Genomic DNA, 115,343 nt, shown 5'->3' on the forward strand with positions numbered 1-115,343 from the left:
CAGGCTGTCTATGGTACCGGCGATTGGGCTCGCACTTCGAGCCAGCGAGGAATTTGAACGATGCAGAATTCAGAGCAGGGCCGTGCACGCAAGCGGCGCTTTCACGAACGCCTCCACGTCCTCCACGACACTGCCCTGCATCGCAAGCTCAAGGCGCATCTCCCGGCGGCGTTCAACGACCGGTGGACACGCCGTCATTGGATCCATGCCAGCCTGTTCGCGACCATCGGTGCGCTGGTGGCCACGATCGTGCCGGGCTTCTCCAACGCCATCGATACCCCGCTGTCCAGCCATTCCACGCTGGCCTTGCCGCTGCCGCCGCTGGTGCCGAGCCGCAAGCAACTGGCGCCGAGCACCGATTGGGAAATTCTGCAGGTCAAGTCCGGGCAGACGCTGAGCACCTTGTTCGGCGAGTTGGGAATCCCGACCGCGGTGATGTACCAGGTACTGGCGCATCCGGGCACCAAGGAGGCGCTGACCAAGCTGCGTCCGGGCGCCGAGATTGCCTTCGATATGCCGACGCCGGGCGAGCTGCGCGCATTGCGCTTCGACCGCGACGACAGCCACCGCGTGGAGTTGCGCCTGCTGGGCGACAGCGTGCGCGAGAACGTCACCGAGCGGGCGACCACCACGCGCACGGTGGTGGCGAGCGGGGAAATCAGCAGCTCGCTGTACGCCTCGGCCGGCAAGTCGGGGTTGTCGCCGGCAGCGGTGGCGATCATGACCGACGAGATCTTCAAGTACGACATCGACTTCGACAAGGATCTGCAGCCGGGCGATCGCTTCAGCGTGGTGATGGACGAAACCTGGCGCGAGGGCGAGCGGATCAATACCGGCGACATCCTGGCAGCGACCTTTACCACCGGCGGCAAGACCTACACCGGCTTCCGCTTCGAGCGTGCCGGCAAGCCGGCCGAGTATTTCGACATCACCGGCCGGCCGTTGAAGAAGAGCTTCATCCGCATGCCGGTGGCCTACAGCCGCATCAGCTCGACCTTTGGCGCACGCAAGCATCCGGTGCTGGGCACCATGCGCATGCACAAGGGCGTGGACTACGCGGCAGCCTCGGGCACGCCGATCATGGCTGCCGGCGATGCGCGGGTGGTGTTCGTCGGCACCCAGCGCGGCTACGGCAATGTGGTGATCCTGGACCACGGCAGGAACTTCAGCACGCTGTACGGGCATATGTCGCGCTTCGGCAAGATCAAGGCCGGCCAGCGCATCAACCAGGGCACGGTGATCGGCTATGTCGGCATGACCGGCCTGGCGACCGGCCCGCATCTGCATTACGAATTCCGCGTTGCCGGGCAGCAGCGCAACCCGATGTCGGTGACCATGCCGCCGCCCGAGCCCTTGCAGGGTGCCGAGCTGGCCGCCTTCCGCGCGCAGACGGCGCCGGCACTGGCGCGTATCGAAGGCATGGAGAAGTTGATCTATGCCGACGCCGGCAAGCCTGCCAAGGGCAAGCCGCGCGGTTGAGTGACGGCGGCTAACTTCTCAGCCGCCGACCTGGCCATCGCCGGTCGGATGGCTGCGCAGCGGTTCGCGAAGGAGCTGGTAGCTCATGCAACGTTGCGGCCGGCGCCGGATCGCTGCCAGCGTCCAGTGGAAACCATGATGCCGACGCGACAGTCGGCGCTGCCGGTGCAGCGCTGACTGACGAGCGTAGAGCCGATTGGCCTCACCGCGAGGCATGCCGGGGCGGTTGACTCTCCCACCCCGGCTGCACAAGCTGCATGACCACTGTGCAACTGGCCCTGGCATGTCTGCTCCGGAACACCTGGAATCCCCGCTCTACCTGGGCCTGATGTCGGGCACCAGCGCCGACGGCATCGATGCCGCACTGGTGCGCTTTGCCGATGACAGCCATCGCCGCTGCGAACTGGTTGCCGGCACCACCGTGGCCTGGGAGCCGCAACTGCGCGAGACGCTGGTGATGCTGGGCCAGGGCGCCGACGTGATCGCCATCGATGCGCTTGGACACCTGGATGCGCAGGTGGGGCTGGCGTTTGCGGCCGCTGCCAATCAACTGATCCGCGACAGCGGCATCGCGCGTGGGCGCGTTCGCGCGATCGGCTCGCATGGGCAGACCATTCGGCATCGCCCCAAGGCCGATCCGGCCTTTACCTGGCAGATCGGCGATGCCAGCCGGATTGCCGAGCACACCGGCATCACCACGGTGGCCGATTTCCGCCGTCGCGATGTGGCTGCCGGCGGTCAGGGCGCGCCGCTGATGCCGGCCTTTCATCTGGCCATGCTCGGCACGGGCGATGAAGACCGCGCGGTGCTCAATCTGGGCGGCATCGGTAACCTGACGCTGATCCCGCGCGATGGCGCGGTGCTGGGCTTCGATACCGGGCCGGCCAATGCATTGCTGGACAGCTGGTGCCAGCAGCATCGCGGCACGGCGTTCGATGCCGACGGTGCGTTCGCCGCCAGCGGGCGCGTCGATACCCCACTGCTGCAGGCGTTGCTGGCCGACCCTTGGTTTGCGCTGGCGCCGCCCAAGAGCACCGGGCGCGAGCAGTTCCATCTGGACTGGGCGATGCAGGCGATGCGGTCGCTGGGAGACGTGGCGCTGTCTGCGGCCGATGTGCAGGCCACCCTGCTCGAACTGACCGCGGCCAGTGTCGCCGACGCGTTGCTGCAGCTGCAGCCCGATACCCGCCGGGTGCTGGTGTGCGGTGGCGGGGTGCGCAATCCGGTGTTGATGGCACGACTGGCGGCGCGACTGCCGGGTGTGGTGGTGGAATCCAGCGCGCGGCATGGGCTGGATCCGGACTACCTGGAGGCCATGGGGTTTGCATGGCTGGCCGCGGAACTGCTCGCAGGCCGTGCGGCCAATCTGCCGTCGGTGACCGGGGCGGCCGGGCCGCGGTTGCTGGGAGCGATCCATCCGGCGTGACAGGCCTGAGTCAGTGCGAGCGCCCGCATTGGCAGCATCCTCGCGCCGAGCGGATTCGCACGCGAGGCAGCGCTGGCTGACCGTTTGCAGCTACGGACTATTCCCCGCCGGCAGCGCCTTGAGCGCGGCAATCGCTTCGGCCAGGGCATCGACTTCCGGGTGTTGCAGGCCGCCGGTGACTTCGTATTCGCTGGCGAACAGGCCCTGTTCGAGCAGATGCATCACGGTCTGGTGCTGGGTCCAGCCGCGAGCGACGGAGATGCGACGGATCCTGTCCACCAGCAATGGATCGATGTCCCGCAACACCAGATCGGTCATGCCTACTCCCTATTCGCAAGGCCTCCGGCGCGTTGGATGATCATCCCGCAGCGCCGGGTCCACCTGCAACCGTCAAGCTGCGGCAGCGTGCCGACGCTGCTGTAGGATAAGCATCCCGCACAATATCACTACGGGGATCGCAACCAGCGCTGTCCCGACGAAGAACAAGGCATACCCTTCCAGCAGGGTTCGTCCCTGTGACAGTGCCTGGACCGACCAGCCCGAGAAGCCTTTCAGGGCCTTGCCCGGCATGGCATAGAACGAGCTCAGTAAAGCGTACTGAGTTGCGGTATAGCCAAAACTCGTGAGGCTGGACATGTAGGCGATCAGCGCGGTTCCGGCAAAGCCGTTGGCGAAGTTATCGATTGCCATCGCCACTGCAAATTTGCTTGTGTCCGGCCCGACATAGGCCAGCCATGCAAATGCCAGATTCGAACAGGGACCCAATACTGCACCAGCCATCAAGGTCGCAAGCACTCCCCATCGCACGGAGACCAAACCGGCCGCTGCAATGCCGACGAACGTGGCAACCAGACCCACCGAGCCGCGGATGGCACCGACGGTATCCTCGGACAAGCCGAGGTCGACGTAGAACGGGTTGGCCATCGGCCCCATCACGAAATCGGCCATGCGATAGACGCTGATGGCCACCAGGATCAGGATTGCACCACTGCGGTGCTCACGAATGAAGGCGAGAAAGGGCCCGGCGATGGCGTCGAACAGCCCTCGCGGCGTCCATAGCGACGCAGCCTGCGCTTGTACGGCGATGACTTCGCGGGCCGGCTCACCTGCCATCGTTACGGCGATCACACCCAGCACCATCAGCGCCGCCATGACTTCGTAGGACACTTGCCAGCCGACGCGTGCGGCGATGATCAGGATCAGCGCATCGGTGACTAACAGGGCCGAGCGGTAGCCTAGTGCCGACGCAGACGTCAGCAGGCCGAGCTGTTCACTATTGTCGGCACTTTCAATGCGCCATGCGTCGATGACGATGTCCTGGGTAGCGGAGGCAAAGGCAACCATCACCGCCATCACGCCGAACACTACCAAGTGTTCCCAGGCGACGCCCATCACCAGTATCTGGCCACCCTTGGGCTGGACCAGCGCCATGCCGACCAGGCCCGTCGCCACGACCGCCTGCGATAGCAGCATCCAGCCGCGGCGGCGTCCCAATCGGCCCAGCAGCGGCACGTCTGTCTTGTCGACAATCGGTGCCCACAAGAACTTCATGGTGTAAGCCAGGCCCACCCAGGACAGGAAACCGATCGTGTCCAGCTCGATGCCTTGCTTGCGCATCCAGAAGCCGAGCGTGTTGCCAACCAGATACAACGGCAGACCGGAACTGAAGCCCAGCAGCAGCATCGCCAGCACTTTGCGCTGGCGCAGGTTAGTCAGTACTTGCTGCCAGCGCCGACGTGGCTTGATGACCTCACTCACTCCGCGTAATCCACGATGTACGGCGCATGGTCGGAGAAGCGCTGCTCGCGGTAGATGGAGCAGGCCTTCACCTTGTCGCGCAGGCCGGGGGTGACCAGTTGGTAGTCGATGCGCCAACCGACGTTGTTGGTGCGCGCCGCGCCGCGGTTGCTCCACCAGGTGTAGTCCTGGCCCTGGGGATGCAGCACGCGGTAGGTATCGACCCAGCCGCGGCCGCTGGCGGCGTTGGTGTCTTCCAGCGCATCGGCGCACAGGCCGTTGAGCCAGTCGCGCTCGGGTGGCAGGCAGCCGGAATTCTTCTGGTTGGACTTCCAGTTCTTGATGTCCAGCGCCGAGCGCACGATGTTCCAGTCGCCGCACAGCACGTACTGCCGGCCGCTGGCCAGCCACTGCTCCAGGATCGGCCGCAGCCATTCCATCACCTGGAACTTGTAGCCCTGGCGCAACTCGCCCGACGAGCCGGACGGGATATAGAACGAGACCACGCTGAGGTTGCCGAAGCGCGCTTCGACATAGCGGCCTTCTTCGTCGAACTCGGGCCAGCCCAGCGCGGTGCGCACTTCATCGGGCTCGTGCCTGCTGTAGATGGCCACGCCGCTGTAGCCCTTCTTGGTGCTGGCGTCGCGGAACCAGGCCTTGTAGCCGGTGGGCAGGAACTTGGGACCGGCCAGCTGATGCTCCTGGGCCTTGGTCTCCTGCACGCACAGCACGTCGGCGTCCTGGTCGGCGAACCACTCGAAGAAACCCTTGGTGACGGCCGAGCGCAGGCCGTTGGCGTTGAAACTGATGATGCGCATAGGCCGGGAATGGGGAGTCGGGAATAGGGAATCGTAAAGCCTACCCCAGCGCAGCTGCGAAGGCTGCCGAGGCGCGATGCGTTTACCATTCCCGATTCTCCATTCCCCATTCCCGTCAATGACCGACCACCGCACCCGTTTCCTGCAGCTGGCCCTGGGCGCCGATGCCCTGCGCTTTGGCGAGTTCACGCTCAAGTCCGGGCGGCTCAGCCCGTATTTCTTCAATGCCGGGCGCTTCGATTCGGGCGCCAAGACTGCGCAGCTGGCGCAGTGCTATGCCGATGCGATCGATGCGGCCGGGGTGGAGTTCGATCTGTTGTTCGGGCCGGCCTACAAGGGCATCCCGCTGGCGACCGCGCTGGCCTGCGCCTATGCCGGGCGCGGGCGCGACCTGCCGCTGGCGTTCAACCGCAAGGAAGCCAAGGACCATGGCGAGGGCGGCAGCCTGATCGGTGCGCCGCTTGAAGGCCGCAAGGTGCTGATCGTCGACGACGTGATCACCGCCGGCACCGCGATCCGCGAGGCACTGGGCATCATCCGTGCCGCCGGCGGCATTCCGTCCGGGATCGTGGTGGCGCTGGACCGGCAGGAGATCGCCTCCGAGCAGGATCGCCGCTCGGCTGCGCAGGCGGTGGCGGCCGAGGCCGGCATCCCGGTGATCGCGGTGGCCAACCTGGGCGACCTGCTTGCTTTTGCGGCAGGAAACGCCGACCTTGTGGGCTTCCGGGAACCGCTGCTGGCCTATCGTGGCCGCTACGGTACCGACACCACAGGCTGACGGCAGGCGACAGGGGGCTGCGATGATGCCGAGACACACCCGTTTGGCGTTACTCGCCGCCGTTGCGGCAGCCGTGGCCGCCGCGCCTGCCATCGCGCAGGACAAGCCGGCCGCGAAGAAGCTGTATTGCTGGAACCAGAACGGCGCCCGGGTGTGCAGCGATACGCTGCCGCCGGAGGCGGTCAATCAGGCGCGTGACGAATTCAACGCCAAGAGCGGCCTGCGCAGCGCCGAGGTGCAGCGCGCCATGAGCAGCGACGAGCGCGCCGCAGCAGCCGCCAGCGAGCAGCAACGCCAGGCCGACCTGGCCGCCGAGCAGATGCGGCAGCGCACCGACCAGGCGATGTTGATGTCCTACCAGAGCGAGGACGACCTGCGCCGGGTCTTCAACGAGCGCATCGCCATCGTCGACAACAACATCCACACCGCGCGCTTCAACGTGACCAGCCTGCGCGAAGGGCTGGCCAGCATGCTGCGCAGCGCCGGCGACCGCGAACTGGCCGGCCAGGCGGTGGCCGACAAGCTGGCCGCCGACATCCAGCAACGCCATCGCGAGCTGATGGCGCAATTGCGTCTGCAGACCAGCTTCGAGCAGCAACGGGTGGCGCTGGACGGCGAGATCGCCGACATCCTGCAGCGCTACCGGGCGATGAAGGAGCCGCCGGCCGGCGCCGCGCCCACCGGCTGACCGGCGCAGCCGTCATTTCCGCCCGTGCAGCGCACTGCGGCGGGCGGCATTTCCCGATCCGACGCCCTGCCCGCATAATGGCCGGTCTTACTCCCTGCCCACGAGGCTCTCCCGCATGGCCCGGATCATCGCCATTGCCAACCAGAAAGGCGGCGTCGGCAAGACCACGACCGCGGTCAATCTGGCGGCCGGCCTGGCGCGCGCGCCCAAGCGTGTGCTGCTGGTGGATCTGGACTCGCAGGGCAACGCGACCATGGGCAGCGGCATCGACAAGCGCGATGTGGCCGCCTCGACCTGCGACCTGCTGCTGGGCGAAAACACCGCGGCCGAAATCCGCGTCACCGCGCCGGAAGGCTTCGACCTGCTGCCGGGCAACATCGATCTGACCGCGGCCGAGATCCAGCTGATGGATCAGGGCGAGCGCGAGCAGCGGCTCAAGCGCGCCCTGGCGCCGATCCGCGACGAGTACGACTTCATCCTGATCGACTGCCCGCCGGCGCTGTCGCTGCTGACGCTCAATGCCCTGACCGCGGCCGATTCGATCATCGTGCCGATGCAGTGCGAGTACTACGCGCTGGAAGGACTGACCGCGCTGCTGGAAACCATCGAGGCGTTGCGCGCCAACCTCAATCCGGCGCTGGAAATCGAAGGTGTGCTGCGCACGATGTTCGACATCCGCAACAACCTGGCCAATGCGGTGTCGGCCGAGCTGACCGAGCATTTCGGCGACAAGGTGTTCCGCACCATCGTGCCGCGCAACGTGCGCCTGGCCGAGGCGCCCAGCCATGGCCAGAGCATCGTCGGTTACGACCGCACCTCGCGCGGTGGCGTGGCCTACCTGGGGCTGGCCGGCGAAATCGTGCGCCGCCAGAACGACCGCAACAAGGCCTACCGGCCCGTGGAGACCGTCTGATGAACAAGCCGATCCCCGCAAAGAAGCGCGGCCTGGGCCGTGGCCTGGAAGCGCTGCTGGGGCCGAAGGGCGCGGCCGCCGCAGCGGCGCCGAGCGTGGCCAGCGAGGAGGCCTTGCAGCCGGGCGACAGCCTGCGCCGGTTGCCGGTCACCCAGTTGCAGCCAGGCAAGTACCAGCCGCGCAAGGAGATGGACGAGGTCAAGCTGGCCGAGCTGGCGGAGTCGATCAAGGCGCAGGGGGTGATCCAGCCGATCGTGGCGCGCGAGCTGGCACCGGGGCAATTCGAGATCGTGGCCGGTGAACGTCGCTGGCGCGCCTCGCAGCTGGCCGGGCTGAGCGAAGTCCCCGTGGTGGTGCGCGAGCTGGACGACCGCACCGTCATCGCGATGGCGCTGATCGAGAACATCCAGCGCGAAGACCTCAACCCGCTGGAAGAAGCGCAGGCGCTGCAGCGCTTGATCGACGAATTTTCGCTGACCCACGCCGAGGCCGCCGGTGCGGTGGGCCGCTCGCGTGCGTCGGTGTCCAACCTGCTGCGGCTGCTGGAATTGCCGGTGGCGATCCGCGTGCTGCTGGAAACCCGACGCCTGGAAATGGGCCATGCGCGTGCGCTGCTCACCCTGGCGCCGGAGCTGGCCAGCAAGCTGGCGCAGGAAGCGGCCGACCAGGGCTGGTCGGTGCGCGAGGTTGAACACCGTGCGCAGCAGTTCGCCGCCGGCAAGGTGCCCGGCGCATTGCGCAAGGGCAAGCCGGCCGCTGCTGCACCGCAGGCCGATATCGCCTCGCTGGAAACCGAACTGTCCGAATCGCTGGGTACCAAGGTGGTGTTCAACCACGGCCGCGGCGGCAAGGGCAAGCTGGTGATCCACTACACCGACCTGGACACGCTGGACGGCGTGCTCGAACGCCTGCGCCTGCAGCGCAGCTGAGCCTGTGCACCCGCACCAGGAGCATCCCCGGCAATGAATCCCGCCAAGGTCGATCGCAAGCACCTGCTGCATCTGACCGACCTGCCGAACGTGGGGCCGGCCTGCGAAAAGGATCTGCAGCGGATCGGCATCCGGGTTGCCGCGCAACTGCGCGGTCGCGATGCCTACGACATGTATGCGCAGCTGTGTCTGTGCACCGGCGTGCTGCACGACCCCTGCGTGATCGACGTGTTCCTGTCGATCACGCGCTTCATGCAAGGCGAGGCGCCACGGCCCTGGTGGGCGTTCAGCGCCGAACGCAAGGCAACCCTGGCCAGCGAAGCACCGCTCAGTCTGGGGTGAGTGCGCGCATGCGATCAGGTGCGGCCATCAACCGGAGCAACCCATGAGCACTGAAGACGGCCAGATCAGCCCCGGCGGCAGCACGCTGATGCTGCACGCGCAGGAAAAGGCATTCGAGCCGGCACACGGCGGCGACTGCATCGAGCAGATCAGCGCACATATCGAGCAGCACCTGGGGCCGATCTCGGGAGTCCTGCACGAAATCATCTCCGACGCCGTGCATCTGGACGTGCATGTGGTGCCCGCCACCGCGGATGTCCCGTACCTGCGGCTGGTGACCTCGGGCATGAGCGACCGGCCGATGACCCTGCCCGAAGGTGTGGAAGCGCCGCAGTACATGGAGCTGATGCTGAGCCTGCCCGCCGATTGGCCGATGGACCAGCGCGACTTCGAAGACCCGCGCCACTACTGGCCGATCCGCCTGCTCAAGACCCTGGCCCGGCTGCCGCACAAGTTCGAGACCTGGCTGGGCTTCGGCCACACCATTCCCAATGGCCATCCGGCCGAACCCTACGCACCCGGCGTGCGTTTCGACGGCGCCATCGTGCTGCCACCGGTGAGCACGCCCGAGGGATTTGCGCGCCTGTCCATCGATGCCGACAAGACCATCGTGTTCATGACGGTGGTGCCGCTGTATCCGGAGGAGATGGCGCTGAAACTGAAGGACGGCAGCGATGCGCTGCTGGATCGCTTCGATGCCAAGGGGATTGGGGACATCATTGCGCTCGATCGCGTCAACGTCGCCAAAAAGCGCTTCGGGCTGTTCTGAGCGCCGCCTGCCTGCCTGCCCGCTTCCGATATCTCCAGGACCACTGCAATGACCATTCTCGTCACCGGCGCCGCCGGTTTCATCGGGGCCTACACCTGCCGCGCGCTGGCTGCGCGCGGTGAGTCGGTGGTGGGCCTGGACAACTACAACAGCTACTACGACCCGCAGCTCAAGCGCGACCGGGTGGCGGCGCTGTGCCCGGGCATCGACATCCGCACGCTGGACCTGACCGACCGCGACGGCCTGGCCGCGTTGTTCGATCAGATCCGGCCCACGCGCGTGGTGCATCTGGCCGCGCAGGCGGGGGTGCGTTACTCGCTGGAAAACCCGTCCGCCTACGTCGACAGCAACCTGGTCGGCTTCGTCAACATGCTCGAACTGTGCCGGCATCGGGGCGTGCAGCACCTGGTGTATGCCTCGAGCAGTTCGGTGTACGGCGACTCGGCCACCCCGCCGTTTTCCGAAGACCAGCGCGTGGACCAGCCGCGCTCGCTGTATGCGGCGACAAAGGCCGCCAACGAATTGATGGGCTATACCTATGCGCAGCTGTACGGCCTGCGCGCAACCGGGCTGCGGTTCTTCACCGTGTACGGGCCGTGGGGCCGGCCTGACATGGCGCCGCTGATCTTCAGCCGCGCGGTGCTGGCGGGGCGGCCGATCGAGGTGTTCAACCACGGCAGGATGCAGCGCGACTTCACCTTCGTCGACGACATCGTGGCCGGCGTGCTGGGCGCGCTGGACACACCCAGCGGCGAGCCGGTGCCGCACCGGGTCTTCAACCTGGGCAACCACACCCCGGTGGAGCTGGAATACTTCATCGACGTGATTGCCCAGGCCGCCGGGCGCCCGGCCGAGAAGGTCTACCGGCCAATGCAGCCGGGCGACATGATCCGCACCATGGCCGATACGCAGCGCGCGCACGCCGCCTTCGGCTTCGAGCCGGCCACCCCGGTCGAGCACGGCCTGCCGCAGGTGGTGGACTGGTGCCGCAGTTATTTCGGTGAGCGCGCCTAGGGCACAGGTTCGCTTCATGCCTGACTCAGACAGTCAGGGCACAATGCGCGATCTTTTTCGCTCAGCCTTCATCTGGCACCACGAATCCATGAGCCAACCCCAGCTTTCCGTCGTCGTCCCGGTGTTCAACGAGCGCGATAACGTCGCCGCCCTGGTCGGCGAAATCGTCGCCGCCTTGCGCGGGCTGGTGGCGTTCGAGATCGTCTATGTCGACGACCACTCGCGCGACGACACCCTGGCGGTGCTGCAAGGCCTGAAGACCACCACGCCGGAGCTGCGCGTGTTGCATCACGTCACCCAGAGCGGCCAGAGCACGGCGGTGCGCAACGGCGTCAAGGCCGCGCGTGCGAGCTGGATCGCCACGCTCGACGGCGACGGCCAGAACGACCCAGCCGACATTCCCAAGCTGCTGACCGCCCGCGCCAGTGCCGAGCCGCAGGTGAAGCTGTTCGCCGGCTGGCGGGTCAACCGCCAGGATTCGGGGTCCAAGCGCTGGGCCAGCAAGTGGGCCAACGCGATCCGTTCGCGCATGCTGCACGACAACACCCCCGATACCGGCTGCGGCATCAAGCTGTTCGAGCGCGAGGCGTTTCTGGACCTGCCCTATTTCGATCATATGCACCGCTATCTGCCGGCGTTGATGCAGCGCGCCGGCTGGCGCACGGTGAGCGTGCCGGTGCATCACCGCCATCGCACCGCCGGCGTGTCCAAGTACAACAACCTCAATCGCGCGCTGGTCGGCATCCGCGACCTGCGCGGCGTGGCCTGGTTGATCACCCGCAGCAAGCGCACCGTGGTGCAGGAGCGCTGATGGAACTGCATTGGCTGGACCAACCACTGACCTGGCTGTACTGGACCGGGCTGCATGTCACCGGCTGGAAGCTGATCGGCTATGTGGGCGCACTGATGTTCGGCGGCCGCTGGCTGGTGCAATTCGTCGCTTCCAAGCGCGCCGGCAAGCCGGTGATCCCGCGCATGTTCTGGTACATGAGCGTGGTCGGCAGCCTGATGACGCTGAGCTACTTCGTGTTCTCGGCCAAGCAGGATTCGGTGGGGGTGCTGCAGAACCTGTTTCCGGCGTTCACCGCGTTCTACAGCCTGTATCTGGATGTGAAGCATCGCGGCTGGAGGCGGGATCGGGCGGTGCATTGAGTTGGGATTGGGGAGTGGGGATTCGTAAGTGCGGCACTCCCGCTCCACGTTTCCGGGCTTTGAGGCGATGCTGGCTGCGTAGCTGAGCTGGATTGAGCGTGCTGCACTGGCTCTGCTTTCGGTGGATAACGGCAGGGGCTCGCTAGCTGGGGTCAACGCGTTTTTTCGTACGTCGCGATGCGCTGGTTACCGACCTGGAATGAGGCGCGTGGCCGATGCCGCGGCTGTTTGCTCATCGGCATGCTGTGCCTATGTCCAGCGCGCTCCTCCATCGTCCGTTGTCCGGGTCGGCGCCGCTTGCGGCGCATTGGCACCTGCGGCTGTACACGCATCAGCAGGTGCCGTTGTTTGCCGACTGGCGTTGCGCGCGGGCGGCCGCGGCCAGCCTTGCGGCGGCCGGTCATTGGCAGGGTGCGCAGTTGCTGTGCTGGGTGCTGCTGCCGGACAGTTGGTGCGCGCTGTTGCAGGCGCCGGGCAAGGCTGCGCTGCTGCAACTGGCTGCGGTCGCACGTCAGGCGGCTGCCGAGGCGGTCAATCGCGCGCGCGGCCGTGGCGGGACGGTGTGGCAGCCGCAGATGCAGGCGTCGGCGCTTGCGCCGACTGAGGACCATCGACAGTTCGCGCGCGCGCTGGTGGCGTTGCCATTACGCGCAGGGCTGGCCGCGCGGATCGGTGGGTATCCGTACTGGGATGCGGTCTGGCTGTTGCATGACCACGCTGCACACGGCGCCGCGATTGCAGCGCCAGATGATCGCGCACGCATGCCGGGTCCGGGACGCAGGTGACCGTGATCGCGTGCAGTCGTCTGGCTTGAGCCGGAAAGACCGACCCGCGTCTTCGCCTGTCAGCCTTGCGGGATATCTGTGCGAGCGATGTCTGCTCGATCAACATTTGACGTCCAGCGGCACCTGCTCGATCAACGTCTGACGTCGAGCGGCGTCTGTTCGGTCGACGTCTGAGGTCGACCGCCTACGCCTGTCGGAGCGGGCTGCGCGCTGCGGTGATGGCCTGCATCTGCCTGCGCCGAGCACGGTGTGATCGGCAGCTGTGGCGACGCGACCTGCCCTGGCGGTAAGCCGGCAGGGCAGTCGCCCGGGACGCACCGGTCGATCAGAATTCCAGCGGATGGTCCGGCAGCAGGGCCTGCAACTGGCTGCGGAACAACCCGCGAATCCGCTGCAGTGCGTCTTCGGTGTCGGCCTCGAAGCGCAGCACCAGGATCGGCGTGGTGTTGGAGGCACGCACCAGGCCCCAGCCGTCGGCGAAGTCCGCACGCAGCCCGTCGATCGTCGACAGCCGCGCCGATTCGAACGGCGATTCCTCGCCAGCCTGGGCACGCTCGACAATGCGCGCGACCAGCGCGTGCGCATCGCCGTCCACCGGCACCTTGATTTCCGGGGTGGACACGCTTTCGGGCAGGGCGTCCAACACCTCCGACGGGGTTTCCTCGCGCTGGGCCAGGATTTCCAGCAGGCGTGCGGCCGCATAGATGCCGTCGTCGAAGCCGTACCAGCGCTCCTTGAAGAAGAAGTGCCCGCTCATCTCGCCGGCCAGTTCGGCGTCGGTCTCGCGCATCTTGGCCTTGATCAACGAATGCCCGGTCTTCCACATCAACGGGCTGCCGCCGTTGCGCAGCACGTGATCGGACAACTTGCCGGTGCACTTGACGTCGTAGATCACCAGCGCGCCGGGATTGCGCTGCAGCACATCGGCGGCGAACAGCATCAGCAGACGGTCCGGGAACACCATGGCACCCTGCTTGGTGACCACGCCCAGACGATCGGCATCGCCATCGAAGGCCACGCCGATATCGGCATCGAAGCGCTGCACCATCTTGACCAGGTCGTCGAGGTTGTGCGGCTCGCTCGGATCGGGATGATGATTGGGGAAGGTGCCGTCGATCTCGCAATACAGCGGGATGACCTCGGCGCCGATCGCTTCCAGCAGGCGCGGTGCGATATCGCCGGCCACGCCGTTGCCGGCATCCACCACCACCTTGATCGGGCGGTCCAGCTGCACGTCGTCGGCAATGCGCTGGATGTAGGCGTCGCTGATGTCGCGCTGTTCCAGCTCGCCAGGCGTTGCCGCGGTGTGCAGGCGGCCTTCGTTGATGCGCTGGTGCAGTTCGGCGATCGCCGCTCCGGACAGGGTCTCGCCGCCGATCACGATCTTGAAGCCGTTGTAGTCGGGCGGATTGTGGCTGCCGGTGACCGCCACGCAGCTGCCGGCGCGCAGTTCGTAGGCGCCGAAATACACCACTGGAGTGGGCGCCAGGCCGATGTCGATCACCTGGCAGCCGGCGCGGCGCAGGCCGTCGATCAGGCCATTGGCGAGCTCCGGGCCCGATAGCCGCCCATCGCGGCCGACCACCACCTCGCGTAGGCCCTGCGCCTGCATCACGCTGCCGATGGCCTGGCCGATCAACGCGGCGACGCCGGGATTGAGATCCTTGCCGACCACGCCGCGGATGTCGTAAGCGCGGAACATCTCGGTGGCGACCTGCACGGCCGGCACCAGCGCCGGCGGCGCGGGCGGCGCATCTGCCTCCAGCGCGCGCGCCTGGCTGGCGAGGCTGGCGTCGTGCTGCAGGCTCTGGCTGAAGGTGGGTTCGTCGGCGGTCGGCTCGCCGGCCACGCGGCGACGCGGCAAGGCGACGCGGCCACGGCTGGCCAGCACCAACAGCACGGCGATGACGAGCAGCAGCGCGGCCACGATCGCACAGCCCACGGCGCCCAGACCCAGCGGGCCGTCATCGCGCTGCGGCACCGCGGCGGCCACGCGCAGGCCGCTGTTACCCAGGGGCCTGGCCAGGGTTTCGGCAGCATCGGCCAGCACCAGATCGCCCTGCTGGGCGACGTTGTAGCTGCCCTGGCGCAAGGCCAGGTACGCACTGCCGGGCGCTACGATCGCATCCAGCGGGCCGGTCAGACGTAACAACGGCAGCCGCGCGTACGCCACCGCCGGCTGCGCGCCCAGGCGCACCGCTGCCGCCACGCCGAGACGGACCTGCTTGGCATCGCGCACCACGTGCACCTGCGCACGCTCGGCCACCAGTGCCGACTCGAGCAGGCTCAGCCGCGCGTAGCCGAAGTCCTTGGGATTGTCGTAGGCGGCAGCGAGGTCGCCGGACAGGACCTGCACATCCTCGGCGCCCTTGAAGCGCTCGCGGATGCTCGAAGCGGCCGCCAGCGCGTCGCCATTGGCCAACGCGGCGATGACCTGTGGCTGCTTGAGCACGGCGTCGAGCTGGCTGGCCTGCTGGGCCATGGCCCGGCTGATGTCCTGTACGGCGCGGTCGCGCGCCTGTTCCAGCTCCTGCGCAACCGCATCCTGGCGCCATTGCGCATAGCTGCTCCAGCCGAACCAGGCAGCCAGCAGCACCAACACCCCCCCCAACACCGGACCACTCGTACGCACGCTGGACATCGACTGCCTGCGCTCGTTCGCCTTGCTCATGTGACGTCCCCCGTCAGCGCACGCCGGTGTGGCCGAATCCACCCGCTCCCCGCGCGCTGTCGACGAAAGTATCCACCACTTGCAAGCCCACGCGCACGATCGGAAGGATCACCAGCTGTGCGATGCGGTCGCCCGGCTCAATGGTGAAGGCCTCACGGCCGCGATTCCAGGTGCTGATCAGCAGCGGCCCCTGGTAATCGGCATCGATGAGCCCGGTGCCGTTGCCGAGCACGATGCCGTGGCGATGGCCCAGGCCCGAGCGCGGCAGGATCACCGCGCACAGCTGCGGGTCGGCCAGATGGATGGCGATGCCGCTGGGAATCAGCGCCGCATCGCCCGGTTCCAGCGTCATCGGCGCTTCCAGCGCGGCGCGCAGGTCCATGCCGGCGCTGGCGTCGGTGGCGTAGGCCGGCAGCGGCCACAGATCGCCAAAGCGCGGGTCGAGCAGCTTCACCTGCAGGGACTGGGTCGGGGTGCTCATGCCTGCAATCTCTCCGCGATCAGGGCCAACAGCTGGTCGGCCAATTCGGTCTTGCTGCTGCTGGGGAAGGCGCGCTCGCCGCCCTGCCAGTAGGCGGTGGCGGCGTTGTTGTCGCTTTCGAAGCCGCCGCCCTCGATCCCCACCTGGTTGGCGATGATCAGGTCCAGCCGCTTGGCGGCCAGCTTGCCACGCGCGTAATGCTCCACGTCGTGCGTTTCGGCGGCAAAGCCGACCACCAGCTTCAGCGCGCCGGTCTGCGCGGCGACCTCGGCCAGGATGTCCGGGGTGCGCACCAGTTCCAGGGTCAGCGTCTCGCCGGTCTTCTTGATCTTCTGCGCGACCACCCGCTTGGGGGTGTAGTCGGCCACTGCGGCGGCGCCGATGTAGATGTCGGCGGGGAACGCGCCCAGCACCGCATCGCGCATCTGCGCAGCCGAACGCACGTCGATCCGCCGCACCCCGGCCGGGGTGGTCTGGTGCACCGGGCCGCTGACCAGTACCACGTCGGCGCCCTGGCTGGCGGCGGCAGCGGCCAGGGCATAGCCCATCTTGCCGCTGCTGCGGTTGCCCACGTAGCGCACCGGGTCCAGGTCCTCGAAGGTGGGGCCGGCGCTGATCACGATGCGCAGGCCGTCCAGTTGCGCGCTGCTGGGCACGAACGCCGGGGCGGCAGCAGCCTTGGAGGCGAGCGGCGCGGCGCTGCCGGCACCGCCGGCCAGGGCGGCGATGATCGCCGCCGGCTCGGCCAGCCGGCCGGGGCCGGACTCGCCTTCGGCCAGCGGGCCGTCCTCGGGACCGACCACGCGCACGCCGCGCGCGGACAGGGTCGCCACGTTCGCCTGCGTGGCCGGGTGCAGCCACATGCGGTGGTTCATTGCCGGGGCAACGGTCAGCGGCGCGGTGGTGGCCAGGCACAGCGTGCTGACCAGATCGTCGGCCAGGCCGTGCGCCAGCCGCGCCAGCAGGTCGGCGGTAGCCGGGGCGACGATCACCTGATCGGCCCAGCGCGCCAGTTCGATATGTCCCATCGCCTGCTCGGCGGCGCTGTCCCATAACGTGGTGCGGGTGGGCTGCCCGGACAGTGCCTGGAAGCTGAGCGGGGTGACGAATTGTTGCGCGCCGCTGGTCATGGCGACCTGCACCTGCGCACCGGCGTCGCGCAGGCGACGGACCAGTTCGAGCGATTTGTAAGCGGCAATGCCTCCGCCGACGCACAGCAGCAAGCGCTGTCCGTCCAGGGGGCGGGCCTGAGTGGAGCCGATCACGTCGGAGTCGTCCTACGGTTACAAGGACAACTAGATTAGCCGATGCCCCCGTCCGGCCTGATAGGCGTGAGCGATGAGCACCGGCAATCTCGCCATATGCACATTCACGACTGGCCCACCCACGAACGCCCGCGCGAGAAACTGCTGGCGCGCGGGGCGCCTGCCCTGTCCGATGCCGAGCTGCTGGCGATCTTTGTCGGCTCCGGCCTGCGCGGCCAGGACGCTGTCCAGACCGGACGCAATCTGCTGCTGCGCCACGGCCCGCTGCGCGTGCTGCTGGATCACACGGCGCCCGCCCTGGCGCGCCTGCCCGGCCTGGGTCCGGCCTCAGCCTGCAAGCTCAGTGCGGCGCTGGAACTGGCGCACCGCCACCTGCTGAGCGCACTGGAACGCGGCGACGCGCTCAGCGACCCGCCCAGCGTCGGCCGCTACTTTTCGCAGCGGCTGCGTGCGCGCCCCTACGAGGTGTTCGCGGTGCTGTACCTGGACACCCGCCATCACGCCATCGCCTTCGAGGAAGTGTTCACCGGCACCATCGACGGGGCCGACATCCACACGCGCGAAGTGGTGCGGCGGGCGCTACTGCACAATGCCGCGGCGGTGATCGTCGGGCACAACCACCCTTCAGGCAATCCGGAGCCGTCCGAGGCCGACCGCGCGGTCACCCGGCGCCTGCTGGATGCATTTGAGCTGGTGGATATCCGCCTGCTGGACCACTTCGTGATCGGTGACGGGCGTCCGGTCTCTCTGGCCGAGCGCGGCTGGCTGGGATGAGCGCGCGGCGGTGACCTGAACCGTCGGCCCGACCCCGGGGCGCGCGGTCGGGTAAAATCGATGGTTTCGTTCCAAGCAGATCCCACGTGAAAGCCCAACTCCGCGCACTGATCGGCCAAGGCATTGAAGCCTTGCGCGCCAACGGCACCCTGCCTGCCGACACCCTGCCGCCGGATTTTGTGGTCGAGCGGCCCAAGACGCGCGAGCACGGCGACTTCGCCACCAATGCCGCGATGCTGCTGGCCAAGCCGGCGCGCAGCAACCCGCGCGCGCTGGCCCAGGCGCTGGTCGCCGCATTGCCGGCCAGCGACGACGTGGCCAAGGTGGAGATCGCCGGCCCGGGCTTCATCAACTTCCATCTCGCCCCCACCGCCTACCAGCGCGAAGTGGCACATGTGCTCAAGCAGGGCCACGACTACGGCCGCGGGCTGGCCGGCAACGGCCGCTCGGTGGGCGTGGAATACGTCTCGGCCAACCCGACCGGCCCGCTGCACGTCGGCCACGGCCGCGCCGCGGCGATCGGCGACAGCCTGGCACGCGTGCTCGATGCCAACGGCTGGAACGTCAAGCGCGAGTTCTACTACAACGATGCCGGCGTGCAGATCGAGAACCTGGCCCTGTCGGTGCAGGCGCGCGCGCAGGGGCTCACCCCCGACAGCGACGGCTGGCCGGAGAACGGCTACCGCGGCGACTACATCGCCGATGTGGCCACCGCCTACCTGGCCGGCGACACCGTCGACCTGGAAGGCCACCTGGTCACCGGCGGCAAGGACCCTGCCGACTTCGACGCGATCCGCCGCTTCGCCGTGGCCTACCTGCGTAACGAGCAGAACCACGACCTGGCCGCGTTCCGCGTCGATTTCGATATCTATTTCCTGGAAAGCTCGCTGTACAAGGATGGCAAGGTCGAAGAAGCGGTGCAGAAGCTGATCGCCTCCGGCCATACCTACGAGGAAGGCGGTGCGTTGTGGTTGAAGTCCACCGACTTCGGCGACGACAAGGACCGGGTGATGCGCAAGTCCGACGGCACCTACACCTACTTCGTGCCGGACGTGGCCTACCACCTGACCAAGTGGCAGCGCGGCTACGAGCGCGCGATCACCGAGCTGGGGGCCGATCACCACGGCTCGCTGACGCGCGTGCGCGCCGGCCTGCAGGCGCTGGAACTGGGCATCCCGCAAGGCTGGCCGGAGTACGTGCTGCACCAGATGGTCACGGTGATGCGCGGCGGCGAGGAAGTGAAACTGTCCAAGCGTGCCGGCAGCTACGTCACCCTGCGCGATCTGATCGAGGAAACCAGCGCCGATGCGGTGCGCTGGTTCCTGATCGCGCGCAAGCCCGACTCGCAGCTCACCTTCGACATCGACCTGGCCCGTCAGCAGAGCAACGACAACCCGGTGTTCTACGTGCAGTACGCGCATGCCCGCGTCTGCAGCGTGCTGCGGCAGGCGCAGGAGAAGGGCTACAAGTACGAGCAGGCGCACGGACTGGCCGAGCTGGCGCGCCTGGACGACGAGCATTCGCTCAACGTCATGGTCGAGCTGTCGCGCTATGCGGAGGTGGTGGAAATCGCCGGGCAGACGCTGGAGCCGTACCAGATCGCGCAATACCTGCGTGAATTGGCGCACGCCTTCCACACGTGGTATCACAACACCAAACTGCTGGTGGACGATGCCGCAGAGCGCGACGCCAAGCTCACCCTCGCCGTCGCCACGCAACAGGTGCTCGCCAACGGCCTGGAACTGCTTGGCGTCAGCGCCCCAGAAAAGATGTAAGCCGGGCCGCATGGCCCGCAACGACGTGATTCGGAGAAGTGGTAGATGGCAGCACGACGCGGTAAGAGTCAGGCGCGACGCAACACCAGCAATGGCACCCCCGGTTGGGTGTGGTTGGTGGCGGGCGCTGCGATTGCGGCAGTAATCTTTCTGGCCGCGCCCAACCTGTTCAAGAAGGACGGCGACGGCTTCCTGCGCGTAGGCCCGCGCGCCAACCCCGACGCACAGCCCGAGCCGGTGGCCGATGCCGACGTGGATACGCCGGCCGAGCTGCCCAAGCCCAGCGCCCAACCGCTCAAGCCGCAGGCCAAGCCGGGCGATGCGCAGACCCAGTACGACTTCTATACCTTGCTGCCCGGCAAGGAAGTGCAGATGTCCGATGCCGAACTGGCGGCCAGTGCACGCGCCGAGGAAGCCGCGCGCGCGCGCGCGGCGCTGGAAGGCAAGGCGGTCGCGCCTGCACCGGGTACGAGTGTGGCGGCAGCCACGCCGGCCGCCAGCGTGCCGGTCCCGTTGACCGAAACGGCCGCCAGCGCGCCGAAGCCATTGGCCGAGACCGCCCCGGCACGCCCGGCCGCCACCCCGGCCCCGGCCAGCACTGCGGCAATGAGCACGCCGGCTGCAACCGCTGCGCCGAAGCCGGCAGCGACGGCAGCAGTTGCCACCCCGGCAGCTGCCTCTGCAGTGACCGACAACACCCGCTACATCCTGCAGGCCGGCTCGTTCGGCGCCTCCGGCGATGCCGAATCGACCAAGGCCAAGCTGGCGATGATGGGCCTGGCCGCACGCGTGGAGTCGGCCGACATCAGCGGCAAGACCGTCTACCGCGTGCGCATGGGGCCGTACGGCAGCGCCAGCGAACTGGCAGAAGCCAAGCAGAAACTGACCGGTAGCGGCTTGCCCGCCATTGCGATCAAGGCGCAGTAGCCGCCGTGCTGCAGCGCACCGCCGGCCTGTGGTTGTGGTGGGGACTGATCGGCGCGGCGCACGCCACCGAGCAGATTCCCGACCGCATCCGGATCGACGGGCAGGACGCGGTGCTGCTGGCCGAGCCATTGGCGCCGGTGCTGGACGACCAAGCCACCTGGCAACGGTTCGTGGCGCATGCGCGGCCGGCGCTGGGCAGTTGCAGTGCAAACTGGCGCGGCTACCAGGCCGATTGGCGCGTGGAGCAGACGAAGGTGCTGCTGGATCGCATCGTCATCGGTGCCTGCGACACCGCGCCGCCGGCGTTACCGCTCGAGGTGTTGTTCCCCGGACGAACCGCCCCGGTCGCCGCGGACTGGATCGATGGCGAGCTGGTGATCGCCCTGCCAACCGCCGTGAGCACCGGCGACACCGCACCCGGCACCGCAGAAGCACCGTATCTGCTCCTGCAGGTGCAACACGGCCGCGTAGTGACGCGCGAGCCGCTCAGTGAGGCCGAGCTGCGCGCGCGCCGTGCCCAGGCCCACGCACCCGGCGCTGCCACCACCCCCTGATCCCTTTGCCTGACCCCCTCGTTCGCAGGAGTTATCCCCCATGTCCAAGACTGTTCTGATCACCGGTGCCACCTCCGGATTCGGCAGCGCCGCCGTGCGCCGTTTTGCCGCCGCCGGCTGGAAGATCATCGCCACCGGCCGCCGCGCCGAGCGCCTGGATGCGTTGGCGGCCGAGCTGCCTGCCGGCCAGGTGCACACCGCAGCCTTCGACATGCGCGATGCGCAGGCCTTGTCGGCAGCGATCGACGCATTGCCGGCCGAGTTTGCCGACATCGATGTGCTGGTCAACAACGCCGGGCTGGCGCTGGGCACCGCGCCTGCACAACAGGCCGACCTGACCCAGTGGCAGCAGATGATCGACACCAATGTGACCGCGCTGGTCACCCTCACCCACCGCCTGCTGCCGGCGCTGATCGCACGCCGCGGCGCCATCATCAACATCGCCTCGGTCGCGGCGACCTACCCCTACACCGGCGGCAACGTGTACGGCGGCACCAAGGCGTTCGTGCAGCAGTTTTCGCTGGGCCTGCGCGCGGACCTGCACGGCACCGGCGTACGCGTGACCTCGATCGAACCGGGCATGGCCGAAACCGAATTCACCCTGGTGCGCACCGGCGGCAACCAGGCCGCCTCCGACACGCTGTACCGCGGCGCCACCCCGATGACCGCCGAGGACATCGCCGAGCAGATCTTCTACGTCGCCAGCCTGCCGGCGCATCTGAACATCAATCGGCTGGAAATCATGCCGGTCACGCAGTCGTTCGCCGGTTTCCAGGTGGCGCGCGACGCGCAGTGACGATGGCCTGCAACGCCAGTGCCTCGGTCGCGCCGCGATCCGATGGCGTGGCGGTCGGCGCGCGAGCAGATCGCGCCGCATCCAAGCTGGGTGCGGCGCGGCAACCGGCGCACCGCCAGGGCTGATGACAACGCCGGGCATTGCGCGGCGTTTTGCTTTGCCCGGTCAGCCGCGATCGGCGGCAGCCAACGGCTGCGCGCCTGGCCGCAGCACCCTGTCGCGCAGTTGCAGGAACGGGCGCTCCACCGCGTAGTGCAACAGCGCGCCGCCCAGCACCTCCACCAAGCCATACACCGCAAATGCCAGCACGCCCCGCCCCTCCAGCGCCGGGCCGAACCAGTCCTGGGTGAGATGGAAGACGGCTTTGTGGGTCAGATACAGGCTGTAGGAGATGGCCGCCAGCCATGCCGCGCCCGGCACGCGCAAACCGCCAAGTACACCGCTGCTGGCGGTGCCGGCGAGCACCAGCAAGGCCAGCCCCAGCGACAGCACCGGCCAGCCCACCGCATTGCCGAGCAGGCCGGTGCGCTCGCGGAACAGCCACATTGCCAGCGCCAGAATCGCCACGCCGGCACACAGAATGGCGTTGCCGTGCTGCTGCAGCCGTTGCCACGTCATGGGACGAAACACCTTCAGCACCGCCAGCACGACACCGGCCAGCAGACCATCCAGACGATTCCAGGTCGGGTAGTAGATGTCTTCGATAAACCAGTTGCGCTGCAGACCGACGCCAGCGCTGTCCAGGGCGGTGTTGTGCCACCAGATGCCGGCACGCAGCGCGATGCCTGCAACCACGACCAGCACGCAGAGCAAGCCAAAGCGTGTAGCCGAGGGCCGACGCAGCAGCAGCGTCGCCAGCAACGGAAACACCAGATAGAAATGTTCTTCCACGCACAACGACCAGGCGTGCGAGAACGCGGCGTCACGGCCGTAGTCGACGAACAGGTTCAGGGTGAAGGTGACGAACATCCACCACGGCGCCAGCCCGGGCGACTCGCGAAAATCCGGCCACGCCATGTAGATCACCAGCACCAGCAAGAACGCCGGCAGGATGCGAAACGCGCGGCGCAGATAGAACTCCTTGAAGTCCAGGCGTTGCCCGCGCGCCAGCGGCCTCAGCACCTGCGTGCCGATCAGAAAGCCGCTCAGGACGAAGAACAGGTCCACGCCCATCCAGCCGTAGCGCGACAACCACGCCCAGTCCGGCCCCAGACCGCCGACCACGAAGGAATGGAACAGCATCACCCAGACAATGGCGAGGCCACGCAGCAGATCGAGAGCGGGGTAGCGCATGCGGGCGATGCAAAGCGAGGGAGCCCGATTGTGCCGCATCCTACCGATGCGACGATGCCGGCGCTGGCCGCATTCGCCAGCTCGGATCAGCAATGCAGACGCTGTTTCCACCTCACTCCGTCATGCAGGCATGGTCCGGCCGACCACCTATCGGCGACAGCAACACGCCAGCGCCACGCCCGTGCAGCAGCCAAGGGGCTTCGGTGAGGCCAGCCGCATTGCCGCAGCCAATCCAATGTTGACGCTGTGGCTCCCCACAGCGTCATCCATCACGCATCGGCCTGTGTCACGCGACGGCCTGCTGCTCGATCCGCACGGCCGGCGCCACCGACAGCGCCGGTTGCAGCAATCCCCAGGCTTCCAACTGCTCCACCGCACGGCCGATTCCGTCCTCCTCGCGGATGCGCTGCCCCAGCGCGCGCGCCGCTGCGCGCATGCTCGGCGCGCTGGCCTGGCCGATGGCATCGGCCAGGGTCTCCGGCTGCAGCCCGACCCGTGCAAGCGCCGGCGGGGCGACTCCGCGTTGGGCCAGGCAGTGCGCCCAGAACGGCTGGTCATAGCCGAACGGCAGCACCACCGACGGAATCCCCGCAGCCAGCGCCGCACCGGTGGTGCCGGCACCACCGTGATGCACTGCCACCGACACCCGCGGAAACAGCCAATCGTGCGGTGCCTGCTCCAGCTGGAAGAAGCGCTGGGCATCGTCGGATGCATCTTCCGCGGCCGCCAGCCCGCCCCAGCCGCTGGCCAGCAGCGCGCGTTGACCGGTCAGACGCACCGCCGCCTTGACGATGGCGGTGAGCTGGGCCGCATCGCTGCTGATCATGCTGCCGAAACCGATATACAGCGGCGGCGGGCCGGCCTGCAGAAACGCCTGCAGCGCGGCCGGTGGCTGCCACTGCGGCTGCGGCAACTGCCAGAAACCGCTGACCTGGGCCCGGTCCGGCCAGTCCGGCGGGCGTGGGCACAGATGCTCGCTGTAGCCATACACCACGCGCTGCGCACTGCGATCGGGGCCACTCCACGGATATGCCGGCAGCCCCAAGGCCGGGCGCACGATGCCGTTGAGCGCCGGGCGCATCAGCTGCCAGCCGGCAAAGCGCACCGCGTGATGCAGCGCCACGCTCACCAGCCCGGGCAGGCGCACGGTGGGCATCACCATCAACGGCACATGCCGAGAGGCGGTCAGCGGCTGCAATTGCGTGAACACCACCGGCAGGCCGTAGGCCTGGCCCAGGCTATGCGCCAGCAGGCTGGCGCTGCCGACGCCGAGAATCAGGCCGGCATCGGCACAGGCCGCGCGGCCCTGCTCGGCCCAGTCGCGCGCCCACTCCAGCAGCTGCGCACGCAAGGTGCCCCAGATGCCGCGCCAGCCACCGCGCATCTCGGCGACATCCGGATGGCCCTGCAGCAGTTTCTGGTGGTCACCGCTGAGCGGGAAGAAGTCCAGCCCATTGGCGCGGATCAGCGCTTCGAAGTTGGCGCTGGTCAGCACCCGCACCGGGTAACCGCGCGCCTGCAAGCCACGGCCCAGCGCGATGATCGGGCGTACATCGCCATGCGTACCCAGGGTGGCGATCAGCACCGGGCGCTGGCGTCCCGCGTTGAAGGAGGACTCAGGCATATTCGGCCACCCCGTCGCTGGCGGTGGCGATGCTGCCATCGCGTTGTGCGGCTTTCGTGGTGGCCGCGTGCAGCAGTGCGCTGAGCGTGGCCGAATGTGTGGACGACAGCATCGAGTGGTGGTCGCTGTCGAGCACATGCAACTGCAGGTTGCGCACATACGGGCGCCAGGCCTGCGGCCGGTAATCCACCCACACCGTATCGTCGCCGCCGGAGGTCATGCGCACGCTCGCTTCGACGAACACCACATCCTGGTCCAGCGGCTTGGGACGGTGACGCCGCGCCAGATGCAGGTGGTGCTGGGTCATGCCGCCCATGTCGTCCAGCAACGTGGGGCGTTGCTCGAGCAGCTGGCGCACTGCGGGCAGGTCGTTCAAGCCGTAGTGATCGCACAGCAGGCTGGCCAGTTCGGCCACCGTGGTGGGCATCGGCTGGCCGGGTGCCAGATGCAGGCCCAGCGCATGCACCGATGCACGCACGTTTTCCGATTCCGGCAGCGACGCGGCCTGCTCCAGGTGCGGGTAGCTGTCGAGCATTGCCAGCAATTCGACTTCTTCGCCCAGCGCATGCAGTTCGGCAGTGATGGCATGCGCGATCAAGCCGCCCAGCGACCAGCCGATCAATCGGTACGGCCCCTGTGGCTGCACCGTGCGCAGCCGCGCCAAGTAATCGCGCGCGATCGCCTCGATGCTTTCCGGGCGATGCTGCGGGTCGCTCAAGCCCGGCGACTGCAAGGCATACACCGGCCACTGCGGATCCAGCTGACCGAGCAAGGTGAGATACGACCAGCCCAGGCCGACCACCGGGTGGATGCAGAACAGCGGCGGCGTACCCGGGGTGCCCGCACGCAGCGGCAACAGCACGCCGAGCGGATCGTTAGGGATCTGCGCGTTGCGCTTGATCACCTCGGCCAGGCCGGCGATCGTCGGCGCATGGAACAGGGTACCCAGCGGCAGTTCGACACCGAACGTCTGCGGGAAGCGTGCAGCCATTTCCGCCGCGCGCAGCGAGTCGCCGCCGAGCTCGAAAAAGTTGTCTTCGACGCCTACCACTTCGATGCCCAGTACATCCTGCAGCATCGCTGCCAGCTGCTGTTCGAGCGCATCGCGCGGCGCCACATGCGCGCGCTGCGGCAGCGCACCTGGCGAGGGCAAGGCGCGGCGATCCAGCTTGCCATTGGGTGTCAGCGGCAGTGCCTGCAATGGCACCCACAAGGTGGGAATCATCGACGCCGGCAGGCGCTGCTGCAGATGGGCGCGCAACAGCTCGGGTGATGGCGTCGCGCCATGCTTGCCCACCACATACGCCAGCAACTGCAGTGTGTCGTGGTCGCCATCGCGATGACCGACCACCACCGCCTGCGCCACCTGCGAGTGGAGCAGCAAGGCGTTTTCGATTTCGGCCGGCTCCACGCGATGGCCGCGGATCTTCAGTTGCGCATCGGCGCGCCCGATGAATTCCAGCATGCCGTCGCGGCGCTGACGCACGCGGTCGCCGGTGCGGTACATGTTGCTGCCGTCGTCGGCGAACGGGTCGCGCACAAAGCGCTCGCTGGTCAGCTGGCGCTTGCCGCGATAGCCCTTGGCCACGCCCGCGCCACCGATGTACAACTCGCCGATCGCGCCGGTCGGCAGCGGTTGCCGCTGCGCATCGAGCACATAGACGCGGGTATTGAGCAGCGGCCTGCCGATCGGCGGGGCGGCAGCGTCGGTGAGCTGCAACGGCATGATGGTCGACCAGATCGTGGTTTCGGTCGGCCCGTACAACTGGGTCAGGCGCCCGACCCGGCTCAGCAACTGGGTCGCCAGTTCCGGCACCAGGGCTTCGCCGCCGACCAGGGCGTGGATACGGTCCAGCGCCAGATCCTGATTGGCCAGCAGGATGCGCCACAGCGACGGGGTCGCCTGCACCATGCTGATCTGCTCCTGCGCGATCAGCCGCGACAGGCTGCGTGGATCGTGGGTGATGCCGGCCGGTGCGATGACCACGCGCGCACCCACCAGCAACGGCAGATACAGCTCCAGCCCGGCGATATCGAAGGTGATGGTGGTGACCGCCAGCACGCGGTCGCGCGGACGCAACGCAAGCTCATGCTCCATCGCATGCAGGAAATTGAACAGGTTGCGATGGCTGATTTCCACACCCTTGGGCGCGCCGGTCGAGCCGGAGGTGTACAGCACATAGGCCGTACCGTCCGGCGTGGCCAGCGGCGCGATCGCCGCCGGCAACACCGCCGGGCGCGGATCCAGCCAGACCATGCCGCCGAGCAGATAGCGCTCGCACAACGCCGGCTCGCAGACCAGCGCGATGGCACCGGAATCGTTGAGCATCTGCCGGTTGCGTGCGGCCGGGCTTTCCGGGTCCAGCGGCAGATACGCCGCCCCGCTCCACATCACCGCCAGCAGGGCCACCAGCAATTGCTCGCTGCGCGGCAGCGCGATGGCGACCACGTCGCCAGGGCGGACACCATCGGCCACCCATTGCGCGGCGATGCGCGAGGCCAGTTCGCACAGCGTGGCGTAGTCCAGGGTGCGGTTGTCGTATTGCACCACCACTGCCGCCGGCATCAGCTCGGCACGCTGCAGCATGCCGTGCAGCAGCGTGGCCGGTTCCGGCAGCGCTGCGGCGGTGGCGTTCCAGGTCTGCAACAGGCGGCGGCGTTCCGCATCGCCCAGCACATCGATCTGGCCCAGCGCGCATTCCGGATCGGCCAGCACCGCATCGGCCAGATGGGTCAGCCGGCGGCAGTGCTCGGCCAGCTCGTCGCTGTCGTACAGCGCCGGATTGGCATCCAGATCGAAGCGCAACGCGGCACCGTCGCCGCGCTCGTAGCAGAAGATGGTCAGATCGTCGGCCGGGCCGTTGGACAGGTTATGCGGCATCGCATAGGCCTGGCCAAAGCGCAGTGCGTAATCGAAGGCTTCGATGTTCACTGCCAGGCGTGCGAACTTCTGATCGATCCCGAACATGCCCAGATCGCGGCGCACGTCCTCGAAGCGGTATTGCTGGTGGCGCAGCGCATGCCTGACCACCGAGGACACCTGTGCGAACAGCGCATGCACCGGCTGCTGCGGATCCATTTTCAGGCGCAGCGAAATCACATTGGCCACCAGGCCTGCGGTCTGCCGGTAGCGCGCATTGATGCGGCCGGTCACCGGCATGGCCAGCACCAGATCCTCGGCGCCGGTGCAACGGTAGTAATACGCGGCGATCAGCGAAATCAGCATCTGCGGCAGGCTGGCGCCATAGTCCTTGCCGAGTGCGCGCAGCCGCACCACCTGCTGCGGCGAGAACTGTCCGGTGCCACGCAACAAGCCGGTCGACAGGTGATTGCCCGGACGCGCCAGGGTCGCCGGCGGCGGCAGATCGGCCAGCTGCTGCATCCAGTAACTGCGATCGCGCTGAAAACGATCGGACTCGCGATACTGCTGTTCCAGCTCGATCAGCGACAGCGCGCTACCGTATTGCGCAGGCTCCGGCTCGATGTTTTCTGCGTAGGCGTTATACAGCACCGCCATGCGCTGCATCATGATCGAGGCGCAATAGCCATCCATCACCAGATGGCTGACGCATTGCACCCACATATGGTGGTCTTCGCCAAGGCGAAACACCGCGCAATGCCATAACGGCCCGTTCTGCAGATCTTCCGGCTTGCGGATTTCTTCGTCGACCCAATGCTCGGCGGCGTTGCGCGGGGAAGGATCTTCGCTGACGTTGAAATACGGAATCGCGGCGGTGTATTCGGGCAGGACCACCTGATGCGGCACGCCGTCGTGCTCGGCGATGCATAGCCGCAGCGTGTCGAATTCGCGCGTCAGCTGCATGCTGGCGCGGATCAGCAGCTGCGGATCCAGCGGGCCGAACATTTCCAGGGCTTCGGACAACATCAAGGTGTTGTCGGTATGCAACTTGCTGGCCACCCACAGGCCGCGTTGCGCTTTGGTCAGAGGAAACACCGGAGAGTCGTCAGTGTGCATTGCGTGCATCCTTCTTGTGTGGCGCGCAGTCGCCCGGTGCGCCATGTCCGCAATGCGGTCAGTGGGACGCCGGATCAGCACCTGGCCTTGAGAACGTGAGGTAAGAGACACCGACGACCGCCAACGCATGCCGGCGATATACGATGGAAACGCACAATGGGAACGCACCACGAAGCGACGTGCAGCGTCGCTACCACGACGTGCAACGACATTGCTAAAAGCACTTGTTTCCCGACAAGTTAAACAAACACTAACAACTAGCCACCGCGATAAACCGTGCAAAAATCACGAAATCCGCGTCGCCTGCGAAAATTTTTTGCCGAAGTGTGATTTCAACTAATGTTCTGGATGCATACGCCCACAGCGCGCGTTTTGCGGCGGTTGCGCGCTACCGAACCGACGGCCACACATCGCACCGCAGCCGGTGAAGGCTTTTTTTCCGGGAATTTTGCATGGCCTGCGCCGCGCCCATGGCCGCATGCACTAAGACCATTATGTGCAACGGCGTTGACGTTATTGCATTACCAGCGCAACCACTTCGCAAAATACAGTGATTTTTTGCAACTCCGTCTGCAACCGTGCGGTCACGCCACGGTTACTTGATTGTCATTGCCATGCTGAGGCAATCACGTATGCACAGCTGTTGCTGGTGATTGCCTGGCCCTGGCTGGGCCGATGGCGTTGATCGTGGCACGCCGTCGTTGCAGGCAATGCGTTACCGGGCTCGGCCAGGGCGCGCAGAAGCCATGGCGTCCGGCAATGGCGCCGAGTTCGGACCCTGAGCCCCGCCGCATGACGGCCGCGCAGCGATGCTGCGGGCCGTCGCGTCAATGCAGTGCGCGCCAGGGTGAAAACAGCATGGCGCGCCACGGCCCCCGCAGCGCGCAGTGCCTCAGCCCAACGGTTCGTCGGACAGATAGGTGTAACCGGTCAACCCTGCTTCCAGCGCATCGCTCAATTCCTGTGCGCGCTCGGGCGACAGCTGCGCGGCGGCGATGCGCTCGGCATAGGTCGCACGCAGCGTGTCCAGCTGATAGCCCACGTAGTCCAGCATCACATCGGTGGTATCGCCGCGGCGCTGCTGCGCGATGCGATAGCCATCGCCGTCCACGGCCACTTCCACAGCATCGGTATCGCCGAACAGGTTATGGATATCGCCCAGGATTTCCTGGTAGGCACCGACCAGGAAGAAGCCGATGCGATAACTCTCGCCCGGATTCAGCGTGTGCAGCGGCATCGAGCTGTCCAGGCTTTCGTTCTCGACGTAGGTCTTGACCATGCCGTCCGAGTCGCAGGTCATGTCGGCGATGATGCCGCGCCGCTGCGGCGCTTCGTTCAAGCGCTCGATCGGCACGATCGGGAACACCTGGTCGATCGCCCACACATCCGGAATCGACTCGAACACGCTGAAGTTGACGAAGTACTTGTCCACCAGCCGCTCGTTGAGCTCGTCCAGCACCGGGCGATGGCTCTTCTCGTCGAAGCTCAGGCGTGCACGCACGCCATGCGCAATCGCATAGAACAGGTCGTCGATACGCGCGCGGTGGGTCAGGTCGATCTGGCCCAGTGCATACGCACTCAAGCCTTCGGCATGGAAGTGCTGCGCCTCCTGGAACAGTTCCACCGCCGGGCGCACATCGAGCTCGTCATGGATCTCGCGCAGGTGGCGGATCGCTGCCGGCTCGTCGTCGTGCGCGTCCGGCACGCGGCCTTCCGGCGCCTGCTCCACTTCGGACACGTTGGCGATCAGCACCGCATGGTGGGCGGTCATCGCGCGGCCGCATTCGGTGACGATGCGCGGCGGGGTCAGGCCGTGCTCTTCGCAGGCGCTGGCCAGCGGCTGCACGATGTTGCTGGCGTAAGAATGCAGGCCGTAGTTGATCGAGCAATAGCTGCGCGAGCGCGTGCCTTCGTAATCGATGCCCAGGCCGCCGCCGACGTCCACATGGCTGATCCTGGCGCCCAGCCGCGACAGCTCCACGAAGTAGCGCGTGGCTTCGCGCATGCCGTTGGCGATGTCGCGCACATTGGAGATCTGCGAGCCCATGTGGAAATGCAGCAGCTGCAGGCTGTCGGCGTACTCGGTGTCGCGCAGGGTCTTCCACAGGTCCAGCACCTGCCGTGGCGACAGCCCGAACTTGGCCTTGTCGCCACCGCTGTTCTGCCACTTGCCCGCGCCAAGCGAGGCCAGGCGCATGCGCACGCCCAGACCCGGCTTGACGTCCAGCGCGCGCGCCTCCTCCAGCACCAGCTTCAGCTCGGAGGGCTTTTCGATGACGATGAAGGTCTGCAGGCCGAGCTTGCGGCCGATCAGCGCCAGGCGGATGTATTCGCGGTCCTTGTAGCCGTTGCAGACGATCAGCCCGCCCGGACGCGACAGCGCCAGCACCGCCATCAGCTCCGGCTTGCTGCCCGCCTCCAGGCCGAAGCCGTCGCCGTGGTGGCTGGCCAGCGTGCCGGCCACGCCGCGATGCTGGTTGACCTTGATCGGGTAGACGGCCGTGTAGCCGCCGGCGTAGTCCCATTCGGATTGCGCCTGCGCGAACGCCGCCTGCAGCTTGCCCAGGCGCTGGCCCAGGATGTCCGGGAAACGCACCAGCAGCGGCAGCTTGGCGCCAGCTGCGCGTGCGGCGTCCACCACCTCGGGCAACGACACCGACGGACCGTCGCTGGTCGGCGTGACCACCACATGTCCGGCGTCGTTCACATCGAAATACCCGTCGGCCCAATGCGGGATCGAATAGGTCTTGCGGGCTTGGTCGAGGGACCAATCGCTCATTTCGCTGACTCGGCTGGGGCAAAAAGGGCGTGAAGTGTAACGCCTGGCACGCGCAGGGTCCGTTACAATCCGCGCCGACTTCACGCCCTGCTCCTGATTGGAGCGGGGTTGGCGGGGGTTCGGGATGGCCGCCAGCAGCTTGCCTGTGCGCGGCTGCGCCCGACCCTCATCCGGCGCTTCGCGCCACCTTCTCCCAAGTGGGAGAAGGAACAGCCCCATCTTTCAGGACCTTGCATGAGCGCCAACGACAACTGGTACATCGAACACTTCCAGCCGACCGGCTCGGCGATCGGCTTCCGCATCAGCGGCAAGCTGGACGAGGTGCAGTCCCCGTTCCAGAAGATCGAGATCTACCAGACCACCGACTGGGGCAAGCTGATGCTGATCGACGGCGCGGTGATGCTGACCAGCCGCGACAATTTCTTCTATCACGAGATGATCAGCCACCCGGCGCTGTTCACCCACGCCGCGCCCAAGCGCGTGGTGATCATCGGCGGCGGCGACTGCGGCACCCTGCGCGAGGTGCTCAAGCACCCGGGCGTGGAAAGCGCCACCCAGTGCGACATCGACGAGCAGGTCACCCGCATGTCGGAGAAGTATTTTCCCGAGCTGTGCGATTCCAACCACGATGCGCGTGCCGAGCTGCTGTTCGACGACGGCGTGGCCTACATGGCCAACTGCCCGGCCGGCAGCGTGGACATCGTGATCGTCGACTCCACCGACCCGGTCGGTCCGGCCGAGGGCCTGTTCAACAAGGCCTTCTACGAGAGCTGCTTCAAGGCATTGAAGGACGACGGCATCCTGGTGCAGCAGTCCGAATCGCCGCTGGCGCTGCTGGAGCTGATCAAGGAAATGCGTACCGAAATGGGCAAGGCCGGCTTCCAGTCGTTCAAGACCCTGCCCTTCCCGCAGCCGTGCTACCCGACCGGCTGGTGGAGCGTGACCATGGCCAGCAAGCAGGCCAACGCCGACTTCGCCTTCCGCCTGGACGCTGCGCAGGCCAAGGGCTTTGAGACGCTGTACTACACCGCGCACCTGCATACCGGCGTGCTGGTCGCACCGCCGTTCGTGGCCAAGGCGCTGGGCGAGTAAGCGCGGCTCACGCACCGTAGCGCGCCGCCAGCGGATGCGGGCGGCGCGCCAGTAATCACGGCCAGGCCGGGCCGTGACCAGGCAACCGTGCCGAGCGCCCTACAACCGCGCCAGCACCTCGGCCTTCTTGGCGTCGAACTCTTCCTGGGTCACTAGCCCCGCATCCAGCAGCTGCTTGAGCTTGCTCAGCACCTGGATCGGATCGTCCGCGGCCGCTGCCGTGCTCTGCGGTGACGAGGACGCGCTGCCCTGCGCGGTGGGTGCGTGCACCACCACGCCACCTGCCGATGCGCGCAACTTGTCGAACTCCAGCTGCTGGCGCTTTTCGTAGGCCGATTCCTCCACCTGCTGCGCATAGGCGTAGACCCGCCGGGCCTGCTTCTTGGGCAGGCTGTCGATGGACAGGTAGCCGCCTTGCGTGGTGCGGCACATGATCGTCGCTCCCAGCATCTGCTCGCTCATGTGCACGTCGAGCACCTCGCGCCAGGGGACATCGCGAAACGTCATCCCGAACAGCGTGGGGTGCACCACGATGAATCTGCGAGTGGTCAGCACCACCGCGGCCGGCGACAGGTTCACCACCATTTTCTTCTGCACTGCGATGTACTCGACCTGCTCGTCCCGCGTCAGCAGCTCGTTCACCTTGGGCAGGATCTTGCCCACGGCCACCGGATCCTGCTCATCGGTCAGGAATTGCGTAAAGACCTCCATACCTTCCTCGTCGTGATCGCCTGCGCCGCAGCGTTGTCTTGTATGACACCACATCCGTGCCTTCGTGGTCCCGATCAGCGTTCCGACCAAGCGTGCGCAGTACCGGATCACTGAGCGCTTCATACAGCCCCAACGGCAACAAGGCGGATGTCGCCATCCGCCTTGCTGTGTGCACAACGCTGTTTTTAACGCCGACTCAGAAGCGGATTTCGGCGCCGACGCTCAGCACTTCGGCACGATTGATGGTGATGTCTTCGTAGTCGTCGTAGTACTCGTCGGCGTACAGGTAGTTGGTATAGAGGGCGCTCAGACTGAAATGCTTGCCGATATCCACACCGAGGCCCGCACCCAGATATGCGCCGTAGACACGCTCGGTGTAATCCTCGCCTTTTGCCTCGCCGCCCCAATAGCCCGCGCGTACCAAGGCGAACACGGGGGTATTGCCGAAGTTGAAGCGCGCCGTTGCACCGATGCTGCCGAAGTCCACTGTCGGAATGACGACAAAGCCATCCGCATCCTTCGAACCGTCGACCTTTCCGGTGGCCACTTCAATGCCCACCAGCGTGACCGGACCAGCACGCCAGCGGTAACCGACGTTGAAACCTGCCATGTCCTGCTTGTTGCCCTCGAACACCTTGGCGTCGCCGGCCTGCGCGCCCAAGAACATGCCGCTCTTGAGGCGCGGCTCTTGTTCGCGTGGTGCAGGCGCAACGTAGGCAGGCGCCGGTGCGGGCGGTGCCGCCACTGCAGGCGTCTGTGCCGTCACCGTGGTGAATCCGCCGGTTTCGCCGGCTGCACTGGCTTGCACTGCCGTCTGTCCTGCGGAGGTACCGTCCTGCGACGGGCCGGACGGTGGCGCTGCCGGTGCGGTGGCCCCCTGGGTGCCAGCCTGCTGCTTTTGCTGTTGCCGATAGGTGTCCCAGCCACGCGACAACGACTGTGCGGCCGCGTCGGAAACGCAGCCCAGCGCCGTGCAGGCCAACAGCCATGTTGCGGTCCTTTTCATTGCATTCCCCAATGAGTCGTCCTCCATCGTCCCCGCATCCATGCGCACGCAGGCATGACCTGGCGGCGTCCGGAAGTGGCGCAGTTGCTGTCCCATTCGGGGGCTTTCCCAGCATCACCGGATCGTGCGCGTACTCGGCTTCAGGCATCGTCCGCGTGGACGTGCCGGTACTGACGTGTGATGCAGCCCCCTGACCGCAGCCGGCACAGTGAATCGAGTCTCAGCAGCTGTCAAGAAGGGCTGTGATCGCTGACCATCGGTGCGCACAGTGCGCGGCCAGCTGCCCCGAGAAGCGCTGCTGCCGACGGGTACGGCGTGCGCTGCGCTCCACGCACGCACGCCCGCTGCAGGCAGCGCGTCGTATGGACATATCGACAAGATTGACCGCAGCTGACGCGGCAAGCTATTGATTCTTCGAGCCGTTCCACTCCCGGAACATTTCATTTGTTAAACAAATGTAATTTCAGCACTCGCAAGTTCTAAAATTCACCGGACCGATCCCCCGCGATCATCGTGAACCTGCCAGACGCGTGATTCCTCCGCGCCGCCAAGGTCCGGAGACTTGCCATGCATTACCAGCCGCTGGACACCTCCAGCCTGCAAATCGTCACGCCCGTGCTGCTCAAGCAGGGCACCCGGCTGCTCGAGCCCAACGTCTATCGCACGCATCTGGATGGGCAGCTGGCGGTGGTCAAGGACTACAGCCGCTACCGCCGTACGCTGCTGGCGCCGATCGCGCGGCTGATGGTGCGGCACGAGGCCAAGATGCTGGCCCGCCTGCACGGCTGGCGGCACGCGCCGGCCCTGCTCGGCACGCTGGGCGGGCTGGCGTTGGGCATGGAGTTCATCCCCGGCGACACCCTCAGCGCCAGTGCGGTGGTCGGCCAGGAAGTGTTCCAACAATTGCAGCAGGCGCTGCGCCGCCTGCACGCCGTCGGCATCACCCACAATGATCTGCACGGCACCAATGTGGTGATCAGTGCCGGCGTGCCGGTGCTGATCGATTTCACCTCGGCCTGGCGCTTCCCGCGCTGGTTGCGGCGCGGCACGCTGGCGCGGCAACTGCAGCGCAGCGACCTGGCCAATTTCCAGAAGATGCGCCAGCGCCTGGCCGGGATCGCGCCGACCGCCGACGAGGCCGCACGCAGCGCCGAGCCGCGCTGGGTACGCACCATCCGCGGCAGCTGGAAGCGGCTGTATCGGCACCTGAAGCGCGACGCGCAGCCAACCAGTGCCGACTGAAACCCGCTGACCGGCAGGCCACGGCCACCCGCCGCCAATGCAGCGCGCGCCGGGCGCGATGCCTGGCCGGTGACGTGCAACAGCGCCCTGCATTCAGCACCGGCGTTGGCACCTGCGCAACAACGCATATCGATCTGCGTCCCGCGTGCTGATCCGGTGACGCGGGCCACTCCCACCGGGCTGCAAGCCTGGCCATCCCGATGCCACGCCAACAGTGCGCCGATCTTCCTGGCGAGCAAGCGCCAGGCGGTGCGCAACGGCGCGGGAGGAATCGCCGGGGACAGGGGTATACGCCGACGCAGCGCACCGGCGGCGCCCTCCAGGCGGCTAGCCGGTCGTCCGGTCGCCGCCCCGGCTCCTCACTGCGCGCTTGCCGCTTTGGCTGTCGACGGCGCGCGGTAGGCGATCAACTGCGGTGCGTCGGCGACGAAGCGGTCCAGCACGCCATCGGCGATCTTGACCGGGCCACCGAAGCGCGTGGCGCCGGGGATCGAGGGGATCGCCGCGGCTTCGGCGGCGATCCGCTTGGCATCGGCAAACGCAACTGCTGCCTGCGCGTCACCGCGATTGGCGGCATCCAGCCCGGCTGCGGTCTGCTGCAGCGCGCGGCCCCAGCCTTCCATCGCCTCCAGCCAGGGGCGCGATTGTTCCGCAAAGCCCTTGTCGGCTACGCCTGCGCGAATGCTCTGCGGCGCGGCCGCGAACGCGTCGGCCGTACGCGCCAGCTCGGCGATGGCCTGGCTGCGCGCTGCCGCATCGCCGAGCGCGATCGCCTCGCGCACATGGTCGAGCACCGCCTTCAGGCGCGGCGCCTGTTCCTGCCACGGCTGGCTGCCGAAGGTCGGCGCCAGATGCTGGGTATCGAAGAAGGTCAGCAGCGCGGCGGTCACCTGCGCGTCGCCACCGGCCAGGTCGCGCGCGGCCGCATGCCAGGTGCGCTGGGCGTCGTAGCCGGTGTCGTTCCAGGCGAAGGCGGTCAGCCCCATCACCGCCACCCGGCTGGGCACTTCCTGATTCATCGGGTTGGAGACGATGCCGGACAACTCCGCCGACAGGCCGGCCTCGCGCCGCGCGTACGGCGCCATCAGCAGGCGCCCGGCCGAGGTTTCGAAATCGTTGACCGGGTAGTTGTCCCACAGCAGCGTCTTGCGGCCGAACGCCTTGGTGGCCGCGCGTGCATCGGGAATGGAAATGGCCGGCGGCACCACGTCGGTGCCGGTCCACTGCACCACGATCTTCGGGTCCAGATGCTTGCGCAGCGCTTCCTTGTACGGGCTTTCCTTGGCGTCGTAATACTCGGTCGGCACCATGATCAGCTCCGAGGCTGCATCGTGGCGGGCGACCAGATCGGCCTGCACCAGGTTGAGCAGATGCGACTGCGCGATACCGGCCGCCTGCGCGCCGGACGCGCCGAAGGTGGTCTTGTCGCGCTCGCAGTTCCATTTGGTGTATTCGATATCGTCCAGCGCCACGTAGAAGCTGCGGACGCCCAGCGCACGGAAGGCATCGAACTTGCGCAGCAGCGCCTTGGCATCGGCCGGATCGGAGAAGCACACCGTCGGCCCCGGCGAGATCGCATAGACGAAGTCGACATGGTTGCGCCTGGCGGTGGCCGCCAGCTTGCCCAGTGCCTTCAGCGTCGCGGCCGGATACGCCTCGCGCCAGCGATCGCGCGCGTACGGGTCGTCCTTGGGGCTGTAGATGAAGGTATTGGCCTTGCTGCGGGCGAGAAACGCGATGTGCTTGCTGCGGTCGGCCATCGACCATGGCGCGCCGTAGAAGCCTTCGATGGTGCCGCGGATCGGCATCGCCGGATGATCCTGGATCGCCAGGGTCGGAATGGCCGGGCGCTCGACCAGCTGGCGCAGCGTCTGCGCCGCATGGAACAGCCCGTCTTTGTCATGACCAGCCAGCGTGATCAGGCTGCCGGTGCCGAGCGCCACGCTGGCAAGCGTATAGCCCTCCTTGTGGGTGTCCTGCACCGCCTTGCTGCGGGTCAGCGCATCGCGCACCACTGCCGCCTCGCCGGTGCCGAGCACGATGTGCGGGCGGTCGAGCGTGGCCGGCAGACGCGCCGCGGTGGCGATCTTGGTGACGCCGGCCGTACCGAGGATGCGGCGTACCAGCGCGACCGATTCCGGATCCGAATCCGGCGCCGCCACCAGCACCACTGACTGACCCAGCGTGACGGTGCCGCCCTGCAGCGTGATCGAGACCGGGGCGGGGAAGATCGCCGGCTGGGTGACCGGCTCTGCCAGCGCGGGGACTGTTGCCGCTGCCAGGCCTGCTGCCAGCCAGAGCGAGAGCGGGCGCAAGCCCGACTTCCTATCGCGTCGCTTCATCCCCGAACTCCGGTATTGAAATGGTATTAGGCCCTAGAGTAGGCAAGTCGTCGCGTGGCGACAAGCGGGCCCGACCTCACGACATTTCCTCAGGGAAGAACGGCAGGCTACGTGACGGCACAACGCTGAGGCCGCTGCTGGCCTCAGGCGCCGGATCTGATCTGCGGTATTGAAATGGTATGAGCACACGCGTGGGCGTGGTACCGCTCGGGTCATGTCGCGGGCCAACTGCCCCGGATGAGGTTGCGCCCGGGGCACCGTCTCGCAAACGCGTCGGCCATCGATGCCAGATGTCGCCTGCCCACGGCGAACAGTGACCCACGACGCAGTGGCGGACGCCGTGGCGCTGCGTCGCGGCAATCGGCCGATGACGGGTGCGGTATCTCAGCAATCGGCTAATCGCCTGAGTACCAACGGCGCGGCAGCGGCCAAAGGCGCTGCCCGCTGACGCCTTACAGCGCGTCGCTGTCCAGCTCGCCGGTGCGGATGCGCACCACGCTGCCCAGGTCGTAGACGAACACCTTGCCGTCGCCGATCTTGCCGGTCCCGGCCGCGGTTACGATGGCTTCGACCACGCGCTCGGCCTGGTCGTCGGTCACCGCCACTTCGATCTTCACCTTGGGCAGGAAATCGACCACGTATTCGGCACCGCGATACAGCTCGGTGTGCCCCTTCTGGCGCCCGAAGCCCTTGACCTCGGTGACCGTGATGCCTGCCACCCCGCAGCCGGCGAGCGCTTCGCGCACATCGTCGAGCTTGAACGGTTTGACGATGGCCATGATCATTTTCATCGGTGCAGATCCAGCGGCATGACAGGGCGCGCAGCATACCGTGGACGGCCGTAACACTCACCCGGCAGCGTGCGCCCGTCACCGCGGCCGACAGTCGAATGGGACTATCCTTACCGCCTGCCGACTGCCTTGCCGATGTCCCGCGTGTCCCGGCCTGCACTAGGCTTCCTACGGACCTGCGGAGAACACCCATGATCGATTTCAACCAGCTCGACGACCTCGCCCGCCGCCTCAGCGACCTGGTGCCGCCGGGCCTGCGCCAATCGCGCGAAGAACTGCAGAGCACCTTCAAGGGCGCGCTGCAGGCCGGCCTGGGCAAGCTGGACCTGGTCACCCGCGAAGAGTTCGACGTGCAGCGCGCGGTGCTGCTGCGCACGCGCGAAAAACTCGAGGCGCTGGAGCAGGCCGTGGCCGCGCTGGAAGCCCGCGCACCCGCGACGCCGCCCACAGCGCCACCTGCCGCTCCCTGACCGGGGCCGTCCACCATGAGTCTGGCGCTGGTGCACAGCCGTGCCCGCGTGGGGGTGCATGCACCTGAGGTCCGGGTGGAAGTGCATCTCTCCGGCGGGCTTCCCTCCACCCAGATCGTGGGCCTGCCCGAGGCTGCGGTACGCGAATCGCGCGAACGCGTGCGTGCGGCGCTGCTGTGCGCACAATTCGAATTTCCCGCCCGGCGCATCACCATCAACCTGGCCCCGGCCGACTTGCCGAAGGAAGGCGGCCGCTTCGACCTGCCGATCGCCCTCGGCATCCTGGCCGCCAGCGGGCAGATCGATCGTCAAACCCTGGCCGACTACGAGTTTCTCGGCGAGCTGGCGCTGACCGGCGAATTGCGCGGCGTCGATGGCGTGCTGCCGGCCGCCCTGGCTGCCGCGCAGGCCGGGCGACGGCTGATCGTGCCGCTAGTCAATGGTGCCGAAGCGGCTGTCGCCGGGCACGTCGAGGCCTTCACCGCGCGTACGCTGCTGGAAGTCTGCGCCGCGCTCAACGGCAGCCAACGGGCGCCCGCTGCCGAGGTGGTGATTCCGGCGCTCGGCGCGCGCGCGCTGCCCGACATGGCCGATGTGCGCGGCCAGCCGCACGCGCGTCGCGCGCTGGAGATCGCCGCTGCCGGTGGTCACCATTTATTGCTGGTCGGCAGCCCTGGCTGCGGCAAGACCCTGCTCGCCTCGCGCCTGCCCGGCCTGTTGCCGGAATCCAGCGAGGCCGAGGCACTGGAAACCGCTGCCATTACCTCGGTCAGCGGCCGCGGGCTGGATCTTGCGCGCTGGCGGCAGCGGCCCTACCGGGCCCCGCACCATACCGCCAGCGCGGTCGCATTGGTCGGGGGCGGCTGTCACGAATCACGATTGACGCGACTGAGTCATGAAAAAAGCGACTGGGTTTGACAAAGGCATCGCGGGTCCGATCCTGCTGCGCCAAGGCTAAAGGTGGAGGGCAACGCGGCATTTGCATTCTGAATCCGCAACAAGGCCGCGCTCGGCAGCGGTGGCGCTCTCCGACTCGGCGATCGGAGGGCTGCAAGCGACACCGAAGCCGGGCAGGAATGCGGGTGATCGCTAACGCCCATGCAGAAGCTTGCACTGGTTGCTTAGTTCCACTTTTGGTGACAGCTATAGATAGGGGGATCATCCTTGTAGTACGTGATACGACGGGACGCGCCAAACCACTGGCACAGCTTAGTCAGTGGAACGACGGTACCTTCGGCTTTCAGGCCATGATGGACCGAGAGCTTCAGCTCTCGCCCTTTCCCAGCAGAGACGCCAGCTTTGTCGGGGCGCGGATCCAGCATCGCCTCGCCATAGGTTTCCTGCAAATCCTTCACCTGCCGCTCGTACTGCTCACGAACGTCCTCGGGTTATGCCCGCAAGACGTTCTCCATGCCTCGCTTGACATCCTCAACCCGGCTTTCGATCTCGGTCGGGATCAGGTCGAACTGGGTGCTGGAAGGAGCAACCGTCGTCTTGCTTTGGATGACCTCAAGAACCAGCGCCGACCTACGCCGCGCGGTCCAACGCTTGATCTCTTCGTCCATCATTTCGCTCACCGGTATCCCCTTCGGGAAAATTAACACCTGAGCAGGAAATCAGTGGGTCACTACACTGACGGCAACGCGTAGGCAGATTCACACCATCTCTCTTGAGGGCGGGGCGTATCTCCCGTCAGGCTCGCTGTGAACCGGTCCTGCTGGTCAGGAAAGCTTGGAGTGCCTGCCATGCCTGAACCCGATGCACCCGAATAGTGCAGACCCCGAACCGCTGCCAAGAACGCATCCCTTGGAAGCAACAAATCGATGATCTATATTCCTCGGTTGTTGTCAGCAGGCCAATTTGGCCAAGGAAGCAAGATGGCGTCCGTGGGGGAGGTGCTGGAATCGATCAGAGATAAAGTCCAGAAGACAAAGTTGTCTCAGGCGCAGCAGCAACTCGAGTCGCTCATCATAGATTTGGGTCCGACTGAGGCAGAAAAGTGGCTCCCGAACATTGAGTCGACAATTGCTCTCTTCTTCAAGAAGCGCAGGAAGGAGCTCAATGCGACGTTGGATGGAGTGCGCCAGAAGGGTCGAACTGGTGATAAGCCAGCGGACGGAACCCACGAAGCAACGGCTCAGGATCTTGCCCAATTCCTTTCGCAGTTGCAGGAGGAGTTGGATGAACTATCTGAGCTTCATATATTTCAATGGCCGACATACTATCGAGATTGGGTAGGCACCACGGTCGAAAGACTTATTGATATGCCTTCTGCTATTAGGCACAAGGCCCTAGATGCTTTCCAAGACCGCGTCCGGAGCCATTCGAACCACATTTTCGAGAAAGGCTTCAGATTTAAGGTCCATGAGCAAGGACGTTCGGAAGAGGCTGCGCAGGCGACAGCTTTGTCCGGTGTCCAACGGTTCGCAGACCTCGCGATTGAGTACTACTCCGGTGGCACCATCAAGGAGAATAAGCCTGATCGCCGTGCAGCACTGCGAAAAGTCACATCAAGCCTTTTGACCGGAATTTTGTCCGGCTTTATTAAATGCCAGTTTCAGTCCAAGACGGGCGCACAGCTGCTCGCATCTAGTCGTGTGCGCTGGTTTCACTATTTGACATTTATTGACGCGAGTGGAATTTCGCGTCTAGCGAGCGACATGGGAGATGGCTCCATATCGACAACCTTGAAGCGGCTCATCCGCCCCCTGGCTTGTGCGTTGGACAAGTGCGCACAGATGGAGACCGCATCTGCGCCCTTGCCTCAACTGAGTCAGTATTTTCATGAGAAAAAGCGGCTGGAAGTGCTTGCGGTATCATCGAATGCAGCAAGAAACGGCGGAAAAGCAGAGATCTTCGCGCTTCTAGACGCTGAGAATCCCCCTCTGTTGGATCTCCGGGAGGCGGAGGCTCGTGAGACATCCCTCGTCATCTGTAATTTAAAGCCTGACGTGGCAAGGTCAACGCAGGCAGAAAGACTTCAGGATAGAGTCGTTGACACGAGCGAGAGCAACCAAAGCGCATCTCAGTTTGAACAGAGGGCGTGCGCAATCCTATCAGGAGCATTTAGCAAGTTATCACGACCCCATGCCGATGCTGTGCTTGAGCACAACTTTGCGCGGACGTTTCCTCTAAATAATCCTTTTCAATCCAGGTACTTTCATGTTGTTCGGAAGTCTGTCCGCAGTCTTTTGCAGGAGATTGAAGGCAGGAACGGCGTGCGCCTTTGGTGTAGCGCGCGTAGAAGCGGGAAGACGACAGCGTGCAACGACCTTAGTGGCTCACTAGCGTCGTCGGAGACCGTCTTTCAGACATGTGAGGTTCTCAAGGACGCAGATGTCTCCGGCAGGCTATATGGGTCCCTGCTGTACCACCTGGATAGCAAAACACCGATCCCTCGCACGTTCCTGGCAGACGCCATCGATGAGGTTCGTCAGGGTTCGGCCCCAGCGAGCAGGATCGTTCTAGTTATTGACGAGTACGAAACCTTGTTCGGCCGTTTACAGGGAGCTGTCAACTACAACGCCGATCTCAAGTACACCATTGCATTTCCGCTCCTGGATCAGCTTGTGGCTTTTGCCAAGGAAAACATGGTGGTTCTTGTGGGGCAGCAACCCAACGCTCACTTTGTTTTCATGGATCAGAACAAGCTAAGTGCATATGTCACGCAAGATTCGTTCCCCCTCTTCGATCATCAAACGAAGTCAACCGTCGGTGAGTTCGTTGACCTTCTTACAAAAGTTCTGTCCGAAAGGTTTGACTTCACTGCAAGCTTTGCTGATGGACTGTTTGAGGAGACGCGGGGACATCCTTACCTTACGGTGAACATGTTGGTTTCCTTGGTCGAGTGGCTCATTCGAACGCAAGTAAAGATAGCGGAAATCCGCTTTGATAGCAGACTACTGGCCAGGTATTTCACTGAAGAGCTGACATCAGAAAGGATCTCGTTGAATACGGAGTATCAGTTTTTTCTAGAAGCCGCAGCGGACGCTATGAGTGAACAAGGCAGGAGGTCAAACCCTTGGCTTTGGTCCATCTACAGGGCAATGCGCATGTTTGTCCGAGATTTCGGAGCGCAAGGATCCTGTGCTGCCGCGGATTTTTCTGAGCGCTACAACAAGCTTGGCCTTGATAGGCAGGGCGTGACTGCTCTCGACCTTTTGCGAACGGGAGACGATGCGAACTTCTTCCAAGTTGATGTGCATGGGTTTGTACGCGTCGGGATTCCTGTTCTTGCCAGGATCGCTGCAGCTGCTACTCCGAGGACAAATTGAATCATGAACCTGACTACAGTCGTATCATCTATTCTGGATGAGATGAAGCGGTATACAACGTTCCAGGTCGCAGTCTTCTGGCTTGACGAACAGGGCGATAGAGATCGCATGTGCAGCGACCTGACAGCGCTATTCATAGGATCCCGTGTTGTCCCCCATGTGCTCCGTAAGCCTCTATTCTCCGATCCGAACAGCTGGGCCGCTGATGCGATGTCGGTGATCGATGGACTGAAGGAGAAGGTGCAGGCGGCGAGTGAAGGCTGCGATCGAGATGCTCCGCTTGGGCTGGTCATTATTGCGCGCACTAAGTTGCGTGTTGCTCAGACCTCATCTCCTGCTACCGCTCCAAGTTGGTTGTCCGCGTACGGCGGGCGCGAGATCATGGTTGTGGCAAGGGACGTTCATTCGATTGGATGCTGTTCGCTGGAGGCCCCGGAGGCTGCAGTTGATGCGGTGAAGTCGTCGCTATACGAGTTGGAACTAGGGTTGCTCAAAGTCGCCAAGTATTTAGCTTCGCGGGAAAAGCATCATGGACAGAAGCTATGGGGAGAAGTTCTCAAGGAGAGATCGAAGCTAGATCGGAAGGCGCAGTTTTTTGATACATGGGCCGAAGGCGTGGGCACAGTGAGCGACGCACCTAGCTATAGACCAAGTCTCAAATTCGGGTGGTCTATTGTCTCGGCGATGTGGGACACATTTCTTAGAAGTTCGCCGAGCCAATTGCTCACCCGGTCTGAAGCGTTCGTTGAGTTCTTTGAAATTGAGGCGGACTGGATGCCTGCTCAACCGCTGCCATCGGCCCTGCTTCCAATTCTCTTCCGCGGATCGGAAGACCGTGAAAGAGGTGCAAACCTCGTCGCGGGGAGAAACCTGGTGCTTACCGTTGGATTGGCGTGCCAGTTGGTCACCGCAGCGGCTCACGCAGACCAATACGGAAAGGTTAATGCCGTCGCCCTTGAGGCAATCTCGAAGGACCTCCGCATGGTTCTATCCGCGGTGGAGCAGCGAACGGCTTGGCTAGCTCAGGCCGCCTTAGAGATGCAAGCCGAGGAACCTCGCCTGCCCGCTTAGGTGAGCCCTTAGACGAAGAAGGGATTGAGGAGAAAGTGCTGGCTACACTTGAGTTGGAAAGTGCCACTGTTGAGGACGTCAAGAGGCAGCTCGCATAGCTTCATCAGCACTCAGACGCTGCGCTGACTATAGGTGAGTTCCGCCACATACGGCGGAGACCACCCTTTGTGTTGCTCAACGGTGTCTGTCTTTTGGAAAGTAACACCTGAGCAAGAAATCAGTGGGTCATTACAATCGGTCAGGCTATCAACTCGACCTTGAACTCATCCTCATCCAGACTTCTTGTCAGCGCAGTAAGCTAAGGATTCCCTATTCTTGGAGTCAGCAGCGATGACCCTACCTGACGAACGTACGCGCAATGTCTTGCAAGCGGGCGCGTTCCTGAAAGAGCTTGCTGGTAACAAGGCTGTGCCCGAGGAGGTACGGCAAGAGGCCAATCGTTTGCTACGTCACTATCCGACACTCAGCGACATCGAGGTCATCGCCCAACGCGAAGAAGAGCTCTATCAGCTCGCTCCGTCAGTCCTACGCCGGCCTTATCTGACCTCCACTATTGAAGATGATTGGTTTCATGGCTACCCAAAAGGGCCGCACAAGGACTGAGCAGTAGCTCCTCAAAAGCCAACTGACCTCATCCTCGCGCTAGAACTCGCAGAACAGCGAACTCAGCCATCGGGACATCGCCGATCTAGAAGCGCGTCCGCGATGTCCCTTCGCTGACTGGGCAAGGGATGGTGTAGGCGCTGCTACATCGTGCGCTGTTGCGGGAGCTGCATGTGCCGCTTCTCAGCAGGCAAGAGAGAGCGCAGGAAATCGTGCCACTGGATGTTCTCGGCCTCACACCGCGCCTCAACCTGCTCAACAATCCAAGGCGAGTAGACCAGCACTGGTGCATTGCCTTCTGCGATGTCATCGACCGCTGCGCCGACGAGCCAGCCAAGTGCGGCTATCTCGTCATCAGTGCCGACGATAGGATCATCGTCCACTACGACTGTCCACAAATTTGCATCGTCACCTTCAACATACGCAAGAAGAGCTCCATCTTCCCCAATGAGTTCAACAATGATGTTGCGCTCGGCATCAAAAGCGGCCATCCAATCTTCAATCTTACTGGGGCCTGTGAGTGATCGCGCCTGCGCTGCTTCAGCTCTCTTGCGACGCTCCTTGAGCTTCGCTTTTCGTGCCGCATCCGATTTCTTTGCCATTGTTGCTCCTAGCGTAAAGCGTGGTGCAGATGCCTGCTTTCGATCCAATCAGCTACCTATCCCGGTTACGACATTATCGGCCCCTTCCTGCTCGGGTCATTCTGGGACTGATCACGTGCTTGCGCTAGCTCCTGCAGTCGCGTTTGTTCCTGCTGATCGCGTGCCTGATTTGCTGCCAGGTACTGTTGCTCGGGAGCCGCAGCCAGTGCCTCGCTAGTGGGCATATGCGCCCGGTTGGCGGCAGGATCCGGGGAGGCGCCTTGGCCTGCGCGTATCACGAACATGTTCACGCCGCCCGGAAGCTTGTCCGTCGGTAGGTTCAGCGCAACGTCGACCTTGTCACCGGGCTTGAATCCCCCCTCCACAGCCATTCTGTACGCGCTGGCAACCATGCGATCGCTATACTCATCCCACGGTTTGTTTGCGCTTTCGTCAAGCCTTGCGATGGATGAGCGTAGTTGCTCCACCAGCGCAGCGTCTTGCGGTTTTGGGCCAACCGCGCTCGGGCGATTCACGGATGGCTGCTCGTCTTCACGAGGATCGTGCGATGCAATAGAGTGCGCACCCATCTGCATTCCCGGTGCGGCGACCTGTTCTGTTTGTCCCGTGGACGCTGCGCGCCCCTGCGCATGATCGTCGTCCAGCGAAGACGAATGTCTCGGCGCTGCCTGCGGCGACGGCGCGCTGGGCAATGGGGTTTGCGTGGGCGGCGCGGCAGGCTGCTGTGTTTGAGGCGACTGCGTAGAGGGACTGGGTTGGGGGACGTTGGCAGGCATAGCCTGCTGCCGTTCTGCCTGCAATATCTCTGCTGCCGTCGTGGTCGCCCTGACCTCCATGCGGTCGTCGTTCTGGCCCACTACCGTGGCGATTGAGCCATCCTTCTGCAGCTGCAGGAAGAAGGGCATCTGCTTGCCCGTATCGCGCGCATGGTCTTGTGCAACTGCCGCCGTGGCGGCATCAATCTGCGCGTCAGTGCGCGTAATGCCAGCGCGGGCGTACATCCCGGCCACCTGGCTGTGCAAGTCGCTCTGCGTCGGCGTGGGATTGCTGCGGGCGACCTCCGCCATCGATGCCATGTCTTGCAGGCCGGCCTGCTGACTCTGCCAGGTACGGTTCAATTCCTCGCGCGTGTTGCCGGTTGCTGGATTGGTGCCATAGAACGTGCCGGGCGTGGTCCATTCGCCGCTGGCGTCGCGGGTGTAGGAGTTACCGTCAGAAGCCTGCAACGGCTGCGGTCGCATGCGCGCGTTCGTGATGGCCTGCGGCACTGGTTCTTGATTGGCGAACTCATTCCAGCCGAACTGGTTGTACGCGATCTGGTAGCGGGCCGCTATTGCTTCCGGCGTGTTGGCGGCGTTCTGCGCGATGATCGTCTGCGACTGGCTCTCCAGTGCGGTCGCACGCTCGGTGCTAATCGGGGCATTGCGTGTGATCGGTATCTTGCCGTCGATATTTTCCCTGATTTCGAGCTGCCACTGCCCGGTCTGCACATCGCGCACGTAGTCGCGGCCCGTTTCAAACGGTTCGCGCGGCGGATGCGTTTCGGCCTTGGCATCCAGGCGGTATGGATCCTGCGGCTTTGGTGGATTTGCCAGCCCGAGCGAATACGAGTCGTTCGCCGCGCAGTAATTCAGTTCGTCGGCAAGGCGGCCAGCGGCAACAAGCCGCGTTTCCTGAAAACCGCCGTTTGGCATCGGTGCGCTCACCGTGCGCGTCCAGGTGCCTTGAGGATCTTCCGGGTTGCGCGTCCACTCGTTGCCGCTGCGGTCTGGCTGTGTGTAGATCCGGTTGATGTCCTGCTTCTCGGCCCAACGTTCGCCAAGGTAGGCGCCCGCCACGCCGCCAGCCAAGCCAGTCGCCAGAGCGCCAGGCCCCGTCCACGACCCTGTGACGGCTCCGTAGCCTGCACCAAGCAGAAAGCCGCCTGCGATGCCGCCCGCATTGCGCCCAACGAAATGCGTGGCTGCCGACTCGGCGCCAGTGTCGTTGCCCTGCGTGCTTAGCTCGACAACGCGATGGCCGGTCACAGCGAAGTCGTAGGCCATCAGCGCTACGCCGGCCGCACCCGCGACACGAGCACCAGAGAGCCCGCGCGCTCCGGCAGCCTCTGCTGCAAGCCCTTCGCTTGCCACGATGCCGCCCTCGCCTGGGGCGCCGGGAAGCCGCGGTCCGGCGGGTGGCCGTGCGAGAACCGGGGGCATCTCCTGGGCAAAGGCGAGGCGTAGACGCGTTTCCACTGGTTCGGTGAGTGGCAATCGACCGGCTTGATTGGCATCGGCAATCGCTGTGCCGAGAGACTGCCGTCCGCCCCATCGATCACTGAGCGCGGAGACTCCGGGCTGATCGATCGCGTCCAGTGCAAGTTTGACGTTGCCTTCTGACTGGGTAACGGCGGCCCATCGCGCCTCTGCTGCTGACATCTTGCCGAGTTCGGCAATCTGCGTAGCATGGTTCCGCTGGTAGCCTTCGATGTCGCCGAAGAACGTTCGAATTTTTGCGTTGGCTTGCTCCGGCGTCATGCCTTGAGGCGTGTTACTTACAAGATCGCCGTTAACCAACCCGACCTTCAGCGTCTCGGTTAAACCATTGACTCTTGCCGCCATGCGCTGCGCTGCCGCTTCGTCACCACGCAGTGTCGCACGGCCATCCGGCGAGACCTGCAAGTCCCTAAGCGCAGTTCTGAGTTCATCTGTATATGCTCCGAGCGGCCCGCCAGGGTGTGGCGACAATCCCATCTTCGCAGCCAGCGCCTGATCAGCCGGCAAGTTAAGCATGTTGCTGGGGCCGTGGAGATCGAACAAACCGCTCTTTGAGAGCGACTGAAGTAATCGACTTTGTTTAAAAGCCGCTTGTTCGACAACGTGATGTCCTTGGAACGCCGGTATGTCAGCCATTGGCGAAATCCCACTTAAAGATCCGTTTTTAAGGATTGGCGAGTTATAGGTCTGCGGCGTCGCGCAAACGCACGCCATTCAAATTCGCAGCGTTCAATGCATCAAACAAGACGCGGTCGCAAATTGGTTCAACCCCAATACGCTCCTGTCGGAATATATGTGCACCAGCTACGACTTCCTCGTTAAAAATGAGACTGGCGCCCCCGGCCACACTGTAAAACTTGAGGTCTTCACCAGTTTGATGGTCATGCTCGTACTTGATTTTGACCCGCGACGCGTCCTCATTGAGTGCGTCGAGCGAGCGAATCACGTCGCACAAAAAGTACTGTGGGCCAGGCGAGCCATCCGCTAGCGTAAATTCGCACGAAGCAAATGCAAAACCGGAAGGATCAACGGATTCGAACACGTGCTTCAATGCCGCTGAAACTATCCAGATGCCTGCAATCTCCTCGAGATCTCTCGGCATCCCGCCTAATTCTGGCACATGAATCAAGTGTGGCCTCTCCGGATACTGGCTAGCTTCGCCGTTTGGAGGGTCCATCGTATTCATACCCGGATTTAGAAGTTTATCTTCGTTAGCGATCTCTATGCCTGGCCCTTGCCCATTGCCCCATAAACTAGGCTCAATGACAAAAAATTTATTTTTATGAGAAACACTTGCGATAGTAACAGGAACTACAGCTTGCTGATTCATAGAGTATTCCGTCATTTTTGCGTAGGCATTCAAAAATATCAGATTAGACTTAACTTACAAATACAGTATCGCGCAACCAAGTAGAGTACCGGCGTGGGACAACAGTACAGCCATTTTGAGTTGCGCAGAGCGTGCCGTGCTGCAGATCGAGATTAGCAACGATGCAATGGCCCCGCTAGATTTTGGTCTATTCCAAGTACATCTCCTGGAACGCCATGAACTCTCTCCTTCACAGCGGCGTCCATCCCCTCCTGAGTAATGCCATGTGGTTCCCGCGCATCTGGCCCTACCGGTGCTGCGCAACTCAAACGACCTGAGCACAATGGTTCAGTAACGGCGCCCACCTTTACCGGCGATGAAGCCATTGCCCGGCTGATGACCGGGTCGAGCAAGCGCGCAACGATTGCATGCCATATCCGCCCAAAGCCTGATTGGCTGGTCGGACGACGAGCGCCCGACCAGCCGCGCCTCACGCACTTCTCGGCACGCGGTTGCAGATCACGGTCAATTGCCAATCATGAGCCCACATCCGAGCTATGGTCACCACTGCCTCCAGCTTCGCCTGCAATTTGACTACGATCCATGCGACAATGCGTCTATTCCAGTAATATAATTTTATTTAACCTTATAAATCAATAGCTTGATGGAGTTTTGGGCGAAATGAGAGAAGAGCAGTCAGACTTAGCCCAGCTGGTTCGCTTGGCATTGGCGGAGCAGAATGAGGACGTGCGCCTGTTCACTGCGCGGCTGGTGCGCAAGTACCGCGGGACGGCGCCCGACTTGGCCGAGCAGCTCGAACTGTTTCTAAAATCGAAGCCGGCGCGCAACGCATCTCCTATGCGCAAGCTATCGTCTCAACCATCGGGCACCCAGACCCTGCCAGTAGACGACGAATCCCGCCTTTCACTTCTAAAGGTATTTAAGGACGAGCGAACAAGGGACGCGCCGCTGTTGTCCAGCGATGTCGAGGACACCCTGGGGCAACTCATTGCCGAGCGATTGCAGAGCGAACGCCTGAAGGCCATGGGACTAACGCCGACCAGATCGGCCATCTTTGTTGGGCCTCCCGGGGTCGGCAAGACGCTTACGGCCCGCTGGCTAGCGTCCCAGTTGAAAGTGCCGCTGTATGTGCTCGACTTGACCGCGGTGATGAGCAGTCTGCTAGGGAAGAGCGGCGCTAACCTGCGCGCCGCTATTGATTTCGCCAAGAGGGAGCCCTGCGTGCTTCTGCTGGACGAGATTGACGCCATCGCCAAACGGCGCAGCGACGATACCGACGTGGGCGAACTCAAGCGCTTGGTCACGGTTATCCTGCAAGAAGTCGATGAATGGCCCGCCAGCAGTGTATTGCTGGCAGCCACCAACCATCCGGAACTGATCGATCCAGCGCTGTGGCGTCGCTTCGATTTAGTGATCCAGTTCAAGACGCCGGATGGGCAAGCGGTGAAAGATGCCGTCAAGCGTTTTTTGGGGCCTGACTACGCGCTTTTTGCGCGTTGGATAGACATCCTCGTGTTTGCATTCGCCGGGCACTCGTTCAGCGACATCGAACGGGACGTGCAACGCTTCCGGCGTGCCGTAGCGCTGGGCACTACCACTGACGCTGATCTGGTCGAAGCCTTCGTAAAGGCGCGCGCTTTGGCGCTGGATAGGCAGGGCCGCATCGATTTGGCAGTGATGCTGGCCAAGCAGACCCGCTTGTCCCAGCACACCATCTCCGACATCACCGGGGTGAGCCGGGACACTATCCGCAAATACACCAATGAGACGTCTGCGGTAAGAAAGGCCGCACCACGGAGAAAGGCTAACGCATGAGCCAAACCAATTTCCTAATCGGTCGTGGTGAGCTGCTGACTCATGACATCGTCGGACCGAAGCGCATGCCAGGCAAGGCCGAGGTTTACACCTTCGCACAGGCGCGGGAGCGAATGGTTCCTCAGTTCCACAGTGCTACAAAGGCACTGGACGAACTACCTGCTGATGCTTGCCCAGGCGATTTTGCGGTAGCCAGGCTGATGATGAATCCCAGTTTCATCGCTCGTTCCTACTTCCCGATGGGCTTCTTGCGTAGCACCGGCTTGGAGTCCATCGGGAGTCGTTCCGTCAAGGTCAAACCGCAGGCCTGGAGCCGCAAGGGGCAGCCGCATGAGACCACGACGACCGAACTATTCGTCGCCGGCAAGCGCCAGTCTTTCCGCAACCTTTCACGATGGACGGGAACCGTCGAGGCAGAGTCTGACGAGGGCGAAGATCTGGCCCACATCGAACAGTTCGCCGTCTTTGATCCAGCAGAGCGGATCGCCAGTCTCGGCGGCCCGAAAGATCGTTTTTTTGAGGTCGGCCTGCATCTATTGCCGGACGAAGACCCCGGGCTGATCCAGAAGGCCTTCGTGAAGTTCGCCAAACGGCAGGAGGTGAAGGTTCACAGCGAAGTCGATTTCGTCGCTGGCAACCTTTGGTTCGTGCCGGTCGAAGGCAAACCGCGCGACATCGAGCGCCTAGCTAACTTCACCTTCGTGCGGGTTATCCGTCCCGTGCCTAAGCTGCGCGGCATCCGTCCCTTGCAACGCAGCGGTGGGCCCTCAGTGGGATGCAGCCTCCCCACCGAACAGGCCCTTTCATCAGAACCTCGTGTTGCCATCCTGGACGGTGGCCTGCCCAAGCACCATCCCATAGGTCCCTGGCTGCGCTCATACCGCAAGCTAGATGAAGACGCCCACGATGATCCGGACGGTCCGGAGCATGGCTTGGGCGTGACCTCGGCCGTACTGTTCGGTCCGATCAAGCCCAACGGTAAGGCCGGCAGGCCTTTCTCCCCGGTGGACCACCTGCGCGTGCTTGACCAAGAGGCGGGCGGCGAAGATCCGCTGGAGTTATATCGCACGCTCGGACTCATTGAGCAGGTTCTGCTATCGCGCTCCTACGAATTTATCAACCTGAGCCTAGGTCCTGATCTCGAAGTGGAGGACCGTGAAGTCCACGCTTGGACGTCGGTCATCGACGAGTTGCTGAGCGACGGCGACACCCTCATGACCGTGGCAGTAGGCAATAACGGAGAGCGGGACCGCGAGCTCGGCTACAACCGCGTGCAGGTTCCATCGGATTGCGTTAATGCGCTCGCGGTCGGCGCGGCCGACGATACTGATGCTGGATGGGCACGCGCGCCCTACAGTGCGATCGGGCCGGGCCGCAGCCCTGGCGTTATCAAGCCAGACCTGATGGCGTTCGGTGGCAACCCAGCAACCAAATACTTTCACGTATTAGCACCAAACACTAAGCCGGTGTTGACGCCACAGCTGGGTACTAGCTTCGCTGCGCCGTATCTGCTGCGCAGCGCGATCGGCATCCGGGCGATCTTGGGCGGTGACCTGACGCCACTCGCTATCAAGGCGCTTCTGGTCCACGCAGCTGATTCCGGTGAGCATGATTTAGTCGAAGTAGGCTGGGGCAAGATCCCCGAGGACACGCTCGACATCATCACCTGTCCGGACGGCATAGCCCGGGTTGTGTACCAGGGCGAGCTCAAGCCCAGCAAATACCTACGCGCCACCCTCCCGCTGCCGAAGGACGGGCTGTTGGGGAATGTGCGCCTGAGGGCCACGTTCTGCTACGCCTCACCCACTGATCCGCAGGATGCCGCGGCCTATACCAAGGCTGGGCTCGAAGTCGTCTTTCGGCCCAATGACGAGAAGATCAAGGACGGCAAAAGCAATGCGGACACCAAGGGATTCTTCGACTTGAAGAAGTTTGCCACCGAGCAGGAGCGACGCTCGGATCAGGGCAAATGGGAGACCGTGCTGCATGGGGCCAAGACTTTCCGTGGCTCCACCCTCAAGAATCCAGTGTTCGACATTCACTACAACGCACGCGACGGCGGTGGCCGGGCCACCAATCGTGCCGAAAAGATCCGCTATGCATTGATCCTCTCGGTCGAGGCACCGAAGCACGTCGATCTCTACAATGAGATCCTGCGCGCCTATGCCAAGACTCTCGTGCCGATTCAGCCACAGGTGTCCTTGCCGATTCGCATTCGATGACGGTGTAGGGGCGAGTGTATGTATAGAGCGGATTGACGGAAAAGGAAAAACCGATGCCGGAACCTTTAAAGAGCAAAGACAAAAATGGGGTGCCATTTGCACGACCACCTGAAATCGAAGCCTGGTTGGTAAAGCTAGAGTCGGTCGATGCCGCCGTCCGCCTGAAGGCCTTCGCAGTCGGGGCAAGGAAGAGCACTGACTATGTGCCGTCGGAAGTTCTGACGTATTTTTTGCGGCAGGCCTATTCAACTGGCGCCGAGGATGAATTTAGGCAGTTGTTCGGACTGCTCATGAAACGAGCAGGTCAGTCCCTGTTTGCAAAGGTCTCAGACTCCCAAATGGACGGGGCGCAAGACATTCGAGAAGAGATATTGGGCCGATTTGCCGAGCGAATCGCCAAGGACTGCAACGGCCGATTCGCCATGTTGGACTTCTTCGAGGCACGGTTTGACATGGCGTTCGCTCGATTCCGAAGGTCTGTCCTAAGGCAGATCGGTCCTTCGACTGTCCTCACCGAACCGCTGTCCGTGGACGGAGACGCGGGTCAGGAGATTTCTCGGGAGGTCGAGGAAGCGGCAGCCAAGTTCATGGGGGGGGATCCGAAAAAAATTGACGATCCCGCTTTCCGGTTGGAGTTGGACAACGCGATTGACGAGTTACCAGACGATCAAAGACGGGTCGTGGGTTTGCTAAGGCAAGGCTTCCAGATCGACTCTAAGGACCCGAACATCATGACTATCGCGAAGATGCTCCAGTGCGATGAGAGAACCGTGCGCAATCGCCGCGACAGAGCATACAAAACCCTCAAGTCTGTGCTGCAGGAGGACGCATGAGTACGCCGAAGCCTTTCGCTACGGACGAGGAATCCGTGCTGATGGCGTTCTCCATGGAGTCTAGCCATGGGCGGGAGACGCTTGAACGCTACATCAGAGAGTATCCTCAGCATACGGCAGCGCTGATCGACTGTTCGATCGATCTGACTCATGAGCCGCCGGCAGGCGATGCTCAGGCGCCTGAGTTGCCGGATAGTTCGGTGGACAAGGCCTGGCACCGGTTCGAGCGGGCTGTCCAGCAGCCCTACACCGAGGCAGCGAATCCTTTCGCCAAGCTCGATAGGAGCAGCTTCAAGTCGCTCGCACGTAGCTTGGACGTCAGCAATCTCTTTTTGATGCGTGTGCGCGATCGGGCCATCCTTGCTGCCACGATTCCTGCCCAATTTGTCGAAAAACTCGCATCGGAGTTGGGTGCCACCGTCCAAGCTGTGGGCGCGTACCTGCAGGGTCCACCGCGCATGGTTTCCGGACAAGTTTTTCGGTCAGATGTGAAGCCCAGTGTGGGCGAACAAATTACGTTCGACCAAGCCGCCCAAACTTCACAGCTCACGCCGGAACAGCAGGCCACGCTGAAGTCCTTTTCGGACTGAGCAATGGACGCCACCGAGGCCGCCCGGCAAGAGGCAGAACGCCTACACCGCGAGAATGCCGCGGCAGGTGGTGATCCAACTCGTCCTCTGACGTTTGCGCTTCTAGCAGCAACATGTCGCGGCTTGGATGTATACCCACTGCAGGCGGGAGATTCGCAACTCAAGGGGGGCAAAGCCACTTTCGACAGTCAGGCTGGAGGCATCCTCTATGAGGACCTTGGATCGGACTTCGATCGTGCCTTCTTGATTGCGCATGAACTCGGCCATGTGGTGCTGGAAGGCAGCATGCTGGACATGGTGACTGTGGATGTTGAGCCCGAACGTTCGATGGAGGACGCGCCAGTCGGCATCGACCGCGTCCTTGACTATGGGGCACGTGAGCGACGTGAAATCAAGATGGATCTCTTCGCGCGAGAGTTCCTGCTGCCACGCACTATGCTGCGCGGACTACATATCACCGAAGGGCTGACATCGGACGCGATTGCAAAGCGCTTCGGCGCACCTCTCGCGGTGGTGCAGCAACAGTTGCTGGATACGTTGCTGGTTCCACCAGCCGAAGAACTGCAACCTGTAGGCACTGGTGCCGCTGTTACACCGCTCGCCCCGGATCCCAGTCAGATTCGGGCCGCCGCACATCGTGGTTTGGCGTTTCAGCTACAGGCAGGACCGGGCACTGGCAAAACGCGAACGCTTGTTCGCCGCATCGAAGGACTACTTGCGGACGGTGTCGACCCCACGACGATTCTGGTCCTCACCTTCTCTAACAAAGCGGCCAATGAACTATGCGAGAGAATCGCGGCAAGCAACCCTGTCGCAGCAGCAGCCATGTGGATCGGAACGTTCCACGCGTTCGGGCTCGACATCATTCGCCGGTTTCATGACCAACTGGGACTTAACCCGAACCCGCGGCTGATCGATAGGACGGAGGCTATTGAACTTCTGGAGGACGAGTTTCCGCGTCTAGATCTGAAGCATTATCGCAATCTCTGGGATCCCGCCCTGAACTTGAGCGACATGCTGAGCGCGATCTCACGCGCCAAGGATGAGGTCATTGATTCCGTAGGTTATCGCGCCCTTGCGCAGTCCATGATGACCAGCGCAGGAGCCAACCAGGACGCTGTAGTTCGCGCCCAGAAATGCCTGGAGGTCGCTACACTCTTCGAAGCATACGAACGATTGCTGACTAGGCAGCAGTCGTTAGACTTTGGCGATCTGGTTGCGCTCCCGGTCCGACTGGTCGAAAGTAGAGCCGAGGTGAGGGGCGCCCTGCATGCTCGGCATGAGCATGTGCTGGTAGATGAATATCAAGATGTCAACCGCGCCTCGGTTCGGCTGCTGAAGGCTATCGTCGGTGAAGGCCGCAATTTGTGGGTTGTCGGCGATGCGCGCCAGTCTATCTATCGATTCCGCGGTGCCTCTGCAACGAACATCGCGCGCTTTGCGATCGACTTCCCTGGCGCTCAGGCCGCCCAACTGAGCGTCAATTATCGCTCTGACGAGCACATCATCGACGTGTTCACCGAGTTCGCGCGTGGCATGCAAGCATCCGTAGGTGCTTTACCGCTTAAATTGAAGGCAGCCCGCGGTGCCAATGGAGAACGGGTAGAGTTTCACATCGCCGAGTCAGCTGGCGATGAAGTGTCCACCCTCGCTGCTTCGATAAAAACTTTACGCGCGCAAGGCATTGCCTATGGTGATCAGGTGGTCTTGTGCGCGTCCAATGCGCGTCTTAATACCATTGCCCAAGGCCTTGAGGCCAGAGGCGTGCCGGCGCTGCACTTGGGCAGCCTGTTCGAGAGGCCAGAAATCAAGGATCTTCTGGTCTTGTTGTCACTGGCAGCCGACCCACGGGCGACCGCGTTGGTGCGAGTGGCAGCCATGGCTCGGTACCAGATGCCCTTGCAGGACGTCATCCGGGTCATCGAGCACCTGCGAGCAGCTGACCCAGCTCCTCTGGCATGGCTGACAATGCACGCCGAGGTTAAACATCTCGCAGAAGGCACTCGTCAGAAGCTTTCTTGTCTGTCCGCACTTTTTGCGGGTGTGAGCCCATCGACTAACCCCTGGCCTTTGCTTGTCGACTGGGTCATCGATCGTCTCGGACTCGCGAAGACACTTTATTTGGCTGGTGATCCACAAAGCCGCATGCAAGGTCTGGCCATATGGCAGTTCTTGAACTTCTGTCGCCAGCAACCAGTAGGGCAAGGTGTGCCGGTCCTTCGTTTGCTTGATCGTGTCCGGCGGTTGGTACTGCTCGCTGAGGATCGTGGATTGAACCAACTGCCCCACAGCGCCGAAAGTATCGACGCAGTGCGCTTGATGACAATCCACGGAAGCAAGGGGCTCGAGTTCGACGTTGTTCATCTGCCAGGCATGGTGACGTCCGGCCTGCCGCGCAACAACGTACCGCCCCGCTGTCTTCCACCGGACGGCCTGATCCACGGTTTGGAGAGTCTGACGGGCATTGAGGCGGTAAAGGCTGGTCACGACGAAGAGGAGGAGTGCTTGTTCTTCGTCGCGTTGTCGCGTGCACGCGACAGGCTGCAGCTGTATACATACACGAAGCAGGCCGATGGGCGTGCGCGCAGCCTGTCCAAGTTCGTCGCCCCGATTGACAGACTACTTGTTCGCACAGTTCAGGTGCCGTCGCTTCCTAGCCCGACATTGGCAAGCCCGGCTCTTTCCGTCACATGGCAAGGGCGCCCTCAATGGACCGATGTGCAGGTCAATCTCTTCGAGCGTTGCCCTCGCCGCTTTTTGTACACGCACGTACTGAGACTCGGTGGTCGGCGGACTGAGACAGCGTTTATGAAGATGCATAACGTAGTGGGTGAGGTGTTTAATTGGCTGAAATACGAACACGAGACGAGCACCCCCTCCGCCGATGAACTGTCAGGACATTTTGAGATGGTTTGGCGCTCCAAAGGACCAACGGAGCACGGTTATGCGGCGGATTACCACCGAATCGGGAAACGTCTTGTCGACTTTCTCATCGAGAGCCGAAGCCATGGAATACCGGCATCAGCACCTCCAATCTCACTGGGTTGGGCGGAGGGCGAGATCCTGGTCAGCCCCGATGGTGTAGCTCACGGAGACGGCGGGCGCATCATGGTGCGCCGCGTCAAGACTGGGAAGCAGCGCTCAAACGCATTCGATGACATCGAGTACACGATTCTTCATCTTGCTGCGGTCAAGGCGTATGGCTCGCGGGCGCAGGTTGAGGTGACCTATCTGACCAGCGAAACAATCCAACCGATGGAAATATCACTGCGCAAGCTCGAGTCCAGGCGCGAGAAGCTGCAGGCATTTCTTCAGGCCATACAGGCGGGGCAATTCCCCCCCAAGCCTGAGGCACGCACCTGCCCAAGCTGCCCGAGCTTCTTCCTCTGCGGCGACTTGCCGGGAGGGGCTTGGGTGCAAGAAAAAATTTGACCTGCCTTTCCGGTTTGGCGCCGGGCTGCGATTGACTGAGTGAGGGGCTAGAGAGTCTGCAATCCCGCAGACAAAACCCCACAAAGGGCAATCAAATGCAAAACCAAACCAACAGCGGTGATGACCGCTCTGATGTGGAAGATGTTGCTGCGGCGATCCGTGAAGGCCGCAGCCTTCGCCCGGCGGCGCTCTACCGGATCGTCGTCCTGGACGAACAGCTCCATGAACGTCATATCGATCTCGCCGATCCGGTCCCGACTGCACGCCAGATCCTCCAAGCCGCAGGCTTGCGCCCGGCCGAAGGCTATAGCGTCTACGCGATCTTGACTTCCGGCGAGTTCGAGGACCTGCGTCTGGACGAAACCTACGATCTGCGCGGTCGCGCCGCCGAGCGCTTCGTGATTTTTCAGACTGATCGCGCGTTCAAGTTCACGATCGACGACCGCCAGTTGGAGTGGGGCAAGCCCAGCATCAGTGGCCGCGTTCTCAAAGCGTTGGCTGACGTCCCGCCGGAGACCTACGACGTCTACCTCGAAGTTCGCGGTGGCGGTCAGGACATCCTGATCCGCGACGGCGATCTGATCGATCTGGGGAAGCCGGGTATCGAGCGTTTCATCACGCTGATCCGCGACACCACGGAAGGTCTGTTCGCGCTCCCCGAAGCGGACGAGCATTATCTGAAGAACCACGGCGTGGTCTTCGAGACGGTGAGCGACGGTACGCACACGGGCGTCATATTCAAACAGCTGCCGCTGTCCACCGGGAAATTCAATCACGCTGCGGCCGACGTTCTCGTTCTCCTTCCGCCTGGCTATCCCGATGTGGCGCCGGACATGTTCTATTGCGACCCCTGGTTGACACTGCAAAGTATGGGGCGGTACCCGACCTGCGCCGACCAGCCTCATGCATTCCAGGGCCGCAACTGGCAGCGCTGGTCACGTCACAACACGGCGTGGCGCCCGGGTATCGACGGCCTGCACACCATGCTCAAGCGCATCGAGCATGCCCTGGCGGAGGCTAAGTGATGTCGCCGGCTGCTCTGGACATAGTTCTGCTAGAGCCGCACGAGGCGGCCCTGCGATCTCTCCTGCACAGCGAGAACGGGGCCGAAGCATCCGCCTACGTGCTGTTTGGCAAAGCTGAGATTTCGGCAGACCCCTGGTCGGGCCTACCTCGCACCAGGCTGATCTCGCATGAGGTCATCCCGGTTGCGGCCGATGAGATGGTCTCGGCATCGCCAGTCCATGTCACATGGTCCACCCGGGGCTTCATGCGTGTTCTTGGCGTTGCGAAGGAGCGCCGCTTGGTTGCAGGCCTCGTGCACACGCATCCGAACGCAGCGGCGTTCTTCTCCGAGCAGGATGACCGAAACGAGGCGGAACTTGCCCGGACGACGTTCAACAAGGGCGTTTCCGGCTTGGCTAGCATGGTGTTTGGTCGCGATGACGGTATGGCGGGCAGGCTCTGGATAGCACCCGGCGAGACGGTTACGGCATCGTCCATCTCGCTGGTAGGTAGCCAGATCAAGATCGCGCGCGCAGAAGTCGCGGCTGACGAAGATCAGTTCCTGGCGCGGCAGGCTGCTTTCTTCGGCCGAGGGTTCAATCCGGTCGTGCGCGGGCTGCGGGTCGGCGTCATAGGAAGCGGGGGCACAGGCAGTGCTGTCGCGATGCTGTTGGCGCGACTGGGCGTCGGCTTTCTGGGACTGATGGACAAAGACACCATCGATGTCACCAACCTCAACCGCGTGCATGGCTCGCACGCCGCAGATGTGGCGGCCGGCCTGGCCAAGGTGGACATCCTTGCGCGCGAGATTGGCGCGGCGGGTCTCGGCACCCAGGTCGTCACGAAGAAGGAGTGGGTGGGCCACCCTGATCTGCGCGACCTATTGCGCTCCTGCGATGTGCTTTTCGGTTGTACTGACGACCATCAGGGGCGGTTGACGCTCAACCGCTTGTCGCACTACTACGGTATTCCGCTGATCGATGTCGGTCTGCGCATGCGTGCGGCACGCAGTGGTGCGGACTACGACATGACAGGGCGCGTATCGACAATTCGACCCGGCAACCCTTGCCTCATGTGTCTTGGAGTGGTCGATCCGCGCCGCGCTGCAGCCGAAGGGCTCCAGCGCAACGATCCCGCCGAGTTTGAGCGACGAAAGGCGGAAGCCTACGTGGATGGCGGGGGAGACCCCGCGCCAGCTGTGGTCACGTTCACCACGGCCATCGCCTGCGCAGCAGTCGATGAGCTCATTCAGGGCCTGACCAGCTTTCGCGGCCCAGGAGGAATGACACACAACAGGATTCGCCGCTTCGACCGCGTAGAGGATCGCGCCATGACCTGTCGACCCCTACCTTCTTGTCCGGTTTGTGACAGCCAAGCGAGCTGGGGGCGTGGCGATGTCAACCCATTTCTTGGTGTGATCGGATAACCATGAAGCGACTTATCGCGCACGTACTGCGTCGCCTTGGGTGGATGCATTACGACCTGCTCGTTTTACCCATCGCGCAGCATCCAGGAAAAGTTTCCGTACCACCGGGAGAGCTTTGGCTGGTCATGGACAGTGGCGCCAAGAAATGGGCATGCTTGACCTGCCCGGGCGGTTGCGGCGTGCAGATCTCGCTTTCGCTTAACCCAAACCGACGGCCCCGATGGTCGCTCGAAACAGACTTCTGGGGGCGACCAACCATGTCGCCGTCCATCCATCAGCATCGGGCATGTTCCTGTCACTTCTGGGTAAAGAAGGGTCTGATCGAGTGGTGCCGGTAGACACCCTCCCGGCGCCACACTTGGGCCGTACGCTATCGACGCCGCCGCCGAGCCCTTGTCAACCTCCAAGAGAATCCAGCAGCCTTTGGATTGATTTGCAGGGGGTTGTGCTTATCTTTTGGTTTTTGCACCATCGCGGGAAATCCCAAATTACTCTGCCGCTTAGACCTCATCGCATCAATTGGCCTTCATGGGTCGCTGCGTGTACCAAGCGCCGTTTGGTGTGTGGCATTGCAGAGAGTCTCGAGCCGAGCTTAAGTTAACAATCGGAGCGCCGATAAGGAGGCGTTGCTACGTATCGATTGGCGCACGATGGACTTCACGCACTACCCCAGCGACTCGCGGTTGTATTTCATCCGGTGGATCGATCGCTACAAAAAGCCGCATAAGGCTTCGACATCGACGTCGGTGTGCTGCTATTTGGTGCCGCTACCCGATGACATCAAAGATCCTGCCAAAGCCACGCCGGATCAGATCGCCAAGCTGTTTGGCTATTCGGACCAGGTTCCATTCGTGGCAATGGTCCTGGTCGGCGCCCTTCCTTCGATTCGCATTGGATACGTCTACCGTGACCGGAAGCGTGTGGGCGTGCTTCCCTGCCAAGAGCTATCACTGGGAGATGCCTTATCCAATGGAGAGGCGTCCGGCAAATATGGTCGCAACATCCAGCTAGACACGGTGATCGGCAAGGACGGGGATTTCCCCATCAAGGCGGTGCCGACCAGCCAACTTCACCTCGACCACAGCGTTCGCTTCCGTAGTGGAGTCTTGATTGCAGAGGACTCTGCCAGCGGAGTCGAGTTCCTGATCCCGCGCAGCCTGATCTTCAGGACCTTCTATGCTCACTCTACCTATCTGGCGTCCGTGTTTACCACCGGCATCTGGCGAGAGGTGGTCGGCAAGGTCCTGCTCTTGGGCAAGGAATTCGCAGGCAACTGGACACAAGAACTGGCAGACCCCCGTCAATTTCACCTCGTAATGCAACGAGGGATGCGTAAGGCAGATGCTACATCTGTCGCGCTGCTGCACTTCTACCCGTACGGCAAGGCGGCGGCCAACGCGCTATATGCACCGATGCTCAAGGCGCAGAACGATGCCGGATTTGGCGGTGACTGCTCGTGGTACTCCACTGCCCAGATCCCCATGGACCCAGATCTTGGCCCCTACTGCGGTAGGGTGATGGGGTACTACCTGACACCCCATAAGAGCCGTCGACCGCGCAGAACGTTCCTTGTCACCTCTATGCTCGGGCTTTCGCTACCGCATGACTTCCCGGCACTGGGCGACATTTTGGTCAACGATGGCAACCGCCACGGCGACCTCGAACATACCGATGAAGCTCACCCCTATGGGGGGGCGCCGGATCGTGGCCGCAAACGCCCGAATGGAATGCAGGACGACGATGGTCATAACGCCTCCACAGTGCACCAAGCGTTCGACGAGCCTAGCGACACGTTTGAGTGGATCAATCCGCCGCCTCGCTTCGATCTCGTCAAGAACCACACTACGGTTTACACGGCGCCAAGGGTGCCCGGACCGAACACCAGCACCGAGGAAGGTTCATTCGGCGATCGCGATGGTGCCAAGGATTCAAATAGCGCACTTGATGCTCGGCTGAAGAGTCGTGCATCCGAGCACAACTTCAACGCACTCTTGAGGGCGCTGAGGCAGGTCAGGGAGGCAGGCACCATTTTTGACTTCAGCCAGGTGTATCCACAGGATTCGACCCAGCGCGTCCCGATTGGAGCCTGTGTCTGCTGGAACTTCCTGGACGAAACACAAAGGGCAGTCAGCTACGACAGGCTAGTGCGTAAAGGGTGGGCATTCCTTCATCGGGAGGGCAAGCGTTCCGGAGGCCAGGAGCGCGGCGCGCTGGTAGTAGATGTGACATTGTTGGATGGTAGAACTGGCTTTTGGATCGAAATCCAGACCCGGCACGGTGCCATGTCACCGCTTTTGATCGACGATGGATCAGACGCCGCCGCCCAGATCTCCAGGGCGCTGAACATTATCTTCAGTGCCAAGGGAAGCAACCTCGATGACCATTTCCGCGCTGCATCCGTGAAGGCATACTGCTTCACTCACCGCTATGTTTCACAGGATAAGGACGAGGACGAGAACAAGGACCGCAGGGATGAGTGGGATACGGACTGGCTGATAGCGTTCTTCAAGTCTGTATCACTCGGTAAGCAAGGAACTGGCGCGGCTGTGAAATAGGCCGGATTGTTCGCGTGTCTCCTATCATTAAAGGAGAAGCCTTGCCAGCCAGGCAAGAGGGCTTATGCGGATCCACCCCGTCGTTGCAGCCAAGTCGCGATCAGGTCGGCAATCCCCTCCGGAATTTCAACCAGCCCATTACGGGTCTGCAGATGATGGGCACCGTGACTGCCCAGCACTTCCTTGGACAGCTCGCGGGTGTTGAAGCCATACGTTAGCGCTACAATCTCCTCAAGGTCCTGGATGGTCGCCTCAGATGCATCCCCGATCGTGCCTAGAAGCTTCTCCAGACGAGCAGCATCCGTCCTTAGAGCGGGAGCCGAAATCATCTTTGGAGGCAAGGTGACAGGCCAGCCGAGAGACTTCTGGACGAAACTTACCCAAGGTCCGAGGTTGGTCCGAGCGCCAGGCTTGAATGCTAAGAATTCCACCAACTCCTGCTGCGAGAACGGGCCACTGATTTCAAACTGCCGACAGAATGCCTCGGCAACGCCTACGTACTGAGCCACCGTGCGCGCAGGCTTGCCCGCCAGCTCAGCATGGTAGGACGCCAGATAGGTGTGCCACGGAGTGCCCGTAGCTGCGGCCAGCTTGTCCTCAATTAGGACACGGCTCTGCGCTTCTGCGCGGACCTTGCCATCGATGACAAAGCCAAACTGCTGCTGCAGAAACATCCCAGCATTCAAGTTTGCACGGAGCACCTTGGAGCCGAATGACCTCACCAAATCATCGCCAGTAAGCGGCTCACGAAGGTCTTTCGCACGGTCCAGGATCAGAAAAAAATCCACTGCTTTCGCGACATTCTCTGGTAGCTGTGGTGTGCGGACACCCCGGTTGGCACTCCAATCGGCAAAGTTCTTATAGAGGCGCGCGATCCAAGGCTTTTCGAAAAGCGGCAAGCGCAGCTCCACCTCGCGTGTCAGGCGCGACATAATCAGGCAGTCATCGCATCGGGACTGGCCGCCACCTGCAACTGCGCTCCCACAGCTTGGGCAGGCATGGGAAGCCGCTGTTGCACCTGAGCAGGACTTGCAATAGCCACGCCCATCGACTGTGGCCGCAACTTTCCTGTACTTCCTACACCTACCACAGGTGCTATGGGTACCGTTGGTAAAACACCTTGGGCACGCTCTCACGCCTTCTTCTAGATGGGAGGCACGTGAGAGATGACGGCTCATCTCTCCACATACATCGCAGGGTTCGGGAGCGCGGAAGTATGGAACGCAGCTTGGACAGACTGCCATGCTCAGTGTTCCAGAACCCGCACTTTCTCCTATCCCGGTGACTTCGACATTGAAGATGAGAGCTGCACGAGGCGTGAGGCGGCCACATCGGCCACACAACCGTTTTTGCCTGAGACATCTACCGCAAGGCGGTACCGACGGCTCAGACCTGTGATAACGCGTCGATCCACTACATTCCGGGCACACGCCTTTGGCGAATTCGGTGCCGTAGCATCGCTGGCAATAGTCGGACCCTTTGTGAACTCGATGTGCCTTCGTGATCGGAAGGTAACACCCGTCGCAGATGCGACGGCCGTAAGCGTCAGTGCTCATCAAAAGGCTTAATTAACTTGAGCAGCGTTTTCGCTCGCAGCGAGCGCCATCCGGCCTTCCGCCACTGTTGCGCCTCAGCCGCAATCCGCAAGGCTCCTCGACCCACGTTACCCTCTCCCCTGATGCGTCCAGGCGGCAGTTGACCTATCTCATGTGTCAGCCAGTCCGGACACTGCTTCCGGAAGCTGCGCTGCGTCAGATGATACTGCTCGGCCGCCGTGTGTAGTGATCGCGGCCATATCTGGCACAGCGCCTCCAGCAAGCGAAGGTCGGCATCACGTTGCTCAACTCGGCGCATTTCCAACCTTCCCCGAAAATTCCGCTGACCGCTATTCTCAGGGACACGAGCAACGCCAAAGCCGGAAAGCAGTGCATCCATCCCTCGCAAGTAGTCCCGGCCAGTGCAACGCGCTACCGGCCAGTCCAGGGTGATCGGAGCCAGTATGCATGCCCTGTACAGCTCTCTCTGCAGGGGAGATGCAACCGCAGCCACACACTCTCCAGAGGTCAGGGGGCGGTTGCATCTTGAACATAAGCGCAGGTCGTACTGCTGGCGATGAGGCTCCAAGGTACCGCCGCATGAAGGGCAGGCATCGCGCATCATCACGTGGTGCTTGGGACACACCGTCCAGAAGGCCAGGCGCCATTGGCGGGTAAATAGCGAACTCTCATCGAGACAGACGGGGCAGAAGCAAAGCCCGTGACGTCGCCGGGACCGATGATAGACACCGATAGAATTGACCCAATGATGGATTCCCTGCCGGCGAGGGCTCGCCGTCTCTGTGTAACTCAGACTCATCAGCGTCATGCCCATAATCCGGGGCAAGGGCTCGCCGATCGCTACAGCTAGGGCATTCAAAGTGCGCGATCGGGCATTGATGTCCACATCCCGCGTCCAGATGGCATGTCCGGGGCAGACCAGCGAGGTTAGGCTCTGGGCGCTCATGCCACGACCGATGGCGGCGCGGGACAGATACGAACTCAGAAGTTCGTCGTGCACCAGCGGTGGCCACCCCATGCGCATAGTCAGGTCGAGGCGACAACGCCCTCGTAGTTCTGGCGCAGGCGCTCCTGGGTGTCCAGGATAGTAGTTGGCGTAATGCACTCCTGACCCGAGCGGATCGCCGTAACCGCGGCCTCCTTGATCAGATAGACCGTGCCCCCAATGGCGACACCGCCTGCCTTGAAGAGCAACTGGGCCAGCTCGCTGCCAGCCAAGTTCGATGCCGCAGGCAGAGGCAGGAGCTTTTCGTATGTCTTCAAGAACGACAGGTAAGCCACGTCCAAGCTCCAGCGGGTCAAAGCCAATGGCTTGAAGCGTGATCGCATCTGCGCATCGAAGGAAAGAGAGTTGATAGCAGATTCGGTACCAGCGGCGACAATGCTCAAATTCAGGTCGTTGCTGAGCTTGCGCAGGCCGGCCAGGACGTCCGAGGCCCCCTTTCTTGCGTTTACGATATTGTTGAACTCGTCGATCAATAGCACCCGTGCTTTGACATATCTCAGGGCCCCAAGCACTTGAGCGTATTTGGCGTGGGCAGGGTCGCTGCGACGGTGCGTAATAGCGCAGGACTGCAGGATCTCCGTCCAAATCTGGGATAGATCCGGTGTTGCTGGCATGCCTATCGCGATCACGGGCGCATTGGGGCTGCCGTCCTCGCGGATGGTGATTGGATGCCGCTGCTGGAACTGACGCAGGACGGCCGTCTTTCCGTTATCGCCCCGACCCACGATTAATCGGCAGGGCGGTCGCTGGGTCGTCGGGTAAGCAATGATCTGATCGAGGTCGTCAATTACTCCCCTGGCAACCGGATAGGCGATCCACCGATCGCTGCGGGCGAACTCGATGCGCGCGACCTCCGAGTCCTCCATTCGCTCAGCGACTTGGGGCAGGAGGTGTGGATAAACACCCATCAGTTCAGCTCTCCTACTTCAAACACTTCCAGTTCCTGGTCGAAGATGCTGAGAACCGGCTCGGCGGTACGCTCGTTCGTCGGCACATGTGCGGCCTCAAACGACGGGACCGGCATGGGCTTTGCCTTGGGGCGTGTTGCTGCTTGGCGTCGGGCCGCCTTGGTGGACTCGGTCGAGGCGTTGATCCGCTCACGATTTCGCTGAATGCTGCTGAAGATCCGATGCTCGTCCACTTCCCCCTTGTTCGCCGCTCGAACCGCCTTCGTCATTTCTCTCAGCTCAGCCGCAGACACAGGGGGATGAGAGAGATCTCGATAGGGAATCGGTGTATATCGATCCGCCTTGGGGTCAAGAAAGTAGATCTGACTGACGTCGCGCGGGTCCCGCGCAAAGATAAATTTCTGCTTCACGTTCGAATCATCGGGCATGGTTGCACCGATGTATGGGTCCAGAACAGGATCGTAGTAGAAGACGTTCTCAAGTCGAACGCCCGAACGCTGGATGGTGATCTCGAAATACGGTAGGAAATCCATTCGGATCCGCTCAGGATCGCCAACGATCGGCATTGCGCCGATGCCGGGCCGCTCCGACGTGCCTACGATACCCTGCTGCCAGATACGCGTCGGGGAGGCATCCTTAAGCTGGCTGTGACTGCGCTGGTGATAGTTGTTGACGATGAATTCCACCAGGTACGCCTCGACCTCCTTCATCGTGCAAACAGCCTCCTTCTCGGAGTCATATCCCTTGCGCTGCTGGATGTTGGAGAACGTGGCACCTGGCACCTTTTTGAGCTCGGTCGCCACTACACCCATGTACCGTTCGATATGTGCCCCGTAGTGGGGCTTCTTCACCGGCCGCCACTGCATGTCAATGCGGTTGGCCTGACAGCCGCGGGTGACCGCTTTGCATTTGAACTCCCTGGCGTTGTCAGCGTGCAACGTGCCAATCTGACCCCATACTGGCCAATTGCCTTCCACGCCGAGCGCCGCCAAATATTCACCTTTCGGAGTCATGGCGTGAGAGATACACATAGCCACTGACGTCGCTGACGGCTTATCCAGTGTGACGTAGAGGCCCACGATCATCCGGCTATAGACGTCAATTGCCAGCGTTAGCCAGGGTCGACCAATTGGCTTACGGTGGACCTCGTCCAGGACGATGACATCGAGCGGGGTGTGGTCGATCTGGACCACGGCCAACGGGAAGTCAGCACCCGGGAATGACCCGCGAATGGGCTCGTACACATCCCGGGCTTTGTCCTTGAAGCCGCGCCGGCGCAGGGTCATTGCTGGCGACAACTCTTTCAAGCGACGGCGAATAGTGCTGGGGGCCGGGGCCGTGATCTTGGCACGCTTGCAGCGCTGGAGAACTTCGTCCACCACTTCTTTAGGCGAGTGTCTCTGCTTCTTGAGATACATGTCCTCCACCACCGAGCTGATCACCAGCTCTTGGTCAGCGGCCAAATGCTTTTGGCCTTTGGCTGCACCACGCTTGCGCGGGACAAGGGCCGCAACATGGCCGGCATCATGATAGGCCGCGAGCCACTTGTAATAGGTAGCCACGTGGACGCCGGCGGCAGTGGCAAGCTTTTCGACCTCAGTACGACTCCTGATCGGATGCTCGATCATCGGCCGTAGCGCTTCGAATCGCTTCTGGGCGACCGACCATTCTTCTTTGGAATACTGATGGATTGGAAAGCCCGAAGCCCCGCTGGCATCTTCGGCAGAGACGATCATGGACAACGTCTCAATCCTCAGCCTTGCGCTGGCTCCTGTCTCCATATCCTCAGCCAGCACGCTGTCGATAGACAGCATATGGGTCACTCGGTACTTGCGGGGGCCCACGAAGACCTGAGCACCAGGCTCTACCTTGAAGAAGTTAGTCAGTGACACCGGTCAACCCCTCAGCCGGATGGAGGTGGCCATGGTGAGAGGCTTGTCTAAGTCGGCTTCGATTTCACCACTAGCCACTAACTGCCACAGCGCAGGAATGGCCTGCGCCTGCTCATCGGCAGGCCAATACGCGGCGGCGAGCAGTGCTTGAGGAGTAGTTGGCCCCAGCACTGTGGCCGTGTATTTCAGCTGCGCCTGCCTGACCAGGAGCGGAGCCATGGCTCTGTATCGACGCAGGAAGGTGGCATTAGCCAGCAGAGGCGTGCGGATATGCCGCTCTGTGACGATACGGAACTGCCAACCCTGAGCTCGGCAATGCTTTATCGCCGCCTTGAAGCGGGGTCGCAGGAGTTGCCAATCTGCGCGCAGGGTCTCCAACGGCTTGACCTCATACACCACGGTCTTGGCCGTTCCATCTAGCAAAAACTCAGCCAGGACGTCTGGGGTGTAACGCGTGCGCCGCCCCTCAGCCTCGTAGTAGATCGTGAAGGGCTGCTCTCGCAACGCGGTGACGCTGGGATCGAAATCAAGCAATCGCAGCCAGTCCCGCTCCAGCGAAGATTCGAAGCCTGCAACCTCGCCACCGCCCAAAGTGACCTTGCCAGTCAGGGCGCGCCGGCTATTTTTCAGCGCCCGGACGGGCGCAGCGGAACTCAGTCGCATCATATATAGCCATTTGCAACGCAGTCGCGTTATTAGTGAAATTTAGTCGCACCATTCAAGCGCTAGAATCACCCAAGATCTAAGACCTGTAAAGGGAGAAGTCGCGTCTTTTCTGACAAATGACAGCGGCACGCATCCGCGCCCGGGCGAGATCTCGCTGGCCCACAACGGCGTGCTGTTTCTGGACGAATTGCCCGAATGGCAACGGCAGACGCTGGAAGTGTTGCGCGAGCCCCTGGAATCGGGCCTGGTAACGATCTCGCGCGCCGCGCGCAGCGTGGATTTCCCCGCACGCTTCCAGCTGGTTGCTGCCATGAATCCATGCCCGTGCACACGTAACATGCCGTGCTAAGATCGTCAATGTAACGACAATAGAGTGGACATATGGCGTCCTTGGAACTAGTGAAGCTAGCCAGCCTCCTCCCGGCGATCACTGATGAAAAGGTATCTTGGCCGTCCACGGATGGGCACTCAGCCACACCGGTACCGCTCCTCTTTTGGAGTGATGGCACGCCTTGGCGCGAGGCGAATTTGTGGATCGCGCAAAAAGCTGTCGGCACAAAATTTGCGACGTTGAACTCCCTCATGTCGCATCTTCTGGCATTCGCGAAATGGTTAGAACGAACGGGTGTGACTTGGTGTCATTTCCCAGCACTCGAAAGCGAGCGATGTCTATATAGGTTTCGTGGGGCACTCAAGACGGCCCTGGATTACGGCGAAATATCGCCCCACACGGCGTCCAATCGAATGCGTGCGATAGTCCAGTTTTATAGCTGGGTTTCGATGGTAGGCCTTTTGTCGCCCGATTGGCCGATGTGGAAGGAGCGAAGTCTTGGTATTCGGCTTCCCGACAAATTTGGCTTTGAGCGCACACTGATGACGCGCACGACGAATCTAGCAATATCCTCAAAGCGGGCTGTCGGGGAAAAGCTAGAAGATGGGCTCTACCCGGTTACCAAGAGCACCGAGCGTGAGATCCTGCGATTCGTTAAAAAGAACGGATCGATCGAGCTCTTCCACATCCTGAGCATCGGGTTCAGAACCGGTATGCGTCTAGGGACAATTGCCGATCTAAAGGTTGCGTCACTTCAACGTGCAACTGCTGATCCGCTAATGGCAGGATTCTTCCGAGTGCAAGTCGGCCCGCAGGCTCATCCACCGGTCGCCACTAAGAATGGTGTGAATGGCGCCATCCGTATTCACGAAGAAGATCGTGACGCTCTATTGAGTTATGCAGCATCCTCGCGTCGTCTGAAGCGACAAGCGCGCACTGCTTTGAAGGACCGGAATCTCGTTTTCCTCACAGTGGCTGGCCGCCCGTATGCAGGGACCGATCAAAACAACTATCGAGCAGTAGAGATGGAGCTTTCTCGGCTCAGAAGGCTTGCCCTCCAACTTGGTAACGGATGCCTGGTCGACTTTCGCTTTCACAGATCTAGAGCATCGTTCGGATCAAACGTCGCACGCCTTCTTCTCTCGAGGTTGCCCACAGACTCCGCACTACAACTTCTACAGGAGCTTATGCTTCACTCTGAAATCGCAACGACATTGATGTACGTGAAGTTCGCGGAGCGCAGCATCGCTCTTGAAGACGCCTCTGATGCTTTCACGAAAGAATTTCTAAAACTGGCAGATCGGAATGAGCAACACGATCCCTGACTTAACTTTTCCATCGCTACCATATGGAACGAATCAAGTCCCCCTAGATCTTCGACATCATCTATACAGAGGAATCTCCGAGCAGCACTCGGATAAAGCACGCGTAGCAATTGAAATGGATACCTGCGGAAAGCCTGATCTAAATAGGCTTCCCCTACTTACCGCGCTCCACGATGCAATCAGATCCCGCATAGCTCTCGGCCAGCCTATCGTCTCGACACGAAATACGTGTAAATGCTTGCGTTACTTCTTTGCATGGTGTGACGCCAACGATAGAGATGCGACAAAAGAGTCTGCGGCTCAGGATTTCTACGCTTGGGCTGAGTACCTACTAACGCGGACTCGCGCCAATCCCCCTCCAAAAATGGGAACCTCTAACAAGCCGCACGCTCTTAGACGAGGCTCGCATCGGAAAGAGGTGATTAGAGCCAGTACGGCGGACGATATTGCAAGATCCGTGTCTTCGGTTATATCTGAAGCGCTAGGCATGACGCGACCACTCATTAGGTACACCCGCTTACCAGAAGCGGCACGAGCGCAGAGAAAGCCATATAGCGATTCGGACAAGCTTTCTTCTGATTCCGCATCATCGTTTGGGAGCACCTTACTCAGAATATGCGATGAGCTCACGCTCAGTAAAGCGCTGGGGTCTTTGCCCGTGCGCATTGAGCTACGCGACGGAACTGTGCTCTTGGAGTGGTGCAAGCTTAGACCGCCAGAGGATGTCCTCGCATTGAGTGGGCACCGAGCCGTCGGAGACAGAAATGCCGTTCTGAAAACACGCAAAGCTTGGGAGAATGATAGAAGCATCCGAACCAGGTACCCGGTAGTCAATCTTAGGATTGAGTGCGAATTACTAGTTTTCCTGTCGCAGACCGGAATGAACCTAGCTCAGGCACACCGCCTCAAGCGCCGTAAGTTCGCATATCAGACGCAAGGCGATCAGATCATTGTTACGACAAGCTATAAAGGACGTCGGGGCGGCACTGTAAAGTTCCAGATTTTTCGAGAGTATCGCAAAATTATCAAAAGATACCTCTTATGGATTGAGAATTTTGTCCCGGCCGATGAGGATGATCGTCTCTTCCCATTCTATTACCCATCAGCTGTTCCTGCACCGGACTGTCCACCAAACTTTAGTTCAACTCGGATCAAGTTCGAACGCCTGGGCATCGAGTGGGTGGGTCCTCGCAAGCTTAGGAATCACCGGGTTAATTGGATTAAGGGCTACACTGGAAGCGATGCGGTCGCTGCGGAGAGCGCCCAACACACGAATCAGACGCTCCAAACCATCTACGCAAAACCGAATCACGCAACGGCCGCGCAAGAGATCGCGCGCTATCACCGTTCTAGCCAAGTTTGGCAAGAGCCGCCTGCACCTGGCCGTTGCATTAGCAATGGAGCTACTCCAGCCACAGCTCCCGACAGTCCCGAGGCGGTCTCCGCCCCTGACTGCGTGAGCCCATCCGGATGTTTGTTCTGCATCTACCACCGTGATGTCAGTAGCCAGGACTACGTGTGGTCCCTTGTGTCCTACCGCCGTCTCAAGGTGCTCGAAATGGCAAGCTATACACTACCCGCAAATGGCACAGCTCTTGTTCCTGCGGACGTGATTGTCAGCCGAGTCACGGCGAAGCTAGACGCTATCTCGGGCTCAAGTGCCATCCGCTCGACATGGGTTACGGAAGCCTTGTCGCGACTCAAAGAAGGCAACTATCACCCTAGTTGGTCCGCTTCAATCAAACTCATGGAGATCTAGCTTGGAAACGTGCATGCAAAGCAGTTTCTTCTTGAAATTTCTGAGCCCTGGAATCGACGATAACGCACCCAACTTTCGACTACGCGAATGGCCACCCACTGCGGAGCAGCCTGTTACACTTGACTCCGACGGGTTTGTTCTAAACAGGTATTCCGATTCAACGTGGGATATTTCTCACCACTGCAATCGGGCTTATCGACTGCATTTCCGAGACGCTGCGCATCTGCGCGTTCAGAAGGTTAGCCCTGAGAACGGCGCATTGTTTAGGCTTTGCTTGGCATGGTGGTGGTGGGGGCCACATGCGGTTTCCAGAGCCAGGGAGCTAGAAGCACGATTTCGTGCTCTGCGCCCAATCTTTGAGCTATGCACCCAACATAGAATAAGCGCAGATCGATTCCACAGATTCCCGAAGCTTATCGCGCTCTATAAGGCAGCGTTGAAGCCATCACAGGCGGCCACCGCTGTTCGCTTGTTGCATGACGTTTTCGAAGCACGCAACGACCTTGGCTTCATTCTGGCGACGCGGGAGCAAATTGCCGAGCTCATCGTTGAAATTCCGACGCACGTGAAGGTGCAAACCCCATATGTTCCTCCGCGCATATGGCAGTTGCTAGCCATCAGAACCAACGAGATCATCGAAGAATTCCATGAACACTCGGATGAGTTCTCCAAAGTTTTTCTAGCCAACGTGCATGCTAGGATTTCAAACGGCGCCGCCGCGTCTACGCCAATTAATGAGTACTCCGGCGTCGTCAGGGCAATGCGCCGTTGGTTGAACGACCATTGCGACGGCCGCTTTCCGGTCAACACAATTTCCGCATATGCAAGCCTTGTTTCACTGTGCTGCCATGTGCAGATCGTCCTCTACTCCCTCATGCGGGTAGAGGAAGCATGGTGCTTGCCATTGGACTGCTTCATCACTGAAAAAGATAGCACTGGGGAGTTGGTATTCTCAGTGCGGGGCGACTCCACCAAGACGGTTCTCGACGGCGATGCCAGGTGGATCGTTGCCGAGTCTGTAGGTAGCGCGGTGTCTGCTGCGCAGAAGATCGCGCGGCTTCGCCTCAAAGCAGGCCAAGCAACGGGCGTGCTCGGACCAGATGCTGACGCTGCGGATGCCCCGCTGTTTCCGCGATCGTACGAGCCGTGGAGTACCGGCTCCGGACGATCACTGGCTCCATTCCTAAAGATTCGACACGCCGCTCAGGAATTAAATAGAGAACTGCGACGCTATAATATATTCACAGATAATGAGCTAATGATAACGGACGAAGATTTTGAAATAAGCCGCTTGATGAACCCAATGATCAACCCTGAGATTTTCGCTGTCGGAAAGAGATGGCCGCTTGCGTGGCATCAACTGCGTCGTACAGGCGCTGTCAACATGCATGCGTCCGGCCTTGTGAGTGACGCGAGCATTCAATATGAGCTCAAGCATACCCATGCTGCAATGTCTCGATACTATGGCCGCGGACATCACCTGCTAAGCGGAAATCTTAATTACAAGACCAAGCAAGATTACTTGCGAACCATGTATGAGATGCTCGCACGCGGGTTTGCAAGCCTTAGGAATGACACTTATGTAAGTCCATATGGTAGTGAGCACAAAAGGCGCATCCTCAGCATGACGTCAGCACGCGAGCATACCCAATTGCTCAAAGAGGCGAAGAAGGGGACCATTGCCTACCGAGAGCATTTGCTCGGCGGATGCACCAACCCTTTGCCTTGCGATAAAGGCGGCTTTGAGAGCGTCGCCGCCTGCGGAAGCGAAGGAAGCCCCTGCGAATGGCTCCTCTACGACAAAAGAAGACTCCCCCGTTACCGGGAGTTGTTGGGTGACATAGAGTCACGAGTGAGGAATGCGACGCCAGGCGAGCCACTTCACAATGCGCTTACTGTGCAAGAACGCGCCGTGCGCGCCGCGATTAAGATATGCGAGGACCAAGATGCCGCGTAAGCCAAGTGCAGAGAACAGCTTTAGAGAAGCATTTGAACGATTGAAGACTAATACTCCCCAACGCTTACCCAAGGGCACTGTTCCGCTCGAAGCAAACGTAGCACGCGAGGCAGGAGTTAGCCCATCTGCCCTCAAGAAGCAGCGTTTCCCTTCGCTGGTTGCAGAAATTCAGCAGTGGAACAAGGAGCGCGAAATTGATACGTCATTGAGGCCCAGAGTATCTGAAATTGAGGGCCGGCAGATGAGCAGATCTCTTCGTGAAAAAATAAAGGCGCTGACTAGCCAACGAGATGCCGCGTTATCGCTTTTGGTCAGCGCGGACAGCAGAATACTGGCACTTACTTTGGAGTGTGAGCGATTGCGCGCAGTTGAAAACAGCTCACCCGTAGCCTCTTTCAATGATAAACGGAAGATACGAAACTGAAGACTGATACATCCAGGGTTCTTTAGACATCTAAAGTGCATGGAAAATCGCTGATTCGAAGGCATCCATGAGCAGCCAGCGATATTTAGATGAATTCAAGATCGAAGCGATCCGGCGAGTGACCGATCGCGGCTTTAAGCGGCAGAGGTCTACGAGCGACTGGTTATCACTACGCACAGTCTATACATCTGGCCGCGCCAGTTCTGAAAGCCCGGCGTGGTGCTTGCAGCGCGACGAGCTGGATTAGATCGCCGAGGTTCTGCGGCGGGGCTGAGTGTGCGCAGCCGCCAACCTACTTGATCGACAGTTCGACGTAACTGAGCCGTATACGACCTGGGCGAGAGTTTTCACTTTGATCCTCAAGCTTGCAGTCTAAATGTACCTGGCTCTTGCGATCGATCGGTTTTCCCGACAAGTCGTCGGCTGGGTATGGCCAACCCACAGAGCGCTCGGCCTAGATCCTAATTGTACTGCGCGATTTTTGGCCCCTTTCATCGTGAGTCAGGCGGTCTCGGCCGCAGCATGGCTTGGGTGAGGTGCGACGTCCCCCCAATTTTGAGTAGCACCTCAGTTTGGAGTCCAATTCCCTACCCCAAGGAGATTGGACGTGAAGAAGCGTTTTTCCGAAGAGCAGATGATCGGCTTCCTGCGCGAAGCCGAAGCGGGCATAGCGATCAAGGACTTATGCCGGCGCCATGGCTTCAGCGAGGCCTCGTACTATCTGTGGCGCAGCAAGTTCGGCGGCATGAGCGTGCCCGACGCCAAGCGGCTCAAGGACCTTGAGGCCGAGAACGCGCGGCTAAAGAAGTTGCTGGCCGAGCAGTTGTTCGAGAACGACCTGATCAAGGATGCGTTGCGAAAAAGTGGTGAGCGCACCGGCGCGTCGTGCGCTGGTGTGCGAGTGGATCGGGCGTGGTGCCAGCGAGCGTCGTGCCTTGGCGGCGATCGGCATGAGCGCCAGCGCGCTGCGCTATTGCCCACGCCAAGACCGCAATGGCGAACTGCGCGAGCGCATTCTTGCGTTGGCGCATCGCCATCGCCGCTACGGCGTGGGGATGATCTATCTCAAACTGCGACAGGAAGGACGCCTGGTGAACTACAAGCGCGTGGAGCAGTTGTATCGCGAGCAGCAGCTACAAGTCCGGCGCCGCAAGCGCAAGAAGGTACCGGTTGGCGAGCGTCAGCCGCTGCTGCGGCCAGCGCAGGCCAACCAGGTGTGGTCGATGGACTTCGTGTTCGACCGCTCCGCCGAAGGGCGGGTGATCAAGTGTCTGGTGATCGTGGACGACGCAACGCACGAAGCGGTCGCCATCGACGTGGAGCGAGCCATCTCCGGCCATGGCGTGACACGCGTGCTGGACCGGCTGGTACACAGTCGCGGCTTGCCGCAGGTGATCCGTACCGACAACGGCAAGGAGTTTTGCGGAAAAGCAATGGTCGCTTGGGCGCATGCCCGTGGCGTGCAGTTACGGCTTATCCAACCCGGCAAGCCGAACCAGAACGCCTACGTCGAATCCTTCAACGGCCGGCCACGCGACGAATGCCTCAACGAGCACTGGTTCCCGACGTTGCTGCACACGCGCACCGAGATCGAACGCTGGCGACGCGGATACAAACGAGGACCGACCCAAGAAAGCAATTGGCGGGATGACGCCAGCTGCCTACGCCCAACATCTTGCCAACACCGATATCATCAACCCCGGACTCTAAACCCAACCGCTACTCAGGGCGGGGGACGTCAGTTCTTTTTCCCCGCATGCGCTGCTGACGGAGCGGAGCCTGCGGTGACACCGATTCGGCCTGCGTCATTTGAGCCGCCTGCGTTGAGTGCAAAGAGGCGGTATGCCAAGACAGTTGCCATAACAACTCGCCCGCTACCTAAGCGCTCAAGCCGGATCTCACGCATCTAGCGATTGCTTTGTCAAGCAGTCGCTAGAGAAGCGGACGTGAGTTATCCACAGATCTTTGCATGGCGCTTCGCGATTGTTTATGTAAAGTGACGGCATATCTAAAGAGTTGATCAACGTGGGACTTTCCTACCACCCTAAACCCGGCGAGATCTTCATGTGTGAGTTCCCGTCCGAGTACTTGCACGGGGAGATGATCAAGAAGCGACCGGTCATCATCCTTAACAACAAGATCGATGGCAGGCCGAAGCTTGTGAACATTGTGCCGATCAGCATGACTGCTCCGGCCCCCGTCTGCGCTCACCATGTAGACATCAATCGCATGTACCTGCCAAAGGGTTTGCGTGATAAGGCAGGGGATCGTTGGGCTAAATGCGACATGGTCTACACTATGTCCATCGAGCGCCTTGAGCTGGTGCGTGGCCATAAAGGCCAAAACTCCAAGCGAACATCTGATAAAGGAGCGCTGCCGCCGGCAGTGCTGCTCGCGGTCCGTGTCGCGGCAGCCAAGTGCCTGGGAGTTCATGCCGCCTCTTTCACAAAAATGAATGAAGGGGCCGATAAGCTTGTACCGGCGAGGCAGGAATTGGCGGCCGTTCCAGTAGAGGGGATGCCTGAATCGGCGGCTAATTCCGCAATGGCAACTGGTCGGGGTCAGCATGCATTTGCTTGACACCTACTTATTGGTACCGTAACTTTGCTTCTGTCGGGAACAGTCGACTCCCAAGACTGCATGTGATTCCTCGGTACCTAGAGTACCTATAGGCGCTAGCTGCAGCAGGCGGGATGGGCAATGACAAGTCCTCCGTAAGCCTTAGAATTTGCCCTCGGTAGCTTGCTACCGGGGGCTTTGTCTTTACGAGGGGGACGGGTGGCGCAAATGTATGCGCCAAGCTCTGCGCGACCTGTCCATGAGCCGCGTATCAAGCATCCTAGGGAATTGAACTGATACGCCCAGGGTTCCGAAGGCACTCAAGACCCTCGTTGCGCATAGCGCCGTTCGAACTCTACAGGCGATAGGTCGCCAGTTGAACCATGACGGCGTTGTAGGTTGTAGAACATTTCGATGTAGTCGAACACCTCGGCGCGTGCGGCATCCTTGGTGGGGTAGATCCGCCGCCTGATCCGCTCGCGTTTGAGCAGGCCGAAGAAGCTCTCACCGTCAGCTACGCTTGGCTGGCCACAACGTTGTTCGACACCATCAAGCAGGTTCAGGACAAGGCCACGCGCTGGCTATGGACGTACAACCATGAGCGCCCCAACATGGCGCTCGGCGGTATCACCCCAGCAATGAAATTGGCGATGGCCGCGTAGCTCCACTTTTGGCGAACGCTAAAAGCGGGGGGATTACCCCTGGGCGTATCAACCCGCACTTCATTTTTTAAAGGTCCTCCCATGTGCGCGTGAACGGGAGCGCGGCGCGTGATCGCGATCCGATGCGGAAATCGCCATGACATCAAGTTAGGGGCCCTTGCCGAGACCCTGGCGGACGTCAGCTATTGGCCGACAGCGGACGCTTAGCTGCAGTGGTGCAGGACGGGGGTTAACGTACATCGGGCTGTTGCCGGAAGGCTGGCGCGCAGTGCCTATCTGTATGACGCATTCCTGACCGCCGTGCTGCTGGTGACGGGATTGGGTCGAGCGGACGTGGACCGTTCCACTGCACGGAACTTGTTCGTGTTGTTTCCCGAATAGTTCTCCCACTTCTCGTGCAAGCGCGCCAAGTCCTGAACGGTCTTGGCGTGGTCGTTGAGGGTGTAGTCAGTCATCTTCGTTCGGGCAGGCTACGGGGCAAGGAGCATGCCCGAATCGAGCCCACCGGCCAGCCGTCGGCGGGTGGCGCCGCGGATTCCTCGATGGCAGCATTTGACTGTCGACAGGGAGGGTGAGCGTGGCAAAAGCGAAGGAACAGGCAAGCAGGCCGGATGCGCACTTGGAAGCGATCGTGTTGCAAGCCCAAGCAATCACGGAGGCTTGGGCCAAACGGCACGAGTTTTGGGAGGACTCCACTCACAAGAATCCCTTGGCGCACTACGACACGGAACCTGGGGAAGGCGTATCGATCCTGACGCTGTGCTCTGATGGCATGCCGGCACGATGCCTCAACGAGGGAACCCGAGAGGCCGATGAGCTAGGGGAAGAGTTGGCCCAGATAGGTCTCTACCTCGAGCTGGACGATGCAGTCACTGCCAACTACTACCTCATTGACCACGAGTCAGCGCTGCAGAAGCAGTTCGATCAATGGGCACAATGGCAGTGGACTTGCCGCCTGATCGAAGCAGACACGGCAGACGTCTCGGGGGACATCTACCGACACTTTGCGGAACACCCGGAAGATCTTTACCGGCTTCCTCACCGCGACTTCGAAGTACTGATCAGCAGCGTATTCACTGCACGGGGTTGGAAAACACAGATCGGCCCCGGCACGGCAGATGAAGGCGTGGATGTCCGGATGTGGCTTCAGTCTCCGCTGGGCGATGCACTGACCTTGGTCCAAGCCCGGCGATACGCAAAGCACCGGCTGATTGGCTTGGAGGCCGTGGCCGCATTGGAGGCGCACAGCCTGCGTGAAGAGGCGTCTGGGCTGTTTGTAACGACCTCCCGCTATCGGCGAGTGGCCCAGCGCTTTGCCAGTCGAAACAAGAAGCTCTTGCTGGCAGATTCGTCGGACGTCGCGACCTGGTGCCACGAGGCGTCTGTTACTGTGCAGAGCGCGAAGGCAAAGGCACTGGCCCTTGAGTCGGTTGATCGCCTGCTGGCAGAGGTAAGGGCGGCGGGCACGCACCCGGCCCTGGTGTACTGCCTCAAGCGCTATCCGTCCTTCTGTCTGGTGCTGCGGGAGACTCCGACCGGTGCGCTGCTTATGCCCATTCCAACTGAAGCGACGTCGAGCGACGGGCAGGCCGGATACGTGTTGCCCGTGTTGGATGGGCGCCTGAACTACCAAACGCCAGACCGGGGGGTGTTCCGCGCCATTCGCACGGAGCGAGATGGCGACGTGAGCTACTGGGGAGGGGGAGATCTATACAGTCCTTGGGGAGGGAAAGCCTTGGGCTTCGACTTCTGGGACTGATGGCGTGGGCGCCATCGTTAGTCGATGCAGTGCCGCCGGTCTTAGCCGCATGAAGCCTTAAGGCGGCCTTGATATTAAGGCTCGAAGAAGCGTCGGAGGTAACCTAGCGATGTCAGCTTCTGGCCTGAAGCAGCCGTGAAATTCAAGAGGAGCGAGGGGCGACAGCGTACGGCCCGTGGCGGACGAAACTCTGGCGATGTCGACGACTACTGGCCCTGAGTCGCTAACGCCAACGGCATGCTGCGTCCGGCTCCCAAGGCCTCGAATCTTCGTAGAGCACCTAAAGGGTCTCCTTACTTGTTAAGGACCGACAAGTTTGGACCGACGTCAGGGCGGTGCTTGCCTCCTTGGCCGTTGGCGAGGGCCAATGAGCCACGGACGTCAGCTCTGCCCCTAGGCCACTGCAACCATAGGTTTGTCGCCACCCGCAACCATAGGTTGAGCCATTTTTTCGCCTCATTCGCGCAACTATGGTTGCCGAGCACTCCTAGGTTCTCCCATCGAACCGGCAAGAACCAGCTCCACTAAGCAATGCGTACTCAGGCCCGTTATGGGAGAGAACCTCTGATTGCCCCCATTCTTCTTCGTCTTTGGGCGTTGATTTGATGCTGGTGACGGGCTGGGCTTTTATCCGGTCTTCCCACTCAGGGGGTACCTATGCCATGCCCGGCAGGAGGGGCCGCAATCTTAGCGGTTGCGTCCTTGAAGCCTTTCGCTTCAAGATCGGCACGAAGGATCTTCAAAGCTGTCGCCGGAACACCCAGCCACAGCAGATCCCTTGCTCGGGTCACAGCCACGTATCCAATTCGCCCATCCTCAGTGGAACCCCCGTCTAGGAGTGCAGATACATGCGCCTTCGTTGCCATGTAGAGGACGGCATCCAGGCTTTCGCCTTTGACTTGGTGCACGGTGCTAATTCTGACCCGCAGGGGTTGATCTGCACCTAGGTCCGGCGGGCTCATTAGCGGCGAACTGGATAAACTCTTCTTTGAGAGCCGACTGCCGAGCTTGGACGAGGTGTGATTGAGTCCATGAGCCGTGCTCAGATTCGTCATCAGGACCCTGACACGTTGCAACAATGTCGGCTGCCAATCGCTTACGGCGGGTAGCGACGCACTAGGCAGACCTGCTACCGAATCTCTGGTGAAAGCCCAAATAGCGCGACGAAGCGCTCGTTCTTCTGGGTACCTGGCTGGCTGAGTTAGGCGAGCAACGATGCCCTTGGGTGCGTTGTCGGTCAAACCTATGATGGCAGTTGCCACGAGTCTGAATGCTGTTGAGTAGTCAGAGTGGATATCGCGCACCATCGCCGCTTGGGCAAGCATCTTCGTCGTTCCAACACCAGGGGCACCCTCACTCCCGGCCAGCTCGTTGGCCCACTTTCGTGCACGGCAGAGCACGGCGGAACGTCCAGGGTCCAAGCCAGCAGACATCAGTGTCGCCTGGAAGGCCGCCAGGACATTCTGCGTACTGGTAGTCGTGTACGGAACGAAGTAGGCTCCGTGGAGCGTAAGTGGCGCGTGCCTATCCGGTTCGTCCGTACGCGCTGAGATTGCATTGGCTAGATCGAGTACGGCCGGTACGGACCGATAGTTGCGTGTCAGGGCTGCCGGAGCAACACCGGGTTTGCTGTGGTAGCTGGACAGGAACGAGCCGGTGGCACCCATGAACTCGTAGATGCCCTGATTGGGATCGCCAATGAGGGAGATTTGAGAGCCTGCTTGGCTGAGCCTTTCAATGATCAACTGGTGCAGGATCCCGATATCCTGCGCTTCATCAATGAGGATGTGGGGATAGCGACGCGCGAGTACGCGCAGGATCTCGGGTTGTTCGCGGAGGGTGAGGTCGGCCCAGTAGCGCGCCAGCTCGTGGGTGTAAGCCCCCAGTTTTCCCAAGGCTGCGGCAGCCTTGGGGCCATTGTTGATTCTCGTCAGCATGCCGGAGTTCTGGTAGAAGAAGTCCGTTCCAGCCCCTGAAGGGCCTATAACAACGCGATGGATATGCGCTTGGGGCACCGGGTAGTTACCGGTTCTCGGCGATTCCACCCAAAAGCGATAGTCCTTTCCTAGCAGGAACGACTCGCTTCCTGATAGCAAGAACGGGGTCGTGGTACATCCCATTGTCCGATGGGCGTGAGGTCGCAGAATGTTTGTCGTAATGAACCCGTCCAGTGTGTCGATCTCAACGCGCTGGTGGGACGGGATCTTGAGCGATCCCACGGCAAGTGCTTGGTACTCGCGCCTGAAGGTCTCGACTGCGATGTTCGAGAAGGACAGGAGCGCAACCCGGCCCCGGTGATCACCGAGGCATCGACGTATGTGAGCGAGTCTTCGTACAGCCGTGAATGTCTTACCACTTCCCGCACAAGCGATGACCGACATCGGCTGCAATGGTGCCGTGATGATCGCACCCTGTTCTAATGAAGGAGTATCCGTGCTCATTCGTCCTCGCCCTTCTTCGGGCCAGGCTGGCAAGCGTGTTCGACTGCAGACTTGATGTACCCGGGGACAATGAAATCTTCGGCTTTCGCTTTAGCGATAAGGTGCGCCAAAGCTTGTGCAAAGCGCCCCTTCTGGACGTTTCCGTTCTTCCTCTCGAACATTCCGCTGAATAGTACGCGAGCCTTCTCTGTCTCTCCCGTAGCGGCGTCGACCTTCTTCGCCAGGCTTGCAGATATCTTCGGGTGAAGCTCGCTAAGCGCCGCAAGCATCATCTTGCGGTTGCAGGCGTATAAGGCCAAGTCATACTCAAGCGTCTTCAGCCCATGGAAGACCTTGAGATATGAATCTTCGAACTTGATCATACTCAGGGTGTTTGCAGACAGCTGCACCTTGTCACCAATCGAAGGGTAGACAGGAGCCGCCTTCTTCTTTCCACCAGAGGCGTCATCTGTCGACGCAAGGTCGTCCGCTACTACGCTACCGTCACTCCCCGCCTCTTCATCCTCTTCGCTCGGACCCGTTGGGTCCGCATCGGTAAGCACGGAGACCGGAATCTTCAGAGCATTCTCTCCGAACAGTGGAATGAACGAGTCGAAGTTGAGGCCTTCAACGCTGATGAGGCTGACACCATGCTTGCGTAGATCGTGGCCGCACTTCTCTGCGAGCACACTGACAAGAACCAACTCCGCAGCGCCTTCAACCAGGATGGCGCGGCGTGCAAAAAAGAGCTCAGCCCGAGTTACGTCCAAATAGCGCTCAAGCTTTTCGCGCTTTCCGACAGCAAACTTGATGTCTCGCGGAAAGAACGTCTCCACCTTGATGCCGGTGTCGACTAGGCAAGTCAAACTGTCGAGATTGGCGATGCTGGCAAAGTTGGGTGAGTGGCTGGTAACGAACAGTTGGACAGGCTTCTCCTTGTCCACTGCCTTGATGGTCTCAAAGTAGCCCAAGAGCACAGCCTGCAATTGGGGATGTAGATGTGCCTCGGGCTCCTCAATGATCAGGCCTCGATAGCTGGCTTGTGGGTTCTTGGTCAGCTCGCTGAGCACGACCGCCATGAAGATTAGATTGTTGAATCCGAGCCCGTTCTGCTCAAGCTCGAACAGATCAACGGTAAGAGAGAGGCGCGAAGCCAGGCGTTGAAAATCACTGACGCTAACCCCGAGCTCAAGCAGCTGAGAAAGCTGCGGACCCAGCATCTCCGAGTGCCGGGTGGTTATCGCCTTGTGGGTGCTCACAATTGGCGCCTTCTTTTTGAGCTCATCATCCAGGAGCTTTAGTGCCCCATTGATCTCGATCTTGCCATCGTCATCAACGAGAAGCTGAAACAGTCGCGACAGCTGGCTCATGCGGCCGGGCCTAAGGGCTTGAGATGCGTCGCGTAGGGGTTGAAGATAGACCCCTCGAAGATTCTCCATCATGTCCGCTGTCAAGCCGACATCGTCATTGTCTCCACACCAGCGCTTCGCTCTGAGTCGCCCTGTCTTGTCTGCCTCGGAGAAGCTGATGGTGATATGCGCCTCCATCTGCCCGTCTTTGGCAGGCTTCAGGGCACTCATGAAGTCAGCCTCATCGTCGGGGCACAAGCCTCGGAATATGTACTTGAAAACGATACTTCCGCTAGGCGATCCTGTCTTCGGCCGATGGATATCGTCCGAGTCCAACCGCGGGTAAGGTTCGTCATGCCCGGCAAGGAGCGACCTCAACGCATCGACAATGGCGGTCTTCCCCGCGTTGTTTGCACCGACCAGGACGTTCAGTCCACTCTGGAAGTGCAGGACTGCGTTGTTCATTTTGCGGAAGTTCGTGATGGTCAGCTCTGCCAAATACACGCTGATATCTCCTTGTGCCCATGGCGGCGTAGCCGCCCTCCTTTTCCTAGCTGCAGCATGATGATGGCCGGCTGGCAGCCATATCTACCTGCGGCGATTCTACTCAATTCAGTAGAACTAGACGTATCACTCGTCTTCGTGCGCGCATCGCGTTGAGTTTCTGCGGGGCCTCATAACACGTAAGGGGCAGCGCCAGACCCGTAAACAGCTCCCCGTACTGAAGGAGCAAGCCGAGTAATCGACCCGCCGCCCTCATCCCGTGGCTTCCTGACAGGCGTCGCAACACCGTGCTATGGCGCAGCGTGGATCCTTCCCGTCGCGCTCATCGCTGCCGCAAGCAATTAAGCCGCTTACGGCCCCCGATCCCGATGGCCTGGTCGATCCATCCTCACGCTTTGAAGCGGAGATTGAGCTTCTCAGCGACTTGGATTGGCTCAACAATAGCCTCCAAGTAAGGCCGTGTTCGTAGCACTTAACCAGGAACTCTCTCAACCTATAGATTCTTGCTGGGTCCATTCCACCCAGCCTGGTTCTGTGGAATTCCCACGTCGAGTTCACCAGGGCTCGGTCAAAGTCATTCCCTTGGCGTCTGAATTCTGCAGCCAAGCGACGCTGGCCTCTTCTGAACATTATCACTTCGAGCGCACCAAGAATGTCGCGCATGCTTCTGAAATCAACGTTCATCGGAAGGCAGACAGCAGAGGAATACTGGATGAAGGTGAGGCTCTCCTTCTTCAAGCACTCGTCATTATTAAACTGAATTCGCAGGATCAGGACGTCCTTCTCAGTTTGATGATTACGCGAGTTCCAGAAGCTGTGCATCGATCCGATTTGTGAGTCATCAATCAGCAGACCCTTCTCGCCGGTCAATGCATCAATGATCGGCTTGGTGATGTTGTCGATGTCGCCGATCTTGTCGGTTTCCTGTCGTTGGGTTGCGTGCAGGTACCAAAGCAGCTCAAGGTTAACCTGCCCTGCGCAAATCCAATTGAAGTCCTGTAGAGATCTTCTAATATTCGAGCAGAGCTCGTCGCGAGCCGATTTCTGGGACTGCGCGCTCACGATTCGATCAAATTCGAGCCGAATCTTAACCTCGGCCGAGGCTAGCTCCTCAATCTTGTAGATGCTGGATGAATCGCAGTTCTCGGTGACAAGCTCTACTCTAACCATGGCGATCTATCGCGAAAGAATGGGTGTCTGGTGTTCTGGGTGACGCCACATCTCCGGCGCGCTCGGATGATGGCGACTCGGCATTCCTCGCCAACATAGAGAGGGGTATCCCCAAGGCGGTGTCGGGAGGGGCAATAATTGGAGATGCTTACGGCTCGCCAACAGCAAGTTCAACGCTGGCTGCCGTCGGGCAGCCAGCTAGCCGAGCTGGCTATTGACCTGAGTGTGCCTGGCCATTCCACATCCGGCACCTCGCACAGCCCGAACAGGCTGAAATACCTCCGAACGCCAGTGAGTCCAACTTCTGCACAGCTGGGCACGCGCTATCCCTCATGGAACCGGTGGCGCTGCATAACGGCATTCAAGTCGTTAAATAGCTCTTCGGTCATACCTAGCTCGCTCAGATAGCGACCGAGATGGCAGACATAGAAGGTGTAGCTGCCTTTCTCGCTCAACGGTATATAGAGGATTCCCGCTCGTCTAATGTGCTGTGAGTACTCATCAAAGTGCGGATGCACGATTCTAAAATTTTCTGGATCATTCGGATAAGCGACAGGCAAGTAACCCTTAATGGGAGGATCAACATGAACCTCTCTGTTGCTCTTGTACTCATTACAGTCAGGACAGCAGACGCACAGGTTGAGAGGCTCAAACATGTATCCGAGGTACATCGCCTTAGGGGCGATGTGTTCGACGGGAGAGCCCATGGCCGATCTAATCGACAGAAGGTTGAGGCAGTAAGCGCACGCTAAGCGCTGTACGCGTCGGTAATGGTCTCTGACTTCGACGCGGACTGGCTCAAGAGTTGCGTCGGACCACATCGTGTGGTCGTATGCGGGATGAGCACGCGTGGTGGCAATTCTATTGAGCGCATCCGCGCTAAAGACAACAGGTTCGTCAATCAAGACCGCCCCTCCTTGAGAAGCGCCGAGAGTGAGTCGATCAACGCTATTAGCTTGTCGCTAGGGTCAAGCTTCGAGCGCACATCGAACAGCCAGTCGATCTCACTCTTCATTTGGGGCGTAAATGGGCGGCCGACGCGCACTTGGGCGATGAGATTGAAGCATACCCTGGAGATGTACTCGTTCATCATGCCGGGTGCGTCAAAGAGCTCCGCCAGTTGGAAGTCTGCGGAGCGGCGTTGAAACTGCGACGCAGGATAGAGCTTCCTTTTGCGTAGGTGACAGATGAAGGATCCGGGGCCACTAAGCCTAGAGATGATCTGAGGCGAGTGCGTGGCAATCACAAACTGGCAACCGCTGTAATGCGAAAATGCGGACTGCAGGAGCGCCATGAAGCGCTCCTGCCACTCCGGGTGGAGACTGATTTCGGGCTCGTCTATCAGTATCAGAGAGTGGTCTTGAATGTGCCCTGCGACGCCGAGCATCAACACAAGCAAGCACTGCTCACCAGAGCTTGCTCGCTTAAGGCTGAAAGACTGTCGTCCATACTTCTCCACCTCGACGTCCATCAGCCGAAGCAAGTTCTCTTCGAACAACCTCAGAATTGCGCCAAGATGGCTGGACTCTATCACCGTGCCGCCAAGAGTCGCGACGCTACTTCGGAAATCAACTGTGAGGCGCAACGCGCCAGGCGCATCCATAAGGGAAGAGGCGATGTCGAGGTCCCTCAGTACTGCTTGCAAGCTGTCGGTCGCCTCAAGGATGGATGCGACGCGGGTATCGAAGCTGTACCTGTAAGCGCCAGACGTGAAGGAGGATCTGTCACCCCTGTGACGACTTGAGGTCTCATTCTCGCGCGAGCGTTCAAACTGCGGCTTTAAGACAAAGTTGAACACTGGAGAGAACTTCAATGAATCCAGAACCTCCAGTAGGTTCAAGCTAGGTGGAGTTTCGGACAGTTTCGATAGCAACCCGCGAGCCGCGGAAGACAGCAACGATACAGCGGAAGAAGCGCCGTACATACCCTCACCGCGCATTCCAACATAGCGGTAGTTCTTCTGTGCTTTCGCAAGTCGCCTTGGCGGGGCAGGAAATTTGTCGAACGGACTTGTTGATGCTGCAATGACCACAGGAAAGACCGGAGCGTCAATGCGCCGAGCAGCCATTAGGTTGTAGTCGCTGATCCGTACCCGAGCAATGTCCGACAGCAGCCGGCTTTTCCCAACGCCGTTCTCCCCCACAACAACCGTATATGTGTTGTCTCTTACACCGACTTCAGCTTCGTCGACCAGACGAACCAAGACACCGTCGTGGTAGATCTCGATCACTCGTTCCATGGGACCCTCCCTGTCTATCGGGGGAATGTTGGCAGATGTTGGATGGCTATCCAAGATCGAGGTCCCTCCACTCCGGGCGCGACATTGCGGAGATGGGATCAAGTCAGATGAGTGTACGTCCGTCTTCGACCGGAGCCCGTATGGTCATAGACGTATAGTTGGTCCTCGAACACCACCTATCGGGACCCGGTCGTTTCAAGCTGCGAAACACTAAGGATGCACTGCGTTGAAAGTGAGCCTTTCTCCAGTTGGCACGCGGCGAGCGATATGTATGACTACCGCTTGATCGGAGTCAGCCCCTACAACCCCGGCCATGGCTTCATGGAATCTGGCGCTTACCAGGCAGTCGCCCGGCCCCGCGCAGGCATCGTCGCATCTCGGTCGGCTACTCCGAGAAAGGTTGACTGGGTAGGCGGAGGTTGACGGCGGAGGCATAAGCCATACCGTGGGGCAAAGATCTCGGACGCTTTACGTACATCCCCTACTAGGAGGGCATAATGTAATGGGGAAAGAAAATCTCGACCACCTGCCAATCTAGTCGACGGGGAGAATGAAGTGTCTGCAAAAGGAGGACTGCTGAAGTGGATCGGAGCCTTTATAGCTTTCGACATGGCGTTGCTGACATATGTATTGACCCCCGATTGGCGATGGGGTGCCGCCCAGCCGAAAATGATCATCGGTGGGCTGACGACAGTGCTGTCGCCCCCGATGCTGTACATGATGACGTCAGTGCTGTCACCGGACCTGAAGGCGGCGCTCGTTTTCTGGAAAGCTAGGTATCACTTGCCTGGCTATTCGGCATTCTCGAGGCACCTGAAAGAGGATTCGAGAATAGACGCCGACGCAGTCGCGGCACGACGGGGGCCCCTTCCGTCGGACCCGGATGCCCAACAACGCCTTTGGTACAAGATCTACCGCGACCATCGTAAAGATGAGGCGGTCGTTGATGCCAATCGTCGCTATCTCACTTTCCGGGATCTGGCAGTAGTCTCACTCATGGTGACCGTAGCGGCTCCCATCACGCTCACTGTTTTTGATCTCGGCTTCGTCCGCGGTCCCGTTGCGGCAGTCTTCTGTCTTCAGTACCTTGGCGCTAGTGTTGTGGCCCGCGTAGCCGGTGTACGTCTGGTTCAAACTGTTCTGGCCATTGAGGGAACTCAGCCAGGTTCCGCTGCTCCTGGCTCAGCATGATCGCCCCTCCATCTACCGCTCCGGACGCACAATGGTGGGGAGGTAGGCTGCCAGTTCAGCCCGATTGGCGAGGACGATCTGCTGCGATCTAGCGGATTCGTTCTCTTGCTCCTTAAGACCCAAGCGTGCCAACAGGTAATAGCCCATTGCCTGTCTGCACCTCAACTTCAATCTTCCGCCTGACATGCCGTAGTCGAGTTCAATAACTCGCCGCGCGCCCTCAGAGAGCGTGGGGTTCGGGGCTATCTCGACATCGATCATGCGGTTCCATTGTTCGTCGCTACCGATCGCGGCTTGAGCGTTTCCAGATGGCTTCGCCATCAAGATTCGGGCGAAGAGGAAGTCACGGTAGTCCTTGCGCAGGTGACAGTAGGCTCGGATGTGCCATCGAAACCCGTCGTACGCTAATGCTAAGGGAGAGACACACCTTACATCAGGCTCTGCACGTGCCATGGTCTGGTAGGTGATCTCCAGAGCCTTAGCGGACTGAATTGCAACCAAGGTCTCCCGCAGGAGACCGACATCGACCCGGCGGGTCGGGAAGCTCACGATCTCCGAGGGCGGCGGATTGCCTAAGAAGCTCAGATCGGGGCTCAGCAAGCCAGTGGTGATGGCATGCAGCTCTGCCAGATATCGGGCGCTCGATCCTTCGGTGAAGACTGGCGTATAGGTCGGCATTGCAACGTACGCGCGTTCCTTGGCGTCGTACTTCGCGTTCTGGGGCGCGCGTGCAGCGTATTCAGCAAAATCCAGCGTTGCCTGAGGGGGCGAGATTTTGAAGAACTCCACGAGGTCGGAACGATTGACCTTTCCCGCCCACAAGAGTCGGGAGTCAATGAACTCTAGCCGGCGGGCCTGCCCCCAACGTTCTTTGCGGCCAGAAATGGCTTTCAAGTCATTGAATTTACCAGGCATTGTTGAAATTCCGTCTCTTACCACTATTTTTTATGACCTCGTAGTTTTTAGTAGTATAGTACGTCCAACGGCCACCGGGGTGGTCAACACGATGAGGCACAACTCGAATGAGCAACATCACGTTCTTCCCAGTCGACTGCGGTGACATGACCCTGATCCGTCTCGCAGATGCTGCGGTCAGTTCTATCCTGATTGACGTTAACATCCGCGCTGCGGCGGACGATGCTGACGACACTTCGGTACGTGATGTGGCTTCGGATCTGCGGGTTAGGCTGCAGCGGGATGGACTTGGCCGGCCCTATGTCGACGTCTTCATGTTGAGTCACCCCGACAAGGACCACTGTCTCGGCCTGGCCCGTCATTTCTACCTGGGTCCGATCGAGGACTATCCTGATGACAAGAAAGCTGACAAGGACAAGCGGATCGTCATACGGGAAATCTGGTCGTCTCCGTTGGTCTTCCGCCGGCGTTCAAAGGAGCATGTTCTCTGCGACGACGCCTTGGCCTTTAATCGCGAGGCAAAGCGGCGGGTAAAGCAGTACCGCCATGGTCTAGGGAACAAGGACGGTGAGCGCGTACTTCTGATGGGTGAGGACGTTGACGGCAAGACGGACGATCTCGCCCCGATCGTCATCAAGCCTGGTAGTACCTTCAGCCGCATTAATGGAGCTAATAGCTCCTACTTTGAGGCAACGCTGCTCGCGCCCATCCTCTGCGAGGACCCGGATATTGTTGAGGAACTGAAGAAGAACAATTCCAGCATCGTCATCAACTTCGCCTTGGAATCCGTCGAGGCCGGACGCCCCCGCTGCAAGTTCCTGTCTGGCGGTGATGCGGAGGTTTACGTATGGGAGCTTCTCTGGGCTGAGTATGGGAAGAGCGGTGAGCTGCAGTACGACCTTCTCCAGGCACCGCACCATTGCTCGTGGCATTCACTTTCATGGGATAGCTGGTCAGAAAAAGGCGAGAAGGCCCAAGTGTCAGCTAAAGCGCGAGCTGCCCTAGGCCAGGCGAAGACAGGTGCCGTGATTGTGGCTAGCTCGAAGCGGATACTGGATGACAAAAATGATCCGCCATGCATTCGCGCTAAGAGGGAATACGAGAGCATCCTGGCTGCTGTAGGTGGAAAATTCATGTGCACCGGAGAGTATCCGCAATACTGGGAGCAGGCTCCGCTGGATCTGCAGGTCTCATTCGGCGCAGTCCGAGTTAGGAAGGCAGGCTCAGGCTCTTCTACGGTCGCGGCACTCGCTGCCGCGCCGCGCGCAGGCAGCCCTCGGTGACTTCTGATTTTCTCGACTGGGGGGACAGCATCCCCACAAATGAGGCTGTTCCATTCCGTGATGGCCGCATGCAAGCCCTCCTCAGGGCCTGCAATGCACATGCGGATATCAATGTTGTCGAGCTAAGACGCATTGAAGACCCATTTATTGCAGAGATCATAGTGGCCGATGTTGGTGATGGTGCAGTGTCCCCTGGGAACGATGCAGGTATTCACCGCATCGAACGAATGGCACTTCTTTACCGCACTGGTGCTCGATTCCCATTCGAAGCTCGCCCCCTCAGGAAGACCTTCCCGAAAGCGCTGCATCAGTACGCTACGGGCAACGAAGGGCCGCCGTCGCTCTGCATCATGGAGGGAGACTGGGAGCTTGCGGAACACAGGTTCACACCAGAAGCGCTACTCGAGACCCTTCTAGCCTGGTTGGAGAAGACGGCAGATGGCACGATTCATGAGGCCGACCGCGGCTTGGAACCCGTCTTCTACAGCCTTGGGCAGTGCCTAATGCTTCCGCCGGACTTCGCGGAGGCTTTGAGCGATCCTTCTAAGGAGCTTGCTCTGATGGACGCTTGGGAATGGGAACGCGGGGTGACATATCGCACGCGCATTGTCGCGTCCGCGTCTTCGGCACGAGCGCCTCATCGCATACTCATCATGGATGCCGCCCCAATCGCGCACCTGCCACTCTCTTCGCCGCCATCAACGCTTGGCAGTCTTGAAGAGCTGCTTGCAGCAAAGGGAAGCTCGCTGATGCCGGGACTGGCTAAATCGCTTCAAGAGGCTTTCCGGCGATGCTGCAATGCCAACGTCCAGCCGGGGCAGGGACGAATCATCTTGATCGTTCGTCTTCCGCGCCTAAGAGACGGTGAAGTTGTGAGCATCGACTCGATGGGCTTCAGAATCGATTGTGACCTGGTCGCGCTAGGGCTAAAAATACAGGCACTTGGCCGGTACGGAGAGAACGATGCAGTCCAGCCAGTCCTTATACTTGGAGAAGGACCAAGGTGGCCAGAGAAGGGTTGGCAAGATATCGAGGTACTGCATATCGACGTCAGCCGCAGTCTTGATCGAGACGAGGCGAAGCGATGGTCGGGAATTGAAGACGGTGAGTTCCGCGGCGTAATTGCAGGCGTGGGCGCCCTGGGAAGTGCCTTAATCGATATATGGTCCCGCTCCGCATGGGGCCACTGGGACTACATTGATCCCGACGTTCTGGCTCAGCACAACGTCGTCCGGCATGTCGGCACCCAAGATCAGGTTGGGCTACCAAAAGTCGAAGTTGCCAAACGCCACGCGCGGCGGACGCTCGGGTTTGCCGACCCAGACGTGAAAGCGTTGCAGAATCGAGCTTCGGACCTTGATACAGAGCCGGTACGCGCGTGCTTGAAACGGGGCGATCTCCTCATCGATGCATCAACAACCATCCAGGTAACTAGGGCTTGGTCTGGAGCTGACCTACCTCGAGGTATGGCGGCCTTTTTGACGCCGTCGGGAGATGGCTGCGTGCTTATTGCTGAGGACAGCGCGCAGGAAATCAGAGGCGCCTCGCTTGAGGCCCAGTACTACAGGGCGATAATCCAGCAAGATTGGGGAGCTGTGCATCTCGAAGCAAAGGGTCGCCCACTTCGAAGTGGGGCGGGCTGTCGCGATGTCTCTGTCGTCCTGGGCTACGACCAGGTGCTGCGAAGTGCATCATTGCTTGCAAGGCAGATCAGGAATAGGTCAATGCTTTCCGGTGCAAGTATCGACGTATGGGAGTCTTCGAGCGACGGCAGCATTCTTCACATTGAGGTAGCGGCCAGACGAACCTTTTCGAAAAAGGTCGGAGACTGGGAGATTCTCTGGGACGAAGGTCTCTGCGAACAACTCCTGGGGGAACGAGCCAGCTCGCTTCCACTCGAAACCGGAGGAATCCTTCTGGGCGTCGTCGATTTCAAGCTCAATACGATCCATCTCGTGGACGGCCGTTCCGCGCCAAGAGACAGTGTTTCAACTGAGGCGGACTTCCAGTGCGGTAGCTGCGGCGTGCAGGAAGACATCACTGAGGCCCAGCGACGAACAACCGGTATGGTCCTTTGGATAGGTGCTTGGCACTCGCACCCCAAGGGCGTGAACGCAGTTCCCAGTATCCAAGATCAGGACCTTCTGTCACATCTCTGCACAAGGCTGGGTGCGCACGGATTACCCGCGGTGATGCTCATCGCGGGCGAGAACGGCATCGACGTATTCTTGCAGATGAAAGGGAGTTAGATGGTTTCACACGCGGACTATTTCCCAGATCTACTATCGCTCACTCCCATTCGGGCCGTCTGCGTGACCCAGCTTGCACCAAGCACAGCCATCTCTGAGGTCAAGCAGGGGCGCAAAAACAGAGGCCTCGCATGCGAGGCCTCTGGTCATCGGCGCTTGAGTGGAGGCTCTGACCTCCGTCCCCCAACCATGGTGGGTGAAGTGGCCTGGACGACGGAGAAATATTGTCATGACAAGACCGGAAGCACCATCAGCCGTGAACTCGTCGCGGTGTAAGAAAACACCGCAGGGATCCTCACAGCATTCAGCGACATTCCGAGAGTGCCGCCTATATTTTAGAGAGTTCTAGCCGTAACGGCAGCAGCGCAAAGCCCTGAGTCGCTGGCCTCGCAATAACAAACAGCCTCTCACGTTAGGCCGTCAGCAACTTATACCTACTCTAAGCCGACATCCCTCGCGGTAAACTGATCGGCCCTCCAGTTAGGCGTTGAATTGGTAAAAGCGCCGCGTGGGAGCCTGCCAACTAACCTTCTTTTGGGAACAGCAGCCTGGTGGAAGCAGCTACACTCATGTCCAAAGCACGCGTGAGCAGAACAAACTCCAAGATATCCAGACGACGCGCGCCGGCTTCGATCGCCGACAGGCGTTGTTGTGGCCAGCTCAACCGCCGGGCAACATCACTCTGTGAAAGCCTCAATCGCTCACGGCGTGCACGCAGCTGGTAGATCAGCTCACGGTATTGCCCGTCATAGATCGTCTTAGTTGCCATGGTCGCGATTGCTGAATGCGACCAGCAATCTATGCGCCACCCACTGATTACATGAAAATCATGTAGCAACCACCCCCTTCCCCTGATACGCTAAGAGCCGGATACCGCAGAGGTATGCGTGGCTCATGTCCAGACTCAACCGACTCTTTTAACTTCTCGCACCGCGCTGTTGCGTGCTTCCGAGCGTGTCGGATTGATGGGCACTGCTGCTTGGTGCGCCTTGCACCTCGCCACCCAACAGCCAAACCCAATCACGTCCCGCCCTTGCTTAACTGAGCAGTTGCTTCAATTCCTAGAGCAGGCTGGCATCCTGATACGCTGTAAGTCGCCATCTAATGCAACCCACCGGGCCCTCTACGAGCCTGTTGCTTGGCGCTACTGTGACATCGATCTGCCAAGCACAGAAATCCAAGCAGTTCTTGATGATGCATTACAACTTCGCTTAGCCGAGGACGATGGAATAATTCGCAATGCCCTCTGGCGGTTGCTAGCCGACGGGGATAGCGAGGCGTATCTTATTCGTCTCTTACAGCGCTACCGACTGGACAGCGGCGACGTCCAAACGCTCATATCGTCGGTCCGAGCAGAATGGGCACCATATTCTGTAGGTAGACGCCGCTACCTTGCGTGGTTGAGCGTGCGCCACGCTGCCGCCACGTTTTCCCAAGGGCACTTTGGTACAGACGCGACATACGCCGCCCTACAAACCCATCTAAGACGCCGAGGACGTTGGCTCGCGGCTAGGCAGTCCCACCGAGACCTTGCTGATGACGAGTACAGCTTCCTACCTGACGCCCATTGGCGCCGCCCAATACTGCTGGAACTTTTCCTGACAAGAATCGCGCCAGTTGGGGAGAAATTTTGGACGCTCCCCCCTCCCCAAACAAGCTAAAGGATAAGCAGCTACCGCGATTACCGCGATCTCGCCTTGAACACAGGCCTTTTGATCTAAACCTCTTCCCCCTAGGATTCCCAATGACGACAGCCGAAGAAAGTACGCGCAATCTCTTTCAAGCCGGCGCCTTCTTGGTTGAGCTCGCGCTCGATGAGCGTTTGCCTATTGAGGTGCGCCGCGAGGCGGCACGCCTAACAAGGCACTACCCCACACCAGGGTGTTCTATTGCCGTTGCTTCATCGGTCATCGGACACTTTCTGCCGCAGCCTGAGTCCGCTTGGTGTGAAGGCTATCGGCACGGGCCGTTGACCATGGGGCTCAGCGATAGAATTTCCAGGCTTTATCACACACTAGGGACCAGCCAACTCAGAGCCGATCCAATTCAGCCCGATGTACAACACGAGACAAATAGCCACTCACATAAATTGGTCAATGCTCCGGACGTACGGCTAAGACAACCCGAAGAGCTCGCGGACTTACCCCATGCTCCCCAAACGAACAAGAAATTACGCAAAATCCAAAGGTCCGAACGCGACACCTCGGAAAAATAGGTCCTTCGGTACCGGCGAGCATTTCTAATTCGTCCATCATTAAACTTGGGGTATGGACAGATCCGCCGCCCAAAATTGCCTTACGCCCGTAGGCGATTTGAGAATAGTCCATTAGGGAGCTTACGTGTGCACGTCCGGATGGGCCGGCGATGGTAGCGGGCGTTGCCGCTGCAGCAGCGACAGCATCCGCCGCTATCGCAGCCGCATCTCCGGCCCGTTGCTGGACCGGATCGACCTGCATGTCGAAGTGCCGCGACTGCCTCCGCAGGCCTTGCGTAGCGGCGAGCCCGGCGAAGACAGCGCCAGCATGCGTGCCCGCGTGGTCGCCGCACGCCAACGGCAACTCGCGCGTGCCGGCGCACCCAACGCTCACCTGGATCAGGCACAGACTGATGACCACTGCCGCCTGGAAGGCGACGATCAGGTGCTGCTGGAACGCGCCATCGAACACTTGCAGCTCTCCGCACGCTCGATGCATCGCATCCTGCGCGTGGCCCGCACCATTGCCGATCTCGACGGCAGTGCGGCCATTGCCACCCGGCATCTGACCGAGGCCATCGGTTACCGCAAACTGGATCGCGCCATCGGCACGGCGAGCGCGGCGTAGCAGCGCCGATCCAAACGTCTCAACGTGGTGGCAGTGGTCCACCGTACGACGATGCCGCGCAGTTTCATTAGGACGCTAAGGAATTCCAGACGGCAATGCGATCGATCGCTGTCTCCATCGAAGGGTTATCTGCTGCCGGTTCGTCGGCAGGGCGCGTGCGCGTGCTTCCATCCGGCGGCACAGCATTCGCCGATACGTCCACACGCTCTCTCCAGCGTCGCAACATCCATTTCATGGCGATGCACGTACAACGTCCGCCTTCCCATTGCGCAGAGGCCGCCATGAGCCGACTTCCCGACCTAGTCACCGTCCCGTCCCTGGATCTGAATCGTTATCTGGGCACCTGGTACGAAATCGCACGGCTGCCGATTCGCTTCGAGGATGCCGATTGCACCGATGTGTCGGCGCACTATTCGTTGCAGGACGATGGCACGGTGCGGGTGCAGAACCGCTGCCTGACCGCCGAGGGCGAGCTGGAAGAAGCGATCGGGCAGGCGCGCGCCATCGACGACAGCAATGCACGACTGGAGGTCACCTTCCTGCCCGAAGGCCTGCGCTGGATTCCGTTCACCAAAGGCGATTACTGGGTGATGCGCATCGATGCGGACTACACCGCCGCGCTGGTCGGCGGACCCGACCGCAAGTACCTGTGGCTGCTGGCAAGGCTGCCGCAACTGGACGAAAACACCACCCAGGCCTATCTGGCGCATGCGCGCGAGCAGGGCTTCGATCTGGCCCCGCTGATCCACACCCCGCACACCGGGCGACTGACCGAGCAGCCACTTCCCTGACAGCGACGCCAAGCCGACAAAGCAGCCTTCAACGTTTCTCGCCTGGGCACGCTTCCTCGGCCAGCGAATGGCTTGTGTTTTTGGGGATTGGGGTTGCGGATAGCTCGACCGTAGAGCCAGGCCAACTCTAGAGCGGCTGATCTGCGGCCTGGCTGCAGGGCCCTTGCCCGCCCACATGGTTGGTCGGATCACTGCATGTGCCCCCGGCTTCCCATCCCAAGCCGCGCAGCACACAGGTGTTCAACACGCAACCGACAAATGTCTCGTCTGCCCGCCGCAAGCTCAGCAACACGCTTTCGAGAAAGCGGCCGACCAACTCGCTAGTGCGGGACCCCCGCCGGTTGCGGGACCCTTGGCGGAATCAATGCCGCCAAGGAGCCTATACGGACGGATTCACGGCGTGTCCCGCAAGCGGTGAGGGCGCCGCACCCTCGACCTACCCCCCTCGCCTATCTGATATTGGACGACTGGCGACCGGACTGCAGCCCGACTCAACCGTCGAGCGCACCCAGATCCTTGGCCGCAGCCTGCGCGCCTTCCAGGCTGTCGAAGGCGACGCCGGTGTCGCCGACCACGTACTTGGTCAGCTCGCCATCGCGGGTGGTTTCCTGCATCTTGAAGATCGGCACCGCATCGGTGCCGCCGACGCGTTCTTTCTGCGTTGTCATGGTGATTCCTCCAGGGAGAGTGCCTTGCACGGGGCCGGGTGGCGCCGTGGCTCCCGCTTGGGAGCACAGACACTTCGACCCTAGCGCGCCGCCTGGTGCAGGCGCGTGAATCCGTTGACGAGGCCGATTGCCACACCTGCCGGCATCGTCGTTTGCAGAAAATCACGTCTGCTTCGCTCCGCGGACGCGCGCAACCCGCGCGTCTGTCGTACATTCGCGACGTGCAGCCTCATCAGTCCACCGTCACTGTCTCCAGCGTCCTCGCGCGGCACGTCCGCGTGCGGCACCGGCATGCTGCGCCAGTGGCGGGGCGATACGCGTCAGCGTCGCTCTGCACGGGCTGTCGTGCGTGAGCACCCCTCCACGCAGATGTGGGTGGTGAGGTGAAGCGTCAACGCATCATCAGTCTGACCGTGCTGCTGGTATTGCTGGGCGCAATGCTTCCGATCAGCCTGTCCTACTATCTGGCATGGCGGCTGGCGCTGGACCGCGAGGAGAGCAAACTCGCGCAGCTCGCGGCGCTGTCGATCCGGCGCACCGACACTGCCTTCGACGAGGCCCATGGCGCGCTCCTGAGTATGGGCGCATCGCAGCTGCCGCCCTGCTCGCAGTCGCATCTGGCGCAGATGCGCGCACTGGTACTGGCCAGTCACTACATCGTCGAACTCGGCTACATGCAGCAGGGCCGGTTGCGCTGTACCTCATGGGGGCCATCGCCGCAGGCGGTTGCGCACACCGCTGCCGACTTCGTGGTCAAGCGTGGCATTGCGGTCACCACGCGGCTGCGTCCGCTGGCCAATCCGCAACACCCGCTGATGGCCCTGCAACTGCGCGACTACAACGTCCTGATCAATCCGACCACGCTGACCGACATCAATCTGCCGCCCGGCCTGCAGTTGGCGATCGGCACACCGGACGGACAGATACTGAGCAGTACCGGCACTGCCGCCGAGCGGCTGCTGATCGCAGCGCCGACCGACGCCTCCGGCACCGGCGCAGATGCCCAGGTGTTGTCAGGCCGCGACCGCCGCGGCGACTGGGCCGCGGTCGTCACCGAGCCGGCGGCCTATCTACGGGGGCCGCTGGCAGCCGCACGGCTGCAGGTGGTGCCGGTCGGCATTGCGCTGGCGCTGCTGTTGGTCAGCCTGGTGATCTGGGTGTCGCGGCGGCGGTTGTCGCCGCTGGCACGGCTGGAAATCGCCGTCCAGCGCAACGAGTTCGTCGTGCATTACCAGCCGATCATCGCGCTCGACACCGGCGCCTGCGTCGGTGCCGAGGCGCTGGTACGCTGGCAGCAACCCGATGGCGTGCTGATCCCGCCCGATGCCTTTATCCCGCTGGCAGAAGAAAGCGGCTTGATCCTGCCGATCACCGACCTGGTGGTGGCCGAAGTCATCCGCGACCTCGGCCCCACCCTGGCGGCTGACCCCTCCCTGCACGTGGCCATCAATGTCTCTGCCGAGGACATCAAGAGCGGCCGTGTGCAGACCGTGCTTGCCCAGGCGCTGCATGGCACTAGTGTGGACAGCGGGCAGTTGTGGGTGGAGGCGACCGAACGCAGCCTGATGGACATCGAAGCGGCACGCACCACCATCACCCATTTGCGCGGTGCCGGCCACACGGTGTCGATCGACGACTTCGGCACCGGGTACTCGAGCCTGCAGTACCTGCAGGGATTGCCGCTGGATGCGCTGAAGATCGACAAGTCGTTCGTGGATACCATCGGCACCCATTCGGCCACCAGCGCGGTGACCTCGCACATCATCGACATGGCCAAGACGCTGCAGTTACGCACCATTGCCGAAGGCGTGGAACGGCAGGAGCAGCTGGACTATCTGCGCGCGCACGGCGTGGATCTGGCGCAGGGCTGGCTGTTCTCGCGCGCGCTGCCGGCTACCGGCTTCATCGCCTACCACGCACTAATGCGTGGCGCTGCGCACTGACCGGCGCCGGGACGGCGCCCTGCACTGACCTGGACCGTCAGGACGCGTAAGTCGACCAACAGCCACGGCGATCCAGGCACCACGATAAACGTTGTGCGCGCACGGCATGCTCGAATCGCAGCGCAGGTACTGATCTCGCCCGCACGCAAGCTCAAATTGCCCGAACGCGTGTTGCCCGAGCTGGCGCTACCGCTTTGCGTTCACCCCTGCCGCAAGCACCGATGCCGAGCACCCGGCAAGGCGCAATCTCGTGTGGCGATCCGGCAGGGACTGACTGCACCCAAAAAAAAGGGCCGCCAATGGCGGCCCTTTCGATCAGGCGCTCTGCAAGGCGCCTTCGCGTTGGCGGCGTACCGGCTTGGGCCGGCTCGGGAACGCGTGCCGCACGATCCGCCACATCACCTGGCCGAACTGACGCGGCAGCGAGCCGGTGTTGTAGTGCTGGCCGTAGCGCGCACAGACCTGCTTCACCTCGACCGCAATCTGCGCGTGGCGATTGGCCGGCAGGTCCGGGTAGAAGTGATGCTCGATCTGGTGGCTCAGATTGCCCGACAGCACGTTCATCAGCTTGCCGCCGGTGAGGTTCGAGGAACCCCGCAGCTGACGCAGATACCAGTGGCCGCGCGACTCGTTGCGGATCGACTCCTTCGGGAACACTTCCGCATCGGCGGTGAAGTGGCCGCAGAAGATGATCACGAAGGTCCAGATGCTGCGCAGCACGTTGGCGGCCAGGTTGCCCAGCAGCACGGTCAGGAAGAACGGGCCGGCCAGCAGCGGGAACACGATGTAGTCCTTGAGCATCTGGCGGCCCATCTTGCGGCCGACCGGCAGGAACGAGGCGCGCAATTCGGCCGCCTTCATCTTGCCGGCGAACCAGCGGCCCAGGCGCAGGTCCTGGATGGCCACGCCCCATTCGAACAGCAGCGCAAAGAACACCGCCACGAACGGCTGCAGCAGGTAGAACGGGCGCCAGCGCTGTTCGGGGAAGATGCGCAGCAGGCCGTAGCCGATGTCGTCGTCCATGCCGCGCACGTTGGTATAGGTGTGGTGCTTGAAGTTGTGCGTCTTGCGCCAGTTGTCGCCGGTGGCAACGATGTCCCACTCGTAGGTGTTGCCGTTGAGCTGCGGGTCGCCCATCCAGTCGTACTGGCCGTGCATGACGTTGTGGCCCAGCTCCATGTTCTCCAGGATCTTGGACAGGGTCAGCAGCACCACGCCGGCGATCCAGGCCGGGATCAGCACGCTGTGCACGAACGCGCCCAGGAACAGCAGCGCGCGACCGGCCACGCCGGTCCAGCGCACCGCCGCCACGATGCGGCGGATGTAACGCGCATCGGCGGCGCCGACCTGGCTCTGCACGCGGGCGCGGATGGCATCGAGCTCGTCGCCGAAGGACTGCAGTTCGGCAGCGGACAGGGCGCGGTTATGGACTCGGCTCATGAAGATTCCTTACAGATCCAGGATCAGGTCAGTGCTCGGGGCACTGATGCACAGGCGGACCTGTGCGGTGGGTTCGTTGCTGCGCTCACCGGTCAACAGGTGGCGCGTGGTGCCGGACTGGCGCGCGCAGGCGCAGCTGTTGCAGATGCCCATGCGGCAGCCGTACTTCGGGCGCAGGCCTTGCGCTTCCAGTCCTTCCAGCAGCGACTGGCCGCGCGGCAGGCTGAGCGTACGGCCACTGCGTGACAGCTGGACCTGCACGTCACCGGTTTCGCCGTCTTCCAGCGTCGGCACACTGAAGGCTTCGGCCTGGAACGCGGCCACGCGGCCCTGCAGGCGCGCACGCGCCGCCTGCACGAAACCGCCCGGCCCGCAGACCATGACGTGACGGCTGGAGAGATCGGCGATCTGCTGCAACGGATAGGTATCGATGCGCGCCGCCGGCGTGGCGCCTTCGCGGGTGGTCAGCAGCCGTACGCGCAAGCGCGGATGGGCGGCGGCCATCGCCTCGAATTCGTCGACAAAGCAGGCTTCGTCGCGCTGGCGCACCCAGTACAGCAGGTCCACGTCCATCGGCATGCCGGCCTGCGCGGCGGCCTGCAGCAGCGCGCGCATCGGGGTGATGCCCGAGCCGGCCGCCAGCAGCAACAGCGGCGTCGGGGTGGTCGGCAGCAGCATGTCGCCGAAGGCCGGATCCAGCGACACCACCGTCCCGATCGGCGCAGCACCGGCCAGGTAGCGGCTGACCAGCCCGCCCTCGATCGCCTTGACGGTGATCGCCAGGCGGCCATCGGCCAGCACGGTCGGGCTATAGCTGCGCAGCAGGCGGCGGCCGTCGATCTCCACGCCCAGGCTGACGTGCTGGCCGGCCTGCAGGCCCTGCCAGTGGCCATTGGGCCGCAGCACCAGGGTCACCGCGTCGCGGCTGGCGGCCGTGCGCGCGACCAGGCGGGCCATCGGCCGTTCCAGCGTCCACAGCGGGTTGAGCCGGGTCGCCCAGAAGTCGAACAGCTGCGGCGACACCAGCCGGCGCGCCAGACGCGTCGGCAATGGGGACTTGGACTTGGGAGGAGATGCCAGGTTCATGGATTGCACTATACGCATGCATGCACATCCGTGTATACAGTTGTATATCGATCAGAGGAGCTATGATTCAGGCCCACGCCTAGCTGCTGCCTCATGACCTCCATCGCCCTGCCTTCCCAAGACGCGCCGCCGTCACGCAAGCCGGCGATTTCACGCGAGGACCTGATCGCCGCGGCGCTGTCGCTGATCGGACCGCATCGCAGCCTGTCCACGCTGAGCCTGCGCGAGGTGGCACGCGAAGCCGGCATCGCGCCGAACAGCTTCTACCGCCAGTTCCGCGACATGGACGAGCTGGCGGTGGCCTTGATCGATCTGGCCGGGCGTTCGTTGCGCACCATCATCGGCCAGGCCCGCCAGCGCGCCACCTCCACCGACCGCAGCGTCATCCGCGTGTCGGTCGAAGCCTTCATGGAGCAGCTGCGCGCCGACGACAAGTTGCTGCATGTGCTGCTGCGCGAGGGCGCAGTGGGCTCGGATGCATTCAAGCAGGCAGTGGAGCGCGAGCTCAGCTATTTCGAAGACGAGCTGCGGGTGGACCTGATCCGCCTGGCCGCCGCCGACAACGCCAAGCTGCATGCACCGGCGCTGGTGTCCAAGGCGATCACCCGGCTGGTGTTTGCGATGGGCGCGGTGGCGATGGACTCGCCGCCGGAAAAAGATCCCGAATTGATCGAACAGATCTCGCAGATGTTGCGCATGATCTTGACCGGCGCACGTACCTTGGGCACGCACGGCGGGTGAGCGTGGTTTGACGTTGGAAGCGGCGTGCCTGCCCTGCTTTCATCGATGACGCTTGATCGTTGAGCGCTGCAGCCCGGCTGGCTGCGGATGGATTGCATCGCACGTCTGCACTGCCATCGCGTCAATGACCTTGTGGTCATGCTGGCGTCGTCCACCTGCGTTGCCGCGTCGAGCATCGTTCAAGCGCCCGTGCATCGACATGGCCGCAGGTACTGCGTTTCGCACAGCCAGCCAGAAATAGCGATCGCTGAAACATCTGTAGTGCCTGCGTTCGAAGGCATTTCGATGACCTGCAGGGCAATACGGCCGCATCTTCTGAAGGCCACCGCTTTGTGGAAATACGCTTGGCGTTATCGGCTGACGTCTTGGTACAGATGATCCGTACACACCAGCCACGTAAGGCCATTCGATAAATCAATACACCTGCAGTGCAAGCTTGCTTGAGCGCGATATTGCAGGCTGGCGCCAGCGACCTCATCCATACCAACAGATGCACAGTTCAGTCTTGTCGCGACGGCACTCACGTCCAAGCACACGCGTTTCACTCCTCGCTGGCCAAGGTGGGCGCCACGTTCGCGATCTGCTCGACAGACGCACCTACAGCCACCCCGGAGACGACATGAGCAACCACGATACCCCTCTCGACAAGCAGGAACGCAAGGCCGAAGCGCAGGATTTGAATCGTGATCCGATCTCCGGCGCACCCGGTTCGCATCCGGTAGGCGTGGGTGTGGGCGGCGTTGCAGGCGGCGCTGCCGCAGGCGCGCTGGCCGGTACGGTGTTCGGCCCGCTGGGCACCCTGATCGGCGCTGCGGTGGGCGTGGTGGCCGGCGCTGCAGCCGGCAAGGGCGTGGCCGAGCGCCTGGACCCGACAGTGGAAACCGAATACTGGCGCCAGGAATATCAGAACCGTCCTTACTACAAGGAAGGCACCGATTACGATCGCGATTACGCCACCGTGTACGGCTTCGGCCTGCAGGCGCGCGAAACGCGCCCAACCAGCACCTGGGAAGAAACCGAAGCGACCCTGGCCGGCGAGTGGCCGCGCAATCGCGGGGAATCGCGACTGGAATGGGAAGAAGCGCGCCTTGCTGCGCGTGATGCATGGGAGCGCGCCGATCGCACCCATAGCGTCTATCGCGAGGGCGACACGCATTACGAAGGCCGCTTCGACAGCGCGAGCTATCGCGATGCCGAGTATTCCTATGACGATTATCGTCCGGCCTATCGTTATGGCATGCAGGCGCGTCAGCAACACGCCGGCCGCCAGTGGGACGACCATCTGGAACGCGACCTGGGCGACGGCTGGGACCGGTTCAAGTCCAACTCGCGCCTGAGCTGGGAAAAGGCCAAGCACGCAGTGCGCGAAGCCTTCGATTCCGAGCATCACGGTGATGCGGCACGTCGCAACCCGACCGACCCGCGCGTCTAAGCTCATACGGCCCGGCGCCGAGCCAGGTTGAACTCTTGGAAGAAGATCGGGCCCCACGGGCCCGTTCTTCTTTGTGGAAAGCACTGCCATGCACGAGGCGTTCTAGCGAACGCGCGAATCAGCTGGAACTGTTCTCCACCGCACGGATATCGCCACGGAATTCGTTCGTGCCCTGCCCCGGCGAGGAGAGCGCATCGCTCTGCTGCTTGAGCCTGTGCTTGCGCGCGGCCACCACTTCCTTGGCCAGGGCGATGCGCCGGCCGACCACCATCTCGGTCAACCAGTCGATCAACGTGCGCGTGTATTCCTGCTGGTGTTCCTTGACGCTCAATGCGTGATCGGCACCAGCAATCACGCGCGCGCTCAGCGAGCGCGCATTGACGAAGGCATTGGCGTAGTTGCGCAACACCGGATGCGGCACGATCACATCGTGTTGCGCCTCCACCAACAGCACATCGCCTTTGTAATCGGCACAGGCGGCCAGGGCGATATTGTCGTCGGGGGTCAGCACGCGTTGCCGGTAGTCCATCAACTCCGGATCGGCGTTGAGGCTCACCTTGGGGTGATCCCAGTGCTCGTCCTTGTAGAGCGCGGGCGAGCGCAACGCCAGCCATTCCACCGGGCGTTCGCGCGTCAGCAATGCCGACAGGTAGCCGCCGTAACTGAGCCCGACCACGGCGATTGACTGCGGATCGACGTACGGCAAGCCAGCGAGCTGATCGTAGGCGGCCTTGATGTCGTCCAGGTTCTGCGCGCGTGTCACGCTCTGGCGCATCGATGCATAGCCTTCGTGACCGCGCAGATCGAAGGTCATGCAGATGCAGCCCAGGCCGACCACTTCGCGCGCACGCACCAGGCTGTGATGCTGGCTGCCGCCCCAACCATGGACGAACAACACGGCGGGAATGCCGGTGGGCGTCAGCAAGGTGCCGCTGAGTTCGTCCTGGTCGACCGGGATCTGGATGCTGGAAAGTTTGGCTTCCATTATGCGGTGGATACCCTCCTGTATTTGAAGCGCGGACCCGGCCCGGCGCGCTCTGCGCGGTAGTAGATCTGCGCATCCGCGGGCGGTTCGCCCTGATAGATCTCATGCGTGGATGCGTGCACCCACTGCAAGCTGGCGTCATCCTGGAAGCTGGAGATCGCGGCAAGCTCGGCCGGTGTCGCGCCGCCGACGCGCCAGGATTGCTCCAGCACACCACAGACCGGACCGGCCTGCCCATCGTCGCCGCTGACCACGTCGTAGTTGCGCCGCGAGATGTGCAACCCAGGATAGGCGGCGGTGATGAATCGATCGTATCTGCAGGCCTGCTCGACCACCCGCTGTTGCAGCAACGGTAGCGCGGTCATGGCCAGTGCCTCGAGCGATCCGCGATACACATGCAGCGACGAGCCGCCGTAGACCTCTTCATCCTGCATGTTGCGCACACTGCATTGCGTGCCGTAATAGGCAATCTGGACACCGGCAAGGCAGAGCTCGCCCACGCTATGCGTCACGGGCTGCAGGATGTTGCGCTCCAGCACCGCGCCATGCGTGCGCAAATAATGCTCCGGCAGGCTGTCCAGCACCTGCGCGAGGTGCGCTGCACCGGCGATACGCCATTGGCCGTTGCCACCCACGCCGGTCGGCAGCTTCAGTCGCACACCGCCATCCGGAAGCAGGAGCTCCAATGCACGCAGGGCATCGATGCGCGAAAACACCGTATAGCCCGCCAATGTTGCCGGGATCAGCGCGGTGGCCAGTGCCTTGTTCCATCCGGTGATGCTGGCTGCATGGTCGGCAATGAGCGGGTGGCCGATTACCTTGGTCGCCAAGAAGGCATGCGGCACGATGCCGCCCAGCAAATCCGCCGCGTCATCGATACCGAGTCCATGCGCCTGTTCCGAGGTCAAGGTCTCATCGGGCACATGAAACACGGTCTCAGCCACAGCATGCTTGAAGTAACCGGCGTGCCCTGCGCCGCGCACGCCCAGCAAGCGTGCGATTTCGCCGCAGACCCAGGCATGCGTGGCGCGCTCGTGACCGCACTCGGGCACCGGACGCGTGACATGCCCCACGACCTGGCAGTACTGCTTGTGCGCCATCACGTCTCCCCTCGCAGTGTCGAGCCGCGTGCCGTTGCTGGCTTGTTCAAACAGTTGAGACGCACACAGACATTGATGCAGCGCTACGCGATGCCCGGGAGAATCGGCTTATTTCAGCGTCAGATAGAACGCAAATACGATCGCAAGGACGACGATCAAGCTGATGGCGACACGTCCCCCTCGTAGCTCCACCAAGGCATGCCACCACACACGTGCTTCGGAGGTACCGCTGGCGGCTGGCGGCTTACGGCTGCTTTCGCTGTCCTGCATCCTGAGTACTCTCATCTCCCTAAAGTCATCCCACATCCTAAGCATCAGACGTTACACAAGTGTGGAACGATTCAGAATCTTCCGTAAATTGCGGCATTGCGCAGGTGTTTTCTCGCTCATCAACGCAGCTACCAGCCGATGCGCGATGGCAAGCCTCACACCTCGATGGCCGACATTTCAGCCAATGCAATCGATTGCTGGCTGTTGCTCAGCACGACGCCATCGCCTCGACCGCAACTGCACGTCATGCGCGGCATGGCCTGCATACGCAGCGTGTAGAGGCGCAAATGCAAGCTGACCAGTTAAGCACGCAGCGCGGCAATGCGTTGAATAGTCGGGTTCGATGATCATTCGTTGACACAGCCGCAGTTACCCTGCATGTCAAGTTTGTTTAACCCGGACCACGCGAAGTCATGAGCAGAGACCCATCCGTCATCGATGTACAAGCCGAAATCGCGCATTGGCAGGCGCGGCACGCGCAGGGCAACCTGGGTGCCGGCAAGTTCAGCGAATTGTCCCCGGTGGTCAAGATGGCCTGCGATATCTATCTGCAGGCGCCGCGTTCGAGCGATCAGGAACGTCTGCGCCTGTTTCGCGACCGCCTGGAACATCACTTCATTTCATCCAGCACCCAGTCCAATTACGAGCAATTGGCCACCGACTGCTGGCAGCGGCTGGGTGCACGCAATAGTTGAGCAGTATGTGTTGAGCAAGACCGTTACTCACTGGAGAGCATCATGAAAACCCCGTATCAAGTGCAGCAGGAGCTAGAGCGATTGGAGCGGTTGGTTCCGCACATCGTCAGCGACCAGGGCGACCGCGCGGAGGACATCCTAGGCTTCCATGTCGCCAGCTTGTTGGGCAGTGCCCCGGCTAGCGAACACGCTTTGATTCGCGAGCGCACCGCACGCATGGCGCGCGTGTGCCGCACCGCACAGGACAGCGTGCGTCCGCCAGCCAGACCGTTGGGCCTTGGCGCAGCCGCCCAGGCGCAGCTGGCCTGACCGGCAGGCGCCGATCCACGCATCACCGGAGCCGCGTAGCGGCTCCTTTGCATTTCACCGTCGGCAGTATTGGCCGCATTCTTTTAGGACCTCCATGAAATCCCTTCTTGTCGCGACATCGCTCCTTGCCGTGCTCTCCCTGACCGCCTGCGATCGCCCCGGCGGCGATGCCTCGCGGACTGCGCCGGCAGTATCGCCCGAACCGACTGCCGCACCGGTCAGCGGCACCGGCGCTGCCGAACTGGCCAAGGGCGATCCCGCCGTGCTCGGTGTGCTGGCGGCGCTGGATGAAAACGAGATCGCGCTGGCCAAGCAGGCCATCTCCCAGGATCTGGGCGGTGCGACCGACACCTTCGCCAAGCAGTTGCTGCACGACCACGAAGCCAACCTGGAAAAGAGCAAGGCACTGGGTGCCACCGACAGCCCGCGCGCCGATGCAATGCGCGCCAAGGGCAAGGCAGCGGTGGACGCACTGGCAAAGACAGCGACCCTGCCCGATGGCAAGGACGCCTACCGCAATGCCTTCCTGCGCACGATGGTCAGCGACCACGGCGACACCATCAAGATCATCGACGCCGAACTGCTGCCCGCCGCCGAAAGCGCGCCGGTCAAGCAGCATCTGGAAGAAAGCCGGCGCGTGGTGTCGGCGCACTTCGAGCGTGCCCACGCGGTGTCCTCCTCGCGCTGAGCCCGTTGCAGCGTCTGCAAGCACCCAACGCGCCGGCCTGTCCGGCGCGTTGGCGTTTGGGCCTTGCTGGTCTTTACTGGTGGACGCGCGCTGCGCCCGGCCGCCGTCCTGGTGTCGCACACGGCCATCGCAGCGAGTGCAGCAGCGACTTCACTTTGCAGCAGGCAGCGCTGGCCTATCGTGCCGCATCGATTCGGCGCAGGAATGTCCCATGCAGTTGCTCATCACCGGCGGCACCGGGTTCATCGGCCAGGCCTTGTGTCTGGCACTGGTGCAGGCCGGGCACCAGGTCAGCGTGCTGACCCGCGACCTACGGCGCGCGGCGCGTCTCCTGCCCGGCGTGACCGTGGTGGACACGCTGGACGGCGTGCAGGCCGATGCGGTCATCAATCTGGCGGGCGAGCCGCTGGCGGCCGGCCGCTGGACCGATGCGCGCAAGCAGCGCTTCCGCGCCTCGCGCCTGGGCATCACCGGCCAGCTGCATGCCTGGATCGCGCAGCAGCCGGCCGAACGGCGCCCGGCGGTGCTGATTTCCGGCTCGGCGGTAGGCTATTACGGCGAGCGGGGCGACAGCGTCCTGACCGAGGCGGACCACGCCGGCAACGATTTCTCTGCGCAGCTGTGCCGCGACTGGGAAGCCGAAGCGGCAAAGATCGGCGCACTCGGCCCGCGCGTGAGCTGGGTGCGCACCGGCATCGTGCTCGACCGCGACGGCGGCGCCCTGGCCCGCATGCTGCCGGCGTTCCGCTTCGGCGGCGGCGGCCCGTTCGGCGATGGCCGCCACTGGATGAGCTGGATCCACCGCGCCGACATGGTGGCCTTGCTGCTGTGGTTGCTGGAACACGGCCAGCCCGGCGCCTACAACGCCACCGCGCCGACCCCGGTTACCAATGCCGAGTTCGCGCGCACCCTGGCCCACGTGCTGCATCGCCCGGCGCTGCTGGCGCTGCCGGCCAGCCTGCTGCGGCTGGGCTTTGGCGAGATGGCCGAGCTGCTGCTGGTCAGCCAGCGCGTGCTGCCGCAACGCGCGCTGGATGCCGGCTTCCGCTTTCAGTACGTCCACCTGGAAGCGGCGTTGCGCGCCATCCTGCAGCGCTAGCGCCTGCGCGGGGGCCCTGGGCCTTGCGCGGTAGGCAGGGCTGCCGGCCGCCTGTAACGGCCCGGCGGGCCATGCACTAATATTTGCCTAACGACCATCTCCGACAGTGCTGCCGATCTCGGACTGGCCCTGGGCCCGGCGGAACACCTATGCACCTGCTGCTTGTCGAAGACGACACCATGCTGGCCAACGCGATCTGCGATGGCGTCCGCCAGCAGTCCTGGACCATCGACCACGTCGGCAGCGCCAATGCCGCCAAGACCGTGCTGGTGGACCACCGCTACACCGCGGTGCTGCTGGATATCGGACTGCCGGGCGAGTCCGGGCTGACGGTGATCCGCTTCATGCGCGGCCATTACGACGCCACGCCGGTGATCGCACTGACCGCGCGCGGCCAGCTCACCGACCGCATCCGCGGCCTGGATGCCGGTGCCGACGACTATCTGGTCAAACCGTTCCAGTTCGACGAGCTGATGGCTCGGCTGCGTGCGATCACCCGGCGCAGCCAGGGACGCGTGGTGCCGCTGCTCACGCAGGGCGATGTCTGCGTGGACCCGAGCAGCCGCAAGGTCACCCGCGACGGCAAGTGGGTGGCGCTGAGCGCGCACGAATACCGCCTGCTGCTGGCGCTGATGGAACGCGCCGGGCGCGTGGTCACCAAGGATCAACTGGAAGAAGGCGTCTACGGCGGTCCGTCTGAAGGCGGCAGCAACATGATTGCGGTGTACGTGCACCAGCTGCGCCGCAAGCTGGGCGACGAGCTGATCTCCACGGTGTATGGCCAGGGCTACATGGTCGGCAAGGCACCGGAATGAAATCGCTGCAGGCACGCATGCTGGCGGCGCTGGCCGCAATCGTGTTGTTGAGCTGGTCCACCTCGTTGTGGATCCTGGTCGCCCTGGTCACCCAGGGCCATCACAGCGTGTTCGAGCAGGAGCTCAACATGTTCGGCGACCAGTTGATCAGCGCCCTGCCCGATGCGCTGGAGCACCGCTTCGATACGCAACCGGAGCCACCGGCCGCGGTCGATACGCACACCCCGATCGGCAATGTGTCCTCGCGCATGAGCTTCAAGCAGACCTTGATTGCGATGGTGCTCAACACCTTGCAACTGGGGGTATTGGGCGTGCTGGTGTGGTGGGCGGTCCGCACCTCGCTCGCACCGCTGCGCGCCATCTCCAGCGCCATCGCGCAACGCACCGGGCTGGAGACCGAGCCAGTGCCGCTGGCGCAGGTGCCGGACGAGATTCGCCCGCTGATCGGCTCCTTCAATTCGCTGCTGGCCCGCGTGGAAAAGACCGTGCAGGCCGAGCGCGATTTCGTGGCAGACGCCGCGCACGAACTGCGCACCCCGCTGTCTGCACTGCATGCCTACGCCGAGGTCGCGCTGCGCGCACCCACGCTGGAGGCCAAGGACGCGGCGCTGCAGCAGCTGCTGGAAACCGCGCGCCGCAGCAATCGGCTGGCCGAGCAATTGCTGGATCTGGCACGGCTGGATGCAGGCATCAGTTCGGCGGCGTACCAGCAGGTGGACATGGGCGAGCTGATCTCGCATGTGCTGGACGAATTCAGCGTGCAGGCCGAGGCCCGCCACATCAATCTGCAGGTGGAAGCATCGCCGTGCCTGCTGCGTTGCGATGTGGATGCGGTTGGCATCCTGATCCGCAATCTGGTCGACAACGCCATCCGCTATGGCCGGCCTCATGGCATGGTGGAAGTGAGTTGCGGCTACTGCCTGCGCGCCGATGCGCTGCATCCGTTCGTGCAGGTCAGCGATGACGGCCCCGGCGTGCCGGAGAGTGCCCACGCGTCCATCTTCGAACGCTTCTACCGGGTTGCCGGCAGCCAGGTACAGGGCAGCGGGATCGGGCTGTCGCTGGTGGCCGGCATCGCGCGCCTGCACGAAGCCAGCATCGAAACCTGCGAAGGCCACGAGGGCCGCGGCCTGTGCGTGCGCGTGGTGTTCGCCAGCGAGGGCGTGCGCCGCACCGGCTGAACGCAGGCGGCGCGTGGCGATCGCCCAGCGCCCAACCCAATAAGTTTCCAACACCCGCTGCCTACAGTGCACTACCGCACGCATCCAGGATGCATGGTGATGTTTCACTCGATCCGTTCCACCCCGCTCTCTCCCGCCGCCATCGCACTGCTGGCACCGCATACGGCTGCCAACGACAGCGTTGCCCCTGCCCCGGTCGCCGACGTTCTCCTGCTGGACTTTCGCTGCGGCCGCACCGGCACGCGCAATCGCGACATCTGGAGCGAACTGCCGGATATCCGCAGCGCGCGTCAGGCGCGCCGGCTGCAGCAGTGGGCCAAGAGCGGGGTGTTGTTCACTGCCGCCGCCGTGGTGTTTGCGCTGGCGGTGGCCAGCTATCTGATGCATTGAGCGCGCGGCCCCGTTCGCGCGTGCTTGCCCCTATCTGCTTCCTCTCCAGGTATCTGCCCATGTCGTCGCATTCCCTTGTCCGCTGCTGCGCGCTGCTGGTTGTCGGCGTGACGCTGGTCGGTTGTGCCAGTACGCGCCCGATGCCGTACAGCCAGCTGCCGTCTTCAAGCTATCTGCGCCCGCACGATGGCAGCCGTGGCGACCGCATGCCATACGCCTATCAGGGCGAGGTGGATTGGACGCGCTACCGCGCCGCACTGGTCGAGCCGGTCAGCATCTATCGCGGTCCGGACGCGCAATTCGAAGACGTGCCCGAGCAGGACAAACGCATGCTCGCCGATTACATGCAACAGGAGTTCGGCAATGCGATCGGGCAGCGTTGGCAGCGCACGACGGTGGCCGATCGCGACACCTTGCGCGTGCGCATCAGCCTGACCGGTGCCAAGCCCAGCAAGCGGGTGCTGGGCACCTTCATGAAGGTGGATCTGGGCGGCGGTTCCTATAACGCGGTGCAGGCCGCACGCGGCAAGGAAGGCGCGTTTTCCGGCTCGGTCAGCTACGCGGTGGAAATCTTCGACGCGCAGAGCAACCGCCTGCTCGCCGCCTATGTCGAAAAACAGTATCCGAGCGCAATGAACATCAAGGCCAGCCTGGGCGCCTACGACGCCGCCAAGGCCGGTATTCGCAAGGGCGCCGAGCAGTTGGTCAAGGGAATGGAGTAGCTGGGATTCGGGATTCGGGATTCGGGAATCGGGAATCGGATTAGCGGAAGCGATGGCTTCCAGTTTCCTTCTCCCATCGGGAGGAGGTGCTCCGCAGGGGCGGATGAGGGTACGGGCGAAGCCTCGCGACGACATGCGGCTTCGTCGGTTTCACGCTACCGCCGCTGCACACCCAACCCATTCTTGCAGCGCAGGCGCTCAAGGACGCGCGCCCATGGCGTGCAAGCCGTACCTTCTCGCTCCGTGAGGAGCGTGGCTTGATGTCCCGCATCTGGCGAGCGGTGCGGACAGATGCCCATCCGGTTCAAATGTCAGATCCAGTCACTTGCCCGATCACATGAGCGCAGCAAGCAAGGGACCGCCTCGTTAACGATCACACCACAAAAAAGGCCGGCGCTGTACAGACAGCGCCGGCCTTTGTCGGTCTGCACGGCCAACGCATCGTCAGCGTGCAATGCCATCTTGGTGCTGCAGCATCAACGCGTCACGCGCTTGGCCACCTTCTTGCCCACCGCCTTGCGGGCGGCGGTGGTCTTGGCCACGGCACGCGTGGCCGGGGTCTTGGTGACCTTGGCGGCCTTCTTCAGGGTGGTCTTGGTCACCGCCTTCTTGAGCGGGGCCTTTTTCACTGCGGCCTGTTTGGTGGCGGTCTGCTTGGCCACCGGTGCCTTCTTGGCGGCGGGCTTGACGATGGTCTTGGCGACCGGCTTCTTGACCGGCGCCGCCTTGGCCGCAGCCTTCTTCGCTGCCGCACGCGCGCCTACCGTGGCCACCGCGCTCTTGCGCGCTGCGCTCTTGGCAGCGGTCTTGGCACTCAGTGCTGCCGCTTCGGCCTTGGCATTGGCCTTGGCGGCTTCCAGCTTCTGCTTGGCGCTGGCCTTGGTGTTGGCCAGTTTCTTCTTGGCAGCATCGGTGGTGCTGCTCAGCTTCTGCTTGGCGGCATCCTTCGTAGATGCAAGCTTCTGCTTGGCAGCGTCCTTGGTGGCGGTCAACTTGTCCTTGGCGGCCTCCTTGCCCGACACCAGCGAGCGCTTGGTCTTGGCCACGCTGCGCTTGACCGCGGTGGCTGCATCGCCGGCCTTTTCGACAACGCGCTGTTCGACCTTGACCACCGCCTTGCGGGCCTTGGCGACGCGGATCTTGGCCTCTGCCGCCGCCGTGCCGGCCGCGTCCTGCACGCTGGCCACCGCGTCGCTGGTGGTGCTGGCGATGGTCTCGCCCAGTTCGGTGGCAGTGCTCTTGACGCTATCGACAGCCTCGGACAGGGTTGCCGTCACACCATTGCCGTTGCTCATAGGACCCTCCTTAAGGGCATCAGTGCTGAAAACGCGGGCGATGCGCAGCGGCATGCGTATGCTGAACAGGCATCGGATCAAGCGGACGCTACGCCGGGCTCAAGCGACTGTCAACGCAGCGCCGGCAAGGGCTCGGCGGCGCTTTCACCAGGCGTTAAATTGCCCGCTGGCACTCTCGTTCAGCTTGATTTACGCAGTCAGACGCCCTATTCCTCTTCCACCGCGTAACCCGGACTCGTTGCATGCGCCCGCTGCCCACCTTGCTGACCCTTTCCCTGGCCGCTGCCTTCGGCGGATTTGCCGCCACCGGCATCAATGCCTGGATGGACAACCGCGCCGAGGCCACACCGGCCGGCGCGGCCACCACCTTTAGCCTGCCCGCGGCCGCCGCACTGCCGGCCGCCGTCGCCGGGCAACCGGTGCCGTCGCTGGCGCCGATGCTGCAACAGGCGATGCCGGCGGTGGTGAGTGTCAATACCAAGCAAGTGGTGCGAGTGCGCAACCCGTTCTTCAACGACCCGATCCTGCGCCGGCTGTTTCCGCAGGTGCCGCAGGACCGCATCAACGAGTCGCTGGGTTCTGGCGTGATCATCGATGCGCAAAAAGGCTATGTGCTGACCAATCACCACGTCATCGAAAATGCCGACGATGTGCAGGTGACGCTTGGCGACGGGCGCACGGTCAAGGCCGATTTCATCGGCTCCGATGCCGATACCGATATCGCGCTGATCCGCATCAAGGCCGACAACCTCACCGACATCAAGCTGGCCGACAGCAATGCGCTGCGCGTGGGTGACTTCGTGGTGGCGATCGGCAACCCGTTCGGCTTCACCCAGACGGTGACCTCCGGCATCGTCTCGGCGGTGGGCCGCAGCGGTATTCGCGGATTGGGCTATCAGAATTTCATCCAGACAGATGCCTCGATCAATCCGGGCAACTCCGGTGGTGCGCTGGTCAACCTGCAGGGCCAGTTGGTGGGCATCAATACCGCCAGCTTCAATCCCCAGGGCAGCATGGCCGGCAATATCGGCCTGGGCCTGGCGATTCCCTCCAACCTGGCGCGCAATGTGGTGGAGCAACTGGTGACCAAGGGCGTGGTGGTGCGCGGCACGCTCGGGCTGGAAACCCAGAACCTCACCCAGCAGATGCTGCAGGGCCTGGGTGTGGATTCGTTGCGCGGTGCGCTGGTGACGCGCGTGTTGCCAGGGTCGGCTGCGGCCGCCGCAGGCGTGCAGCCGGGCGATGTGGTGGTGGCCGCCAATGACCAGCGCGTGGACAGCGCAGAGGCGCTGCACAACTATGAAGGCCTGCAGGCGGTTGGTAGCCCGGTCA

General features: G+C 62.0%; 92 protein-coding genes and 7 pseudogenes (1 of these 99 running past the window's edge). 61 read left to right on the top strand and 38 right to left on the bottom strand.

Annotation, left to right across the window (positions count from 1 at the left end; all coding sequences use genetic code 11):
• Window positions 1-60 precede the first annotated feature (60 nt).
• Together AC06DU_RS18910 and AC06DU_RS18915 are read left to right on the top strand one after the other, a co-directional pair.
• Entirely contained in the window at window positions 61-1,479 is a 1,419-nt protein-coding gene (locus AC06DU_RS18910; protein WP_102251049.1) for a M23 family metallopeptidase, read from the top strand.
• A 283-nt stretch (window positions 1,480-1,762) separates the two neighbouring features.
• Window positions 1,763-2,905 (top strand): anhydro-N-acetylmuramic acid kinase, encoded by a 1,143-nt coding sequence (locus tag AC06DU_RS18915; RefSeq protein WP_478203023.1) that lies wholly within the window; start codon window positions 1,763-1,765, stop codon window positions 2,903-2,905.
• A gap of 90 nt (window positions 2,906-2,995) precedes the next feature.
• On the opposite strand, the gene AC06DU_RS18920 is transcribed toward AC06DU_RS18915, so the two are convergent.
• The 3 genes from AC06DU_RS18920 to AC06DU_RS18930 all read right to left on the bottom strand — a co-directional run bounded on the left by AC06DU_RS18920 (window position 2,996) and on the right by AC06DU_RS18930 (window position 5,460).
• A complete protein-coding gene (locus AC06DU_RS18920) occupies window positions 2,996-3,223 on the bottom strand; it encodes a hypothetical protein (protein ID WP_016901952.1) in 228 nt (75 codons plus the stop codon).
• 72 nt (window positions 3,224-3,295) lie between these two features.
• A complete protein-coding gene (locus tag AC06DU_RS18925) occupies window positions 3,296-4,663 on the bottom strand; it encodes an AmpG family muropeptide MFS transporter (RefSeq protein ID WP_024940461.1) in 1,368 nt (455 codons plus the stop codon).
• Window positions 4,660-5,460, bottom strand: coding sequence for an exodeoxyribonuclease III (locus tag AC06DU_RS18930; RefSeq protein ID WP_016901954.1), 801 nt, complete (start codon window positions 5,458-5,460; stop codon window positions 4,660-4,662). Before AC06DU_RS18930 ends, AC06DU_RS18925 begins: the two co-directional genes overlap by 4 nt.
• A gap of 118 nt (window positions 5,461-5,578) precedes the next feature.
• Between AC06DU_RS18930 and pyrE the strand changes: the two genes are divergently transcribed.
• The 10 genes from pyrE (at window position 5,579) to AC06DU_RS18980 (ending at window position 12,830) form a co-directional block, all read left to right on the top strand.
• Window positions 5,579-6,238 carry an orotate phosphoribosyltransferase gene (gene pyrE / locus AC06DU_RS18935; RefSeq protein ID WP_102251045.1) on the top strand — a complete coding sequence of 220 codons (660 nt, stop codon included), beginning with the start codon at window positions 5,579-5,581 and terminating at the stop codon, window positions 6,236-6,238.
• 22 nt (window positions 6,239-6,260) lie between these two features.
• A complete protein-coding gene (locus AC06DU_RS18940) occupies window positions 6,261-6,926 on the top strand; it encodes a hypothetical protein (RefSeq protein WP_102251044.1) in 666 nt (221 codons plus the stop codon).
• A 115-nt stretch (window positions 6,927-7,041) separates the two neighbouring features.
• Window positions 7,042-7,839, top strand: coding sequence for a ParA family protein (locus AC06DU_RS18945; protein ID WP_016901957.1), 798 nt, complete (start codon window positions 7,042-7,044; stop codon window positions 7,837-7,839).
• A complete protein-coding gene (locus tag AC06DU_RS18950) occupies window positions 7,839-8,768 on the top strand; it encodes a ParB/RepB/Spo0J family partition protein (RefSeq protein ID WP_024940457.1) in 930 nt (309 codons plus the stop codon). Before AC06DU_RS18945 ends, AC06DU_RS18950 begins: the two co-directional genes overlap by 1 nt.
• Window positions 8,769-8,801: 33 nt before the next feature.
• Window positions 8,802-9,110 (top strand): helix-hairpin-helix domain-containing protein, encoded by a 309-nt coding sequence (locus tag AC06DU_RS18955; protein WP_024940456.1) that lies wholly within the window; start codon window positions 8,802-8,804, stop codon window positions 9,108-9,110.
• A gap of 43 nt (window positions 9,111-9,153) precedes the next feature.
• Window positions 9,154-9,879: a suppressor of fused domain protein gene (locus tag AC06DU_RS18960; protein WP_184616167.1), complete on the top strand. Its 726-nt coding sequence runs from the start codon at window positions 9,154-9,156 to the stop codon at window positions 9,877-9,879.
• 48 nt (window positions 9,880-9,927) lie between these two features.
• Window positions 9,928-10,893, top strand: a complete 966-nt coding sequence (locus tag AC06DU_RS18965) for an SDR family NAD(P)-dependent oxidoreductase (RefSeq protein ID WP_102251042.1) — start codon at window positions 9,928-9,930, stop codon at window positions 10,891-10,893.
• 88 nt (window positions 10,894-10,981) lie between these two features.
• Window positions 10,982-11,704, top strand: coding sequence for a glycosyltransferase family 2 protein (locus AC06DU_RS18970; RefSeq protein WP_024940453.1), 723 nt, complete (start codon window positions 10,982-10,984; stop codon window positions 11,702-11,704).
• The gene (locus tag AC06DU_RS18975) at window positions 11,704-12,045 is read left to right on the top strand and encodes a lipid-A-disaccharide synthase N-terminal domain-containing protein (RefSeq protein ID WP_016901963.1); all 342 of its coding nucleotides are present in this window, start codon (window positions 11,704-11,706) and stop codon (window positions 12,043-12,045) included. Before AC06DU_RS18970 ends, AC06DU_RS18975 begins: the two co-directional genes overlap by 1 nt.
• A gap of 251 nt (window positions 12,046-12,296) precedes the next feature.
• The gene (locus AC06DU_RS18980; RefSeq protein WP_478203024.1) at window positions 12,297-12,830 is read left to right on the top strand and encodes a hypothetical protein; all 534 of its coding nucleotides are present in this window, start codon (window positions 12,297-12,299) and stop codon (window positions 12,828-12,830) included.
• 325 nt (window positions 12,831-13,155) lie between these two features.
• Here the strand turns inward: AC06DU_RS18980 and AC06DU_RS18985 are convergent, their stop codons facing one another.
• Genes AC06DU_RS18985 through coaBC form a run of 3 tightly spaced genes read right to left on the bottom strand, consistent with a single transcriptional unit; the run spans window position 13,156 to window position 17,247 of the window.
• Entirely contained in the window at window positions 13,156-15,501 is a 2,346-nt protein-coding gene (locus tag AC06DU_RS18985; RefSeq protein ID WP_478203025.1) for a phosphomannomutase/phosphoglucomutase, read from the bottom strand.
• A 13-nt stretch (window positions 15,502-15,514) separates the two neighbouring features.
• Window positions 15,515-15,982 (bottom strand): dUTP diphosphatase, encoded by a 468-nt coding sequence (gene dut, locus AC06DU_RS18990; RefSeq protein ID WP_016901966.1) that lies wholly within the window; start codon window positions 15,980-15,982, stop codon window positions 15,515-15,517.
• Complete coding sequence (gene coaBC / locus AC06DU_RS18995; protein WP_024940449.1) at window positions 15,979-17,247, bottom strand: bifunctional phosphopantothenoylcysteine decarboxylase/phosphopantothenate--cysteine ligase CoaBC; 1,269 nt, start codon at window positions 17,245-17,247, stop codon at window positions 15,979-15,981. Before coaBC ends, dut begins: the two co-directional genes overlap by 4 nt.
• 96 nt (window positions 17,248-17,343) lie before the next feature.
• Between coaBC and radC the strand changes: the two genes are divergently transcribed.
• The 5 genes from radC (at window position 17,344) to AC06DU_RS19020 (ending at window position 22,073) form a co-directional block, all read left to right on the top strand.
• Window positions 17,344-18,021: a RadC family protein gene (gene radC / locus AC06DU_RS19000; RefSeq protein ID WP_049818219.1), complete on the top strand. Its 678-nt coding sequence runs from the start codon at window positions 17,344-17,346 to the stop codon at window positions 18,019-18,021.
• A gap of 86 nt (window positions 18,022-18,107) precedes the next feature.
• Entirely contained in the window at window positions 18,108-19,796 is a 1,689-nt protein-coding gene (gene argS, locus AC06DU_RS19005) for an arginine--tRNA ligase (RefSeq protein ID WP_016901969.1), read from the top strand.
• 45 nt (window positions 19,797-19,841) lie between these two features.
• The gene (locus tag AC06DU_RS19010; protein WP_478203026.1) at window positions 19,842-20,723 is read left to right on the top strand and encodes an SPOR domain-containing protein; all 882 of its coding nucleotides are present in this window, start codon (window positions 19,842-19,844) and stop codon (window positions 20,721-20,723) included.
• Between the two features lie 5 nt (window positions 20,724-20,728).
• The gene (locus AC06DU_RS19015; RefSeq protein WP_478203027.1) at window positions 20,729-21,277 is read left to right on the top strand and encodes a hypothetical protein; all 549 of its coding nucleotides are present in this window, start codon (window positions 20,729-20,731) and stop codon (window positions 21,275-21,277) included.
• Between the two features lie 40 nt (window positions 21,278-21,317).
• On the top strand, window positions 21,318-22,073 hold the full coding sequence (locus AC06DU_RS19020) for an SDR family NAD(P)-dependent oxidoreductase (protein ID WP_016901972.1): 756 nt from the start codon (window positions 21,318-21,320) through the stop codon (window positions 22,071-22,073).
• Window positions 22,074-22,238: 165 nt separating this feature from the next.
• On the opposite strand, the gene AC06DU_RS19025 is transcribed toward AC06DU_RS19020, so the two are convergent.
• From AC06DU_RS19025 to speA, 4 genes are all read right to left on the bottom strand, one after another.
• Complete coding sequence (locus AC06DU_RS19025; protein WP_478203028.1) at window positions 22,239-23,366, bottom strand: acyltransferase family protein; 1,128 nt, start codon at window positions 23,364-23,366, stop codon at window positions 22,239-22,241.
• 286 nt (window positions 23,367-23,652) lie between these two features.
• The gene (locus AC06DU_RS19030; RefSeq protein ID WP_104608727.1) at window positions 23,653-24,990 is read right to left on the bottom strand and encodes a glycosyltransferase; all 1,338 of its coding nucleotides are present in this window, start codon (window positions 24,988-24,990) and stop codon (window positions 23,653-23,655) included.
• Window positions 24,983-28,909 carry an amino acid adenylation domain-containing protein gene (locus tag AC06DU_RS19035; RefSeq protein ID WP_478204455.1) on the bottom strand — a complete coding sequence of 1,309 codons (3,927 nt, stop codon included), beginning with the start codon at window positions 28,907-28,909 and terminating at the stop codon, window positions 24,983-24,985. The genes AC06DU_RS19030 and AC06DU_RS19035 overlap by 8 nt, the downstream gene beginning before the upstream one ends.
• A 949-nt stretch (window positions 28,910-29,858) precedes the next feature.
• Window positions 29,859-31,745, bottom strand: a complete 1,887-nt coding sequence (gene speA, locus AC06DU_RS19040) for an arginine decarboxylase (protein WP_046344820.1) — start codon at window positions 31,743-31,745, stop codon at window positions 29,859-29,861.
• Between the two features lie 234 nt (window positions 31,746-31,979).
• Between speA and speE the strand changes: the two genes are divergently transcribed.
• Entirely contained in the window at window positions 31,980-32,837 is an 858-nt protein-coding gene (gene speE, locus AC06DU_RS19045; protein WP_226427952.1) for a polyamine aminopropyltransferase, read from the top strand.
• Between the two features lie 99 nt (window positions 32,838-32,936).
• Here speE and AC06DU_RS19050 read toward each other — a convergent pair whose 3' ends face one another.
• Together AC06DU_RS19050 and AC06DU_RS19055 are read right to left on the bottom strand one after the other, a co-directional pair.
• On the bottom strand, window positions 32,937-33,548 hold the full coding sequence (locus AC06DU_RS19050) for a PH domain-containing protein (RefSeq protein WP_046344822.1): 612 nt from the start codon (window positions 33,546-33,548) through the stop codon (window positions 32,937-32,939).
• A gap of 196 nt (window positions 33,549-33,744) precedes the next feature.
• Window positions 33,745-34,554, bottom strand: coding sequence for an outer membrane beta-barrel protein (locus AC06DU_RS19055; RefSeq protein ID WP_228911232.1), 810 nt, complete (start codon window positions 34,552-34,554; stop codon window positions 33,745-33,747).
• 567 nt (window positions 34,555-35,121) lie between these two features.
• On the opposite strand from AC06DU_RS19055, the gene AC06DU_RS19060 reads away from it, so the two are divergent.
• Complete coding sequence (locus AC06DU_RS19060) at window positions 35,122-35,796, top strand: RIO1 family regulatory kinase/ATPase domain-containing protein (RefSeq protein ID WP_046344826.1); 675 nt, start codon at window positions 35,122-35,124, stop codon at window positions 35,794-35,796.
• A 359-nt stretch (window positions 35,797-36,155) separates the two neighbouring features.
• Here the strand turns inward: AC06DU_RS19060 and AC06DU_RS19065 are convergent, their stop codons facing one another.
• A complete protein-coding gene (locus tag AC06DU_RS19065; RefSeq protein WP_478203029.1) occupies window positions 36,156-38,138 on the bottom strand; it encodes a beta-N-acetylglucosaminidase domain-containing protein in 1,983 nt (660 codons plus the stop codon).
• Window positions 38,139-38,590: 452 nt separating this feature from the next.
• A complete protein-coding gene (locus AC06DU_RS19070) occupies window positions 38,591-38,929 on the bottom strand; it encodes a P-II family nitrogen regulator (protein WP_016904463.1) in 339 nt (112 codons plus the stop codon).
• Between the two features lie 191 nt (window positions 38,930-39,120).
• On the opposite strand from AC06DU_RS19070, the gene ubiK reads away from it, so the two are divergent.
• Both ubiK and AC06DU_RS19080 read left to right on the top strand, forming a co-directional pair.
• Window positions 39,121-39,399 (top strand): ubiquinone biosynthesis accessory factor UbiK, encoded by a 279-nt coding sequence (ubiK, locus tag AC06DU_RS19075; RefSeq protein WP_167764405.1) that lies wholly within the window; start codon window positions 39,121-39,123, stop codon window positions 39,397-39,399.
• Between the two features lie 15 nt (window positions 39,400-39,414).
• Window positions 39,415-40,269: pseudogene (locus tag AC06DU_RS19080) on the top strand (YifB family Mg chelatase-like AAA ATPase); the annotation flags it as partial.
• Window positions 40,270-40,520: 251 nt separating this feature from the next.
• On the opposite strand, the gene AC06DU_RS19085 reads toward AC06DU_RS19080, so the two are convergent.
• Window positions 40,521-40,754, bottom strand: coding sequence for a hypothetical protein (locus tag AC06DU_RS19085; protein WP_372164522.1), 234 nt, complete (start codon window positions 40,752-40,754; stop codon window positions 40,521-40,523).
• A gap of 33 nt (window positions 40,755-40,787) precedes the next feature.
• Window positions 40,788-40,976 carry a hypothetical protein gene (locus AC06DU_RS19090; RefSeq protein WP_478203030.1) on the bottom strand — a complete coding sequence of 63 codons (189 nt, stop codon included), beginning with the start codon at window positions 40,974-40,976 and terminating at the stop codon, window positions 40,788-40,790.
• A gap of 246 nt (window positions 40,977-41,222) precedes the next feature.
• On the opposite strand from AC06DU_RS19090, the gene AC06DU_RS19095 reads away from it, so the two are divergent.
• The 3 genes from AC06DU_RS19095 to AC06DU_RS19105 all read left to right on the top strand — a co-directional run bounded on the left by AC06DU_RS19095 (window position 41,223) and on the right by AC06DU_RS19105 (window position 45,347).
• Complete coding sequence (locus tag AC06DU_RS19095) at window positions 41,223-43,673, top strand: hypothetical protein (protein WP_372164526.1); 2,451 nt, start codon at window positions 41,223-41,225, stop codon at window positions 43,671-43,673.
• Between the two features lie 3 nt (window positions 43,674-43,676).
• Window positions 43,677-44,744: a hypothetical protein gene (locus AC06DU_RS19100; protein ID WP_372164527.1), complete on the top strand. Its 1,068-nt coding sequence runs from the start codon at window positions 43,677-43,679 to the stop codon at window positions 44,742-44,744.
• Window positions 44,745-45,074: 330 nt separating this feature from the next.
• The gene (locus AC06DU_RS19105) at window positions 45,075-45,347 is read left to right on the top strand and encodes a BPSL0761 family protein (protein WP_372164528.1); all 273 of its coding nucleotides are present in this window, start codon (window positions 45,075-45,077) and stop codon (window positions 45,345-45,347) included.
• A gap of 143 nt (window positions 45,348-45,490) precedes the next feature.
• Here AC06DU_RS19105 and AC06DU_RS19110 read toward each other — a convergent pair whose 3' ends face one another.
• The 3 genes from AC06DU_RS19110 to AC06DU_RS19120 all read right to left on the bottom strand — a co-directional run bounded on the left by AC06DU_RS19110 (window position 45,491) and on the right by AC06DU_RS19120 (window position 49,537).
• Window positions 45,491-45,949, bottom strand: coding sequence for a hypothetical protein (locus AC06DU_RS19110; protein ID WP_372164529.1), 459 nt, complete (start codon window positions 45,947-45,949; stop codon window positions 45,491-45,493).
• A 65-nt stretch (window positions 45,950-46,014) separates the two neighbouring features.
• A complete protein-coding gene (locus tag AC06DU_RS19115; RefSeq protein WP_372165851.1) occupies window positions 46,015-47,994 on the bottom strand; it encodes an XVIPCD domain-containing protein in 1,980 nt (659 codons plus the stop codon).
• 892 nt (window positions 47,995-48,886) lie between these two features.
• The gene (locus AC06DU_RS19120; RefSeq protein WP_372164531.1) at window positions 48,887-49,537 is read right to left on the bottom strand and encodes an imm11 family protein; all 651 of its coding nucleotides are present in this window, start codon (window positions 49,535-49,537) and stop codon (window positions 48,887-48,889) included.
• 660 nt (window positions 49,538-50,197) lie between these two features.
• Here AC06DU_RS19120 and AC06DU_RS19125 point away from each other — a divergent pair.
• From AC06DU_RS19125 to AC06DU_RS19165, 9 genes are all read left to right on the top strand, one after another.
• Entirely contained in the window at window positions 50,198-51,352 is a 1,155-nt protein-coding gene (locus AC06DU_RS19125) for an AAA family ATPase (RefSeq protein ID WP_372164534.1), read from the top strand.
• Window positions 51,349-53,574: a S8 family peptidase gene (locus AC06DU_RS19130; RefSeq protein WP_478203031.1), complete on the top strand. Its 2,226-nt coding sequence runs from the start codon at window positions 51,349-51,351 to the stop codon at window positions 53,572-53,574. The genes AC06DU_RS19125 and AC06DU_RS19130 overlap by 4 nt, the downstream gene beginning before the upstream one ends.
• Window positions 53,575-53,627: 53 nt before the next feature.
• Entirely contained in the window at window positions 53,628-54,407 is a 780-nt protein-coding gene (locus AC06DU_RS19135) for an RNA polymerase sigma factor sigma-70 region 4 domain-containing protein (RefSeq protein ID WP_372164538.1), read from the top strand.
• On the top strand, window positions 54,404-54,997 hold the full coding sequence (locus tag AC06DU_RS19140; protein ID WP_372164540.1) for a hypothetical protein: 594 nt from the start codon (window positions 54,404-54,406) through the stop codon (window positions 54,995-54,997). Before AC06DU_RS19135 ends, AC06DU_RS19140 begins: the two co-directional genes overlap by 4 nt.
• 3 nt (window positions 54,998-55,000) lie before the next feature.
• Complete coding sequence (locus AC06DU_RS19145) at window positions 55,001-58,429, top strand: UvrD-helicase domain-containing protein (protein ID WP_372164542.1); 3,429 nt, start codon at window positions 55,001-55,003, stop codon at window positions 58,427-58,429.
• 95 nt (window positions 58,430-58,524) lie between these two features.
• Window positions 58,525-59,454 (top strand): multiubiquitin domain-containing protein, encoded by a 930-nt coding sequence (locus AC06DU_RS19150; RefSeq protein WP_372164544.1) that lies wholly within the window; start codon window positions 58,525-58,527, stop codon window positions 59,452-59,454.
• Entirely contained in the window at window positions 59,454-60,860 is a 1,407-nt protein-coding gene (locus AC06DU_RS19155) for a ThiF family adenylyltransferase (protein WP_372164546.1), read from the top strand. The genes AC06DU_RS19150 and AC06DU_RS19155 overlap by 1 nt, the downstream gene beginning before the upstream one ends.
• A 125-nt stretch (window positions 60,861-60,985) precedes the next feature.
• On the top strand, window positions 60,986-61,198 hold the full coding sequence (locus AC06DU_RS19160; protein ID WP_372165852.1) for a ubiquitination-like system serine protease family protein: 213 nt from the start codon (window positions 60,986-60,988) through the stop codon (window positions 61,196-61,198).
• A gap of 312 nt (window positions 61,199-61,510) precedes the next feature.
• The gene (locus AC06DU_RS19165) at window positions 61,511-63,415 is read left to right on the top strand and encodes a hypothetical protein (RefSeq protein ID WP_372164547.1); all 1,905 of its coding nucleotides are present in this window, start codon (window positions 61,511-61,513) and stop codon (window positions 63,413-63,415) included.
• 62 nt (window positions 63,416-63,477) lie between these two features.
• Here the strand turns inward: AC06DU_RS19165 and AC06DU_RS19170 are convergent, their stop codons facing one another.
• The 5 genes from AC06DU_RS19170 to AC06DU_RS19190 all read right to left on the bottom strand — a co-directional run bounded on the left by AC06DU_RS19170 (window position 63,478) and on the right by AC06DU_RS19190 (window position 69,443).
• The gene (locus tag AC06DU_RS19170) at window positions 63,478-64,347 is read right to left on the bottom strand and encodes a hypothetical protein (protein ID WP_372164548.1); all 870 of its coding nucleotides are present in this window, start codon (window positions 64,345-64,347) and stop codon (window positions 63,478-63,480) included.
• 613 nt (window positions 64,348-64,960) lie between these two features.
• Entirely contained in the window at window positions 64,961-65,995 is a 1,035-nt protein-coding gene (locus AC06DU_RS19175) for a TniQ family protein (protein ID WP_372164550.1), read from the bottom strand.
• A gap of 2 nt (window positions 65,996-65,997) precedes the next feature.
• Window positions 65,998-66,885, bottom strand: coding sequence for a TniB family NTP-binding protein (locus AC06DU_RS19180; protein ID WP_372164552.1), 888 nt, complete (start codon window positions 66,883-66,885; stop codon window positions 65,998-66,000).
• Window positions 66,885-68,699, bottom strand: a complete 1,815-nt coding sequence (locus AC06DU_RS19185; RefSeq protein ID WP_372164554.1) for a Mu transposase C-terminal domain-containing protein — start codon at window positions 68,697-68,699, stop codon at window positions 66,885-66,887. Before AC06DU_RS19185 ends, AC06DU_RS19180 begins: the two co-directional genes overlap by 1 nt.
• A gap of 81 nt (window positions 68,700-68,780) precedes the next feature.
• A complete protein-coding gene (locus tag AC06DU_RS19190; protein WP_372164555.1) occupies window positions 68,781-69,443 on the bottom strand; it encodes a TnsA endonuclease N-terminal domain-containing protein in 663 nt (220 codons plus the stop codon).
• Window positions 69,444-69,567: 124 nt separating this feature from the next.
• Between AC06DU_RS19190 and AC06DU_RS19195 the strand changes: the two are divergent.
• The 8 genes and pseudogenes from AC06DU_RS19195 to AC06DU_RS19230 form a co-directional block, all read left to right on the top strand.
• Window positions 69,568-69,771, top strand: a pseudogene (locus tag AC06DU_RS19195) (ATP-binding protein); the annotation flags it as partial.
• Window positions 69,772-69,833: 62 nt separating this feature from the next.
• Window positions 69,834-71,099 (top strand): site-specific integrase, encoded by a 1,266-nt coding sequence (locus AC06DU_RS19200; protein WP_157882623.1) that lies wholly within the window; start codon window positions 69,834-69,836, stop codon window positions 71,097-71,099.
• An 880-nt stretch (window positions 71,100-71,979) separates the two neighbouring features.
• On the top strand, window positions 71,980-72,858 hold the full coding sequence (locus AC06DU_RS19205; protein ID WP_131828629.1) for a hypothetical protein: 879 nt from the start codon (window positions 71,980-71,982) through the stop codon (window positions 72,856-72,858).
• Between the two features lie 436 nt (window positions 72,859-73,294).
• Window positions 73,295-74,815, top strand: a complete 1,521-nt coding sequence (locus AC06DU_RS19210) for a hypothetical protein (RefSeq protein WP_478203032.1) — start codon at window positions 73,295-73,297, stop codon at window positions 74,813-74,815.
• Entirely contained in the window at window positions 74,805-75,239 is a 435-nt protein-coding gene (locus tag AC06DU_RS19215) for a hypothetical protein (RefSeq protein WP_228607925.1), read from the top strand. Before AC06DU_RS19210 ends, AC06DU_RS19215 begins: the two co-directional genes overlap by 11 nt.
• Before the next feature lie 67 nt (window positions 75,240-75,306).
• Window positions 75,307-75,443, top strand: a pseudogene (locus AC06DU_RS19220) (transposase); the annotation flags it as partial.
• Window positions 75,444-75,873: 430 nt separating this feature from the next.
• A pseudogene (locus AC06DU_RS19225) lies at window positions 75,874-76,949 on the top strand (IS3 family transposase).
• 315 nt (window positions 76,950-77,264) lie between these two features.
• Window positions 77,265-77,819 carry a type II toxin-antitoxin system PemK/MazF family toxin gene (locus AC06DU_RS19230; RefSeq protein WP_228607927.1) on the top strand — a complete coding sequence of 185 codons (555 nt, stop codon included), beginning with the start codon at window positions 77,265-77,267 and terminating at the stop codon, window positions 77,817-77,819.
• A gap of 299 nt (window positions 77,820-78,118) precedes the next feature.
• Here the strand turns inward: AC06DU_RS19230 and AC06DU_RS19235 are convergent.
• Window positions 78,119-78,313: pseudogene (locus tag AC06DU_RS19235) on the bottom strand (IS3 family transposase); the annotation flags it as partial.
• Between AC06DU_RS19235 and AC06DU_RS19240 the strand changes: the two are divergent.
• Together AC06DU_RS19240 and AC06DU_RS19245 are read left to right on the top strand one after the other, a co-directional pair.
• A pseudogene (locus AC06DU_RS19240) lies at window positions 78,305-78,460 on the top strand (integrase core domain-containing protein); the annotation flags it as partial. The pseudogenes AC06DU_RS19235 and AC06DU_RS19240 overlap by 9 nt on opposite strands.
• 577 nt (window positions 78,461-79,037) lie before the next feature.
• A complete protein-coding gene (locus AC06DU_RS19245; RefSeq protein ID WP_228607929.1) occupies window positions 79,038-80,219 on the top strand; it encodes a restriction endonuclease in 1,182 nt (393 codons plus the stop codon).
• Between the two features lie 644 nt (window positions 80,220-80,863).
• Here the strand turns inward: AC06DU_RS19245 and AC06DU_RS19250 are convergent.
• The 5 genes from AC06DU_RS19250 to AC06DU_RS19270 all read right to left on the bottom strand — a co-directional run bounded on the left by AC06DU_RS19250 (window position 80,864) and on the right by AC06DU_RS19270 (window position 87,901).
• The gene (locus tag AC06DU_RS19250; protein WP_478203033.1) at window positions 80,864-82,660 is read right to left on the bottom strand and encodes a UvrD-helicase domain-containing protein; all 1,797 of its coding nucleotides are present in this window, start codon (window positions 82,658-82,660) and stop codon (window positions 80,864-80,866) included.
• On the bottom strand, window positions 82,657-84,492 hold the full coding sequence (locus tag AC06DU_RS19255) for an ATP-dependent nuclease (protein WP_478203034.1): 1,836 nt from the start codon (window positions 84,490-84,492) through the stop codon (window positions 82,657-82,659). Before AC06DU_RS19255 ends, AC06DU_RS19250 begins: the two co-directional genes overlap by 4 nt.
• A 252-nt stretch (window positions 84,493-84,744) precedes the next feature.
• The gene (locus AC06DU_RS19260; protein ID WP_478203035.1) at window positions 84,745-85,662 is read right to left on the bottom strand and encodes a RusA family crossover junction endodeoxyribonuclease; all 918 of its coding nucleotides are present in this window, start codon (window positions 85,660-85,662) and stop codon (window positions 84,745-84,747) included.
• 323 nt (window positions 85,663-85,985) lie between these two features.
• Window positions 85,986-86,567, bottom strand: a complete 582-nt coding sequence (locus tag AC06DU_RS19265; RefSeq protein WP_228607937.1) for an HNH endonuclease family protein — start codon at window positions 86,565-86,567, stop codon at window positions 85,986-85,988.
• Window positions 86,564-87,901: an AAA family ATPase gene (locus AC06DU_RS19270; protein WP_228607939.1), complete on the bottom strand. Its 1,338-nt coding sequence runs from the start codon at window positions 87,899-87,901 to the stop codon at window positions 86,564-86,566. The genes AC06DU_RS19265 and AC06DU_RS19270 overlap by 4 nt, the downstream gene beginning before the upstream one ends.
• Window positions 87,902-88,456: 555 nt before the next feature.
• Here AC06DU_RS19270 and AC06DU_RS19275 point away from each other — a divergent pair.
• Window positions 88,457-89,092, top strand: coding sequence for a hypothetical protein (locus tag AC06DU_RS19275; protein WP_228607941.1), 636 nt, complete (start codon window positions 88,457-88,459; stop codon window positions 89,090-89,092).
• A 12-nt stretch (window positions 89,093-89,104) separates the two neighbouring features.
• Here AC06DU_RS19275 and AC06DU_RS19280 read toward each other — a convergent pair whose 3' ends face one another.
• Window positions 89,105-90,007 (bottom strand): BrxR family transcriptional regulator, encoded by a 903-nt coding sequence (locus AC06DU_RS19280; RefSeq protein ID WP_228607943.1) that lies wholly within the window; start codon window positions 90,005-90,007, stop codon window positions 89,105-89,107.
• Window positions 90,008-90,114: 107 nt separating this feature from the next.
• On the opposite strand from AC06DU_RS19280, the gene AC06DU_RS19285 reads away from it, so the two are divergent.
• Window positions 90,115-91,290 (top strand): ComEC/Rec2 family competence protein, encoded by a 1,176-nt coding sequence (locus tag AC06DU_RS19285; protein ID WP_228607944.1) that lies wholly within the window; start codon window positions 90,115-90,117, stop codon window positions 91,288-91,290.
• 68 nt (window positions 91,291-91,358) lie between these two features.
• Window positions 91,359-93,539: a ThiF family adenylyltransferase gene (locus AC06DU_RS19290; RefSeq protein WP_228607946.1), complete on the top strand. Its 2,181-nt coding sequence runs from the start codon at window positions 91,359-91,361 to the stop codon at window positions 93,537-93,539.
• A 523-nt stretch (window positions 93,540-94,062) separates the two neighbouring features.
• Here AC06DU_RS19290 and AC06DU_RS19295 read toward each other — a convergent pair.
• A complete protein-coding gene (locus AC06DU_RS19295) occupies window positions 94,063-94,308 on the bottom strand; it encodes a helix-turn-helix domain-containing protein (RefSeq protein WP_045713812.1) in 246 nt (81 codons plus the stop codon).
• A gap of 975 nt (window positions 94,309-95,283) precedes the next feature.
• On the opposite strand from AC06DU_RS19295, the gene AC06DU_RS19300 reads away from it, so the two are divergent.
• From AC06DU_RS19300 to AC06DU_RS19310, 3 genes and pseudogenes are all read left to right on the top strand, one after another.
• Window positions 95,284-95,754, top strand: coding sequence for a BPSL0761 family protein (locus AC06DU_RS19300; protein WP_228607948.1), 471 nt, complete (start codon window positions 95,284-95,286; stop codon window positions 95,752-95,754).
• A gap of 127 nt (window positions 95,755-95,881) precedes the next feature.
• Window positions 95,882-96,361: pseudogene (locus AC06DU_RS19305) on the top strand (magnesium chelatase subunit ChlI family protein); the annotation flags it as partial.
• 281 nt (window positions 96,362-96,642) lie between these two features.
• Entirely contained in the window at window positions 96,643-97,152 is a 510-nt protein-coding gene (locus AC06DU_RS19310) for a lipocalin family protein (RefSeq protein ID WP_065033484.1), read from the top strand.
• Between the two features lie 491 nt (window positions 97,153-97,643).
• Here the strand turns inward: AC06DU_RS19310 and AC06DU_RS19315 are convergent, their stop codons facing one another.
• Window positions 97,644-97,820, bottom strand: coding sequence for a hypothetical protein (locus AC06DU_RS19315; RefSeq protein ID WP_046344854.1), 177 nt, complete (start codon window positions 97,818-97,820; stop codon window positions 97,644-97,646).
• Between the two features lie 383 nt (window positions 97,821-98,203).
• Here AC06DU_RS19315 and AC06DU_RS19320 point away from each other — a divergent pair, with 383 nt between their 5' ends.
• Window positions 98,204-99,763 carry an EAL domain-containing protein gene (locus tag AC06DU_RS19320; RefSeq protein ID WP_102582067.1) on the top strand — a complete coding sequence of 520 codons (1,560 nt, stop codon included), beginning with the start codon at window positions 98,204-98,206 and terminating at the stop codon, window positions 99,761-99,763.
• A 315-nt stretch (window positions 99,764-100,078) separates the two neighbouring features.
• Here the strand turns inward: AC06DU_RS19320 and AC06DU_RS19325 are convergent, their stop codons facing one another.
• Both AC06DU_RS19325 and AC06DU_RS19330 read right to left on the bottom strand, forming a co-directional pair.
• On the bottom strand, window positions 100,079-101,203 hold the full coding sequence (locus AC06DU_RS19325; protein WP_478203036.1) for a fatty acid desaturase family protein: 1,125 nt from the start codon (window positions 101,201-101,203) through the stop codon (window positions 100,079-100,081).
• A 9-nt stretch (window positions 101,204-101,212) separates the two neighbouring features.
• Window positions 101,213-102,289 (bottom strand): ferredoxin reductase, encoded by a 1,077-nt coding sequence (locus AC06DU_RS19330; protein WP_054591258.1) that lies wholly within the window; start codon window positions 102,287-102,289, stop codon window positions 101,213-101,215.
• Window positions 102,290-102,382: 93 nt separating this feature from the next.
• Here AC06DU_RS19330 and fabR point away from each other — a divergent pair, with 93 nt between their 5' ends.
• Both fabR and AC06DU_RS19340 read left to right on the top strand, forming a co-directional pair.
• A complete protein-coding gene (gene fabR / locus AC06DU_RS19335; RefSeq protein WP_016902665.1) occupies window positions 102,383-103,030 on the top strand; it encodes an HTH-type transcriptional repressor FabR in 648 nt (215 codons plus the stop codon).
• A gap of 619 nt (window positions 103,031-103,649) precedes the next feature.
• Complete coding sequence (locus AC06DU_RS19340; protein WP_102251070.1) at window positions 103,650-104,462, top strand: hypothetical protein; 813 nt, start codon at window positions 103,650-103,652, stop codon at window positions 104,460-104,462.
• 118 nt (window positions 104,463-104,580) lie between these two features.
• Here AC06DU_RS19340 and AC06DU_RS19345 read toward each other — a convergent pair whose 3' ends face one another.
• Entirely contained in the window at window positions 104,581-105,447 is an 867-nt protein-coding gene (locus AC06DU_RS19345) for an alpha/beta hydrolase family protein (protein ID WP_478203037.1), read from the bottom strand.
• Entirely contained in the window at window positions 105,447-106,547 is a 1,101-nt protein-coding gene (locus tag AC06DU_RS19350; protein WP_478203038.1) for a DUF3182 family protein, read from the bottom strand. Before AC06DU_RS19350 ends, AC06DU_RS19345 begins: the two co-directional genes overlap by 1 nt.
• Before the next feature lie 683 nt (window positions 106,548-107,230).
• Between AC06DU_RS19350 and AC06DU_RS19355 the strand changes: the two genes are divergently transcribed.
• From AC06DU_RS19355 to AC06DU_RS19390, 8 genes are all read left to right on the top strand, one after another.
• Complete coding sequence (locus tag AC06DU_RS19355; RefSeq protein WP_003486531.1) at window positions 107,231-107,512, top strand: hypothetical protein; 282 nt, start codon at window positions 107,231-107,233, stop codon at window positions 107,510-107,512.
• Window positions 107,513-107,554: 42 nt separating this feature from the next.
• Window positions 107,555-107,821, top strand: a complete 267-nt coding sequence (locus AC06DU_RS19360; RefSeq protein WP_065033478.1) for a hypothetical protein — start codon at window positions 107,555-107,557, stop codon at window positions 107,819-107,821.
• Between the two features lie 94 nt (window positions 107,822-107,915).
• Window positions 107,916-108,509, top strand: coding sequence for a DUF4142 domain-containing protein (locus AC06DU_RS19365; protein ID WP_024939702.1), 594 nt, complete (start codon window positions 107,916-107,918; stop codon window positions 108,507-108,509).
• 211 nt (window positions 108,510-108,720) lie between these two features.
• A complete protein-coding gene (locus AC06DU_RS19370) occupies window positions 108,721-109,608 on the top strand; it encodes a TIGR01777 family oxidoreductase (protein WP_478203039.1) in 888 nt (295 codons plus the stop codon).
• Window positions 109,609-109,757: 149 nt separating this feature from the next.
• A complete protein-coding gene (locus AC06DU_RS19375) occupies window positions 109,758-110,423 on the top strand; it encodes a response regulator transcription factor (protein WP_016902656.1) in 666 nt (221 codons plus the stop codon).
• A complete protein-coding gene (locus tag AC06DU_RS19380; RefSeq protein ID WP_102596984.1) occupies window positions 110,420-111,604 on the top strand; it encodes a sensor histidine kinase in 1,185 nt (394 codons plus the stop codon). Before AC06DU_RS19375 ends, AC06DU_RS19380 begins: the two co-directional genes overlap by 4 nt.
• A gap of 99 nt (window positions 111,605-111,703) precedes the next feature.
• A complete protein-coding gene (locus AC06DU_RS19385; protein WP_102257208.1) occupies window positions 111,704-111,994 on the top strand; it encodes a hypothetical protein in 291 nt (96 codons plus the stop codon).
• Between the two features lie 59 nt (window positions 111,995-112,053).
• Window positions 112,054-112,716: a DUF3313 domain-containing protein gene (locus AC06DU_RS19390; protein WP_184520073.1), complete on the top strand. Its 663-nt coding sequence runs from the start codon at window positions 112,054-112,056 to the stop codon at window positions 112,714-112,716.
• 476 nt (window positions 112,717-113,192) lie between these two features.
• Here AC06DU_RS19390 and AC06DU_RS19395 read toward each other — a convergent pair whose 3' ends face one another.
• Window positions 113,193-114,011: a histidine biosynthesis protein HisIE gene (locus AC06DU_RS19395; RefSeq protein WP_184520070.1), complete on the bottom strand. Its 819-nt coding sequence runs from the start codon at window positions 114,009-114,011 to the stop codon at window positions 113,193-113,195.
• Window positions 114,012-114,253: 242 nt separating this feature from the next.
• Between AC06DU_RS19395 and AC06DU_RS19400 the strand changes: the two genes are divergently transcribed.
• A protein-coding gene (locus tag AC06DU_RS19400) for a Do family serine endopeptidase (RefSeq protein ID WP_478203040.1) crosses the window boundary here: on the top strand, window positions 114,254-115,343 show its 5' portion. 350 nt of this gene lie beyond the right edge of the window; only the first 1,090 of its 1,440 coding nucleotides appear in the window; its start codon is at window positions 114,254-114,256; the stop codon falls past the right edge of the window.

The sequence above is a fragment of the Xanthomonas sp. NCPPB 3200 genome (assembly GCF_056393585.1).

Bases quoted from the DNA above. Each gene is read 5' to 3' on its own strand.
- AC06DU_RS18910 (WP_102251049.1), top strand. From the start codon at position 61: ATGCAGAATTCAGAGCAGGGCCGTGCACGCAAGCGGCGCTTTCACGAA.
- AC06DU_RS18915 (WP_478203023.1), top strand. From the start codon at position 1,763: ATGTCTGCTCCGGAACACCTGGAATCCCCGCTCTACCTGGGCCTGATG.
- AC06DU_RS18920 (WP_016901952.1), bottom strand. From the start codon at position 3,223: ATGACCGATCTGGTGTTGCGGGACATCGATCCATTGCTGGTGGACAGG.
- AC06DU_RS18930 (WP_016901954.1), bottom strand. From the start codon at position 5,460: ATGCGCATCATCAGTTTCAACGCCAACGGCCTGCGCTCGGCCGTCACC.
- pyrE (WP_102251045.1), top strand. From the start codon at position 5,579: ATGACCGACCACCGCACCCGTTTCCTGCAGCTGGCCCTGGGCGCCGAT.
- AC06DU_RS18940 (WP_102251044.1), top strand. From the start codon at position 6,261: ATGATGCCGAGACACACCCGTTTGGCGTTACTCGCCGCCGTTGCGGCA.
- AC06DU_RS18945 (WP_016901957.1), top strand. From the start codon at position 7,042: ATGGCCCGGATCATCGCCATTGCCAACCAGAAAGGCGGCGTCGGCAAG.
- AC06DU_RS18950 (WP_024940457.1), top strand. From the start codon at position 7,839: ATGAACAAGCCGATCCCCGCAAAGAAGCGCGGCCTGGGCCGTGGCCTG.
- AC06DU_RS18955 (WP_024940456.1), top strand. From the start codon at position 8,802: ATGAATCCCGCCAAGGTCGATCGCAAGCACCTGCTGCATCTGACCGAC.
- AC06DU_RS18960 (WP_184616167.1), top strand. From the start codon at position 9,154: ATGAGCACTGAAGACGGCCAGATCAGCCCCGGCGGCAGCACGCTGATG.
- AC06DU_RS18965 (WP_102251042.1), top strand. From the start codon at position 9,928: ATGACCATTCTCGTCACCGGCGCCGCCGGTTTCATCGGGGCCTACACC.
- AC06DU_RS18970 (WP_024940453.1), top strand. From the start codon at position 10,982: ATGAGCCAACCCCAGCTTTCCGTCGTCGTCCCGGTGTTCAACGAGCGC.
- AC06DU_RS18975 (WP_016901963.1), top strand. From the start codon at position 11,704: ATGGAACTGCATTGGCTGGACCAACCACTGACCTGGCTGTACTGGACC.
- AC06DU_RS18980 (WP_478203024.1), top strand. From the start codon at position 12,297: ATGTCCAGCGCGCTCCTCCATCGTCCGTTGTCCGGGTCGGCGCCGCTT.
- AC06DU_RS18985 (WP_478203025.1), bottom strand. From the start codon at position 15,501: ATGAGCAAGGCGAACGAGCGCAGGCAGTCGATGTCCAGCGTGCGTACG.
- dut (WP_016901966.1), bottom strand. From the start codon at position 15,982: ATGAGCACCCCGACCCAGTCCCTGCAGGTGAAGCTGCTCGACCCGCGC.
- radC (WP_049818219.1), top strand. From the start codon at position 17,344: ATGCACATTCACGACTGGCCCACCCACGAACGCCCGCGCGAGAAACTG.
- AC06DU_RS19010 (WP_478203026.1), top strand. From the start codon at position 19,842: ATGGCAGCACGACGCGGTAAGAGTCAGGCGCGACGCAACACCAGCAAT.
- AC06DU_RS19020 (WP_016901972.1), top strand. From the start codon at position 21,318: ATGTCCAAGACTGTTCTGATCACCGGTGCCACCTCCGGATTCGGCAGC.
- AC06DU_RS19025 (WP_478203028.1), bottom strand. From the start codon at position 23,366: ATGCGCTACCCCGCTCTCGATCTGCTGCGTGGCCTCGCCATTGTCTGG.
- AC06DU_RS19030 (WP_104608727.1), bottom strand. From the start codon at position 24,990: ATGCCTGAGTCCTCCTTCAACGCGGGACGCCAGCGCCCGGTGCTGATC.
- speA (WP_046344820.1), bottom strand. From the start codon at position 31,745: ATGAGCGATTGGTCCCTCGACCAAGCCCGCAAGACCTATTCGATCCCG.
- speE (WP_226427952.1), top strand. From the start codon at position 31,980: ATGAGCGCCAACGACAACTGGTACATCGAACACTTCCAGCCGACCGGC.
- AC06DU_RS19050 (WP_046344822.1), bottom strand. From the start codon at position 33,548: ATGGAGGTCTTTACGCAATTCCTGACCGATGAGCAGGATCCGGTGGCC.
- AC06DU_RS19055 (WP_228911232.1), bottom strand. From the start codon at position 34,554: ATGAAAAGGACCGCAACATGGCTGTTGGCCTGCACGGCGCTGGGCTGC.
- AC06DU_RS19060 (WP_046344826.1), top strand. From the start codon at position 35,122: ATGCATTACCAGCCGCTGGACACCTCCAGCCTGCAAATCGTCACGCCC.
- AC06DU_RS19065 (WP_478203029.1), bottom strand. From the start codon at position 38,138: ATGAAGCGACGCGATAGGAAGTCGGGCTTGCGCCCGCTCTCGCTCTGG.
- AC06DU_RS19070 (WP_016904463.1), bottom strand. From the start codon at position 38,929: ATGAAAATGATCATGGCCATCGTCAAACCGTTCAAGCTCGACGATGTG.
- ubiK (WP_167764405.1), top strand. From the start codon at position 39,121: ATGATCGATTTCAACCAGCTCGACGACCTCGCCCGCCGCCTCAGCGAC.
- AC06DU_RS19095 (WP_372164526.1), top strand. From the start codon at position 41,223: ATGATCTATATTCCTCGGTTGTTGTCAGCAGGCCAATTTGGCCAAGGA.
- AC06DU_RS19100 (WP_372164527.1), top strand. From the start codon at position 43,677: ATGAACCTGACTACAGTCGTATCATCTATTCTGGATGAGATGAAGCGG.
- AC06DU_RS19105 (WP_372164528.1), top strand. From the start codon at position 45,075: ATGACCCTACCTGACGAACGTACGCGCAATGTCTTGCAAGCGGGCGCG.
- AC06DU_RS19110 (WP_372164529.1), bottom strand. From the start codon at position 45,949: ATGGCAAAGAAATCGGATGCGGCACGAAAAGCGAAGCTCAAGGAGCGT.
- AC06DU_RS19115 (WP_372165851.1), bottom strand. From the start codon at position 47,994: ATGGCCTACGACTTCGCTGTGACCGGCCATCGCGTTGTCGAGCTAAGC.
- AC06DU_RS19120 (WP_372164531.1), bottom strand. From the start codon at position 49,537: ATGAATCAGCAAGCTGTAGTTCCTGTTACTATCGCAAGTGTTTCTCAT.
- AC06DU_RS19125 (WP_372164534.1), top strand. From the start codon at position 50,198: ATGAGAGAAGAGCAGTCAGACTTAGCCCAGCTGGTTCGCTTGGCATTG.
- AC06DU_RS19130 (WP_478203031.1), top strand. From the start codon at position 51,349: ATGAGCCAAACCAATTTCCTAATCGGTCGTGGTGAGCTGCTGACTCAT.
- AC06DU_RS19135 (WP_372164538.1), top strand. From the start codon at position 53,628: ATGCCGGAACCTTTAAAGAGCAAAGACAAAAATGGGGTGCCATTTGCA.
- AC06DU_RS19140 (WP_372164540.1), top strand. From the start codon at position 54,404: ATGAGTACGCCGAAGCCTTTCGCTACGGACGAGGAATCCGTGCTGATG.
- AC06DU_RS19145 (WP_372164542.1), top strand. From the start codon at position 55,001: ATGGACGCCACCGAGGCCGCCCGGCAAGAGGCAGAACGCCTACACCGC.
- AC06DU_RS19150 (WP_372164544.1), top strand. From the start codon at position 58,525: ATGCAAAACCAAACCAACAGCGGTGATGACCGCTCTGATGTGGAAGAT.
- AC06DU_RS19155 (WP_372164546.1), top strand. From the start codon at position 59,454: ATGTCGCCGGCTGCTCTGGACATAGTTCTGCTAGAGCCGCACGAGGCG.
- AC06DU_RS19160 (WP_372165852.1), top strand. From the start codon at position 60,986: ATGGACAGTGGCGCCAAGAAATGGGCATGCTTGACCTGCCCGGGCGGT.
- AC06DU_RS19165 (WP_372164547.1), top strand. From the start codon at position 61,511: ATGGACTTCACGCACTACCCCAGCGACTCGCGGTTGTATTTCATCCGG.
- AC06DU_RS19170 (WP_372164548.1), bottom strand. From the start codon at position 64,347: ATGTCGCGCCTGACACGCGAGGTGGAGCTGCGCTTGCCGCTTTTCGAA.
- AC06DU_RS19175 (WP_372164550.1), bottom strand. From the start codon at position 65,995: ATGCGCATGGGGTGGCCACCGCTGGTGCACGACGAACTTCTGAGTTCG.
- AC06DU_RS19180 (WP_372164552.1), bottom strand. From the start codon at position 66,885: ATGGGTGTTTATCCACACCTCCTGCCCCAAGTCGCTGAGCGAATGGAG.
- AC06DU_RS19185 (WP_372164554.1), bottom strand. From the start codon at position 68,699: ATGCTGTCTATCGACAGCGTGCTGGCTGAGGATATGGAGACAGGAGCC.
- AC06DU_RS19190 (WP_372164555.1), bottom strand. From the start codon at position 69,443: ATGATGCGACTGAGTTCCGCTGCGCCCGTCCGGGCGCTGAAAAATAGC.
- AC06DU_RS19205 (WP_131828629.1), top strand. From the start codon at position 71,980: ATGAACCTAGCTCAGGCACACCGCCTCAAGCGCCGTAAGTTCGCATAT.
- AC06DU_RS19215 (WP_228607925.1), top strand. From the start codon at position 74,805: ATGCCGCGTAAGCCAAGTGCAGAGAACAGCTTTAGAGAAGCATTTGAA.
- AC06DU_RS19250 (WP_478203033.1), bottom strand. From the start codon at position 82,660: ATGAGCACGGATACTCCTTCATTAGAACAGGGTGCGATCATCACGGCA.
- AC06DU_RS19260 (WP_478203035.1), bottom strand. From the start codon at position 85,662: ATGGTTAGAGTAGAGCTTGTCACCGAGAACTGCGATTCATCCAGCATC.
- AC06DU_RS19270 (WP_228607939.1), bottom strand. From the start codon at position 87,901: ATGGAACGAGTGATCGAGATCTACCACGACGGTGTCTTGGTTCGTCTG.
- AC06DU_RS19280 (WP_228607943.1), bottom strand. From the start codon at position 90,007: ATGCCTGGTAAATTCAATGACTTGAAAGCCATTTCTGGCCGCAAAGAA.
- AC06DU_RS19285 (WP_228607944.1), top strand. From the start codon at position 90,115: ATGAGCAACATCACGTTCTTCCCAGTCGACTGCGGTGACATGACCCTG.
- AC06DU_RS19290 (WP_228607946.1), top strand. From the start codon at position 91,359: ATGCAAGCCCTCCTCAGGGCCTGCAATGCACATGCGGATATCAATGTT.
- AC06DU_RS19295 (WP_045713812.1), bottom strand. From the start codon at position 94,308: ATGGCAACTAAGACGATCTATGACGGGCAATACCGTGAGCTGATCTAC.
- AC06DU_RS19300 (WP_228607948.1), top strand. From the start codon at position 95,284: ATGACGACAGCCGAAGAAAGTACGCGCAATCTCTTTCAAGCCGGCGCC.
- AC06DU_RS19310 (WP_065033484.1), top strand. From the start codon at position 96,643: ATGAGCCGACTTCCCGACCTAGTCACCGTCCCGTCCCTGGATCTGAAT.
- AC06DU_RS19315 (WP_046344854.1), bottom strand. From the start codon at position 97,820: ATGACAACGCAGAAAGAACGCGTCGGCGGCACCGATGCGGTGCCGATC.
- AC06DU_RS19325 (WP_478203036.1), bottom strand. From the start codon at position 101,203: ATGAGCCGAGTCCATAACCGCGCCCTGTCCGCTGCCGAACTGCAGTCC.
- AC06DU_RS19330 (WP_054591258.1), bottom strand. From the start codon at position 102,289: ATGAACCTGGCATCTCCTCCCAAGTCCAAGTCCCCATTGCCGACGCGT.
- fabR (WP_016902665.1), top strand. From the start codon at position 102,383: ATGACCTCCATCGCCCTGCCTTCCCAAGACGCGCCGCCGTCACGCAAG.
- AC06DU_RS19340 (WP_102251070.1), top strand. From the start codon at position 103,650: ATGAGCAACCACGATACCCCTCTCGACAAGCAGGAACGCAAGGCCGAA.
- AC06DU_RS19345 (WP_478203037.1), bottom strand. From the start codon at position 105,447: ATGGAAGCCAAACTTTCCAGCATCCAGATCCCGGTCGACCAGGACGAA.
- AC06DU_RS19350 (WP_478203038.1), bottom strand. From the start codon at position 106,547: ATGGCGCACAAGCAGTACTGCCAGGTCGTGGGGCATGTCACGCGTCCG.
- AC06DU_RS19355 (WP_003486531.1), top strand. From the start codon at position 107,231: ATGAGCAGAGACCCATCCGTCATCGATGTACAAGCCGAAATCGCGCAT.
- AC06DU_RS19360 (WP_065033478.1), top strand. From the start codon at position 107,555: ATGAAAACCCCGTATCAAGTGCAGCAGGAGCTAGAGCGATTGGAGCGG.
- AC06DU_RS19365 (WP_024939702.1), top strand. From the start codon at position 107,916: ATGAAATCCCTTCTTGTCGCGACATCGCTCCTTGCCGTGCTCTCCCTG.
- AC06DU_RS19370 (WP_478203039.1), top strand. From the start codon at position 108,721: ATGCAGTTGCTCATCACCGGCGGCACCGGGTTCATCGGCCAGGCCTTG.
- AC06DU_RS19375 (WP_016902656.1), top strand. From the start codon at position 109,758: ATGCACCTGCTGCTTGTCGAAGACGACACCATGCTGGCCAACGCGATC.
- AC06DU_RS19380 (WP_102596984.1), top strand. From the start codon at position 110,420: ATGAAATCGCTGCAGGCACGCATGCTGGCGGCGCTGGCCGCAATCGTG.
- AC06DU_RS19385 (WP_102257208.1), top strand. From the start codon at position 111,704: ATGTTTCACTCGATCCGTTCCACCCCGCTCTCTCCCGCCGCCATCGCA.
- AC06DU_RS19390 (WP_184520073.1), top strand. From the start codon at position 112,054: ATGTCGTCGCATTCCCTTGTCCGCTGCTGCGCGCTGCTGGTTGTCGGC.
- AC06DU_RS19395 (WP_184520070.1), bottom strand. From the start codon at position 114,011: ATGAGCAACGGCAATGGTGTGACGGCAACCCTGTCCGAGGCTGTCGAT.